Here is an 80803-nt window from a genome sequence, read left to right on the forward strand (position 1 = left end):
CGACGTGCAGAAGCTGACCGCGCTCGACGACGCGATCGACGACACCTTTCCGGCATCCGACCCCTTCCTCGGCGAGCCCGACATGTTCGAGGCATCCGCCGCCGCACCGGCCCCCGACGACGGCGGGGCGATCGAGTGGCCGTCGAACCCGCAGACGCTCACCGTGGCGGGGCAGGATGCCTCGCTCGACAACGGCGACGTCGTCATCGCGGCGATCACCTCGTGCACCAACACGTCGAACCCGTCGGTGATGATCGGGGCGGCGCTGCTCGCCCGCAACGCCGTGCAGAAGGGCCTGACGTCGAAGCCGTGGGTGAAGACGTCGCTCGCGCCTGGGTCGCGCGTGGTCACCGACTACTTCGAGCGCTCGGGCCTGACCCCGTACCTCGACGAACTCGGGTTCAACCTGGTCGGCTACGGGTGCACGACCTGCATCGGCAACTCCGGGCCGCTCATCGACGAGGTGGCGGCGGCGGTGGATGCCGGGGACCTGACGGTCGCGTCGGTGCTCAGCGGCAACCGCAACTTCGAGGGGCGGATCCACGCGCAGACGCGCATGAACTTCCTCGCCTCGCCGCCGCTGGTGGTCGCATACGCGCTGGCCGGGTCGATGCACGTCGACCTGGACCGGGACCCGCTCGGCACCGGCAGCGACGGGCAGCCGGTGTATCTGAAGGACATCTGGCCCACCGCGCACGAGATCAAGCAGGTCGTCGACGCCTGCGTCGAGGCGCGCATGTTCACCGAGGGGTACTCGGACGTGTACGCCGGCGACGAGAACTGGAACGCGCTGCCGGTGCCGGAAGGCGACCGGTTCGACTGGCAGGATGACTCGACCTATGTGCGACGGCCGCCGTACTTCGATGGGATGGGCCGCGAGCCCGAGCCGCTGCGCGACATCGTCGGCGCCCGGGTGCTGGCCAAGCTCGGCGACTCGGTGACCACCGACCACATCTCGCCGGCGGGCACGATCAAGCGCGACTCGCCGGCCGGCGAATACCTCACTGAGCACGGGGTGACTCCGCGCGAGTTCAACTCGTACGGGTCGCGTCGCGGAAACCACGAGGTGATGATCCGCGGCACGTTCGCGAACATCCGGTTGCGCAACCAGCTCGTGCCCGGCGTCGAGGGCGGATTCACCCGGGTGCTGCCTGGCGGCGACGAGACCTCGATCTTCGCCGCGTCCGAGGTCTACGCCGCCGCCGGCACCCCGCTGATCGTGCTCGCCGGCACCGAGTACGGGTCGGGGTCGTCGCGCGACTGGGCGGCCAAGGGCACGCTGCTGCTGGGTGCGAAGGCGGTGCTCGCGCAGTCGTTCGAGCGCATCCACCGATCGAACCTCATCGGCATGGGCGTGCTGCCGCTGCAGTTCCGCGACGGCGAGTCGGCCGACACGCTCGGGCTGGACGGCACCGAGACCTATTCGATCACCGGGCTCGCCGGCGCCGACGAGGTGCCGCGCGAGGTCACCGTGCGGGTCGAGCCCGACGGTGGGCAGGCGCGGGAGTTCACCGCCGTGGTGCGCATCGACACCCCGACCGAGCGGGAGTACTACCGGCACGGCGGCATCCTGCCGTACGTGCTGCGCCAGCGCCTCGACGGGTGAGCGCGGGGGATACATCGCACGGTGGATGCGGCATCCGTCCCCGCTCCCGTAGCGTGAAGGGCGTGTTCCGCCCGCTGCGCACCCACCAGATCGTCATCGACACGATCGTGGCGGCGCTGTTCGCGCTGCTGTGCCTGCCCGGCGAGCTGGCGGTGGACATCGGCGGTACGCCGTTGCACGTACCGGTCGCGGTGCTGCTGTGCCTGATCTTCGGCGGCGCCGTCGCGGTGCGCCGCATGTCACCGCCGCTCGCCCTCGGCCTGGCCTGGGCCGGAGCGGCGCTGCAGATGAGCTTCGGTCGCCCGCCCACCGCGGTCGACCTCGCCGTGTTCGCGGTGCTCTACACGGCGGCCGCCTACGGCACCCGTGCGGTGTTCTGGGCCGGTTTCGCCTCGGCGCTGGTCGGCGCGGCGGTGGCGACCGTGTACCTGTACGTCGTGCTCACCGGCGCCCGGTTCGGTCTGCAGACCCTCCCCCTCGCGGTGGCGGTGCTCATCGCGGCCGCCTTCGCCCTGCTGCTGGCCTGGACCACCGGTGCCCTGGTGCGCACCGCCCGGCGGGCGCGCACCGACCGGGCGGCGCAGCTGCGGGCGCAGGCCGATGCCGCCGCCGAGCAGGAACGGGCGCGCATCGCCCGCGACATGCACGACGTGGTCGCCCACTCGCTCGCAGTGGTGATCGCGCAGGCCGACGGCGCACGGTACGCCGCGGCATCCGACCCTGCGGCGCAGGCCGAGGCGCTGGGCACCATCTCGACCACGGCGCGGGCGGCGCTCGCCGATGTGCGCCTGCTGCTGGCCCAGTTGCGCCACCGCGAAGAGGACGGCCCGCAGCCGACTCTCGCCGACCTCGACACCCTGTTCGCGCAGGTGCGCACCGCCGGACTCGAGCTGCGGGTGACGATCGACCCCGCGCCGCGCAGCGAGGTGCCGACGGCGGTGCAGCTGGCCGTCTACCGCATTCTGCAAGAGGCGCTCACCAACGCGCTGCGCCACGGCGCCGGCGGCACGGTGGACCTCACCCTGGCGTGGCACGCCGACCGGGTGGAGTTGGCCGTGCGCAACGGGCTGCGCGCCGGGCACAGCGCCGCACCGGCCGCGCCGACGTCGACCGGGCACGGGCTGATCGGCATGCGCGAGCGGGCGCTGCTGGTGGGCGGCATGATGGATGCCGGTGCCGAAGGCGACATGTTCGTCGTGCGCGCCCGCATCCCGATGGCAGGCTCGATGTGAACGCCGGGTGCGGCGGCGGGGGAGCTGTGAACGCCGGGCGCGCCGGCGACGATGCTGTGGACGCCGGGTGCGCCGGCGGGGGAGGACGGGGATGATCCGCGTCGTGTTGGCGGACGATCAGGCGCTGTTCCGCGCCGGCATCCGCATGGTGATCGACTCGCAGGCCGACCTCGAGGTCGTGGGTGAGGCATCCGACGGTCGTGAGGCCATCGACGTGGTGCGGCAGACCCGACCGGACGTGGTGCTGATGGACATCCGGATGCCGGTGATGGACGGGCTGGCCGCCACCGCCGAACTGCTGGCCGACGCGGACGCCCCGCGCATCGTGATGCTCACCACGTTCGACCTCGACGAGGCGGCGGCCCGGGCGATCCGGCAGGGGGCGAGCGGGTTTCTGCTCAAGGACGCCGACCCGGAGTTCCTGCTCGCCGCGATCCGCACCGTGCACGCCGGATCGGCGGTGATCGCGGCATCGGCCACCCGCGATCTGTTCGCGCAGACCGCCCCCGCCGCCCCGGCGCCGGTGCCTGACGCGTTCGGCACGCTGACCGAGCGGGAACGCGAGATCTTCGCCTTGGCGGCGCGCGGCCTGTCGAACGCCGAGATCGCGGCACGCGAATACCTCAGCGAGGCGACCGTCAAGACGCACATCAGCCGGATCCTGACCAAGCTGGCGCTGCGCGACCGGGTGCAGCTGGTGGTGTTCGCCTTCGAGCACGGACTGGCGTGAGGCCTGCGGGCCGTCGACAGGCTGGATCGGGTCGAAAGCCGCCCCCGCGGCGGCGTGGTGCCGTCTCAGCCTGTCGACGGCACGGGTGACGGCCGTATCGACCGGCTCAGTGCCCGACGACGGCGAGCACCAGTCCGGTGGGGATGCTCACGGCCAGCAGCACCACCAGGGCCCGGAACCCCCACAGCAGCACCGGATGGGCAGGCGCCCCGCCGCGGGTCGCGGCGACGATGACCGCGAGGGCGACCACCAGCAGCGCACCGCCGGTGAAGGTCAGCGCGATCAGCCCCGACAGCTGCCCCGCCAGCACGCCGGCGTTGCCGAGCGTGAACAGCACGAATCCGACCCAGGCGGTGCGCATGCTCGCGTGCTGAGCCAGCCAGGCGAGCGCGGCTCCCAGGCCGACCTGCGCGACCCCGCCCACCAGCACCAGGTAGGCCGTCGCCCACGCCGTCTTCTGGGTGCTCGCGTAGGCGGTCGCCGCGGCCAGTAGGCCGCCGGCGACGGTGCACACCAGTGCCGACACGAGGTACGGGAGCGCCCGGCGCAGTGCACCGGGCGCTCCCGTCATGGCATCGGTCACACCAGGATCCGCAGCGGCTCGGTGAGCAGGTCGGTCAGATCCTTCAGGAAGGCGGCCGCCCCGGCCCCGTCGAGCACCCGGTGGTCGACCGTGATGGTCAGCCGCGTGCGCGGGCGGATCTGTACTTCGCCGTCGACGACGACCGCTTCGTCGGCCGTGCCGCCCACGGCGACGATGATCGCCTCGGGCGGGTTGATCACCGCGGTGAACTGGTCGACCCCGAACATGCCGAGGTTCGACACTGAGATCGTGCCGCCGCTCATCTCGTCGAGCTTGAGGCGGCCGGCACGCGCACGCGCCGCGAGGTCTTTGACCTCGGCGCCGATCGCGGTGACCGACTTCTTGTCGGCGTCCTTGACGACGGGCACGACCAACCCGTCATCGAGGGCGACGGCCACGCCGACGTTCACGTGCTTGTGCCGCAGGATCGCGTCGCCGCCGAACGAGGCGTTCGCCTCGGGGTGCATCGCGAGCGCCACGGCCACGGCCCGCACGATCAGGTCGTTCACGCTCACCTTGACGCCCGCGTCGGCCAGGCGCGTGTTGATGTCGCGGCGCACCTCGGTCAGCCGCGACGCGTCGACCACGCTGGTCAGCTGGAACACCGGCACCAGTGCGGCCTCGGTCAGCCGACGCGCGGTGACCTTGCGGATCTGCGACATCGGCACCCGCTCGTCGTCGTCGAGCGGGGTCGCCACCGGCGCGGCCGAGGCGGGTGCCGCCTGCGGCTCGGACGGGGTCGGCGGGGTCGCCGGGGCGACGGATGCCGCAGCCTGCGGTGTCGCCGTCGGCTGACCGCCGAGCAGCTGCTCGATGTCGGCGCGCACGATGCGGCCGCCGGGACCGGTGCCGGTCACGGTCGCCAGGTCGATGCCGTTGCTGCGCGCGAGCGAGCGCACCAGCGGGGTGGCCTTGATCCGCTCGCCAGGGGCGTGGGCGGGCGCGCCGCCCTCGGCGGCAGGTTCGCCGGTCTCGGCGGCGGGTTCGCCGGTCTTCTCGGCGGCACCGGATGCTTCGCCTGCACCGTCGGTGTCACCCCCGGCCTTCGACCGGTCGGCGTCCTCGGCCGGGGCGGGCTCGGATGCTGCCGACGTCGCGGCCGCGGCATCCCCGCCGGCACCCCCGGACGCCGCGGCATCCGAGCCGGCGCCGGACGACGCGGCATCCGCACCATCGGACGGCGCGGCATCCGCACCACCGGACGACGCGGACGCCGACCCGGAGCCGGACGACGCAGACCCCGACCCGTCGCCGATCACGGCGATCGGCGCACCGATGGCGACGTTCTCGCCCGGCTGCACCAGGATCTTCTCGAGCACACCGCCCTCGTAGGCCTCCAGGTCCATCACGGCCTTGTCGGTCTCGATCTCGGCGATCACGTCACCGCGCTCGACGGTGTCGCCCTCGGCCTTGAGCCACTGGGCGATGGCACCCTCGGTCATGGTGTCCGACAGGCGCGGCATGAACACTTCAGGCATCGCGTTCCCCTCCTAACGCGCGAACCGCGTCGCGTCGAGCTGTTCGTTGATGACACGGATCAGCGCGTCTGCATCCGGCAGCGCGATCTTCTCCAGCGACTTCGCGTACGGCAGCGGCACCTCGGCCGCACCCACGCGCCGCACCGGCGCGTCGAGGTAGTCGAACGCGCCCTCCTGGATCGTCGCGGCGATCTCGGCGCCGATCCCGTAGGTGAGCCAGTCGTCCTCGAGCACGACCGCCTTGCCGGTCTTGCGCACCGAACGGCAGATCGTCTCGCGGTCCAGCGGCCGCAGGCTGCACAGGTCGACGACCTCGATCGACACGCCCTGCTCGGCCATGCGCCGCGCCACGTCCTTCGCGATCACCGCCGACCGCGAGTAGCCCACCACGGTCAGGTCGGTGCCCTCGACGGTCACCTTCGCCTTGCCGATCTCGGCCACGGCATCCCCCTCGGGCACCTCGCCCTTGGTGTTGTACAGCGACAGGTTCTCGAGGAACAGCACCGGGTCGTCGTCGCGAATGGATGCCAGGAGCATCGCCTTCGCGTCGGCCGGGGTCGACGGGGCCACGACCTTCAGCCCCGGGATGTGCGCGTACCAGACCTCGAGGTTCTGCGAGTGTGTGGCGGCCAGCTGCTGCCCACCGCCGCCGGGCGTGCGGATCACCAGCGGCACCGAGGTCTGCCCGCCGAACATGCCGTAGATCTTGGCGGCGTGGTTCACGATCTGGTCGATCGCGATCAGCGAGAAGTTGATCGTCATGATCTCGACGACCGGGCGCATGCCGAGCATCGCCGCGCCGATCGCGGCGCCGGTGAAACCCTCTTCCGAGATCGGGGTGTCGCGCACCCGCTCGGGGCCGAACTCCTTCAGCAGGCCCTCGGTGATCTTGTACGACCCCTCGAAGATCCCGATCTCTTCACCCAGCAGGATGACCTCGGGGTTGCGCAGCATCTCGTCGCGCAGCGCGTCGTGCAGCGCCTGACGGTAGGTGACCAGCGACGTCGACACAGGCTTCCCTTCATCGTTCGGTGTCATCTCACGCCTCCTTGTCCCAGCCCGCGGCCAGGACCGGGTCGCCGGGCATCAGTCGGGGGGCATTGGCGACCGCGGTCGCGTACGTGTAGTCGAACAGCCGCTCGGGCGCGGGCTCGGGGCTGGCGTCGGCGAACGCGATGGCCTCGGCCACCTCGTTGACCACGTCGCCGTCGATCGTGTCGGCGGATGCCTCGTCGAGCACGCCGTCCTCGATCAGCTCGTGACGGTAGGCGGGCACCGGATCGAGCTTCTTGAGCTCGGCGACCTCCTCCTTGCTGCGGTAGCGGGCCGGGTCGACCACGGAGTGTCCCTTGAGGCGGTGGCTCATCACTTCGAGGATGCCCGGCTGCCGCTTCTCGCGGGCCGCGTCGAGCATCTCGACGGCGGCAAGCCGCACCGCCTCGGGGTCGTCGCCGTCCACCCGGCGCCCGGGGATGCGGTACGAGCATCCCCGCTTGTACAGCTCGGGCTCACCCGAGGCGTGTTCCACCGTGGTGGCCATGCCCATGCCGTTGTTGATGATCACGTAGACGATCGGCAGCTTCCAGATCGCGGCGAGGTTCAGCGCCTCGTGGAACGCGCCGATGTTCGTGGTGCCGTCGCCCATCTGGCACATCACGGCCTCGGCGTCCGGCCCCGGCTTGCTGCGCGACGCGATCGCCAGCGCGGCGCCGGTGGCCAGCGGAATCTGCCCGCCGACGATGCCGTAGCCGCCGAGCATCCGCTTGTCGGCGTCGTACATGTGCATCGAACCGCCCAGGCCGCGCGAGACGCCGTCGACCCGGCCGAACAGTTCGGCCATGACGCGGCCGGTGCCCAGGCCCCGGGCGATCGCGTAACCGTGGTCGCGGTAGTTCGTGTACAGGTAGTCGGTGGGGCGCAGCGCTGCCATCAGTCCCACCACGGTGGGCTCTTCGCCGAGGTTGAGGTGGCAGTAGCCGCCGATCTTGGCGCGCGTGTACATCTCGCCGGCGCGCTGCTCGAACTCACGGATCAGCGCCATCTCGCGGTAGTACCCGATGCGGGTCTGCGCGTCCGGCTGCGGCACGGCGGCCGGTGCCGACGGCGCGGCCTGCGCGGTCGTGGCGGCCGCCTTGCCCGCGGCGGTCTTTCCCGTGGCCTTCGTCGCGCCGGTCTTGCCCGCGGCGGTCTTGCCCGAGGCGGTCTTGCCCGCGGCGGTCCGGCTGCGGGGGGCGGATGCGCTCGACCTGCCCTTCGGCGCGGCTGCGGCCGCCTTCGTGCCGCGGCGCGGTGCCGCGGCCGCACCCTGCGCGGGCGCGGCGGTCGTGGCATCCCCGCTCGCACGTGCCCCCGCGGATCTCGCGGGGGCCTTCTTCTTGCGTGTCGTCGTCGCGTCGTCCGCGCGCGCGTCACCGCCGGTGGCGGTCTTCTCGCGCTGCGGATCCTGCGTTCGTCCGGCCATTGTGAATCCCTCTCACCGAACAACGCGGCTTGTGACCGCGTGCCTCGTCAGGGACCGGGGGGCTGCTCCTGCAGCGTGAACCGGTCCTCGCTTCCCCCGCATTTCGGGCACACCAGCGGCGGGTGCGCGCCGCGGACGGTTTCTCCGCAGACGCCGCACGCCCATTCCACCATCCGGCCGACCAGGTCGGCGCGGCTGATGATCCCGACCAATCGGCCGGAGGACAACACCGGCACGCGACGGATCTGGGAACCCACCAGGATCCGTCGCACCTGCTCGATGTCGGTGTCGGTCGTGACACTGATCACGGCCGTGGTCATGATCTCGCGCGCGGTGCGACCGCTGCGGGCGAGAAGGTCGAGTTCGCTGATCAGCCCGAGCACCGTGCCCGAGCCGTCGACGACCGGCACGGCGCTGATGCGCGCCGAGGTGAGCGTCTCGGCGATGTGCGCGATGGTCGCGTCCGGACCGACCGTGATCACCGGTGCGGTCATCACCTGACCGGCTGTGATCCCGGCTGCCGAACCCGCGTGAGATGCCATGCCATCACCTTCTCGTGCCTGTATCGCAGATTATCAGTCCCGGGGGCCTGCCGCTCCCGCCCGGCGACCGTGACAATGCGGCGCGGCCCCTGCCCGCCTCGGGCGGGTGTAGACCGGAAGGGAGCGGCAAAGCGCCGTGCGCGCGGAGAGGATCGACGATGGTCAGTGAGCGGATGGTGGTGGCAAGCGCGTTCCCGGAGGGTTTCCGGGCCGTGCTCGGACTGGAGAAGGCGGTGCACACCGGACCCGTCGACGACCGGCTGATCACGCTCGTCAAACTCCGGGCGTCGCAGATCAACGGATGCGCGTACTGCATGAACATGCACGCGGGCGAGGCGCGTGCGGCGGGAGAGTCCAACCGGCGACTCGACGTGCTGCGCGCCTGGCGCGAGGTCGACGACCTGTACTCCGAGCGCGAGCGGGCGGCGCTGGCGCTGACCGAAGAGGTGACGCTCATCTCGCACGGCGGTGTGTCCGATGAGGTGTGGGATGCGGCATCCGCCGTCTTCGACGCCACCGAGATGGCGCAGCTGCTGACCGCGATCGCGACGATCAACGTGTGGAACCGGCTCGCGATCTCGACGCACCAGCAGCCCGAGGACTGACGAGGATCATCCTCGGGATGTAGACGAGAGCCGACTTCCGGCCGATGTGGGCGGGATGCGGCATCCCTAGCGTCGATGACATGCAGATCACATCGACCGAACTGGGGCTGGCCGCCCGCGTGCACCAGCTGACCAAGACCTACGGCTCGGGCGCGGGCGAGGTACGCGCCCTCGACGGCGTGACCGTCGGCATCCGGCGCGGGGAGTTCACCGCGATCATGGGGCCGTCGGGCTCGGGCAAGTCCACCCTCATGCACATCATGGCGGGCCTGGACGCGCCCAGCACCGGGCGTGCCTGGATCGGTGACACCGAGATCACCGGGCTGAGCGACCTCGAGCTGACGATTCTGCGCCGCCGCCGGGTGGGCTTCGTGTTCCAGGCGTTCAACCTGGTGCCCACCCTCGACGCGCTCGGCAACATCCTGCTGCCGTTCGACCTCGACGGGCGCCGCCCGTCGGCGCTCGAGAAGGCGCGCATCGACGGACTGATCGAGAGCCTCGGGCTGGGTGCGCGCCTGCGGCACCGGCCGCATGAGCTGTCGGGCGGCCAGCAGCAGCGGGTCGCCATCGCCCGCGCTCTGGCCACCGCGCCCGACCTGGTGTTCGCCGACGAGCCGACCGGAAACCTCGACTCGCGGTCGGGCCGCGAGGTGCTCGCGCTGCTGCGCACCGCCAGTGCCGAGCACGGACAGTCGATCGCCATGGTCACCCATGACCCGGTCGCCGCAAGCCACGCCGACCGGGTGCTGTTCCTCGGCGACGGTCGCATCGTCGCCGACAAGCCGCGGCAGAGTGCCGAAGAGATCTCGGCCTACATGCTCGCGAACGAGCTGGATGCCCGGGTGCGGGCATGAACGCCGCGTGGCTGCGCGAACGGGGCATGGGCGCGAGCATCCTGGTGTCGGCGATCTCGGCCGCGTTCGGTGTCATCCTCATCTCGGCGACCGGATACATCGCGGCGATGCTGCGGGCCGACCCGTACGTGGGCGACAGCGGCACGCTGGCGTTCGTGCTCGGGTTTCTCACGTTCGTGCTCGTCGGGGTCGCGGTGTACGTCGCGGCGATCGTCACCGCGAACACGTTCTCGACCGTCGTGGCCGGGCGCACCCGGCAGATCGCGCTGTTGCGCCTGATCGGCGCGTCGGCGCGGTCGCAGCGCGGTGAGGTCGCCCGGCAGGGCCTGATCGTGGGGACGATCGGGGCCGCGGTCGGACTGCTGGCCGGCACGGGTCTGTCCGCCGCCGGGGTGGCGGTCGCCGGGCGCGCGCTGGGTCTGCAGGACGTACCGTTCCAGCTCGTGCAGCCGATGCTCGTGGTGCCGGCCGTCGTGGTCGCGCTGACCACGTGGGCGGCGGCCTGGGCGGGGTCGCGGCGCGTGCTGACCGTGACGCCGTTGCAGGCGCTGGGTGCCACCGCCGAGGCCACCCGCGACGAGGTGGCGCGTCGCAGCGGCCGCCACGTGACGGCGATGGTGCTGTTCGCGTTCGGGGCGCTGCTGGTGGCCGGTGGCATCGTGCTCGGCCTGGTGTCGCCGCTGGGGGTCGTGGTGGCGTTCTTCGGCGGGGTGTTCTCGTTCACCGGCATCGTGCTCGGCGCGGCGCTGATCATGCCGCCGGCACTGCGGCTGGTGGGGCGGGCGTTCGGCCGGGGCGCAGTCGCGCGGCTGGCCGCCGAGAATGCGCTGCGGCATCCTGACCGGTCGAGTCGCATGGCGATCGGCGTGGTCGTCGGGGTGACGCTCGTGACGATGTTCGCCGTCGCGATGGAGTCGGCCAAGGCGGTCATGACGGCCGCCGCCGGCGGGCACCTGCCCGACGAGATGGCCACCGTGCTCGACACGTTCGCGGCGATCATGATGGGTCTGGTGGCGGTGTCGGCGGTGATCGCCGCGGTCGGCCTGGTCAACCTGCTCACGCTCGGCGTGGTGCAGCGGCGCCGCGAGCTGGGGTTGCTGCGCGCGCTGGGGCTGTCGACCGGGCAGGTGCGCCGGGTCGTGCTGCTCGAGGCCGCGCACATCACCGTGACCTCGGTGGTCGTGGGGGTGGTGCTGGGCGTCGCTTACGGCTGGGCCGGCGCGCAGTCACTGCTGGGGGCGGTGGCGGCCGACCCGAACCACGCGGCGGCGGGACTGGTGGTGCCGGCGGTGCCGTTGGCGGTGGTCGGGGTGATCGTGGCCGCGACGGCCCTGCTCACGCTGGTGGCCGCGGTGGTGCCCACCCGGCTGGCCACCCGGGTCACCCCCGTCGAGGCGCTGGCTGTGTAGGCGGCGGGACCCGGCCTGCTGGCCGCCGCTGCCTGCTGGCGCGCGTGCACAACTGCGGGGATTTTCGACGACACGCCGTGGCGGGATGCCGCGGGCCCGGCGTGTCGGTCAGGATCTCCGCCGTTGTGCACACAGGCATCCGGCCACGCCGTCACGCGGGTGCACGTCAATCGGGGTCGACGGAGCTGCCCGGGCTGGCCGCGGGGCCGAGGCCGGCCGTCACGCGGGAGGACGGCCGGCCGGGTTCGGATCGTGTGCCCACGTCGGTGCGAGCGCACGGATGCGGGCCGAGCGCCATTGCCAGATCGTCCACAGCACCGGCCACAGTGCGGGTGCGGCGGCGCCGCCGATCACCAGGCGCTCGCGCCACAGCGTGCGCGCCGGGTCGCCGGGCGCGGGACTGACCGCCATCTGGTGGTCCCACACGTCGAGGGCGGCCAGCGGCCCCGACAGCGGGATGCCGGTGTCGCGCAGGATGCGTACCCGTCGCCCGTGGTCGTCGCGGTGGATCTCGCTGATGTCGATGAGCTGGCGGCCCAGCGGCACCGGTCCGAGCGACAGTTGCACGATGGTGTCGTCGCCGGGTCGCCAGGCGGTGGGCAACCCGGCGAGCGAGTCGCGTTCGACGAACGGTCCGTCCAGTTCGGCGAGCGCCCGCGGGGAATGCAGGGCCCGCCAAGCGGCGTCGGCGTCACAATCGACCACGAGTTTCACCAGGATGCGCATGCCCCAGTGTCGCACCGTAGGCTTTCGTGGTGCTCGATCAGTCCTTCTACCAGGTGCGCCTTGACTGGGGTCGCGACGGCTTGGCCCGTTTGGCACCGGCCGACATCATCGTCGTCGTCGACGTGCTGCGGTTCAGCACGATGGCGACGGATGCCGCGGACAGCGCGCGATCGCTGCGCCTGGACGCCACCAGCTCGGTGGACGGGGTTCCGGTCGCGGCGGCGGCCGCGGCATCCGGCGCCCTCGTCGTGGCCGGCGGACTGCGCAACGCCTCGGCGGTGGCCCGATTCGTCGTGGACGAGCAGCATCGGCGTGGCGGACGGGTGAGCGTCACGGTGGTGCCGTGCGGTGAGGTCACCCGCGGCGGAGGAGCCGTGCGCTTCGCGATCGAAGACCAGCTGGGTGCCGGCGCCGTCGTCGATGCGCTGGCCCTGCTCGGCATCGACCACAGCTCTCCCGAGGCGGCGGTGGCGTGCGAAGCGTTCCGGGGACTGCGCGGCGCGGTGCGGCACCTGCTGACGGCGAGCGGCTCGGGGCAGGAACTGCTCGCGCGGGGCCTGCGCGACGATGTGCTGCATGCCGCACAGGTGGATGCCTCGTCGTCGGTGCCCGTGCTGCGGGACGGCGCGTTCGAACCGGCCTGAACCGGCCTACCGGCATGAGCCGGCGGCGGACTCGCTGCGCCGCGGCGATGCGCGCGGCGAGGGGTGTCTCTTCGTAACGAGCTATCTCGACTGACGAGCCATCCCGCTTGACGAGGCATCACGCGCATTCCGGCCGCGGACGGGCCGTACCCAGGCATCCCCGCAGTACCGAGGCATCCCGCGCCGTACCGTGGCATCCCCGTCCGGCGCTGTCCCGCGCCCTACCGCGGCGTCATTGCGGCGAGCCGGGCCGCCGGGGTGATCTCGCGGCGGCGCCATCGGAACAGGTACCGCTCGTCGAACCGTGGCGCGCACCGCACGCACGAGGTCGGCCGCGTCGGGCGTCTGTGCCGGTAGGCGACATGCCCGGCCGGGCAGGTGCCCACCCACGGCGCGAGCTCGACCGCCGTCTCGCCGTTGTGGGTGGTGCCGCCGACGTAGCCGAGGTCGCGGGCCGTGCGCTTCCATGCCGGGCCGTGGCCCGCGGCCGGTCCGGCCAGCGCGTGCGCGACCTCGTGCAGCAGCGTCTGATGGTTGGTGTCGTCGTCGTATCGCGCGGCCAGGTACCGCGAGACGCTGATGCGCTTGTGCGTGTAGTTGCACAGTCCGGCCCGTCGCTTCGCGTTGTCGAACGCGAACGACCACGACGGGTCGAGATGGAGCGCGATCAGCGCGTCGGCCCAGGCGCGCACTCTCTGCAGATCGGACATGCGACGACGCTAGAACATACCTACGACATCGCTCAGACGGCGATGGATGCCTCGGCGCGCCGCCGCTCGGCGGCGTCGACCGCGAGCAGCGTCGACTGCAGCTGGTCTTCCGGGGCACCGGACTCTTGGCGCAGGAACAGTGCGCGCTTGAAGTCGGCCCGTGCCGACTCGTAATCCTCGGCATCGTACGAGGTCTTGCCGCGATGCTGGTAGGCGAAAGCGGCGATGCCGGCCCATCCCTGCCCCTCGGCCTCTTCGGCGCACGTGGTCAGCTCGGCGAGCGCGGCGGCGTACGACCCGCGGAACTGCAGCACGGTCGCGTGCAGGATGCGTGCCCGCAGCAGATCGCGCCGGGTGCCCGCCATCCGTGCCTGGCGGACGGCATCCTCGGCCACCTCGAGCGCCTCGTCCAGCCGGTCGAGCACCTTCAGCAGCCACACCCGTTCGAGCAGGGCCGGGATGCTGCGCTGCCCGCCGATCTCGTCGAGCCGTTCCTGGCACTGCCGTAGGTCGACGATCTCGCGCAGGGTCTCGGGGTCGTATCCCTTGATATAGCTCACCGTCGACTCCTTTCGCGCGTGTCCATCCAGTGTGCATGAGGTGTCTGCGTGCCCGCCGGGGACGCGCCGGGGTCGTGCCGACGACCGCCGTGAGGCGTCCGCATCCCTGCTCGATCACGCGCCGGCGCGGCACCCGCATCCCGGCTCCGACGCCCGTCGTTCCGGCGTCCGTCACACGACTGCGCCACGTCGCGGCGACGGCGCCGTCGATCTGTGGCGCAGTCGCCGATTCCTGGCGCAGTCGTGGTGCGCGCAGTCGTGGTGTGTGCGATTGTGTGGTGCGCGACCCGCCCGCACGACCCGCCCGCACGACCCGCCCGCGCGACGCAGCCGCGCGACCCGCCCGCGCGTCCTAGGCTCGATCCGTGCCTTCGCTGCGCGTGTGCGTGCTCGGGCCGGTGACGATCATCGGCCCCGACCCGATCGACCTGGTCGGGACGAACGCGCGCGCGCTCGTGGCATCCCTCGCCCTCGACGCCCCCGCCGCCCGCAGTGCCGACGCCGTCGCCGACGACGTCTGGGGTGACGACCTGCCGCAGAACCCCCGCGCGGCGCTGCAGACCCTGGTCTCGCGGGTGCGGGCCGCCGCCGGCGCCGACATCGTGCGCAGCACGCCGGGCGGGTACGCGCTCGGCGACGCCGACACCGACCTGTCCGTCGCCCGCGCCCTGCTCGACGCCGCCGATCGCACCGCCCACCACGCCACAACCCACCACAGCACCGCCCACGACGGCGCTGCCCACCACGACGCCGCCCACCACGTCCCCGGTCCGGTCGCCGATGACGGGCCCGGCGACGACGACCCCGCTGCCCGCGTCGCGCTGCTCGACGAGGCGCTCGCGCTGTGGCGCGGCGAGCCCGGGGTCGACCTCGACCCCCGGCCCGTGGGCCAGGCGGTACGGGATGCCGCAGCCGCCGTGCGCGCCAGGCTCGAAGCATCCCGTGCCCACGCCCTGGCCGCCGCCGGCCGGCTGGCCGATGCCGCCCGGGCGCTCGCCGACCTGGCCGCGGCCCGGCCCTTCGACGAGGCCGTGCACGCCGAGCTGATGTCGGCGCTGGCCGCGGCCGGCCGTACCGGCGAGGCGCTCGCAGTCTTCGCCGCGCTGCGCACGCGTCTGCGCGAGCAGCTCGGCACCTCGCCGGGCGCACAGGTCACCGAGCTCAACGCCCGGCTGCTGCGCACCGGCGCCGGGCGCGGCCGGGTGCGCATCGGCCTGCAGGCCGCGCCGAACGCGCTGCTCGGCCGCGATGCCGATCTCGCGGCGGTCACCGATCTGCTGACTCACGCCCGCGTGGTCACGATCCTCGGCACGGGTGGTCTGGGCAAGACCCGGCTCGCACAGGCGCTCGCAGCCGCTGCCGACGACCCGGCGGTCGCGGTCGTGCCGCTGGCCGGGGTGCGCGCCGACGACGACGTGCCCGCGGCGATCGCTGCCGCGCTCGGAGTGAGCGAGGCCTCGCCCGGCGGGCGCCTGGCCGACGTGCGTGCCCGCCCCGACCTGCGCGCCCGCGTCGTGGGCCTGCTCGCCGAGCAGCCGACACTGCTCGTGCTCGACAACTGCGAGCAGGTGGTCGACGGGGTGGCATCCTGGGTCGCCGACATGCTCGGCGCCGTGCCGTCGCTGCACGTGCTCACCACCAGCCGCACGCCGCTGTCCCTGGCCGCCGAGGCGGTGTATCCGCTCGCCCCGCTCGAGCTGGGCGAGGGCACGGATGCCACGGCCCCGGCCGTACAGCTGTTCGTCGAGCGCGCGCACGCCGTGCGACCGGGCGCATCGCTGCCGCGGGACGAGGTCGCCCGGCTGTGCGCGCACCTGGACGGACTGCCACTGGCGATCGAACTGGCGGCGGCCCGGGTGCGCACGATGACCACGCGGCAGATCGAAGAGCGGCTCACCGACCGGTTCGCGTTGCTGACCACCGGTGACCGGGCCGCGCCCGCCCGCCACCGCACGCTCGAAGCCGTGATCGGCTGGAGCTGGGATCTGCTGGACGAACCTGCCCGCCGGGCGATGGCGACGCTGTCGGTGCTGCCCGACGGGTTCGCCGCCGACGTGGCCGCGGCCGTGCTCGAAGAACCGGTCGACGACGTGCTCGACCGGCTGGTCTCGCAGTCGCTGCTGCTGGTGGTCGAGCAGCCCGGTGGCCAGGTGCGGTTCCGGATGCTCGAGACCATCCGCGAGTTCGCCCTCGCCCGCCTCGGTGATCAAGATGCACAGGGCCGCAGCGACCCAATCGGCGACGGAGTCGACGCCCGCCCCGGCGACGAACCCGCCGAGCACCCCGGCACCGCCGAGCACCGCGGCGATGGAAGCGCCGGGGCCGACGCCGCGTGGCGTCGGGTCACGCACTGGGCGCGCGATTTCGCCACGGCCTGGCTCGGTTCGGCGTTCCACCGCGACGTGCACGCGCGGGTGCGGGTCGAGCACGACAACCTCATCGCCGTGCTGCACCACGCGATCGACCGAGAAGACGATGCGACCACGGTGCTGCTGTTCGCCCTGCTCGGGCAGACCTGGATGGTGCAGGGGGCGTTCACCGAGATGACGGCGTTCGCCCCCGCGGCGTTCGCCGCGCTGCCGCGCGTGGAAGACGACGAGGTGCCGGCCGAGGCGCTGGTGACGACGTTGATCTTCGCGATCTTCATGACCCAGGCCGAGGCCGGTGTGTCCTCGGGGCGGCTGATCGCCCGGGTCCGCATGCTGCGACGTCGGAACCGACAGATGGATCCGCTGTTCGCCGCCGTCGCCGACGGGCTGCTCGCGGTGGTCGTCGCCGGCATGGGCCACGACCGCGCCGAGGTCGGCCGCGCGCTGCACGAACTGTGCACCTCGCCCGACCGGTCGCGCCGCCTGGTCGGCGACACGCTCCTGTCGCAGTGGGCCGAGAACGAGGGACAGCCGCAGGTCGCACTCGACGCAGGGCGACGGGTCTGGCAGGCCGCGCACGGCACCGAGTCCGAGTGGTTCGCGACGATGTCGGCCGCATCCATCGCCCAGCTGGCCAGTCAGACCGCCCAGCCCGCGCTCGCCCTGGAGTGGCTCGACCGCGCCGACGAGGGATACCGGCTGTTCGGCGCCGAAGAACAGCAGCGGCAGCAGGCCTGGCTGCGTGCGTCGAACCTGCTCGCGCTCGGCGACGTCGAGTCGGCGCGGCGCATCTTCGACGACCTGGCGGTGGCGACCGAACTCACCGAGGACGGACTGGAAGCGGCATCCATCGGCCTCTACGGCCTCGCCGAGATCGCGCGAGGTCAGGGGCGGAAGGATGCCGCGGCCACCCTGTTCGCGCGGTCGCTGAGCCGGTTCGGCACGGCGTTCCAGCGCGGATCGCCGTGGTACCTGATGGCCCTGGCAGGCATGCTGTCGGCGGCGGTGTTCGACGACCTGTTCTCGGCGGTGTGGCGGGCCGACAAGGCGCGGCGACTGCGCACGCGGGCGATCGCGGTGACGCGGCTGCGGCCCGACATGGCCGATCATCCGGTGCTCGGCACCGTGCTGATGGGCTGGTCGGCCTGGGCGGTCGGTGAGACCGGCCTGCGCGAGCAGGGCCTTGCGGCGTTGGCGCTCGGTCAGCGGCTGGCTGCCCGGCAGGACCTGCTCAGCCTGCACTGGCAGACCCACCGCGACCACGCGGCCGGGCTCATCGGTGCCGACGCGGTCGCGGCGGCCGAGGCCGAGGCATCCGCTCTGCCGCATGACGGGCTGATCGAGCGGGCGGTGCGCCTGCTGCGCGCGGTCGGTCACTGAGCGCCGCACGCGCGGTCACGGCCGGCACGTCGGTGCGGCACGGCCGCGAGGCGAGCGCTGAGCGCCAGCACGGCGCCGACGCGTCCCCCGACAGGTGTGACGAACGGGACGGATGCGGCATCCCGGTGCCACATCCGTCCCGTTCATCCGGAGTTCTGACCGGCTCAGGCCTTGCGCATGTACGCGCGCACCGTCAGCGGGGCGAACACCGCGACGATCACGGCCGCGCCCAGCAGGGTCACCCACACGTCGCCGGTGACGGCGCCGTTGTTGGCGATCTCGCGCACGGCGGTGACCAGGTGCGAGACCGGGTTGATGTTCACGAACCACTGCAGCCACTGCGGCATCGTCGACGGGTCGACGAACGCGTTCGAGAAGAACGTGAGCGGGAACAGGATGAGCATCGAGATGCCCTGCACACTCGACGCGGTGCGGGCGACGACCCCGAAGAACGCGAAGATCCAGCTGATCGCCCACGAGCACACCACGACCAGCAGCCCCGCGAGCACGACGTTGCCGATGCCACCGGCGGGGTGGTAGCCCATCACGAACCCCATCACGAACGTGAGCGTGGTGGCGATCGCGTACCGGATGGTGTCGGCCAGCAGCGCCCCCGACAGCGGCGCGATGCGCGCGATCGGCAGTGAACGGAACCGGTCGAACACGCCCTTGTCCATGTCTTCGCGCAGCTGGGTGCCGGTGACCACCGAGGTGGTGATGACGGTCTGCACCAGGATGCCGGGGATCAGTGTCGGCAGGTAGTCCTGCACGTTGCCGGCCAGCGCCCCGCCGAACAGGAACGCGAACATCAGCGTGAAGATGATCGGCTGCACCGTGACGTCGACGAGCTGTTCGGGCGTGCGGCGGATCTTCACGAGCCCCCGGTACGCCATGGTGAACGTGTTCTGCAGCGTCTGCTGCAGGCTGGTGCGGTTCGACAGGCGTCGCTTCGACGCCGGGACGATCGGGGTGGCGGTGACCACGCTCATGCCGGCACCTCCTCCTTCTGCTGCTTCTGTTGCTTCTGTTGCGCGGCCTGGTCGGCCGCGTCGTGTCCGGTGATGGTCAGGAACACCTCGTCGAGCGTCGGCTTCTGCACACTCATCTCGGTGAGGTGGATGCCCGCCTCGCGCAGCCCGATCAGCAGGTCGGCGACACGGTCGGCGTCGGCCATGGGCGCGGTGAGCCGGGATGCCTCGGGCGACACCGTCGCACGCACCCCGAGCACCCGGTGGATCGACTCGAGGGCCTCGGCGGTGTCGGCCGGGTCGGCCAGGCGCAGCTGCAGGCTCGAGGTGCCCACTGAGGCCTTCAGCTCGTCGGCGGTGCCCTCGGCGATGACCCGGCCGTGGTCGATGACCGCGATGCGGTCGGCGAGCTGGTCGGCCTCGTCGAGGTACTGCGTGGTCAGCAGCACCGTCGAGCCGGTGGCGACGAGCTCGCGGATGGTGTCCCACATCTGTCCGCGGGTGCGGGGGTCCAGGCCCGTGGTCGGCTCGTCGAGGAAGATGAGCGGAGGCTGGGCGAGCAGGGATGCCGCCAGGTCGAGGCGTCGTCGCATGCCGCCGGAGAAGTTCTTCAGGGGCTTGCGTGCGGCATCGGTCAGGCCGAACCGCTCGAGAAGGTCGGCGGACTTGGTGCGGGCATCGGCGCGGGACAGGCCGAGCAGTCGCGCGAAGATCATGAGGTTCTCGGTGGCCGAGAGCGTCTCGTCGACCGACGCGAACTGACCGGTCACCCCGATCAGCTGGCGCACGATCTGCGCGGAGTGGACGACATCGTGCCCGAACACGCGGGCCGTGCCGCCGTCGGGACGCATGAGCGTGGCGAGCATGTTGATGGTCGTGGTCTTTCCGGCGCCGTTGGGGCCGAGCACGCCGTAGACGGTGCCGGTGCGCACCCGCAGGTCGACACCGTCGACCGCACGGTTGGTTCCGAACACCTTCACGAGCGCATCGGCCTCCACGGCCCAGTCGGTGGAAGTTGTCATGCGACCAGCATCCGGGCCCCGACTTTCGTCGCCCTGTCGTCTACCTGTCGTCCGCTTTCACCGCGTTTCACCGCGCGAGTTGCACCGCCGGTCACGCGCGAGGTGCACCGCGGGTGACCCGACGGCTACCGCTCGAACAGCGACGTGTTCGGCTTCGGCGAGGGCGAGGCCGTGGCATCCGTCACCGGCGTCAGCCGCCCGCAGAACTCGTCGATCTCGTGGCCCTGCGCGACCTTCGCCGGGTGCGGTCCGGCGGCCATCAGCCGCGGCAGCCACTGCGTGGGCAGCGGGGCCGCGGAGGCTGCGACCACCAGGTTGCCGAAGCGGCGACCCTTGAGCGTCTGCACCTCGGCGAGCACGATCACATGCTCGAGCACCGCGCGCACGGTGGCGACCTGCCGCCGCGCGAAGGCGAGCCCGGCGCCGTCGGCGACGTTGACCAGCAGCACGCCGTGCGGGGCGAGCAGGTGGGATGCCTCGGTGTAGAACTCGATGCTCGTCAGGTGTGCGGGGGTCTGCGCGCCGGCGTAGACGTCCGAGACGACGAGGTCGACATTGCCCGTCAGGGGTGCGGGCAGCCGGGCGATCCCGGCGCGGGCGTCGCCGATGCGCACCCGGATGCCGGAGTTCTTGGGCAACGGGAGCTGTTCGCGCACCAGGTCCCACAGCGGCTGCTCGAGCTCGATCACCTGCTGGCGCGAACCCGGGCGGGTGTGTGCGATGTAGCGGGGGATCGTGAGCGCCCCGCCGCCCAGGTGCACCGCCGTCAACGGCTGACCCGGCAGCCGCAGCTGGTCGATCACCGCGCCCATGCGGGCGACGTACTCGAAGTGCAGGTGGGCGGGGTCGTCGAGGTCGACGTGCGACTGCGGGGTCTCGCCGATCATCAGCTCGTACCCGGTCGTGTACGGGCTCGGCACGACGCGGGCGATCGACCCGTCGCCCAGACGGGCGTGCGGCACGTCGAGGGGTTCCCGCCGTGCCCGCGCCATGGCGTCCACGGTATCGGGTTCGGGTGGGCGGGTGCCGGGCCTGGGCGCGCGCAGGCAGACACAACTGCGGGGATCTTCGCCGACACGCCGGGCCTGTGGCATCCGTCATCGGCGTGTCGCACAGAATCCCCGCAGTTGTGCACGAGCGCAGGGGAGCGGGCACGGACTCGGGCGCGTGCACCGGACCCGGGCCGGCCCCGTGGCCGTGGACGTTCCCGGCGCCCACAGGCGGACACAACTGCGGGGATTTTCGCCGACACGCCGGGCCTGCGGCATCCGTCATCGGCGTGTCGCACAGAATCCCAGTTGTGCACGGGCGCAGGTGGAGCGGGCACCGGCCCTGGGCCGGCCCGCGGTTGTGCTCGTGTCTCGGGTCGGCTCCGCGGCCCTGCACGTGCCCGGTCCCGGCGCGCGCAGGCGGACACAACTGCGGGGATTTTCGCCGACACGCCGTGCCTGTGGCATCCGTCATCGGCGTGTCGCACAGAATCCCCGCAGTTGTGCACGGGCGCAGGTGAGCGAGCAATGGCCCCGGGTCGGCCCAGCGGCCGTGCACACGTGCAGGTGGAGCAAGCACCGGCTCCGGGTCGGCCCCGCAGCCGTGCACGTGTCTCGGGTCGGCCCGGCGGCCGCGCGTGCCCGGTCCCGAAGCCCGCCGCCGCCCGCGGCGCTACCGTTGAGCACATGGATGCGATCGACCTCAACGCCGACCTCGGCGAGACGGTCGACGGTACGCCGACGGCCGACGACGAGGCGATGTTCGCGGTGATCTCCAGCGCCAGCATCGCCTGCGGCGGGCATGCCGGCGACGCCGTGTCGATGCGTGCCGCGGTCGAACGGTCGCAGCGCACGGGCGTCGCGATCGGCGCCCACCCCGCCTACCCCGACCGCGTCGGATTCGGGCGCACCTTCGTGCCGATGCCGCCGTCCGAGCTGCACGCCGTCATCGCCGCGCAGCTGTCGGCGTTGGCCGCCGCCGGCGCCGACATCCGCTACGTCAAGCCGCACGGCGCGCTGTACCACGCGGCCGGAGCCGACCCGGCGCAGGCGGCCGCACTGGTGCGCGCGGTCGCCGACCTCAGCGAGCGTGCCGGTCGCGCGATCCCGGTGCTGGCCCTCGGCGACGCGCTCGCCGAGGCGACGGATGCCGCCGGCCTCCTGTTCTTCCGTGAGGCGTTCCTCGATCGTGGTTATCGTGCCGACGGCCGCCTCGTCCCGCGTGGAGAGCCGGGCGATCTCGTCCACGACGCCGCCGTCGCCGCGGCCCGGGCGGTGCGGCTCGCGCAGCGTGGCGAGGTCGAGGCCGTCGACGGAACCGTGGTCCGCGTGGATGCGGCATCCTTCTGCCTGCACGGCGACACACCCGAGTCCGTCGCGCTCGCGCGGGCGGTGCGCCAGGCGCTGCGCACCGCCGACGTGGCCGTCGCCGCGCCGTGGTGAGGGCCCGTGATGCGCATCCTCCCGTTCGGTGACCGCGCCCTGCTCGTCGAGGTCGCGCCGGATGACGCCCGCCCGGGCGAGGCGGTGCTGCGCGGGGCTCGTGTGGGGGAGACGGTGCTGCGCGAGCCCGGCTCGGGCGAGGCGGCGCGGCCCGCGGTCGTCACGGGTAAGGCGGTGCTGCGCGAGCCCGGCTCGGACGAGGCCGCGCGGCCCGCGGTGCGGCCGAGCGAGGCTGCGCCCGACGTGCCCGGGCGGCCCGGGGTGCTTCCCGCAGTCGTCCCGGACGAGGCCGCGCCGCCCGGGGTCCGCCCGAGCGACGTTGCGCCCGACGTGCCCGGGCCCGGCGGCGGGCGACCGCCGCGTGATGCGCGGCCCGGGGCGACGGATGCCACCCGCCTTCCGATCGCGCAGGTGCTCGCCCTGCACGCCCGGCTCGAGGCATCCCGCCCCCGCGGAGTCGTCGACCTGGTGCCCGCCGCCCGCACCGTGCTGGTGCGCGTCGATCCGGCGGTGCTGCAGCTGTCGGCCGCGCGCGCCTGGGTCGAGGCGGCCGCCGCCGAGCAGACGGCCGTGCCCGCCCGGCCGGCGCGCGAGGTCGCGCTCGACGTCGTGTACGACGGTCCCGACCTGATCGGGGTCGCCGCGCTGCTCGGCATCGACGCCGACACGCTCGTGCGCCGGCACACCGCCACGACCTGGACGGTCGCGTTCACCGGGTTCGCGCCCGGTTTCGGGTACCTGGTCGGCGACGACTGGCCATACGACGTGCCGCGGCTTCGCAGTCCACGCACCCGTGTGCCAGCCGGCGCGGTCGGGCTCGCGGGGGCGTTCAGCGGGGCGTATCCGCGACCGACCCCCGGCGGCTGGCAATTGATCGGCACGACCGACGCAGTGCTGTTCGACGCGGATGCCGCCGACCCGGTGCTGTTGGTTCCCGGCACGCGTGTGCGGTTCCGCGCGACCGGGGCCGCCCCCGCCGCGCCCCTCGCCGCGCCCGCCAGCGCCACGCCCACCCCCGCGGCCGCCCGTGCCATTCCCGCGAAAGTGCTTCTGACGGACGAGAGTGCGGGTACAACCCGCTCCTTCGTCCGTCAGAAGCACTCTCGCCGACCGGACGGGGCGGCGGAGCCGCCTCGCAACGTGGCCGCAGCGTTCGAGGTGCGCGAGCCGGGGCTGTCGGCCACCGTGCAGGACCTCGGCCGCCCGGGGCGCGCGGCCGAAGGCATCGCCGCATCCGGCGCGCTCGACCGCGGCGCACTGCGCGCCGCCAACCGCATCGTGGGCAACCGCGAAGACGCCGCAGGCATCGAGATCACGATGGGCGGGTTCTGCGCCGTTGCCGAACGCGATCTGTGGATCGCGGTCACCGGCGGGTGGGGACCGATCCGCATCGACGGGCACGACGTCGACCCGTGGCAGCCCGTGCGGTGGCCGGTGGGCGCCGTGCTGCACATCGACTGGCTCACCCACGGCGCCCGCGCCTACCTGGCCGTGCGCGGCGGGGTCGCCGTCGGCGAGGTCGCCGGATCGTGCGCGACCGACACCCTCGCCGGCCTCGGCCCCGACCCGTTGCACGCGGGCCGGCGCCTGGCGACCGGCCACGCGGCATCCGGCCCCGTACCGCCGGCCGAACCGGTGATGGCGGCCGCACCCGGCGACGACCTCGAGATCGCCCTGGCGCCGGGGCCCCGCGCCGATCGGTTCACCGACGCGGCCCGGGCCGCGCTGTTCGAGGCGGTGTGGACGGTCACCGACCACGCCGACCGGGTCGGCATCCGCCTCGACGGCCCGGTGCTCGACCGCGTCGAAACGGCCGAGCTCGCCAGCGAGGGCATGGTGCCCGGCGCGCTCCAGGTGCCGCCCGACGGCCGCCCGGTAATCCTCATGGCCGACGGCCCGGTCACCGGCGGGTATCCGGTCATCGCAGTGGCGACGGATGCCGCTCTCGACGCGCTCGCGCAGGCTCGGCCGGGATGTCGGATCCGGTTCCGCCACGCCCGACCGCCCCACTGAGCTTTGGGTCTGCTGTGGGTCTGTTTACACTCGGGAGATGTCTCGTCTGCGTTCTTCCGCCGTCCCGTCCTGACCGCCTCGCTGCTGCTGACCGGTTGCGCCTCGTTCCAGGGGGCCTCCGACGGCGGATCCGACAAGGGCTCCGACACCACGGGCGCGTCGACCCCGACGGTCGCACCCGCCACCGGTGAGAAGGTCACCGGCGACGGCTATTCGTTCACCGTGCCCGAGGGATGGGGCTTCCCCGAGCAGGGGGTGCCCGGCCAGACCGCGAAGACCTTCGCCGCCGATCTCACCGACGACGACGGCTTCGCCGACAACGTGAACGTGCTCGCTTCGCCGGCCGGCAAGCTCACGGCCGAGCAGATCGAGTCGCTGGGCGTGAAGGAGCTGAAGAACAGCGGTGTCGCCAAGGTCGACGTGCTGGGCCGCGTCACGATCGCCGGCTCTCCGTCGCCGCACCTGAGCGCCGACTTCTCGACGCGGGGCATCGACTACCGCATCGACCAGTACTACGCGACGAACGACACCCAGACGTACGTGGTGACGTTCTCGTCGAGCCGCTCGGTCTCGCAGGCCGACCGCGACGCCCGTGCCGAGTCGGTGCTGGCCACCTGGGCCTGGAACTGACCCCCGGCTCCGGGCGGGTCCGATCCGTGAAAGACGGGTGCGGATGCGGGTTATACCGCAGGATCTGAAACTCGTCAAGGATCGGGCTGGACATGGCGCGTCGCGCGTCGTATAGTAGGTAGTTGCGCTCTGGTTCTCCCTGCCTTCATATGGTGGTCGGCGGTGCCTGCGTGCCCCCGCCTGACCCGATGGACTCCTGCGAGCATCCGAATGGGCGGCGATGTGAGGCGCGCAGCGGGGATCCGAGCACGCCATCCGTCGACAAGGAACCGAAGCCCGCCCCGGGCTCATGGAGGTTATCCCCTTGGCTGCTGCGCCCAACGCATCCACCACCACCCCCAAGAACGGCCGCGGAGCATCCCGCCTCTCGTTCGCCAAGATCTCCGACACGCTGACCGTCCCCGACCTGCTCGCGTTGCAGACGGAGTCGTTCGACTGGCTCATCGGCAACGACGCGTGGAAGGCGCGCGTCGCCGAGGCGAAGGCAGCCGGTCGCAACGACGTGCCCGAGCACAGCGGACTCGAGGAGATCTTCGAGGAGATCTCGCCGATCGAAGACCTCAGCGAGACCATGCAGCTGAGCTTCACCAACCCGTACCTCGAGCCCGAGAAGTACTCCATCGAGGAGTGCAAGGAGCGCGGCAAGACGTATGCGGCCCCGCTGTACGTCGAGGCCGAGTTCATGAACCACCAGACCGGTGAGATCAAGACCCAGACCGTCTTCATGGGCGACTTCCCGCTGCAGACCGACAAGGGCACGTTCATCATCAACGGCACCGAGCGTGTCGTGGTCTCGCAGCTGGTGCGCTCGCCGGGCGTCTACTTCGACAAGACCCCCGACAAGACCAGCGACAAAGACATCGTCTCGGCCCGCATCATCCCCAGCCGCGGCGCCTGGCTCGAGTTCGAGATCGACAAGCGCGACCAGGTGGGCGTGCGCATCGACCGCAAGCGCAAGCAGTCCGTCACCGTGTTCCTGAAGGCCCTGGGCCTTTCCAGCGAAGACATCCTGAACGAGTTCGCCGGCTTCGAGTCCATCGAGGACACGCTGAGCAAGGACACCATCCTCACCAAGGAGGACGCGCTCCGCGACATCTACCGCAAGCTGCGCCCGGGCGAGCAGGTGGCCGCCGAGGCCGCCCGCGCGCTGCTGGACAACTTCTACTTCAACCCGAAGCGCTACGACCTCGCCAAGGTCGGCCGGTTCAAGATCAACCAGAAGCTGGGCCTTGAGGCCCCGCTGTCCGACTCGGTGCTGACCGTCGACGACATCGTCGCGACCATCAAGTACCTGGTGCGCCTGCACCGCGGCGACGTCACCTTCACCGGCCGTCGCGGCGGCAAGGACGTCGAGATCCGCCTGGACACGGACGACATCGACAACTTCGGCAACCGTCGCATCCGCGCGGTCGGCGAGCTCATCCAGAACCAGGTGCGCACCGGCCTGTCGCGCATGGAGCGCGTCGTGCGCGAGCGCATGACCACGCAGGACATCGAGGCGATCACGCCGCAGACCCTGATCAACGTGCGCCCCGTCGTGGCCGCGATCAAGGAGTTCTTCGGCACCTCGCAGCTGTCGCAGTTCATGGACCAGAACAACCCGCTCGCGGGCCTGACCCACAAGCGCCGCCTGTCGGCGCTGGGCCCCGGCGGTCTGTCGCGTGAGCGCGCCGGCGTCGAGGTGCGCGACGTGCACCCGTCGCACTACGGCCGGATGTGCCCGATCGAGACCCCGGAAGGCCCGAACATCGGCCTGATCGGCTCGCTCGCCTCGTTCGCCCGCATCAACGCGTTCGGCTTCATCGAGACGCCGTACCGCCGCGTCGTCGACGGCAAGGTCACCGACCAGATCGACTACCTCACCGCCAGCGAAGAGAACGACTACATCGTCGCGCAGGCCGGTGCCGAGCTCGACCGCAACGGAAAGTTCGTACAGGACCGCGTGCTGGCCCGTCGCGGGCAGGGTGGCGAGGTCGACCTGTTCCACGTCGAAGACATCGGCTACATGGATGTCTCGCCCCGTCAGATGGTGTCGGTCGCGACATCCCTCATCCCGTTCCTCGAGCACGACGACGCGAACCGCGCGCTGATGGGCGCGAACATGCAGCGCCAGGCCGTGCCGCTGCTGCGCAGCGAGTCGCCCGTGGTCGGCACCGGCATGGAGGGCTACACCGCGATCGACGCCGGTGACGTCATCACCGCCCAGAACGCCGGCGTGGTGCTCGAGGTGTCGGCCGACAAGGTGACGGTGCAGCTGGATGCCGGTGGTGTCCAGGAGTACTACCTGCGCAAGTTCGACCGCTCGAACCAGGGCACCTGCTACAACCAGCGCGTCATCGTCTCGGCGGGCGACCGCATCGAGGTCGGCGAGGTCATCGCCGACGGCCCGGCCACCGAGAACGGCGAACTGGCGCTCGGCAAGAACCTGCTCGTCGCGTTCATGACGTGGGAGGGCTACAACTACGAGGACGCGATCATCCTCAGCCAGAACCTGGTGAAGGACGACACCCTCTCGTCGATCCACATCGAGGAGTACGAGGTCGACGCCCGCGACACCAAGCTCGGCAAGGAAGAGATCACCCGCGACCTGCCGAACGTGAGCCCCGACCTGCTCAAGGACCTCGACGAGCGCGGCATCGTCCGCATCGGCGCCGAGGTGCGACCCGGCGACATCCTCGTCGGCAAGGTCACCCCGAAGGGCGAGACCGAGCTGAGTGCCGAGGAGCGCCTGCTGCGCGCCATCTTCAACGAGAAGAGCCGTGAGGTGCGCGACACCTCGCTGAAGGTTCCGCACGGCGAAGAGGGCACCATCATCGCGGTCAAGGAGTTCAACGCCGAAGAGGGCGACGACGAACTCGGCAACGGCGTGAACCGCCGGGTCGTGGTCTACATCGCCCAGAAGCGCAAGATCACCGCCGGTGACAAGCTCGCCGGCCGTCACGGCAACAAGGGTGTCATCGCCCGCATCCTGCCCGTCGAGGACATGCCGTTCCTCGCCGACGGCACGCCGGTCGACGTGATCCTGAACCCGCTGGGCATCCCGGGCCGCATGAACTTCGGCCAGGTGCTCGAGACCCACCTGGGCTGGATCGCCAAGACCGGCTGGAAAGTCGAGGGCAACCCGGAGTGGGCGGCCGAGCTGCCCGACGTCGCCCGCGAGGCGGCCCCGGGCACCAAGGTGGCCACCCCGGTGTTCGACGGCGCCCACGAAGACGAGATCGCGGGTCTGCTCGACTCCACCCTGCCCACCCGCGACGGCGACCGCCTGATCGACGGTACCGGCAAGACGATCCTGTACGACGGGCGCAGCGGCGAGCCGTTCCCCGCCCCGATCTCGGTCGGCTACATGTACATCCTGAAGCTGCACCACCTGGTCGACGACAAGATCCACGCCCGTTCCACCGGCCCGTACTCGATGATCACCCAGCAGCCGCTCGGTGGTAAGGCGCAGTTCGGCGGTCAACGCTTCGGCGAGATGGAGGTGTGGGCCCTCGAGGCCTACGGCGCCGCCTACGCGCTGCAGGAGCTGCTCACGGTCAAGTCCGACGACATCCTCGGCCGCGTCAAGGTGTACGAGGCGATCGTGAAGGGCGAGAACATCCCCGAGCCGGGGACGCCCGAGTCGTTCAAGGTGCTCATGAAGGAGATGCAGTCGCTCTGCCTGAACGTCGAGGTGCTCTCGGCCGACGGCACCGCGGTGAACCTGCGTGACACGGATGACGAGGCCTTCCGCGCGGCGGAAGAGCTCGGCATCAACATCTCCAGCCGGTTCGAGTCCTCGTCCATCGACGAGATCTGACCCAGGCCGCTCAACAGCAGATTTCACAAGGCACACAGGAGAACTAGTGCTCGACGCAACAACTTTCGATGAGCTTCGCATCGGCCTGGCCACCGCAGACGACATCCGTCGCTGGTCCTATGGCGAGGTCAAGAAGCCCGAGACCATCAACTACCGCACCCTCAAGCCCGAGAAGGACGGTCTGTTCGGTGAGCAGATCTTCGGGCCCAGCCGCGACTGGGAGTGCGCCTGCGGCAAGTACAAGCGCGTCCGCTTCAAGGGCATCGTCTGCGAGCGCTGCGGCGTGGAGGTCACCAAGAGCTCCGTCCGCCGCGAGCGGATGGGTCACATCGAGCTGGCCGCCCCGGTCACGCACATCTGGTACTTCAAGGGCGTGCCCTCGCGCCTGGGCTACCTGCTCGACATGGCACCGAAGGACCTCGAGAAGGTCATCTACTTCGCCGCATACATGGTCATCTCGGTCGACGAGGAGGCGCGCCACCGCGACCTGCCCACGCACGAGAACAACCTGCGCCTGGAGATGAAGACCATCGCCGACCGCCGCGACGCCCGCGTCGCCGCGCGCATGCAGAAGCTCGAAGAAGACCTCGCCGCCCTCGAGGCGGAGGGCGCCAAGAGCGACCAGAAGAAGAAGACGAAGGATGCCGCCGAGAAGGAGATGGCATCCATTCGCAAGAACGCGGACGAGCAGATCGCCCGTCTCGAGCGCGTCTGGGAGGACTTCCGCACCCTCGAGGTCGGCGCCCTCAAGCCCGAGGACGACGTCTTCCACGAGCTGCAGGACCGGTTCGGCCAGTACTTCGAGGCCTACATGGGCGCCGAGGCGATCCAGCGTCGCCTGCAGGCGTTCGACCTGGCCGCCGAGGCCGAGAGCCTGCACCTGCAGATCTCCGAGGGCAAGGGCCAGCGCAAGATCCGGGCGATCAAGCGCCTCAAGGTCGTCAACTCGTTCCTGTCCACCGGCATGAGCCCGGCCGCCATGGTGCTGGACGTCGTGCCGGTGATCCCGCCCGAGCTGCGCCCGATGGTGCAGCTGGACGGTGGCCGGTTCGCCACCAGCGACCTCAACGACCTGTACCGTCGCGTGATCAACCGCAACAACCGACTGCGCCGCCTCATCGACCTCGGGGCCCCCGAGATCATCGTGAACAACGAGAAGCGGATGCTGCAGGAAGCGGTCGACGCCCTGTTCGACAACGGCCGCCGCGGCCGCCCGGTCACCGGCACCGGAAACCGGGCGCTGAAGTCGCTGTCCGACATGCTCAAGGGCAAGCAGGGCCGGTTCCGCCAGAACCTGCTCGGCAAGCGCGTGGACTACTCGGGCCGTTCGGTGATCATCGTCGGCCCCACGCTGAAGCTGCACCAGTGCGGTCTGCCCAAGCAGATGGCGCTGGAGCTGTTCAAGCCGTTCGTGATCAAGCGCCTGATCGACCTGGGGCACTCGCAGAACATCAAGGCCGCCAAGCGTGCCGTGGAGCGCACCCGCCCCGAGGTGTGGGACGTGCTCGAAGAGATCATCCGCGAGCGCCCGGTGCTGCTGAACCGTGCGCCCACGCTGCACCGACTGGGCATCCAGGCGTTCGAGCCGCAGCTGGTCGAGGGCAAGGCCATCCAGCTGCACCCGCTGGTGTGCGCGGCGTTCAACGCCGACTTCGACGGTGACCAGATGGCCGTGCACCTGCCGCTGTCGGTCGAGGCGCAGGCCGAGGCCCGCATCCTGATGCTGGCCTCGAACAACATCCTGAAGCCGTCCGACGGCCGCCCGGTGACCCTGCCCAGCCAGGACATGATCATCGGCCTGCACCACCTGACCACGGTCAAGCAGGGTGCGACCGGCGAGGGACGTGTGTTCGGCTCGGTCTCCGAGGCGATCATGGCCCGCGACGAGGGCACGCTCGACCTGCAGGCGAAGGTGCGCATCCGCATTCCGGACCTCACCTTCCTCGAGGGCGAAGCGCCCGAAGGCTACGAGCGTCACGGGCTGGTGGACGCGTCGCTGGGCCAGGTCACGTTCAACGACGCGCTGCCCAAGGGCTTCCCGTTCGTGCGCGGCCAGGCCGACAAGGGCAAGCTCAGCCAGATCGTCAACAAGCTGGCCGAGGAGTACCCGAAGGTCACCGTCGCCGCGGCGCTGGACGCGATCAAGGATGCCGGTTTCTACTGGGCGACCCGGTCGGGTGTGACCGTCGCGCTCAGCGACGTGATCACGCCGCCGAACAAGGGCGAGATCGTCGCCGCCTACGAGAAGCAGGCGGCGAAGGTGCAGGGCCAGTACGAGAAGGGTCTGACCACCGACGCCGAGCGCCGGCAGGAGCTCATCAAGATCTGGACCGAGGCGACCGACGAGATCCAGAAGGCGATGCGCGAGAACTTCCCCGAAGACAACACCATCAACCGCATGGTGTCGTCGGGTGCGCGTGGTAACTGGCTGCAGATCCGCAACATCGCGGGTATGCGCGGCCTGGTGAACAACCCGAAGGGTGAGATCATCCCGCGCCCGATCATCTCGTCGTACCGCGAGGGCCTGTCGGTGGCGGAGTACTTCATCGCCTCGCACGGTGCCCGCAAGGGTCTGGCCGACACCGCCCTGCGTACCGCCGACTCGGGTTACCTGACCCGGCGTCTGGTGGACGTGTCGCAGGACGTGATCATCCGTGAAGAGGACTGCGGCACCACCAAGGGCCTCGAGTTCACGATCGCGGCGCCGGGCGTGGACGGCACGCTGGTGCGCGACGCGAACGTCGAGAACTCGGTGTTCGCCCGGACGCTGGCCACCGAGGTGGTGACCGAGGCGGGCGAGGTGCTCGCCGAGGCCGGTCAGGATGTGGGCGACGTGCTCATCAACCAGCTGGTCGAGGCGGGGGTGGAGAGCATCAAGGTGCGCTCCGTGCTCACCTGCGACTCGGCGGTCGGCGTGTGCGCCAAGTGCTACGGCCGGTCGCTGGCCACCGGCAAGGTGGTCGACATCGGCGAGGCCGTGGGCATCATCGCCGCCCAGTCGATCGGTGAGCCGGGTACCCAGCTGACGATGCGCACGTTCCACACCGGTGGGTCGGCGTCCGCGGACGACATCACCCAGGGTCTGCCCCGTGTGCAGGAGCTGTTCGAGGCGCGCACCCCGAAGGGTGCCTCGCCGATCGCCGAGGCCGACGGCCGCATCACGATCGACGAGACCGAGAAGAGCCGCAAGGTCATCCTGACCCCCGACAACGGCGACGAGCCGCACGTCTACCCGGTGCTCAAGCGCGCGACGCTGCTGGTCGAGGACGGCCAGCACGTCACCGTCGGCCAGCCGCTGCAGGTCGGCACGCTGGACCCGAAGGAGATCATGCGCGTGCAGGGCGCCCGCGCGGTGCAGAAGTACCTCGTCGACGGGGTGCAGGGCGTGTACCGCTCGCAGGGCGTGCCGATCCACGACAAGCACATCGAGGTCATCGTGCGGCAGATGCTGCGCAAGGTCACGGTCGTCGACCATGGCGACACGAGCCTGCTGCCCGGTGAGCTGGTGGACTCGCGCCGCTTCATCGACATCAACCGTGCGTCCGTGGCCGAGGGCAAGCGCCCCGCGTCGGGTCGCCCGGAGCTTATGGGTATCACCAAGGCGTCGCTGGCGACCGAGTCGTGGCTGTCGGCCGCGTCGTTCCAGGAGACGACGCGCGTGCTGACCCAGGCCGCGATGGAGGGCAAGAGCGACCCGCTGGTGGGCCTGAAGGAGAACGTGATCATCGGAAAGCTGATCCCCGCCGGTACGGGCCTGGCCAAGTACCGCAACGTGGTGGTCGAGGCGACCGAAGAGGCCAAGAGCGAGCGGTACCCCAACCGCATCTTCGCCTCGGACGGCGCCTACAGCGACGCCGACCTGAGCTACGTCGACTTCGACAGCTTCTCCACGGACGACTTCACGCCCGGCACCTACAACTGACGGTTGCGCGAAAGGCCCTCGGCACCTGCCGGGGGCCTTTCGCATGCCCGGGGGCGTGTGCGGCCGGGCGGCAGCGGGGATGCCGCGTACCGTGGTGGGCGGGGAACACGGGAAGGACACGGCGATGATCGGCGGCCGCAAGGCGTGGATCGCGTGGCCGGCGGGCCTGGCCTGCGCGGGCGTGGTCGCGGGCCTGGCATGGCTGGCCGCGCCCGGCGTTCCCGGTGCGGTCACCTTCGCCGGCGACCTGCTGCGCACCGGATCGGCGGTGACCGCGGCCGAGTCTGGGCACACCGCCCGCGCCGAACTGACCGACGACTGCCGCTCGCTGTACCCGGACGGGCTGTGGGCGCGGCTGAGCTGGCGGCCGCATGTCGTGCTCGACCAGTCGCGCGATGCGCCGGTCACCGCGGCGACCGCGGTGCGCGACGCGCTGCAGCCGGCGGTGCGCATGACCTGCACCTGGCGCACCGAGTCGGGTGCGACGGTCGCGACCACGCTGGCGACGGTGGATGCCGCGGCCCCCGCGATCGCACAGGCCGGCCTGCAGGCGCAGGGGTTCACCTGCACGGCTGCGGGCGACGGCATCCGCTGCACGAAGACCCGCGGCGACACCGCTGAGGAGCAGGTCGTGCGGGACGGACTGTGGCTGGCCACGGTCGAGACCGGGTGGCACCCCGACGGCTACACCGACGCCCTCGTGCACCGGCTCTGGCCCGGATGAGCGCCGGCCGCCGCCCCACCGATCACCATCGCACGCCCGGCGGCCGCCGCCCGACCGACCGACCACCGCACGCCCGGCGGCCGCCGCCCACATCGCACGCCCGGCGGCGTGCCTGCCGTCCCGGCGGTGCCGCTGACCGGCGGCGCCGGCCGTGGCATCCATCGCCCTCAGCCGGGAACCTCCCAGGTGTGCACGGGCTCGTTGGCGTGCATGCCCGCCATGTACAGCCGCAGCATCTCGGTCAGCGCCTGCGGGCGGTCAAGGCCCCGGCGTTCGAACGCCTGCACCGCGGCGACCTGCCACGATGAGCCGTTGACCCGCTGCTTGCAGCGCTCCTCGATGATCGACAGGTAGCGGTCGCGCACCGCCGTCGACACGTTCCAGCGCGACAGTCCCTCGTCGGCCAGCGGCAGCAGTCGGCGCAGCACCAGCTCATCCCACGGCACCGATCCGATGCCGGGCCAATAGAAGACGGCGTCCACGCCGCGCCGGGCGCCCTCGGTGAAGTTGGCGTGGGCGGCGTCGAAGCTCATCTTGGTCCAGATGGGACGCTCCTCGGCGGCCAGCATCCGCACCACCCCGTAGTAGAACGCGGCGTTCGCCATGACGTCGACCACGGTCGGCCCGGCCGGCAGCACCCGGTTCTCCACCCGCAGGTGCGGGGCGCCGTCGACGACGTCGTACACCGGCCGGTTCCACCGGTACACGGTGCCGTTGTGCAGCCGCAGCTCCTGCAGCCGCGGGGCGCGACCGGCGGCCAGTTCGGCCTCGGGGTCCTCGTCGGTGGTCTCGGGCAGCAGCGCCGGAAAGTAGCGCACGTTCTCTTCGAACAGGTCGAAGATCGAGGTGACCCAGCGCTCGCCGAAGAACACCGGCGGGCGCACGCCCTGGTTGCGCAGCTCGGGCGAGCGGGTGTCGGTGGCCTGCAGGAACAGCTCGGTGCGGGTCTCGGCCCACAGTCGCTTGCCGAACAGGAACGGCGAGTTCGCGCCGAGCGCCAGCTGGGGACCTGCGAGCACCTGGGCGGCGTTCCAGTGCGGGGCGAACTCTTCGGGGGCGACCTGCAGGTGCAGCTGCACCGAGGTGCACGCCGACTCGGGGGCGATCGTGGGGGAGTACATCCGCAGCGACTCCGCCCCGGCGATGTCGAGCTCGATGTCTTCGCGCCGCGCGGCGAACACCGCGTCGTCGAGTGCGGCATACCGCGGGTTCGCGCTCATCCACTCGCCCTGCAGGTGCTCGGGGCGCAGCGTCGGCAGGATGCCGACCATCACGATCTGTGCGCCCAGGCTCCGCGCGCGTTCCTCGGCGTGGTTCATCGACCAGCGCAGCAGGTCTTCGAGGTCGATCGCTGAGTCGCCCGGCAGCGGGCGCGGCGGGATGTTCAGCTCGATGTTGTAGCGGCCGAGCTCGGTCTGAAAGGCCGGGTCGGCGATCGCGGCGAGCACCTCGGCGTTCGCCATCATCGGCGCCCCGTGCTCGTCGACCAGGTTCAGTTCGATCTCCAGCCCGGTCAGGGGACGCTCGATCTCGAATGCGTGCTCGCGCAGCATCTGCTCGAACACGTCGAGGCATCGCTGCACCTTCTCGCGGTACTGTGTGCGCTGCTCGCGGGTGAACACCGGTGAGGCGATCTCGTCACCCATGGCGGCTCCCTTGCTCGGCCGACGGTGCGCCGCATCCACACCCTCGTGGACCGCGTTGTCGATGAGCCAACCATATACGGCTGCGCGCGGCCACTGATCGTTACGCTGGAGCGCGAGCAAAGGAGCACGGCGCCATGACGCAGTCCAGACACGCGGCGACCCCGGTGGGCACGGCGACGGATGCCACGGACCGCGCCGCGCGTTCGTCGCAGGCGGCGGCGGACCCGGGCACACCACGGGCGGCGGCGGATGCCACGGCCGGCGCCGCGCGTTCGTCACAGGCATCGACGGGCCCGGGCACACCGCGGTCGGCGGCGGCTCCGGCGGACCCCGCCATGGCCGGCGCCGCGCGTTCGACGCAGGCATCGGGCGGGCCGGGCACGCCGCGGGCGGCGGCGGATCCGGCGGACTCCGCCATGGCCGGTGCCCCCGTCGTCGACGCAGGCGCCGCACCGACCGATCCGACCGGTGCCGCTGCGCCCGACGCCCCCGTCGTCGCCGCGGGCGCCGTGCCGACCGATCCGACCGGTGCCGCTGCGTCCGACACCGCCGTCGTCGACGCGGGTGCCGGGCGCGGACCGGCGTGGCTCGACGCCGTGCTGGCGGCGCAGCTGCCGACGATCGTCGCGCTGCGCCGCCGCATCCATGCCCATCCCGAGCTGTCGCGGCAGGAGCGGGCGACGACCGCGCTCGTTCACGACGCGCTCACGGGCGCCGGCATCGCCGCGCAGGTGCTGCCCGGCGGCACCGGGTTGATCGCCGACATCGACTCGGGCACACCGGGTCCGCTGATCGGGTTGCGGGCCGACATCGACGCACTGCCGGTGGCCGAGGCCAGCGGGCTGCCGTTCGCGTCGCGTGTGCCGGGGGTGGCGCACGCCTGCGGGCACGACGTGCACACCGCGGTGCTGGTCGGCGCGGCGCTCGCGCTGCGCGCGGGCACGTTCGCCGGGCGGGTGCGGCTGCTGTTCCAGCCGGCCGAAGAGGCCATGCCGGGCGGATCGCACCAGCTCGTGGCGGCCGGGGCGATGGACGGGATCGACCGGGTGTACGCGCTGCACTGCGATCCGCGGGTGCCCGTCGGGCAGGTGGGCATGCGGGTCGGACCGATCACGTCGGCGTGCGACATGATCGAGCTGACCGTGACCGGACCGGGCGGGCACACGTCGCGGCCGCAGCTGACCGTGGATGTGGTCGGGGCGCTCGCCGAGGTGGCGCATCGGCTGCCCGGGCTCGCCGTCGAGGCGCTGGGCGCGAGCACGCTGTTGGTGTGGGGAACGGTGCGCGCCGGCGAGGCGTCGAACGTGATCCCCCAGACCGGCGAGCTGCGCGGCACGCTGCGCCTGGCCGACCGAGCCGCGTGGGAGCGGGCCGAGCCGGTGATCGCCGACGGCGTGGCCCGGCTGCTCGCACCCACCGGTGCCCGGTACGAGCTGCGGCACGTCCGAGGCGTGCCCCCGGTCGTGAACGACGCCGAGTCGGTGCAGATCCTGCAGCGGGCGGTGTCGGCCGCACTCGGCGTCGAGGCGGTCGCCGCCGCCGAGCAGTCCGCCGGTGCCGAGGACTTCGCCGTGCTGCTCGAGAACGCCCCCGGCGCGCTCGCCCGACTCGGCGTCTGGGACGGGCTGCTGCCGCAGGTCGACCTGCACGCCGCCGAGTTCCGCGCCGACGAGCGGGCCATCCCGGTCGGGGTGCGTACCCTCGTGCACACCGTGCTCGCCGCCGGGCGCGGCTGAGGCATCCGCCCGCTGCGAGCACGGCCGATCTCAGCCGAACAGGTGCGCGATGATGGCGTCGGTGTAGCCGGTCGGGGCGAGGTTCGAGTAGACGGTGTCGATGAGCACGTCGTCGCGCCAGAACATCGTGCGCCCGTCGGTGACCGGGTAGGTCTTGTCCTTCCAGGTGCGTTCGCAGCGGGTGCCGCCCGACGGTGTGTAACAGGTGGCGCCCTCGGCGCGGAACGCGTTCAACGCATCCAGTGCCGGGCCGCGCGCGACGCGCGAGATCGTCGTCGACAGCCCCGTGGTGTCGGCGCTGGGGCTGCCCCAGATGCATTTCAGCGACCCGTCCGACAGCACGCCCGAGGGACCGAATGCCGGATCGTTCAGCGGCGTCGTGCCGAATTGCGCGAGCACGGCCGGAGTCAGGATCGCCTTGCAGTCCGTCGGGATCGCCACCGCCGGCCGATCGGTGGCGGTGGTCGTCGGTGCCGGCATGGGTGCGGCATCCGTCCTCGCCGGCGACTGCACGGGCAGGCTCGTCTGTGCCGGTGGGGGCGTCTCGGGCGCGCACGCTGCGATCGACAGCGCCAGCAGGGCCAGGGATGCCGCGGCCAGCGCGGCGGGCATCGGACGCATGCCCACACTGTAGGCGAGGTCGCGTCGATGGAGGCCGGTACCCCCGGCCGTGTCGTCGGATGCCGGTGCCCCCGGCGGTGTCGTCGGTTGCGGGTACCCCCGGCCGTGTCGTCGGTTGCCGGTACCCCCGGCCGTGTCGTCGGATGCCCCACACCCCGGCCGTGTCGTCGGTTGCGGGTACCCCCCGGCCGTGTTATCGGAGCCGGTACCCCCGGCCGTGTCGTCGGATGCCGGTGCCCCGGCCGTGTCGTCGGATGCCGGTACCCCGGCGGTTTGGGGCGCATTTGTGCGTTTGGGGCGGATCTGTGCAGCCAGACGCGCACGAACGCGCCCCAAACACACTGGAGAGTGTGAACGGGAGGACGCACACGGGCCGCGCGGAGGACGCCCGGCGGGTGCGATGGCGGACGGGACGGACACGACGCGCGGTGCGAGACACGTCGGCACGCCTCCGAGACCCGGCCCGCGCGCGGCGGTAGCCTCGCAAGGACGGGGACCGTCCCCGTGTGTGAGGAGTCCTGCGATGAGTGATCCCCGCGAGCCCATGGGCGAGCCCGTCGAGGAGCCGCAGCCCGTCGACGACGTGGTGGGCCAGGCTCACGAAGGACTCGCCGAAGCCGAAGCCGCCGGCCGCAGCGCCGTCGGCGACGAGCCGTCCGCACCGGACGCGCCCGAGCCCGCCGCCGACCCGGCCACCGAGCACGCCGCCGCTGAATCGCACCCCGCCGCCTCCGCCGACGACACTCCGGTCGAGACGGACGCCGCCGGTGCCCGCGCGACGGCCGCCGAACCGTCCGGCGCCGAATCGGCCACGCGGGGGTCGACCGCCGGATCGACGGATGCCGCCGCCGAGCCGTCTGCGACGGGGCCGGCCACGACCGAGCGTGCCGCCGAACCGTCCGCGGCCGAGCCGGCCGTGACCGCGGGTGCCGCCGAGCCGTCGGCGTCCGAGTCGGTCGTCCAGCCGGGGCCCGCGGCATCCGTAGCCGAGCCGTCCGCGGCCGAGCCGTCCGCGGATGAGTCGGTCGTCCAGCCGGGGCCCGAGGCATCCGTCGCCGAACCCGACGAGCCCGCGTTCGCCACGCCCGCGCTGAACGACGTGCACGCCGCCGCCCCTGCCGCCGCCGGTGCCGTCGCGGCATCCGACCTCGTTCTCGAGCCGGTCGCGCCGACCGCTACCCCCACCGTCGCCGCGCCGCAGCCGATCTTCGTGCAGGCGCCCGAAGAGCCGCGCCCGCGCGGCAACCGCGGTGCCGCCGGGGGCATCGGCATCGTCGCCGCCGTGTGCTTCGCCGTGCTGTACCTGGCCGCCGGACTGGTGATCGGGCTGGTCACCGGCGACGTCACCGCCGACGGCGTGGGCACCTGGCTCGGCCACGAGGCCACCACGTGGGGCCTGTGGGTGCCCACCGTCGTGTTCTTCATCGGGTTCTGGCTGCTGGGCGCGATCATCAACCGCGCCCGCTGGGGCGCCTGGGTGATCTTCGGTCTGCTCGTCGGCCTCGCCGCCTACGGCGGTCACCTGCTCGGTCAGCTGTTCGAGGCCCCATTCTGGAACATCACCGCCACACAGGGGGCCGACCTCATCGCGGCGCAGCTGTTCGCCCCGTTGGCGATCGCCGCGTTCGTGATCGGTCGTGAGCTGACCATCTGGTTCGGCGCCTGGGCCGCCGCGCGCGGCAAGCGCATGACCGAGCTGAACATCGAGGCCCGCCGCGAATACGAGCGCACCCTCGAGGCGGGGCCGCAACTGGCGCGCTGAGCCATGACGCAGGCACCCGGGGGAGCGGGCGGAACCGGCCGGGTCCGCCCACCCGTGGCGCTCGCGTTCGCGACGATCCTGTTCGCCGCGCTGGTCATCGGCGGCATCGGCATGGTGAGCCTGCTGCTGGGCGAAGACCCGATCACGGCCCCCGGCTTCGGCCAGTTCCCCGGCGTGTTCGGCACCATCCTCGCCGTGCTCGCGTTCGCTGGTGTGCTGTGGGCCGGGCTGCGCCGGCCGCATCCGTCGTTCTGGAGCGGCACCTGGGCCGGACTGGCCGCCTTCGTGGTCTACCTGCTCGCTGTGTGGATCGCAGGCGCCATACAGACCGCCGACCCCGTGCTCGCGGCATCCGTCGTCGGCCGTCTGATCACGGCGGGCTTCGCGTTCGTGGTGCTGGTGGGCGGGATGCTCGCCGGATGGGGTGGCATCGTGCTCGTGCACACCCGCGGCGGACGACCGCGCTGGCCGTGGGAAGACCGCAACACACCCTGACAGGTCCGGTCGCGCCGGGATCGCGGTCACCTGGCCGGGCGGTCGTGCCGGGACCGCGACCCCCTGACCGTGCCCCTCGTGCCGAGACCGCGACCGCCTTACCGGGCGGCCGCGCTGGCCGTGGGAAGACCGCAACACCCCCTGACTGGGCGGCGACGCGAAGACCCGCCCGGCGGATCGGGGCCTGGCGCGATGCCGCGCGCTACGGTGGTGTGCGTGGAGCGTTCGCTCGAGACCGAGGTGAGCCAAGCGGTCGACGCCTGGCTCCGCTGGCTGCCGCGGTGGCAACCGGCCACCCACCGCGGTCGCGTCGCCCCGTGCCGGCGTTGCCTGGGCTCGCCGGTGCTCTCGGCCGCCGGGCTCGGCTCAGACGTGCCGCATGGTGTGCAGCATGGTCTGTCCACGCGCATCAAGGCGATCATCGACCACGCCGTGGCCGACTACACAGCCAAGAACCTGCCCATGCTGCAGGGCGAGCTCGACCAGCAGGCCGCCCGCAACCGGGCGCGCAGCTATCGTCCAACCGAGGGCCTCGACCCCGAATACGAGGGGATGCCACTGGACCCCGAGCCGGCGCCGGGGGCACCGTTCCTGTTCACGTTGTCGGGCATGGCCGACGAGGCCGACGCCGAGGTGCCGGCGCTGCCGCCGCTGAGCGAGGCCGCCAAGGCGGCGCTGCGTCAGGAGGTGGGTCTGGCCGACGAGTACGCGAACATGATCGGCCGCGAGGTGTGTGCGCTGCTGCTCGGCCACCGCCTGCGCATCCAGGAGGCCGTCGCCCAGTATGTCGAGCCCCAGGTCGCCGCGCTGCTGGACGAGCTCACCCGATCGCTGGACTCGCCGTTCGACCCGTCCGAGTAACACCCCGCCCGTCTGAGGAGCGCCCCGACCGCCGTCCGACGAGCGCCCTGCCCGCCGTCCGAGTGGCGCCCCGCCCGCCGTCCGAAGAGCGCCCCGACCGCCGTCCGAGGAGCGCCCCGCTCGTCGACCGAAGAGCGCCCCGCCGCCTGTCTGCGCACGCGACCGGGCGATTTGTTACGATTGCCGGGCCTGGCCGCCGTGTGCGCGCACGCGGTTCGGGTGCACGGCGCACCGGCGCCCGGGCAACACACGGGGTGCGCGCAACGGATGGGGGTCCGGGATGCCGAAGCGCGTGCCTTCGAGCCCGCCCGTGCTCCCCGGACTGACCTTCGTGCGTCCGCTAGGATCGGGCGGGTTCGCCGACGTGTTCCTCTATGCCCAGGACATGCCCCGTCGGCAGGTGGCCGTCAAGGTGCTGCCGGCAGGGGTGCACGACGCCGACATGCTGCGCATGTTCAACGCCGAGGCCGATGTGCTCGCGCACCTGTCGGCGCACCCGTCGATCGTCACCGTGTACCAGGCGGGCATCTCGGCTGACGGCCGGCCGTACATCGTCATGGAGTACTGCCCGGGCTCGCTCGCCCAGCGTTACCGCCGCGAACGGCTGCCGGTCGACGAGGCGCTGAGCATCGGCGTCCGCATGGCGAGCGCGCTCGAGACCGCGCACCGAGCCGGCCTGGTGCACCGCGACGTGAAGCCCAGCAACATCCTGATCACCACCTTCGGCACGCCGGTGCTGGCCGACTTCGGCATCTCGTCGACGCTCACCCCGCGCCGCGGCGACGAGGTGCTCGCGATGAGCGTGCCCTGGAGCGCCCCCGAGGTCATCGCCGAACAGTCCGCCGGCACCGTCGCCAGCGAAGTGTGGGGGCTGGGGGCGACCGTCTATTCGCTGCTGGCCGGCCACAGCCCGTTCGAGCGACCTGAACCCGGTCAGAACTCGCGCGACCAGCTGCGCCGCCGCATCCTGCGCGCCACGTTCCCGCCGATGACCCGCGCCGACGTGCCCGCGCAGGTGCAGCAGGTGCTCGCCGTCGCGATGGCGCGCGACCCCGACGACCGCTATCCGAGCGCGCTGGCGTTCGCACAGGCGTTGCGCGACGCTCAGCACGGCATGGGCTTTCCCCCCACGCCGCTGGAGGTGGCCGTCGACGAATGGGTGCCCGGCGACGTCACCGTCGATGTGACGGATGCCACACCCCGCGGCCCGCAGATCACCTCGGTGCCGCACGCCTCGCGCCGCCGCCCGAGCGAGCCGGCACCGTTCACACCGCGCGACGAAGACACCGACATCTCGGCGCCCGGCGGCGGGCGACGCCGCGTCGTCTGGCCGTGGATCGTCGCCGCCGCGGTGGCGGGCGCCGCCGCCGTGCTGGTCGTGTGGGCGCTGCTGACCGGGAGCGGTGTCTGACGTGCGGCGCCGCTCGGTGATCGTCGCCGTTCTCGCCTCGGCCGCCGTTCTCGCCGCCGTCGTGGCGATCAGTGTGGTGTGGCCGGGGCTCGACGCCCGCTCCACCCCGCCGCAAGACACCGCGGTGTGGGCGCTGCAGACCGGTGACGGCCGCCGCTACGCCCGGGTGAACACCGCCATCGGTGAACTCGACACCGTCCGCAGCGTCGCCAACCCGTCGGCGGTCGCGCAGACCGACCGCGGCGCCTACCTGTTCTCAGAGAGCTACGGCAAGCTCACCCGCATCGACGAGGCGACCCCCGCCGACCTCGACGACGCCACCCTGCGCGAGTCGCCGTCCACCCCGGCCGGCACCGTCGAGGTCGCCGTCGCCGGCGACTACGTCGCCTACCGCACCGACGGCGGCGCCGTGTACGCGGGCACGCTCGCCGGCGGCGAGGCCGTCGAGATCGACCCCGCCGGCGGCCGGGCGAAGGATGCCGCGCCCTTCGGCGCCCGCGCGGTGACGGTCGACGACGCCGGTGTCGTGTACGCGTATTCGAAGGATGCCTCAGCCGTGGTGCGCTACCGCATCCCGGACGGCCGCGTGCTGGGCACCGATGCCGTCACCGCGCCGCCCGACGGCCAGACGGTCGGGCTCACCGCCGCGGGCGGCACGTGGTTCCTGGTCGACCCCGACCAGGGCAGGGTGTGGCGCCGCGGCGGCGACGGTCCGGTGCAGGTGCGGCTGGTCGGCGACGTCGCCTACGGCCGGGCCCGCGCCGACGGCGACGCCGCCTGGGTCGCCGACGACACCGGACTGGTGCGTCTGCCCGTCGACGGGCAGGCGCCGCAGCGCGCGTTCGGCGGCGAGACCGCAGACCTCGGCACGCCCGCGCGCCCCGTCGTGGACGGCGGCGCCGTGCACGCCGCGTGGCTGGGCACCGACGCGGGCACGCTGTTCAGTTCGACCGCGGGCGAGCGCCGGCTCGACTACGGCGGCGCGCAGCTGGGCGACGACCGCAAACCCGTGTTCGCCGGCAGTGGCGATGCGCTGATCCTCAACGACACCCGCAGCGGCTGGGTGTGGAATGCCCGCACCGCGGTGCTGCTGCCCTCGAGCCAGGACTGGTCGCTCGACGAGCGCACCGCCCCCGAGAATGCACCCAGTGACGAGCAGGCGCAGGTGGTGATCGACCCCAAGCCGCCGGTGGCCGAGCCCGACGCGTTCGGGGTGCGCGCCGGGAGCCTGGTGAGCCTTCCGGTGCTGCTGAACGACCACGACCCGAACGAGGACGTGTTGAGCATCGACGCCGCCGACGTGTCGGGGCTCGACCCCGGTTTCGGCACCGTGTCGGTCACCGACGACGGGCAGCGCCTGGCCGTGCACGTCGCCGCGGGCGCCACCGGTACGGCCACCTTCCGCTACCGGGTCACCGACGGCACCGCCGCCGACGGGCTGTATTCGAAGCCGACCACGGTCACCCTCACCGTCACCGGATCGACCGAGAACCGCGCCCCGAAATGGTGCGGTGTGGCCGGATGCCTCGCCCGCTGGCCGTCGCCGCAGGTCGCGCCCGGCGGCACCGTGACCGTGCCGGTGCTGGGCGGCTGGGTCGACCCCGACGGCGACCCGCTCATGCTGGTCTCGGTCACCGATGCGACCGGTGTCGGGTCGGTGGCATCCACCCCGGCCGGAGACGTCGTCTACCAGCACACCGACGCGTCGATCGACGAGCCGCAGGTCGCCCAGCTGAAGGTGACCGTCGGCGATGTGCGCGGCGCGACCAGCACCCGCACCCTCACGGTGCGGATCACTCCGAAACCCAAACTGACCGCCGAGTCGTTCACCGTCGTCCAGACGCAGGGCGCGGGCCTGAGCGTCGACGTGGGCGACCACGTCTCGGGAACGCAGGGCCGGCTTTCGCTCACGGCCGTGCGGGTGCTCGACGAGGCCGGCGCCGAGGCGGTGGCCACCTCGGGGGGCACGTCGTTCGACTTCACCGCCGGCACCCCCGGCGTGTACCGGGTGGCCTACACGGTCACCGACGGGCAGAGCGAGGCGTCGGCGACAGCCCGCATCACCCTGCTGCCGGCCGACGCTCCCGCGCAGCTGGCCACGGCGCCGGTGGTCGCGTTCGTGCACCCGCAGCAGGATGTGACCCTCGATGTGTTCACGGCGGTGAGCAACCCGACCCGGCGGGTGCTGCTGCTCAGCGACGTGAGCCCTCGCCCCGCCGACGGGGCGAGCATGTCGGTGGATGTGGTCGGGCAGAACTATCTGCGCATCTCGGGCAGTACCGCCGACGGTGCCCCCGGGCGGCTGGGCACGGTGCGCTACATCGTGTCGGACGGCACCGACGACGCGGGCTCGCGCGTGGCCGGTGAGGCGACCGTGTACCTGCTGCCGGCCGGCGACGACCTCGCCCCGATCGCCGTGGACGATGCGGTGGTGGTGCGCGCCGGCGCGCAGGTCGACATCCCGGTGCTCGACAACGACGTGGCCGCCTCGGGCGGCACGATGATGCTCGACCCGGGGTCGGTGCGCTCGTCGACGGCCGGTGCGCTCGCGTTCGCGTCGGGCCGCGTGCTGCGCTATCTGGCGCCGTCGAAGCCCGGCGACTACCGGGTGGAGTACTCGGTGTACGCGGCCGGGTCGCCCGCCCTGGCCGACACCGCCGTGGTGCGGGTGAAGGTCATCTCGGACGCCGCCAACCGCGCCCCCCGGCCCCGCGCCCTGGTGGGACGTGTGCTCACCGGGCAGAGCACGAGCATCCCGTTCCGTTCGTTCGGGGTCGACCCCGACGGTGACGACGTGGCCCTGGACCGCATCCTCAGCCAGCCCGCCAGCGGGTCGGCGACGATCTCGGCCGACGGCGAGTCGATCGTGTACACGAGCGTCGCCGGGTTCCACGGCCAGGTGTCGTTCACCTACCGGGTCGCCGACGCGTTCGGGGCCACCGGCACCGCGACCGTGCGGGTGGGTGTGCTCGACGAGCAGGCCAATCCGAGCCCGGTGACCTTCACCGACTACGTGCAGCTGCAGGTCGGCGCCGACAACTCGGTGCGGGTCGACCCGCTCGCCAACGACATCGACCCCACCGGTGGTGCGCTCACGCTCACCGCGGTGCGCCCCGATGCCGTGGCCACCCTGCTGGACGGTGCGCCCAACCCCGAGTACGAGCGGCTGGAGGGCCTGATCGCCGCGGTCGACGGCCATCAGGTGCGTATCCGGGCGGGTACCGCGCCCGGCAGCATGTCGTTCCTGTACGACGTGGCCAGCAGCACCGGCAACACCGGTCGTGGGCTGATCGTCGTCAAGGTGGTGCGTGACGCCGTGCCCGACTATCCGGTGGTCACCGACACGGTGCTCACCGCGGCCACCCGCGAGCGGTTCCCCGCCGGGGTGGATGTGGTCGCCGGCAAGGTCGCCTGGACCGGCGGCGACGTCGATGACCTGACCCTGCGGTTGTGGGGTGAGCCCGACGGCATCACGGTGGCGGGCCACCGCATCGCCGGTGCGCTGCCCGAGCACTCGCAGATCGTGCCGTTCTCGGTCAGCGGCGTCACCGCAGCCGGTGAGAAGGTCACCTCGTACGGGTTCGTGCGCATCCCCGGCGAGCACGATCTGACGCTGGCGCTGAAACCCGATGTGAAACCGCAGAAGGTGACCGAGAAGGATGCCGTCACCTTCGACATGGCGAAACTGGTGAGCATGCCCACCGGCGCCACCCTCGAGGTGGGCGACGAGGTGTCCGCGTCGAAGGCGCGGCACCAGGCATCCTGCACCCGCGACGGGGGGACGACGGTGCGCTACGACGCCGGCGAGGGCGCCCCGTGGACGGACGCCTGCGTGGTGCCGGTGCGCCTGGCCGGCCAGCACGAGTGGACGTACCTGTCGGTGCCGGTCGCGGTGTCGGCGCTGGCCCCGGTGCCGGTGCTGGCCTCGGCGTCGTTGACGGTGGGCCCGGGCGCGCAGGCCTCGTACGACCTGACCAAGCTGACCACGTGGCAGGGCCGCACCGACTGGGACCGCATCGCGTACAAGGTGTCGTACACCGGGCACGACTTCACGCTCGCCCAACACGGACACACCATCACGGTCACCGGCGCCGACGACGCCCGCCCCGGCGACGAAGAGATCGCCGTGGTCGAGGTGACCAGCCACCCCGGGGTCACGCCGGCCCGGTTCGTGCTGCGGGTGGGGGCGGTGCCCTCGACGCTGCCGCGCGCGGGCACGGTCGCCAAGACCTGCTCGCAGGCGTCGGGCTCGTCGTGCACCGTCGAGGTGATCGGCGCGTCGGGCGAGGTCAACCCGCTGCCGCGCACGCCGCTGCAGGTGACGGCGGTGCGCACGGCCGGCACCTGCACCGGGGTGGGCTTCGAGGTGGCGGATGCCGCGCACGTGCGCGTCTCGTGGACCGGCGACACCCCGGGGCAGACGTGCACGGCGTCGTTCTCGGTGCGCGATGCGCAGGGGCGCACCACGGCGGGTGAGCGCGACGGCCGCGTGCTGCTCGACCTGCAGGGCTACCCGAAGGCGCCGGCCGCGCTCGTGCAGTCCGGCTACGACGACGGTCAGGTGACGCTGCGGGTGGATGCCGGTCCGGCCCGGGCCGCGTATCCCGCGCTGACCGGGTTCGTGGTGCGCTGGCGCGGCGATGTGGTCGCCCGCTGCGCGCCCGACGGCACGTGCCCGCAGATCGCGGCGCCCAACGGTGAGCAGCGGCGGTATGTGGCGACCGCGGTGAACGCGGTGGGCGAGTCGGCCGGCCAGGCGGCCACCACCGCGTGGGCGTACGACGCGCCGGCGGCGCCCGAGAAGGTCACCGCCGCCCCGGTGGTCACCTCGGGCGAGGGTGGCGTCGTGTCGGTGCGGGTGGACGGCATCGACGCCACCTCGACCGCCCGGTTGCGCATCACCAGCGACAGCGGTGACAGCCTCGAGGTCGACGTGCGGCGCGGCCAGTCCAGTGCGGTCATCCCGAACTACCGCATCGGCAGCAACCAGCAGACCGCGCTCACCGTCACGCCGCTGTCGCGGTTCACGCTGCCGCCCGGGTTCGACGGGTCGACCGAGGGGCAGTCCACCAGCATCCTCGCCAACGGGGTGGGGGCGCCGCGCAGCCCGAGTCTGACGCTGACCCCGACCTCCAGCGACGCCGAGCACGCGACGATCCAGGCCACCGGTTCGGCGACCGCGAACGGGGCGGGCTCGACGATGCGCTACGGCATCGTGCTCGACGGCGACCGGTGCGTGGCGACCGACGAGGTCGCCGACAAGAGCTTCGACGTGGACGCCGGGCGCACCTACACCTACCGGTTGTGCGCCGAGTCGTTCGTGGGCACGACCTCTTTCGGGCGCGTCGAGACGACCGCGCAGACCACCGCCCGGGCCGGTCGCGGACCCCACGGCTACCATTTCGTCGTCGCGGCGACACCACACGTCGACGAGGGCGCACGCCGTGCGGAGTGGCGCATCGACGCCGACCCGACCTCCGACGAGCAGGTGCCGCGGTGGGCGACGGTGCGCTTCAGCGGGCTGAACTCGACCGTGTTCGACCGCGACCCCGGCATCGAGGTCTGGTACGACTACGGCCTGTTCTCGGGCCCGCACAGTCCGGTCACCGCCGCCGACGGCGGCGCGCCGTACCAGGTGTGGGCGCAGTGGCAGTTGGCGGTCTGTAAGGGCGGACAGAAGCTGCAGGCGACCGGCAGCTCGAGCGGCAACCAGGCGACGGTCTCGTTCGACTACTCGCACGCCGCCTACAAGGACGTGTACGGCAACACGCTCACCGTCGGCACCGCCGGGGTGGTGCCCGACTACGCCGTGTCGGTGTCGGGCATCCGGGTCAGCGTCGCGTGGAACCGATGGGGTTTGGGCTGGACGAACCAGACGGTGACCTTCGGGGGCGGCTGCGACCCCAAGACGCTCGCGGCACCGACGATCTCGGCGGCCGAGGGCAAGGCCGACGGCGTGCACCTCACCTGGTCGTCGGTGGCCGGCGCGACCGGGTACGTGCTGCAGCGCCGCGGGTCGGACGGCTCGTTCACGACCGTGAAGACCCTGACGGGCACCACCTACACCGACGACGTCGACGCCGCGAAGGCCTGGCAGTATCGCGTGAGCGCGCGCAACGACCACGCGGCATCCGACCCCTCGCCGACCGTGACCTCGTCGACCTACGCGCCCGCCGACTCCGGTGGATCGACGGGCGACGACGCGGGCTCCGGCTCGCAGCCGGGCGACGCGGGCTCAGGGTCGCCGCCCGGCGACGCGGGCACCGGCGGGTCACCGTGACATCCCTCCGCACTTCTTTCAGAACACCGACCAGGAGCACTGCATGACGATCCCCCAGGAACAGGCCACGTGGTTCGCCGACACCTTCCGCGCGCTCGCCGACAACGTCGAACACGCGGTGCTCGGCAAGCGGCACGTGATCGACCTCGTGCTCACCGCCATGCTCAGCGAGGGGCATGTGCTGCTCGAGGACGTCCCGGGCACCGGCAAGACCTCGCTGGCGCGGGCGCTCGCCCAGTCGGTGCGCGGCACGAACACCCGCATCCAGTTCACGCCCGACCTGCTGCCGGGCGACATCACCGGCATCACCGTGTACGACCAGAAGACCGGGGCGTTCGAGTTCCACGCCGGCCCGGTGTTCGCCAACATCGTGCTGGCCGACGAGATCAACCGGGCCAGCCCCAAGACGCAGGCGGCGTTGCTCGAGGTGATGGAGGAGGGCAAGGTCACCATCGACGCGGTGACCCGTGCCGTCGGGGTGCCGTTCCTGGTGATCGCCACGCAGAACCCGGTGGAACAGGCCGGCACCTACCGGCTGCCCGAGGCCCAGCTCGACCGGTTCATGCTCAAGACCTCGCTGGGCTACCCCGACCACGCCGCCACGGTGCGCATCCTCGACGGGGCCGCGGTGGCCACCGCCGACCTCGAACCGATCGTCACCCCGCAGACGCTGGTCGACATGGCCGATCTGGCCCGGCAGGTGTACGCGAACGCGCTGGTGCTCGACTACATCGCCCGCATCGTGGATGCCACCCGCTCGGCCGAGCAGGTTCGGCTGGGCGTCAGCATCCGCGGTGCGCTCGCCCTGACCCGGGCGACGCGCACGCGCGCGATCGCCGAGGGGCGCACCTATGCGACGCCCGACGACGTGAAGGCGCTCGCCGTCCCGGTGCTCTCGCACCGGCTCATCCTGCATCCCGAGGCCGAGTTCGACGGCGTCACCGCCGAGGCCGTGGTCGGCCAGGTGCTGCTCGATGTCGCCCCGCCCACCAGCCGCGAGGTGGCATGAACCGGTTGCGTGCGCGCGCGGCCCGCGCCGGGTCTCAGAACGTGCCGGTTCGGGGCGTGGCATCCGGCACCTTCTGCGACCCGCGTTGGGGTGGGTCGCAGAACGTGCCGGTTGGGGATGCCTCATCCGGCGCTTTCTGCGACCTACGCGCGACCGGGTCTCAGAACCTGCCGGTTCAGGGTGTGGCATCCGGCGTCTTCTGCGACCCGCAATCGAGCGTGTCTCACAACCCGCGACGTGCGCGGCCCCGACGTGGCACTTTCTGCGACCCGCACTCGAGCGTGTCTAACAACCCGCGACGTGCGCGGCCCCGACGTGGCGCTTTCTGCGACCCGCGCCTGAGCGTGTCTCACCACGCGGCCGGGTCGCAGAACGTGCCGGTTGGGGATGCCGCATCCGGCACCTGCTGCGACCTGCGCCGGGGCGGGTCTCACAACGTGCCGGTTCGGGGTGCGGCATCCGGCATCTTCTGCGACCTGCGCCCGCGCCGTTCGCGCACCACGCCGCCCGCCGGGCGGCCCCGGGGGCGCGGATGAGTCGAACCGAACCACCGCTCACGCGCCGTCGTGCCCGCGGCGGCGACCGCCGCACCGACGGTCGCCACCGCTCGGCCGGACTGTCCGACACGGTCAGCAGCACGCTGACCGCGCCGGACGGCTCCACGACCGTGCGCACCCGCGTCGCCGACCGGCGACGCGGGTGGCTGGTGGCATCCGTCATCGCCGTGCTGGCCGCCGCGCGTCGCGCCCGTTCCGCCGGCGAGGTCGCCGCCCGCTGGCTGGGCGAGACGGTCAACCCCGCCGGCTGGCTGGTGCTGGCGTTGGGCACCGTCGGGGTGGCGCTGGGGTGGGCGTTCGGCTGGGTCGAGGTGCTCGTGGCCGGTTTCGCGTCCCTGGTGCTGCTCGCGATGAGCGCGCCGTTCCTGTTCGGTGCGCGCGGCTACGACGTGTCGGTGCACCTCGCGCACGAGCGCGTCGTCGCCGGCGACCCGCTTCACGGCGAGATCGTCATCCGCAACGTCGGAACCCGCACCGCGCTGCCCGGGCGCATCGACCTGCCCGTGGGCGACGGGCTGGTCGAACTGGGTGTGCCGCTGCTGCGGCCGGGCCATCAGGCCGCCCGGCCGGTGTCGATCCCGCCGCTGCCGCGCGGGGTGGTGACGGTGGGGCCGCCCACCGCGGTGCGCACCGACCCGGTCGGGCTGCTGCGCCGCGAACACGAGTGGGACGAACGGCACGAGATCTACGTGCACCCGCGCACCGCCGCGGTGCCCGCCACCAGCGCCGGTCTGATCCGCGACCTCGAGGGCCGGTCGAGTCGGCGGCTGGTCGACGCCGACATGTCGTTCCACGCCATCCGTGAGTACGTGCCGGGGGATGCGCGTCGGCAGATCCACTGGAAGTCCACCGCCAAGACCGGCCGGCTCATGGTGCGCCAGTTCGAAGAGACCCGCCGCTCGCGCCTGGCGGTGGTGCTCAGTCTGGCCGAGTCCGAGTACGCCGGAACCGACGAGTTCGAGCTCGCGGTCAGTGTCGCCGCCTCGCTCGGCGTGCAGGCGGTGCGCGACGGACGCGACATCGACGTGGTCACCGGCGCTGAGATCCCCCGCGTGGTGCGCGGGCGCATGCGGTCGATCGAGGTGCTGCAGGCCGGCACCCCGCGCGGCCTGCTCGACGGGTTCTCGCGGCTGGACGCGCACGAGAGCACCATGCCGCTGGCCGAGGTCTGCCGGCTCGCGGTCGAGGCGTCCGACATGCTCTCGCTCGCGTTCCTGGTGTGCGGGTCGCAGACCACCCCGCTGCAGCTGCGTCAGGCGGCGCTGGCCTTCTCTGCCGCGACCGCGGTGGTCGCGGTGGTGTGCGACCAGGCGGCACCGCCGCGCACGCGGCCGCTGGGCGAGCTGACCGTGATGACCGTCGGTGTGCTCGACGACCTGCCCGCGCTGCTGCTGCGCGGCGCCCAGTCGTCGGCCGGCGCGGAGGCCGTCTCATGAGCCGCCGTCGCGCAGGCTCCGCCGTCGCCGGTCGCACGCCGAGGCGCACTCGCCGCACACCCCGTGCCGGGGGCGGGTGGGATGCCGCGGCCCTGCGCGGCGCGCATGTCGCGACCGGCACCGGGTACGCGCTGGCGATGGCCGCCGTCGCCGCCGTGGCGGCGTGGCCGATCTACGCCGATCTGCGGTTCGCGGTGCTGGCCGCCGTCGCGGTTCTGGCCGCGATGGTCGTCTCGGTCGCGGCGACCCTGTGGCGGTGGCCGGGATGGCTCACCGCGCTCGCCGCGGTCGGCGCGTTCGTGCTGCTGGGGGTGACGATCGCGGTCCCGCCGGCGTCGCCGGCCGGCATCCTCTCGTCGTTGCGCGATGTCGCCGCCGGTGCCGTACTCGGCTGGAAAGACCTGGTGACCGTCGATCTGCCGGTGGGCGGCTACCGCAACCTGCTGGTGCCGGCCGTGGTGGTGTTCCTCGGCGGCACGCTCGCCGTGCTGCGCCTGGGCTGGCGTCCCGCCCGGATCGGGGCGGCGGCCGCCCCGATCGCCCTGTCGATGACCGGGTTCGGGCTGTTGTTCGGCCGCACCGTCACCAGCTTTCCGCTGACCCTGGGCCCGGTGACCGTGCCCGCACCGCGTGAGATGGCGTGCGGCGCGGCCGCCCTGGTGTTCTCGCTGGCCTGGCTGTCGTGGCGCCTGTCGGCGGCCCGGCGCGAGGCGCTGCGCCGCGCGGCCGGCACCAGCGGGGTGCGTGTCTCGCGCCGGCGCACCGGGTCGGATCTGCGTCGCGGCGCCCTGGCGGCGGGCATGGTCGCGGTCGCGGTCGCGGTCGGCGCCGTGCTTGCACCCGCCGTCGCCGAGGGGCGCACCCGCGATGTGCTGCGGACCGGTGCCGGTCCCGAGCAGGCGATCAGCCGGGCGATCACGCCGCTCACCGACTACCGTGCGAACTTCACCGACGCCGCGTTCACGTCACCGTTGTTCACGGTCACCGCGCTCGACGGGGCGCTGCCCGACCGCATCCGTCTGGCGACCCTGTCGCAGTACGACGGCACCAGCTACCGGGTCGCCGACGGCGGCGCGCAGTTCGTGCGGGTGCCGTCGCGGCTGTCGGTCGACCCGGGCCGGGCGGCGACCGTACGCATCGACATCGGCGGGTTGCGCGGCATCTGGCTGCCCACCTTCGGCTCGCTCGCCCAGGTGCGTTTCGCGGGTGCGGATGCGGCATCCCACGCCGACGCGTTCTATTACGACGCCGCCGCCCGCGCGGGCGTGCAGACCGACGGTGTGCACGCCGGCGAGCAGTATGAGGTGACCGCCACCACGGCGGCGCCGCCCGCGCTCGAGACGCTGCGCGCGCCCGGGGCCGCGCCGCAGGTGACGGTGCCCGAGAGCGTGAAGACGTGGGTCGAGAAGCAGGATGCCGGTGCCGACGGCGCCGCGCTGGCGACGCTCGTGAAGCGGCTGCGCGAGCGCGGCTACCTCAGCCACGCGCTGAGCGTGCCCGCCGCCGGTGCGGCCTGGACGCGGGCGCTCGGCGACGGGTACGTGTTCCAGCCGAGCACGGCGGGGCATTCCCTGGCACGCATCGACACGATGTTCCGTCGGCTGCTGAGCGCCGAGGACGCCGGGGCCTCGCCGGTGGCCGCGATCGGCGACGACGAGCAGTTCGCGGTCGCGGTCGCCGTCATCGCCGAGCAGCTCGGGTTCCCCGCCCGCGTGGTGGTGGGGGCGCGGTTGACGCCCGTCGACGACGACACCCCCGCCTGCCGTGACGGGGTGTGCACCGGGGGAGACCTCACCGCGTGGACCGAGGTGAGGGCGGCGACCGGGGACTGGGTGCCGATCGACGTGACCCCGCAGCACACCGAGGGCGCCGAGAACACCGTGGCCCGGCAGCGCGACCCCGAGAACCCGACCGATGTGCGGCCGCGCAGCGCCCAGCAGGTCGAGCCGCCGGACCCGACCCGGCAGGAGTCGAACGAGTCCGGACGGCACCCCGACGACGGGGCGAGCCTGGAGGGCCTGTGGGTGTCGTTGCGGATCGCCGGCCTCTCGGCGCTCGGCGTGCTGCTCGTGGTCGGACCGTTCGGCGTGATCCTGCTCGCCAAGGTGCTGCGGCGCCGGTCGCGGCGGCAGGCGCCGCAGCCGGCCGAGCGCATCACCGGCGGCTGGGAGGAGTACGTCGACGCGGCCGTCGACCACGGCCTGCCCGCGCCCGGCACACAGACCCGGTCCGAGGTGGCCGCCGGCTACGCCACCGCCCATGCGGCGGTGCTGGCCGCCGAGGCCGACCGGGCCGTGTTCGCCGCGTCGCCGCCCGCCGCCGACGACGCAGAACGGTTCTGGGCGATCGTCGACCAGGAGCGCCGGAGTCTGCGCGAGGCCCTTCCGCTATGGCGTCGCGCCCTGGCGGCCGTATCGTTGACATCGTTCGCGCGCGGATTGAGACCGCGCGCCGACCGCACCCGGCGTGGCCGGGACCGCAACCCGAGGGGAGAGGACGCACAACGATCGTGACGTCCGCGCAATCATGAACGACAGCACCATCGCCGCCGCAGCCACCGGGTCCGTCCTCGTGTCGCTGCTGCTGACCGTCGTCGTCTACGTCTGGGTGGCACTCGCGCTGCAGGCCGTGTTCCGCAAGACCGGCGAAGAGGGCTGGAAGGCGTGGGTGCCGCTCTACAACATCGCCACCCTGCTGCAGCTGGGCGGATTCAGCGGATGGCTGGCGCTGCTCTCACTGGTGCCGGTGGCGAACGTCGTGGTCTATGTGCTCGTGGTGATCACCTGCCACAAGCTCAACATCGGGTTCGGGTACGGCGCGGGCATGACGGTGCTGGCCGCACTGCTGTTCCCGGTGTGGGCGAGCGTGGTGGGCTTCTCGAGCGCACGCTGGGTCGGCGCCGCGCCCACGCATCGCGCCGGGCCGGTGCGCGGCCAAGCGCAGCCGGCGGCGCACGCGCCGGGCGCACCGCGCGCTCTCGCGTGGCAGGCGGCATCCGGCGACGCGGACCTGGCATACGCCCCGCAGGTGGCGGCCACACCGGTGCCGCCGATGCCTCCGCTGCCGCCCCGGCCGGCGGCCCCGGCCGAGCCGGTCAGCAGCGTGCCCGGGGTGACCGGGCCGCGACCGGGTGCGGCCGCTGCCCCGGTGCCGGGCGTGCCGCTGCACACCGTGCCCGGCCGTGAGCCCGTGCTGATCTCGCCCGACGAGGTCGGCACCGACACCGACTCGGCCGCCGTGTACCCGCCGGCGGTGGCGCCGCGGCCGGCCGTTCCCGCCTCCGGCGAGGCGACGGATGCCACACCCCGGCCCGCGGCAGGTGCCGCCGCCGCGCACCCTGCCGACGCCGCGGCCGACCGCCCGGCCGCGCCGCCGTACGCCCCCGCCGTGTTCGACTCGGCACCGCCGCGGTACACACCCGACCCGTACGCCCCGGCCCCCGCCGCCGGTACCCCGGCGGACCCGTACGCCCCGGCACCGGCCGCCGGCGCCCTGCCCGACCCGTACGCTCCGGCCCCCGCCACAGGCACCCCGGCGGACCCGTACGCCCCGGCACCGGCCGCCGGCGCCCTGCCCGACCCGTACGCTCCGGCACCCGCCACAGGCACCCCGGCGGACCCGTACGCCCCGGCACCTGCCGCGGGCGCTCCGGCCGACCCGTACGCCCCGGCACCCGCCGCGGGCGACCCCTGGGCTCCGGTGCCGGCCGAGCCGTCGACGCTGCGCCCGGCCGAACCCTACGGGTTCTCCGACACGTCGGGCGAGGTCTCGGCGGTCGCGGGCGCCCCCGTGCTCGGCGCGCCGATGTCGGCCCGCTCGTCCGTGTCGGCCCTGCGCGGCGAGCCCGAGCTGCCCGAGCCGCCGGAGGCCGACGCGGTCTTCGACGAGACCGTCATCGCCGCCCGCAAGCGCCCGGCCTGGGTGCTGCTGCCGCCGCTGGGCGCACCGATCCCCGTGCATCAAGAGGTGCTCGTCCTCGGCCGCCGGCCGAGCTTCGACCCGGCGTTCCCCGCCGCTCAGCTCGTGCCGATCGCCGACGAGACCCGCACCATGTCCAAGACGCACGCGCGTCTCGAGCTGGACGGCGGCACCTGGGTGATCACCGACCTCGACTCCACCAACGGGGTGGTGCTCATCGACGACGACGGCACCGAGATCGAGGTCGCCCCCGGCCGCCCGATGCCGATCGTCGAGCGCTTCCTGCTCGGCGACGCGGAACTGTCCCTGGTGCGCGAAGGCGTGTGACATGATCGGCGACCCCTCGCCCGACGACGCCCCCGGACCGCGCCGACGCGGCATCCCGATCCTGCCCGACGACACCGAGACGACGGATGCCACCGGCCCCCGCCGCCGCGGCACCGCCGGGGCAGGCGAGGCCGGAGCCGGTGACCCGGGTCCGCGCCGACGCACCGCCGCCGCTCCGCAGAGCGAGACACCCGGACCGCGCCGCCACGGCGCCGATCCCGGCCCGATGCCGCAGACTGCGCCCGGCACCACCGCCGGCATCGACCATCCCGGCACCACCGCCGGAGTCGATCCCGACGATGAGACCGTCGTGGTGCGCCGCCGCGGCATCCCGATCCTGCCCGACGACATCGAAGACACCGACGACACTCTCGTGCGGCATCGACGCGGCAGCGGGCCCTCCGCCGACGAGATCGCCCTCGCCGACCAGACGCTCGTCGTCGCCCGGCGGCCCCGCCGCGCCGCCGTGCCCGGCGATCGGCGGGACCGGGACGATCCCCACGACCTCGACATCACGGTGCACCGGGAGAGGGCGCCCGGGCCGGCCGACCGCCCGCCGACCGCCTCGCAACCGCTCGACCCCGACGACGCGCTGCGGCTGGGCGCCGCCTCGGACGACACCGTCGTCACCCGGCGACGCACCGAACCGCCCCGGTTTGCCAGTCCCCGCCGCGCCACGCATCGCGCCGCCGCGGCGCCGCCGCGCAGCGTGCCCGACCTCGTCACCGGCGACCGCGTGGCGCCCGACCCGACCCGGCGGCCTGTACCCCCGGCATCCACCCGCGCCGCCACCGGCGGCACCGCCGCCCAGGCCATCTACCGGCCGCGCCCGCCCGAGCCCGCCCCGCTCGAGCGCGCCCCGGTGCCGGCGCGCAGCGCGCCGTCCGTCGGTACCGACGTCCCCGTCGCGGGCAGCGCCGTCCGCCGCCGGCGCCGCACGGCGCTGCTGCTGGCCGGTGCCCTCGTCGTGCTGATCGTCGTGGTCGCCGGCGCGATCGCGCTGCTGTCCGGCATCCCGCCCATCCCCTGAGGCGGCACCGCCGCGCGTTTGACCGCCCCGCCCTCCGGCGCGTATCATTGACCGGGTGTGCGCTCATGCGCTCCTTGTGCCGTGCCTTCGCAAGTCGGGGCGGAAGCGGGGGCCCGGGCCGCACATCTCAGGGACCGGCCTGCGAACAGGTCACCCCCACGGCATATCCACCACGACACGCGCGACGCGATCGCGTCGGGCCCGGTGGGTCCACGTGAGCCCGCGACACCGGATCAGCAGATCGGATGCCGCGGGGGAGACACGAAGCTGTCACCGTGCAGCACAACAGAGAAGGAAGAACGTGCCAACCATTCAGCAGTTGGTTCGCAAGGGGCGCACGCCGAAGGTCTCCAAGACCAAGGCGCCGGCGCTGAAGTCGAACCCGCAGCAGGCGGGCGTGTGCACCCGCGTGTACACCACCACGCCCAAGAAGCCCAACTCGGCCATGCGCAAGGTCGCCCGTGTCAAGCTCCGCAACGGCACCGAGGTCACTGCGTACATCCCCGGCGAGGGCCACAACCTGCAGGAGCACTCGCTGGTGCTCGTGCGCGGCGGCCGTGTCAAGGACCTGCCGGGTGTGCGCTACAAGATCGTCCGCGGCGCCCTGGACACCCAGGCCGTGAAGAACCGTAAGCAGGCTCGGTCCCGCTACGGCGCGAAGAAGGGTTGAGATAGATGCCTCGTAAGGGTCCCGCCCCCAAGCGTCCCGTCGTCAACGACCCGGTCTACGGCGCGCCCGTCGTCTCGCAGCTGGTCAACAAGATCCTCGTCGACGGCAAGAAGTCCCTCGCCGAGTCGATCGTCTACGGCGCCCTGCAGGGCGTCGAGGCCAAGAGCGGTCAGGACGCCGTCGCCACGCTGAAGAAGGCGCTCGACAACGTGCGCCCCACCCTCGAGGTCAAGAGCCGCCGCGTCGGCGGCTCGACCTACCAGGTTCCGGTCGAGGTCAAGCCGCACCGCGCCAACACGCTGGCGCTGCGGTGGCTGGTCAGCTACGCCAAGGGGCGTCGCGAGAAGACCATGACCGAGCGTCTGCAGAACGAGATCCTCGACGCCTCGAACGGCCTGGGTGCCGCGGTCAAGCGCCGCGAAGACACCCACAAGATGGCCGAATCGAACCGCGCGTTCGCCCACTACCGCTGGTAACACACATCCCCCGGTCGCCCGCGAGGCCCGCAGGGCCGGGTCGAGACGCGTTTCGACCCGCGGCTGACGCCGCTCGCCGGGCGACCGAGTAAAGACAAGGAAGACATCCCGTGGCACAAGACGTGCTCACCGACCTCAAGAAGGTCCGCAACATCGGCATCATGGCGCACATCGATGCCGGCAAGACGACGACGACCGAGCGCATCCTCTTCTACACGGGCGTCAACCACAAGATCGGCGAGACGCACGACGGTGCCGCCACCACCGACTGGATGGAGCAGGAGCAGGAACGCGGCATCACCATCACCTCCGCCGCGGTGACCTGCTTCTGGAACGGCACCCAGATCAACATCATCGACACGCCCGGCCACGTCGACTTCACCGTCGAGGTGGAGCGTTCGCTGCGCGTGCTCGACGGCGCGGTCGCGGTGTTCGACGGCAAGGAGGGTGTGGAGCCCCAGTCCGAGACGGTGTGGCGCCAGGCCGACAAGTACGACGTGCCGCGCATCTGCTTCGTCAACAAGATGGACAAGCTGGGCGCCGACTTCTACTTCACGGTCTCGACGATCGTGAACCGACTCAAGGCCAAGCCGCTCGTGCTGCAGCTGCCGATCGGCGCCGAGAACGACTTCGTCGGCGTCGTCGACCTGGTCGAGATGCGGGCCCTGGTGTGGCCCGGCGACGCCAAGGGCGACGTGACCATGGGCGCCAAGTACGAGGTGCAGGAGATCCCCGCCGACCTCGCCGACAAAGCCGCCGAGTACCGCGAGAAGCTGCTCGAGACCGTCGCCGAGTCCGACGAGCACCTGCTCGAGAAGTACTTCGGCGGTGAGGAGCTGTCGGTCGCCGAGATCAAGGGCGCCATCCGCAAGATGACCGTCGCCGGCGAGCTGTACCCGGTGCTGTGCGGTTCGGCGTTCAAGAACCGCGGCGTGCAGCCGATGCTCGACGCGGTGGTGGACTACCTGCCTTCGCCCGAGGACGTGCCGGCCATCGAGGCCCACGACCCGAAGGACGAAGAGAAGATCATCGAGCGCCACCCGAGCCGCGACGAGCCGTTCGCCGCGCTGGCGTTCAAGATCGCCGTCCACCCGTTCTTCGGCCGTCTCACCTACGTGCGCGTGTACTCGGGTCACATCGACTCGGGCGCGCAGGTGATCAACGCGACCAAGGGCAAGAAGGAGCGCATCGGAAAGATCTTCCAGATGCACGCCAACAAGGAGAACCCGGTCGACTCGGTGACCGCCGGTCACATCTACGCCGTCATCGGCCTGAAGGACACCACCACCGGTGACACCCTGGCCGACCCGGGCGCGCCGGTGGTGCTGGAGTCGATGACCTTCCCCGAGCCGGTCATCGAGGTGGCCATCGAGCCCAAGACCAAGGCCGACCAGGAGAAGCTGGGCATCGCGATCCAGAAGCTGGCCGAAGAGGACCCGACGTTCCGCGTCGAGCAGAACGCCGAGACCGGCCAGACCGTGATCAAGGGCATGGGCGAGCTGCACCTCGACATCCTGGTCGACCGCATGAAGCGCGAGTTCAAGGTCGAGGCCAACGTCGGAAAGCCCCAGGTGGCGTACCGCGAGACGATCCGCAAGGCCGTCGAGCGTCACGACTACACCCACAAGAAGCAGACCGGTGGTTCGGGCCAGTTCGCGAAGATCCAGTTCGCGCTCGAGCCGCTCGAGGTCACGGCCGAGAAGACGTACGAGTTCGAGAACAAGGTCACCGGTGGCCGCATCCCGCGCGAGTACATCGAGCCCACCAACCAGGGCTTCCAGGACGCCATGCAGGTCGGCGTGCTGGCCGGCTACCCGATGGTCGGTGTGAAGGCCACCCTCATGGACGGCGCGTCGCACGACGTCGACTCGTCCGAGATGGCGTTCAAGATCGCCGGTTCGATGGGCTTCAAAGAGGCCGTCCGCAAGGCGAACCCGGTGCTGCTCGAGCCGCTCATGGCCGTCGAGGTGCGTACGCCCGAGGAGTACATGGGCGACGTCATCGGCGACCTGAACAGCCGTCGCGGGCAGATCCAGGCCATGGAGGACGCGCAGGGCGTGAAGGTCGTGCGCGCGCTCGTGCCGCTGTCCGAGATGTTCGGCTACATCGGCGACCTGCGGTCGAAGACCAGTGGCCGTGCCGTCTACTCGATGGAGTTCGACAGCTACGCCGAGGTTCCTCGCGCCGTGGCCGACGAGATCATCCAGAAGAACAAGGGCGAGTGATCGCCCGGATGCCGCGGGCCTGCGCGTGAACGATCGCCCGGCCCGCGGCATCCACCCCCGACAACTTCACATCAAAGAACCAGAACCCTCTCTATTACACTGAGAGACATCCCCGTAGCGAGCCGGTCGCAATCCAGTGCCCGGATTCCCTACACGACCGTCCTGAGGAGGACCCAGTGGCTAAGGCCAAGTTCGAGCGGACCAAGCCGCACGTGAACATCGGAACGATCGGTCACGTCGACCACGGCAAGACCACGCTGTCTGCCGCGATCTCCAAGGTGCTTGCCGACAAGTACCCGTCGGACGTGAACGTCGTGCGCGACTTCTCGTCGATCGACTCGGCTCCGGAAGAGCGTCAGCGCGGTATCACCATCAACATCTCGCACATCGAGTACGAGACCCCGAAGCGCCACTACGCTCACGTGGACGCCCCGGGCCACGCCGACTACGTCAAGAACATGATCACCGGTGCCGCTCAGATGGACGGCGCGATCCTCGTGGTCGCGGCGACCGACGGCCCGATGGCGCAGACCCGCGAGCACGTGCTGCTGGCCAAGCAGGTCGGCGTGCCGTACCTGCTGGTCGCGCTGAACAAGTCCGACGCGGTCGACGACGAAGAGATCCTTGAGCTCGTCGAGCTCGAGGTCCGTGAGCTGCTGGCCAGCCAGGGCTTCGCCGAGGACGCCCCGGTCGTGCGCGTCTCGGCGCTGAAGGCGCTCGAGGGCGACGAGAAGTGGACGCAGTCGATCCTCGACCTCATGCAGGCCGTCGACGACAACGTGCCCGACCCGGTGCGTGACCGCGACAAGCCGTTCCTGATGCCGATCGAGGACGTGTTCACGATCACCGGTCGTGGCACCGTCGTCACCGGCCGTGCCGAGCGTGGCACCCTGGCCATCAACTCCGAGGTCGAGATCGTGGGTCTGCGCCCGACGCAGAAGACGACCGTCACCGGTATCGAGATGTTCCACAAGCAGCTCGACGAGGCCTGGGCCGGCGAGAACTGTGGTCTGCTGCTGCGCGGCACCAAGCGTGACGAGGTCGAGCGCGGCCAGGTCGTCGCCAAGCCGGGTTCGGTGACCCCGCACACCGAGTTCGAGGGCACCGCGTACATCCTGTCGAAGGACGAGGGTGGCCGCCACAACCCCTTCTACACGAACTACCGTCCGCAGTTCTACTTCCGCACCACCGACGTGACCGGTGTCATCACGCTGCCCGAGGGCACCGAGATGGTCATGCCCGGTGACACCACCGACATGAAGGTGGACCTGATCCAGCCGATCGCCATGGAAGAGGGCCTCGGCTTCGCGATCCGTGAGGGTGGCCGCACCGTCGGCGCCGGCACGGTGACCAAGATCATCAAGTAAGTCCTGCGCGACTGAACCGTCAGGGGCCGGATCCTTCGGGATCCGGCCCCTTTCGCATGTCCGCGCCCGGAGCGGAGAGCCCGCGCACTCAATTGTTTACGCTCTAAGCTCCTGTCAGCGAAGACGCGATGTCTGCACAGGCATTATGCATATAGCTCCGGGCCGTATCGCAATGCCCCGCACATAAGGTGGAAGTGTTCGACGGGCCACGGGTTCTGGGAGGTCCAGGCACATTCGTCGGCGATTCGGTGACGCATGAATTCCGTGCGCACACCCGAGACTGGGGTCAGGGATATGTCGATAGGCACACCACACAGCTTTCCACCGACGTGCGACGAAATGCGCCGTGAAAAAGAAAGCAGATCATTACGGCGCCGGTATTGGATGCGCGGCGGCATCGCATCGATCGCCGTCACCGCGCTGCTGATCGGCGGGGGAACCTCGGCGGCGATCGCGCTCGACGACGGCACGCCACCGACAGCGCCGTCGATCCCGATTCACCCGCAGCCGGCGCCGCCGGCCACCGACCCGGCGCCGGCCGAGGCCGAGCGGCCGGCCGCGCCTGAGCAGCCGGCCGCGCCCGGGCAGCCGGCCGAGGTCGGCGAGACCGACACCGACGCCGAGACGCCTGACGCGGGTGGCCCAACCGGCGGTGCCGCCCTCGCGACGCCCACCCCCTCGAAGGCGCCCGCCGCGCGCCCGGCGGCCAAGCCCGCCACGATCACGGTGCACACGCAGGTGTTGCGCAACAGCACCGAGCACCTGCAGGGCGCCACCTTCCGGCTGCACGACGACACCCACGGCGCACCCGGTGCGGCCGTCACCGACAGCTGGGCCACCTGCACGGTCGGCACCGGGGCCCGTTCGTGCGACATCACCGTGCCGGCCGACCACGTGAACCGCACCTACTGGGTGGTCGAAGACAAGGCCGCAGCCGGCACCTATGCGCTCGGCGAGATCGCCACGGGCGGTGCCACCGGCAACCTCACCGCCAAGCCCTACCCGGGCAGCGCGGGCAAGGTCGCCTCGGGTGCGCACATCAGCGTGCCGCGCACGTCGGGTGTGGGCACCGACCTCGCCGGCATCGGCACGACCGTGAACGGACTGGTCAACCCGACCGTGGCACCCACCTGTTCCGGGGGCCTGACGGTCGGCCTCGTGCTCGACCTGTCGAGCTCGATCGACGCGACCGAGGCACGCAGTTACGCCGCCGCGATCAAGGCGCTCGTGAACGCCCTGGCCCACCAGCAGGGGCAGATCTCGATCGACACGATCACGTTCCACAGCACGGCGACGGCACAGCCGAACCTCAGCGGCCCCGCGAGCAGCGCGCTGGCGAACCGGCTGTCGGACTACCTGCTGAACACGCACAATTACGCAGCGGCGACGAACTGGGATGCCGCGTTGCAGCTCGCATCCGAACGCCACAACGATGTGGTGCTGATGGTCACCGATGGTGCACCGACCGCAAGTCGTTCGCACGCGGCCGACAGTGTGCGCGTCATGCACGTCGAGAATGCCGTGCTGTCGGCGAATGCCGTGAAGAACGCCGGAATGCCCGTATTGGCGGTCGGCGTCGCCCTTCCGAAGGGGTCGGACACGAACCTGCAGGCGATTTCAGGAAAGCGCGACGGCGAGGACTATTTCATCGCGGAATGGGAGCAATTGGAGACCAAGCTCGCCAAGATCGCACTGGGTCTGACCTGCCAGGTGCCGCTCAGCGTCGACAAGACCGAGGTGTCGGCGCTCGGCACCGAGCGTCCGCTGGCGGGCGGATGGCACTTCGACGCCACGCGCAGCGGCGACGGCACGCTCAGCGCCGCGCCCGGTTCGGACGGCACGACCCCCGCGGGGGGATCCGCCACCTGGATCCAGCGCTTCACCGAAGAGGGCCAGCGCGCCACGGTGACCTTCACCGAGACGCCCAAGGACGGCTGGGTCTTCGACAGCGTGGTGTGCACGGGCGCCACCCCGACGCACGAGCCGGGCACGAACACGTGGACTGTCGGCGTCGGGCTGCACGACGCCGTGGACTGCACCGTGCGCAACCGCGAGTCGCGCGCCGCAGACATCACCGTCGACAAGACCTGGGTGATCGACGGCACCGCCTACGACGAGGGCGCCCAACCCGACGGGTTCTCGGCGCAGCTGAAGCTCACCGGCCCCGCCGGCACAGGTGCCACCGATCAGCCGTGGGGCAAGCCCCGCACCGGTTACCTGGTGGGGCAGTCCACGACCCTGTCCGAGCAGGTCACCCTGCCCGGCGGTCGGCAGTGCACGGCGAGTGCCGGCACCATCACCGAGCTGAACGGAAAGCCGGTGAACCTGCCCGTGGGCAGTGTGCAGCTCACACAGACGCACACCACGGTCAGCGTGACCAACACCGTCACGTGCGACCAGCGGCTGACGCTGGTCAAGAAGGTGGACGGCAGCGCAGACCCCCGACTGTGGACGCTCACCGCGACCCCGCCCGGCGGCACCGGCGGCGCCGGTCTGAGCGGCACCACCGGGGTGACCGGGCCCGTCGTCAGTGGCATCCGTTACACGCTCGCCGAAAGCGGCGGCCCGGCGACCTACGTGCCGGCCGCGGACCGGCCGTGGATGTGCGTCGACGACCGCACCCAGGGTGTCGTACCCGTCGACGGCGCGCACACCGTGACGCTGCAGCCGGGCCAGAACGTGACCTGCACGGTCACGAACACCACGGCACGGCTGACCCTGCTCAAGCATGTGGCCGGCACGGGCCTGCAGCCCGAGTGGTTCGAGCTGACCGGCACCCCCGCCGCGATGGGCGGCCTGACCGCCGCCACCGTGACCGGCGCCGACCTCACCCCGGGTGCGGGGGTCGACCTGAGCGCACAGACCGTCGAGGTGCGACCCGACTGGGAGTACCGCCTCAGCGAGCAGCTGGGCGCCGCGGCATCCGGTGCCGACGTGCCCTACCTGCAGACGAGGCTGCAGCGCTGGGACGGTGCAGCGTGGGTGGATGTCACCGACGCGACCGTGCGCGTGGCGCCGGGCGAGCACGCCGTGTACCGGTTCGTGAACGAGGCGGTGCCGGCGGTGACCCTGCCGCTGACCGGCGGGACCGGCAGCCTGCTGTTCGTCGTGCTGGGCGGCGGCGGATTGGCGATCGCGCTGGCGCTGCTGGCGGTGCAGCGCCGCCGCGCGAGAAGGGACGCACAGTGACGGCGGCCTGATGTGACACAGACAACGCAATGTCCGCGCCCGACCGGGCGAGAGACCGGATTCTGACTGGGGAATGAACACAATGAACGACAACACGAAACACCGCCTGCTCACGCGCGCGGTCGCCGCTTCCGGCGCGATCGCGGTGGGCCTGATGGGACTGGTCGCCGTGGGAGCGCCGGCCTCGGCCGCCGAGGTGCCGAACCTGCCGAAGGGGCCGTACTCCCTCGACATCCACAAGTACGAGCAGCCCAACCCGGGCTGGGACCTGCCGAACGACGGCACCGCGCAGACCGTGCCCAGCGGCGCGAAGCCGATCGGCGGCGTCGAGTTCACCGTGCAGAAGGTGACGAACATCGACCTGACCACCAACGCGGGGTGGAAGGCCACCGAGGGACTGAAGCCGGGCGACATCGCCCCGGGCGACCTCGGCACCGCGCGCACGCTCACCACCGATCGCACGGGGCTGGCCACAGGCTCCTTCGCCGAGATGGGCGTGTACCTGGTGACCGAGGCCAAGGCTCCGGCGAACGTCGTCGGCAAGGCGGCGCCGTTCCTGGTGACGCTGCCGTTCCCGCACGCGGGCGGGTGGCTGACCACGCTCAACGTGTATCCGAAGAACGTCGTGGCCTCCGACCCGCACAAGACGGTGGACGACTCGGGTGCGACCGGGTTGGGTGACACGGTCACCTGGACCGTGACCGCCACGGTGCCGAACCTGGCGCCCGAGCAGACCGTGCGCAGTTTCACCGTCAGCGACACGCTCGACGGCCGGCTGGCTGCGCCGGCGGCGAAGGACGTGGCGGTCACGTTCGCGGTGAAGGGCGTGAACGTGCCGCTGAGCGCGAACCACTACTCGGTGACGGTGAACGGCCCGAAGGTCGTCGTGGCATTCACCGCTGCGGGGCGGGCGCTGCTGAGCACGTCCGACCACCAGGGCGGCGTCGTGTCGGTGAAGATCCCGACCGCGGTGACCGGCATCGGCGGTGACGGTGACATCCCGAACAGCGCGATCGTCGAGATCGACGGCACCCGGATGACCACCGAGTCGGTGCACACCACGTGGGGTTCGCTGTTGCTGAAGAAGGTCGACCGGGATGACGTCTCGATGACGCTGGCCGGCGCCGAGTTCCAGGTGTTCCGCAGTGCGCAGGATGCCGCGGCCGGGCGCAACCCGGTCGCCGTGCTGGTCGACGGTGCCGAGCGCACGACGTTCACGTCGGGTGCGAACGGCCTCGTGCAGATCCCGGGCCTGAAGGCCGCCACGGGCGGCACGACCTACTGGGTCGTCGAGACGAAGGCGCCGGTCGGCTACGACATCGACACCGCGTACCAGACCGGCAAGGCCGTGACGGTCATCCCCGGTCCGGCCGCGCCGTCCGCGCCGGTGATGGTGCTCGACCCCAAGGTGCCGGCGTTCGAGCTGCCGCTGACCGGCGGCGGCGGAACCGCGATCTTCGTCGGCGCGGGCATCACGCTGGTGCTCGTGGCCGCGGGCGTCGCGCTCCTGGTCGCCGGCCGGCGTCGTGAGGCGTCGAACCGATAACCGCTGAGGCGACGGATGCCACGGGGCCTGGCCCCGTGGCATCCGTCATGCCGGCCCGTGGCAGCGGGAGCGGCACGGTCGGTCGGCACGCGACGCGACGGTTCGGACGGCGAGCGAGGGGCCGCGCGGCCGGCCCCGACACGCCGGGCGACCGGATTTGACACGCGTCACGTCCCTCCCCTAGATTCAGCGTGATCGGTGTTCGAGGTTCTGGGGAACCTCGTGCTGGGAGCCGGTCACTGGGGGTCCGCACCGCGCGGACTGTTTTCAGAGCTTTCTGGGGAAGATCTGTTGTTCGCTTTCGCGCGTCATTCGACGACGTCTGCTCGTCGACCGGGAATCCGTCCGCTTTCGTTCGGCGTCGTGACGGCGCTCGTCGCAGCACTGGCGTCTGCCTTCACCATCGGTCAGCTGACGACCGGTGCCTCCTCGGCCTCCGCCGCGACCGTGCCGGTGACCGGCGGAATCCAAGCCCAGATGAGCGGGCACGTCGGGTACACGTTGAACGGTAGCGCCAATCCGACGACGAGTGACGACTATCGCTACGGCACCGCGTTGAACCGTACAACGAGTGGTGAGATCAGCAACACCGGCGGATCGAACGGCACGAACTCGTATCCCTCATATCGTTCTCGTTCCGATGGCTACACCGCTTGGGTGAACTCGGGCAGTACCGCATGGACGGCTCACGGCCTGCTCTCGAGGTCGGGCGGCGACCTCAATCTCTCGAATCAGAGTGCCCTCGGATTCGCGCCTGCTTCGGTTGCGAGCATCACACCGGGTCAGCTCTTCAACGTCGGAAGAATGGCACACAGCAACAACCCGGTGAGTGCCGCGAACGAGTACTTCCGCGGCTCCATGAACGTCAAACTGCTCGACATGCAGCTGCAATACCAGTGGCAGATGCACGAAACACCCAACGACTGCTCTGGCAAGGGCTGCTCGGATGACTTCGTGAACTTCCTCAACCAGATTTCCGACCAGACGTTCACCTACAACGGAATGACCTACACCCTGGTCATTGCCGGGTTCACTGAGCCTCAGGGGAACAACAACACGTGCTTGCCGACGCCGAGCGACGTGGGTGGCGTGATCAACCAATTCCGCACCAAGGAGAACACTGTCACATACGGGTGTCTCTATGCGTCCATCCAGCAGATCCGCCCGTTGACGATCGTCAAGCAGGCCGAAGCGCCCTACGGCGCGCCCGACAGCATCCCGTCGTTCTCGTTCGACTCGAGCAGCAACCTCGCCGGCTCGCCGTGGGCGACAGACTTCACGCTCCGCCCCTCGGCGGTCGGGTCATCCGGCACCGCCTCGGTGACCCACGACTTCGTGGTCGGTCAGACGGTGAAGATCACAGAAGCGAATCCGACCAGCCCCTGGGGCTTCACGAGCCTGCAGTGCAGCGACGGCGTGGGCAACCCCGTCGGCTCCGTGAACGGCAACTCGCTGACGCTCAGCGGAGACCTGTCGACGACGGATCCGGACGCAGCTCGGATCACCTGCACCTACGTCAACACCTACACTCCGAACGCCCGACTCACGGTGATGAAGAACGTGCAGGGGCGCCTCGCTCCCGCGGATCAGTTCACGCTGACGGCGGCCAAGGGCATGACGCAGATTGCGACCGCGACGACGTCGGGCACCGCCACCGGACTGCAGGACCAGAAGATCGACGCAGTTCCCGTGTTCGCCGGGCAGACGTATTCGATCGGCGAGGCCATGGCTCCGGGCTCGGTATCGAGTATCGGCGAGTATGGCTCCGGCTGGGAGTGCCTGGACAACAACGGGAAGAGCATCGCCACCGGGAACAAGCCGCAGGGTGAAGTGGCTGTGCCGTCCAGTGTCACGGGACAGTCGCGGGTGGAAGTCACCTGCGTCTTCACGAACACCCCGCTGAGCACGCCGGTCACGATCTCGAAGACCGTCAAGGATGCTGCCGGCAAGAACGCGGCACCCGGCAAGGACTGGACCGTCGGACTGAGCGCGAAGGCGACGTCCGGGACCGTCACACCCATCACGCCGGCGACACAGAACACCGACGCGAAGGGCACGGCATCCTGGACCATCCGCTTCGGCACGTCGGGCTCCAGCGCCGAGATCGCCGTGCATGAGGACCAGAAACCCGGCTGGAAGTTCGTGTCCGGTCAGTGCGTCATCACGCCGCTTGCGGGTGACCCACGCACCGTGACGCTCACGGGAGCCGCCGCGCAGACGGTGCCCGGCATCAAGCCCGGTGACCGAGTGGCGTGCGGATACGTGAACCAGCCTCTGGCGGCCGAGCTGACTCTCGTCAAGCAGATCTCGCTCGGCGACAAGGACCTCGCCGACCAGTGGAAGCTCTCTGCCGATGGGCCGTCCGACGCACTGCCTGGCCCCCGTGGAATCACCGGCTCGACGACGGCGACCGCGCTGGTCACCCCCGGCAAGACGTATGCACTGAGCGAAGAACTCGTCGACGGTGCCGACGACGCGACGGCACTGTATGCGCAAGCGGGCGAGTGGCAATGCCGCGCCGGCGATCAGACGCTTCCCGTCACGGACGGAGCCGTTGCGATTCCGGCCTCGGCTGACCAGGCGAAGATCACGTGCACCGTCACCAACGCGACCGCACTGCTCACCATCCTGAAGCACGTGCAGGACGCGGAGTTCGCCCCGTCCGACTGGACGCTCAAGGCGACGCCGGACTCGAGCACCTGGAACCTGCCGACGAAGTCGGTGAAGGGTGCAGACACCGACCCGCAGAACGCGCCGCAGGCAAGCACCGTCGAGGTGCGCCCGGGCACGGACTACACGCTCAGTGAGACGTATGCCGGGCAGGGTGCCACGCCGCCGTACCTGCAGCTGAGTCTCGAGAAGTGGAACGCCGAGTCCAATGCCTGGGAGCCCGTGCTCACCGGCGCCAAGATCAGCGTCGCACCCGGCGAGCACGCGTACTACCGGTTCGTGAACTCCGAGGTGCCCGCGGTCACGCTGCCGCTCACCGGCGGACTCGGCACCCAACTCTTCCTCGCCTTGGGCGGCGGGGGACTCCTGATCGCACTTGCCCTGCTGGTCGTTCAGCGGCGGCGGAAGGCGAGGACGAACAGGGCATGAACTGATCGATCCACCTGCAACACAGCAACACCGCCCCTCGGGGCACACACCACAACCCTTCTGACTGGGGAAGAAGAGAGAGAATGAACACACACAAGACCGCAAGCCGTCTGGGGCGGCGCGCGATCGCCGTCGCCGGCGCGCTGGCACTCGGTTTCATGGGGGTCGCCGCCGCCATGCCCGCTTCGGCGGCGGAAGTCGGCAACGTCCCGCCCGCGCCCGACGGTGGCTACACGCTCAACATCCACAAGTACGAGCAGCCGAACCCCGCATGGGACCTCGACAACGACGGCACCGAGCAGACCGTTCCGAGCGACGCGAAGCCGCTCGACGGCGTCGAGTTCACCGTCGCGCACGTGAACAACATTGACCTGACCACGGCCGCGGGCTGGCAGGCGACCAAGGGTCTGACGCCCGCCGACGTCGCGGACCACCTTGACGCCGGCACCGTCCTCACCACGAAGGACGGCGGCCTCGCCACCGGAAAGTTCCCGCTCGGCGTCTACCTGGTGACCGAGACCAAGGCACCCGCCAACGCCGTAGGCACGACCGCTCCGTTCCTGGTGACCCTGCCGTTCCCGAACCACGACGCGTGGCTGACGACGCTCAACGTGTACCCGAAGAACATGGTGCAGGGCCAGCCCACCAAGTCGGTCGATGACAGCACGGCACTCGGCCTGGGCTCGACGGTGTCGTGGACGATCGACACCACCGTTCCCGCGGTGTCGCAGGGCAACAGCATCACCACGTTCGTCGTGACCGACGACCTTGACAGCCGCCTCACGCCCACGGGCGTGACGGTCGCGCTGACCGACGCTCACGGCACCCCGGTCGAGCTTTCGGACGAAAACTACACCGTGACCACCGGCGACCCGCTCAAGGTCACCTTCACCGACAAGGGTCGGGGCATCCTTGAGAAGAACGCCGGTGGCACGGTCACGGTGACCATCACCACCACCGTCACCTCGGTCGGCGACGGCCAGATCCAGAACACCGCGGTCACCAACGTCAACGGCAAGGACTTCGACTCCAACACGGTGCAGACCAACTGGGGCTCGCTCACGCTCAAGAAGGTCGCTGGCACCGCAGATGGCAACGCTCTGAAGGGCGCCAAGTTCCAGGTCTACTCCGCCGTCGACACCAGCGGCCACGTCACCGGAGACCCGGTGAGCATCAATGGCAAGGACGTCTTCGAGTCGAACGCGGACGGCATCGTGAACATCGCCGGCCTGCGCACCGGTGAGAACGGCACCGGTACCAGCACGTACTACATCGTCGAGTCCGAGGCGCCGGTCGGTTTCGACGTCGCCGCCGGCTTCGCCCCCGAGAAGCCGCATGCGGTCACCGTCAAGCCCGGCAGCACGGCCAACGGCCAGATCGTCGTCGTCGACCCGCAGGTGCCGGCCTTCGAGCTGCCGCTGACCGGTGGCGGCGGAACCGCGATCTTCGTCGGCGCGGGGGTCACCCTGGTGCTGATGGCCGCGGGTGCCGCGTTCCTGGTCTACAGCCGCCGTCGTCAGGCGACGCACCAGCAGTGACGCAGTGACCGGATGCCACAGGCCCAGGTCTGTGGCATCCGGAACCACCGGATGGGAGGCGCCGCGAAGGCGTCTCCCATCCGTGCGTGAGAACATGCCTGTGAAGGAGCATGCCGTGACCGTGACAGCGCCCCCGCCGGACCAGCCGGCCCTGCGCCGACGCCGCCCGAGATGGCGCCTGTCGGGGCTGTCGGTGGTCATCGCGGCGATCGCCCTGGTCGGCGTGCTCGTCATGCTCTACCCGGCCGCCGCAAGCTGGTTCTCAGACCTGCTGCAGTCCCGCCAGGTCAGCTCGTACACCAGCGAGGTCACCTCGATCGGGCCCGACGTGCGCGACGCCGCGATCGACGAGGCCGTCGCCTACAACGCGTCACTGACCGGCGGCGCGCTGGTCGCCGCCAACGAGCGCATCCCACAGGCATCCACCGCACACAAGCCCGGCGACTTCGACTACGCCAAGCTGCTGCACGCCGACGACTACGGTCTGATGGCGCGCATCCAGATCCCGTCGATCGGCGTCGACCTGCCGGTGTACCACGGCACCAGTGACGAGACCCTCGCCAAGGGCGTCGGGCACCTCGAGGGCACTGCGCTGCCGGTCGGCGGCATCGGCACGCACGCCGTGCTCACCGGCCACCGCGGGCTGGCCTCGGCGACCCTGTTCACCGACCTCGACAAGGTCAAGATCGGTGACACGTTCACCATCGCGGTGTTCGGCGAGGTTCTCACCTATCGCGTCGCGAACACCCAGGTGGTCGACCCCGACCAGACCCAGTCGCTCAACCCGGTGCCCGGCAAAGACCTGGTCACCCTCGTCACCTGCACTCCGCTGGGCATCAACAGCCAGCGCATCCTGGTGACCGGTGAACGCGTCACCCCGACGCCCGTGCACGACGTCGAGGCCGCACAGGCACCGCCCGCCGGCCCGGGCTTCCCGTGGTGGGCGCTCGTGCTCGCTGCCGTGCTGGTGGCCCTCGGTCTGTACATCTGGCTCTCGGGCCGCCCCTCGCGCGCACAGCGTCGGCAGGGGCCGGATGCTCCGGCCCCGACGTCGTGACACCGGCGCGCCGACGTCGGGGTCTGGTGCCCACGGTCGGCAGCGGCCATACTTTGTGCAGGACGCCGCCGTGGCGCCCGAGAAGGGGGACCCTATGGGATTCGACGACATCGTGAACAAGGGCAAGGAACTGTTCGAGCAGAACAAGGAGCGCATCGACGACGCCCTGCACAGTGAGCAGGCCGAGTCGATCAGCGACAAGGTGCTCGACGGCGCAGCCGACCTCGCCAAGAAGGTCGCACCCGACTCGGTCGACGGAAAGATCGACGAGTTGCGCGACAAGGCGGACGGCGCCATCGGCCAGTAGCCCGGGCCGCGAGACTCACGGGGGCGGATGCTGTGGCATCCGCCCCTTCGTCGTGTCGGGGATCGTGCCGGACCGAACTCGGGTGAGAGTTCTTTCACAAAATGCTTGACGGGGGTCGGGGCAGGGGAGTACGGTCCCGAAACAGGGACTGGGTACACGTCGTTCGAGGATCTGGGGAGAACCTCCGACGTTCGGGTGCGCAGCATCGATGCGACACAACAGCGTGCCGCGATTCCTGAAGACTGGGGTCAGGGGAAATGTCCAACCATGCTGGGGATTTTGGTGGGAAGTCTGCGCGTAAGGCCGTGCGCCGACAGCAGGAGCAGGAGCACAAGCTCGTCCTGAGGCATCGCTGGTACGCCGGCATCGTGGCGACGCTGGTCAGCGGCGCGATGATGATCGTCGGCTATGTCCCGGCGTTCGCGGACGATGCGGTGCCCAGTCCCGCTCCGAGCAGCTCGTCGGCAACCGGGGGCGCGGGCGGCGACGCCGGCGACGCCGGCACGGCCGGCGGATCGGGCGGCACCGACGCGGGCAGCTCCGACGCCGGGTCCGGTTCCGACACCGGGGCGGCTTCCGACACCGGCGCAAAGGGCACCTCCGACGCGAAGGGCGCGTCCGGCGCGAAGGGCAGCACCGACGCGAAGGGCACGTCCGACGCGAAGACGGATACCACCACCCCGCCCTCGTCCGACGCGAACGGCGATCAGCCGTCGCCCGAGGCATCCACCCCGGCGTCTGACGACACGTCCGGCACCGACGCCGGCAAGACCGACGCGAAGAACGACGGCTCCACGACCGCGCCCAAGCAGCTGACATCCAAGGGCGTGACGGTGGCTCCGTTGGCTTCGGAGAAGAAGACGGTGACGATCACGGTGAACGTCGGCGGCATCCGACAGACCAACAGCGTCAGCGGACTCGCCGGGGCGACCGTCACGGCGACGTCGGGCAACAACAGCGCGACGTGTCTTTCGGATTCGAACGGCACGTGCAAGCTGTCGGGCCTTCCGACCGGGTACAAGTGGAACATTTCCATCATGGCCGTGCCGACGCCGGGCTGGTTTGCCAACTCGGAGCTGGCGACCGGTGGAACACCGTCGCAGACGACATATCGGTTCCGCACCGACACGGTCAACAGCGACACCACGGTTCCCGGAACAGGGACCACGAACTACGACGACGCCGGCGGGACGTTCAGCAACATGCTCGCCGCCTCGCTGGCGAACCCGCAAGCACCGAAGCAGTGCGGCATCTCCATCGCCATGGTGCTCGACCAGTCGGGGTCGATGGGCGACGACAATAAGCAGGCGAACCTGAAGTCGGCAGCCAAGGAGGCTGTCAACGCCCTCGTCGGCACGCCCTCGAGCGTGGCGATCTACACCTTCGGCACGACCGATGACAGCCAAGGACATCAGGCCTCGACGTCGACGGCCACCACAGCGAGCGCGGCCCCCCTGATCAGCTTCATCAACGGCCTGCCTGCCGGAAACCAGCTGAACTCGGCGACGAACTGGGACCGTGGCCTGTCTCAGGTGCCGGCCGGATTCGATCTGGTCCTGTTCGTCACCGACGGCGCCCCCACCGTCTGGGGCACGAGCAGCACATCGGGCGGCAACACCTCGTTCCAAGACATCGAGAACGGCATCTTCTCGGCCAACAAGGTCAAGAGCCAGAACGGGGCGACCGCCGGACACAAGGAACGCATCGTCGGTCTCGGCATCGGCCTCGGCGATGCTGCCGTCAACCTCGCATCCGTCACCGGTCCCACCCCCGGCGTCGACTACTTCACCGCCACGGCCGGCGGCTTCGGCGATGTGCTCAAGGATCTCGCCACCGGCAACTGCCAGAACGCACTGACGATCCACAAGCAGATCGAGACCGTCGACGGTACCGTCCTCGCCGACTCGGCCGACGCGAACGGGTGGAGCTACGGACTCAGCACCACGCAGGGCACGCTCGGCGACGCCTCCGTGACGACGTCCCAGCAGTCGGGGCAGAACGGATTCGCGTCCACGACGTTCACGGCAACCGCGACGGCGACGCCGACGATCTCGGTCACGGAGCACCTCAAGAGCGGCTACACGATCGACACCGACAAGACCCTCTGTCTTGTCGACGGCAAGAAGGCCACCATCTCGTGGAGCGGGACGACGGCATCCTTCTCGGGCAAGCCGGGCGTCAGCATGAGTTGCACGTTCGTCAACAAGGTCATCCCCCGTCAGAACCTCACGGTCACCGCGACGGCCACGCCGAGCTACGACCGTGACTACGACTGGACGATCAGCAAGGACGTCGACCGGACCAGTGCCGAGGTGGTTCCCGGGCACGACGCGACCTTCCACTACACGGTGACCGCGACGAAGTCCGCGGCGAAGGACTCGCACTTCGTGGTCGCCGGCACGATCACGGTGACCAACCCGAACAACGTCGCCGTGCCGCTCACCGGCATCAGCGACACGATCCCGGGGGCGACCTGCACCATCACCGGGTCGACGACGGTTCCCGCGAACGGCCACATCGACGTCGCCTACACCTGCACGATGCCCGCGAGCACCGCCGCCACCTCCACGGGCACGAGCACGGCCACCGTGACCTGGGCGAAGACGGACTTCCCCGGCACCACCGGCAGCGCGACCGCGACGGCCGGCTACGACTTCGCGTCGGTCACCCCGACGACCACCGACGACACCGCGACCGTGGGTGACTCGGCCACCGAGTTCGGCGGCGACCGGACGATCGACAAGACCACGACCTTCCCGTACACGGTGGACTTCGGCAAGGACGTGCCGGCCGGCCAGTGCGACACCTACGACAACACCGCCACGCTGACACCGTCCGACTCCGCCGCAACCACAGCGAAGCAGTCGGTCAAGGTCTGCGCCGGTGCCGACCTCACCGTGTCGAAGACGGTCGTCTCGTCGCTCACCCGCACCTACGCGTGGTCGCTCGACAAGCAGGTCGACAAGACCACGGCGACCGCCAATGACGACGGCACCGCCACCTTCCACTACACAGTCACCGCCACGCCCGGCGCCTACACCGACTCGCTGTGGGCGATGAGCGGCACGATCACCGTCGCCAACCCGAACGCGTGGGACGTCACCGCAACGGTGACCGACGCGCCCGACATCGGCGGCGGCGTGCAGTGCACGGTCACAGACGGCGTGGATGTCGTCATCCCGGGCAACGGCTCGAAGACCTTCCACTACTCGTGCACGTTCACCAGCGCGCCGCACCTGACCGGGACGAACGTCGCCACCGTCACGTGGGATGCCACGGCCGCGCACACCGCGAATTCGTCGGCGACCGGCAATGCAGACATCACCGCGTCGACGTGGACGACCACCCCGGTGAACGACACCGTCACCGTGGTCGACGACAAGACCGACCCCGACAACCCGGTCGACCTGGGCACCGCCACCTGGAACGCCGAGCACACGGCGACGACCTTCACCTACGATCTGACGTTGCCCGCGGCATCCGGCACCTGCACCGACTACACGAACACCGCGAACCTGAATCAACTGCCGGGCACCACCGCCGAGCAGAAGGTCACCGTCTGCAACTACAGCGACCTGACCGTCACCACCACGGCCGCGCCGAGCTTCGTGCGCGACTACACGTATTCGATCGACAAGACCGCGGCCGCGACCCGGCTCATCGCCGACCCGAACACCGGCAAGGCGACCGCCGACTACACCGTGACGGTGACCGACGGCGCCACCGTGGACTCCCAGTTCGCCGTCACCGGCACGATCACCGTGCACAACCCCAACGATGCGGCCGTTGAGCTCACCGGTGTCACCGACGCGATCACCGATGCGACCTGCACCATCCAGAGCGCCGCGCGCACGGTACCGGCCGGCGGCGACCTGACGCTGGGGTACACCTGCACCATGCCCGACGGCACCACCGCGGCCACGACCGGCACCGACCAGGTCACGGTGACCTGGGATGCCAGCGGCCTGCCCGGCAGTGACGGCACCGCGACCGCGGCGCAGGGCTTCGACTTCGCCCACGCGACCATCACCGACGGTGTGTCGAAGACCGTCACCGTGGTCGACGACATGACGAACCCGACCGCGAACCCGCTGCCGCAGCTGGGCACCCACACCTGGACGAAGCTCGGCGCGACCCAGACCTACACCTACACGCTCACCCTCGACGGCGGCACCGCAGGCCAGTGCACCGACTACACCAACCACGCGTCGATCCGCGAGACGCAGCAAGGTGCGAGCGAGAAAGTCTCGGTCTGCACGCCCACCGGCACGGTCGACAAGACCGTCGACAGCGTCGCCCAGAACGCCGACGGCACCTGGACCGTGGTGTACGGGCTGACGGTGACCAACCCGTCGCCGACGGTCGAGTTGCGCTACGACCTGCGCGACACGTTCGACTTCGGCGCCGGCTTCACCGTGACCGGCACGCCGCAGATCACCGCTCCGGCCGGTGTGACCACGCGACCCGACTGGAACGGTTCCACCCAGCCGGTCATCGCCTCGAACGTGGCCCTGCCCGGCGGCGACGGTCCGCACCACTACACCGTCACCGTGCGCGTCGCGTTCGAGAAGACCACCACGAACCCCGGCCTGGTGTGCCAGGACGGCACCGCAGGCGCGTTCGGCAACGTCGACGCGCTGTACCGCACCGGCGCCACGACGCCGCTCGACACCGCCCACGCGTGCGCCGAGCCCGGCTCGCCGACGGTCACCAAGACCGCGCAGGACGCGCACCAGAACGCCGACGGCAGCTGGACGATCGGCTACACGGTCGACGTGCACAACACCACCGGCACCACCCTCGCCTACACGGTGACGGATGCCGCAGCCCCGCTGCCGGCCGGCGTCACCGGTGGTGCGTGGCAGGCGTCCGGCCCCGACGCGGTCCCGGCCGGCGACGTCGCGACCCTGGCCGACGGCTGGAACGGCTCGGGCACGCTGGCGACGGGTCTGATCTCGGCGGGCGCCACGCACACCTACACCGTCACCCGTACGGTCACGGTCGGCACCACGGTCTCTGAAGCGAGCCTGGTGTGCGGCGACGACCACACCACGGGCATCTGGAACACCGCCACCGTCAGCAACGGCATCGGCGGCGACAGCTCGTCGGATTGCGCCACGGTGCACACCGCAGACGTCGCGCTCGCGAAGACCGTCACCTCGGTCTCGCAGGCGGCCGACGGCACGTGGACGGTCGTCTACGACCTGACCGCGACGAACACCTCGTCGTCGTGGATCGCCCGCTACGACCTCACCGACACGCTCGCGTTCGGCGGCGACATCACCGATGTCGCGGCATCCTTCACGGGAGCTGCCACGGGCACGTTCACCGGTGACTCCGCGACGCTGGCCACCGGCAGGGTGCTCTCGGCCGGCGCCACCGACACCTACACGGTCACGGTGACCGCGACGGTGCCGCCTGCGGCTTGGCAGGGCGACACGCTCGCCTGCGAGCCGGGCGACCAGCCCGGCGCCGGCGGATTCCTGAACACCGCGCAGCTGCTCGCCGGCGGCCACACCGCCGACGCCGACGCGTGCGACACGCCCACCCGGCCCACGGTGAGCAAGACCGGCGTCAGCGCGGTGCAGAACCCCGACGACGCCGACCAGTGGACGGTGACCTATGACATCACCGTCGACAACACCGCCGGCAAGGCCACCGTGTACTCGCTGTCCGACACGCCGCACTTCGCCGCCGGCGTCGCCGTCACCGGCGGCACCGCGACCGGCCCGGGGATCTCGGGCACCGGCGTCGCGATCACCGCGGGCGACGACTTCGCCACCGACGTCGCCCTGCCCGCCGGGGCCGTGCACACCTACACGGTCACCTGGACGGTGCGGCTCGGCGACGACTACTCGGCGCAGAACGAGCAGTGCACCGGCCGGTCGGGCCACGGGTTCTTCAACACCGCGACCATGACCGTCGGCGGCGACGCCACCGACACCTCGGCCTGCATCCCGGTCACCGAACGGGTCTACCCGACGGTCGCCAAGACGGCCACCTCGGCGACCCAGGGCGATGACGGGTCGTGGACCATCGTCTACGACGTGACCGCCACCCTCGCGCCCACCGGCGACGCCAATCCCGCAGGGCTCTCGGCGTCGTACGACCTGACCGACACGCTGGCCTTCGGCGCCGGCATCCACGTCACCGCCGCCACCTGGTCGGGCGCGAGCTCGGGCACCTACAGCGGCGACACGGCGACGTTCGCCCACGACCGCACCATCAAGCCGGGCGCGACCGACACCTACACGGTCACCGTCGTCGCCACGGTCGCGCAAAGCGCGATCGACGGCCAGACCACCCGGTGCGCGGCCGGCGGCGGCTTCGTCAACACCGCCGCACTCACGTCGGGCGGGCAGACGCAGGATGCCTCGGCCTGCGCCGAGCCGCAGTTCCCGAGCGTGAGCAAGGCACCGGCATCCACCGTGCGCAACGCCGACGGCACGCAGACGGTCAGCTACCTGGTGACCGTGGCGGTGCCCGCGCACAACGCGGTGCCCACCGACATCGCTTACACGCTGAACGACACCCCCGACGCCCTGCCGACCGGAGTCACCCTCGCCGGCGACAAGGCGTGGCACGCCACCGCGACCGGCGGCGCACCGGCCCCGCAGACGCCGACCTGGGACGGCACCGGCCCGTGGACGATCGCATCGGGCGTGTTCACCGCCGCCGACATCGCGCGCGGCGACACCGCCCGCTCGTACCGGGTGTCGGTGACGGTGGATGTCGCCGCCGCACACGCCGAGTCCACCCGCTGCGCACCGGCCGAGGCCGACGGCATCGTGCTGTGGAACACGGCCACCGTCGCCTCGGGCGCCTACAGCGACGACGACCGGGCCTGCAACGTCGTGCACGTGGTCGACCTCGGCATCGTCAAGACCGCGTCGACCGCGGGCCCCGTCGACGACGACCCGGGCGCGACCAGCCGGTTCGCGTACACGCTGCGCGTCACCAACCACGGTGACCAGGACGTCACCGACGCCACCGTCACCGACCCGCTGCCGAGCCTGGTCGAACTCGACACGGCGGCAGGCACCGACGGGCTCGAGCTGCCCGCCGGGTGGACGGCCACCGTGACCGGCGGCAGGATCGTCGTGACGATCCCCGAGCTGGCAGCGGGCGCGTCGGACGACATCGTCGTGCACGTGCTCGTCACCCCGGTGGTGCGGGTGGCGACGGTGGTCGATCCCGGTGTGGCCGGCCCCGCCGACATGCTCCCGCCGTCGAGCATCGAGAACACCGCGTGCGTCGCGGTGGCGAACGATGTGGACGCGTCCAACGACTGCTCCACGGTGACCGTGCCGCAGAAGGCCGTCGAGGCGAACATCTGGGTGCAGTGCACGGCCGACGTGCCGAGTCTGCACTACAGCATCCGCACCACCGAGAACATCGCCGGTGACCCGGTGAGTCTGGTGTGGGCGGCGTCCGCGCCCGGACAGAACGGGGTTCCGGTCACCGATCTGCCGGCAGACCCGGCATCCGTGAGCCGTCAGTTGCACGACGGCGACTCCGGGTCGATCCTGTGGCCGGGCGGCGCGGTCAACGCGCAGGGCGTCGGCATCGGGTTCCCGGGCTGGCGACCGCTGACCGCGGCCGACTACAACGCCGACGGCACGCTCGCCTTCCCGAGCAGTCAGGTGTTCGCAGGCCTGGTGTACGACCCGGCGACGGTCGCGACCGACGCGTGGCGGTACGGCTCGACGGTGACGGTGAGCGTCAACCCGACGACGACCTACACGGTCTCGTTCCCGCCGTCGACCGAAGCGTGCGCGGTCAAGCGGCCCACCGACCTGACGATCGGCAAGACCGCGAGCGTCACCCACACCGCCCCCGGCGGGTCGTTCGACTACCGGATCGACGTGGCGAACGTCGCTTTGGGCGCAGCCTCGCCGGTGACGATCACCGACCCGATCCCGGCCGAGGTCAAGGTCGATCAGATCTCGACCTCCACCACGGCGTTCCCGCAGTGGCAGGACTGCCAGGTGACGGGTCGGGATGCCGCGGGCTACGGCGGCACGCTCACCTGCAGCCTGTTCGGGCCGCTGATGCTCGACAGCGCGGCGCCCACCATCACGCTGCATGTGACGGTGGATCCGTCGACGACGGTGAAGGCCGTCACGAACACCGCGACCGTGGACTGGAAGAACTTCGACGATCCCGATCAGACGGGTACGGCGAGCTCTTCCGTGACGGTGGCTGTGACCCAGCCGGACATCGAACTGCCGCTCACGGACGGAACCCCAGTTCTGCCGCTCACCGGTGGAACCCCGATGTTCCCGCTGTTGCCCTTCGGCATCCTGGTGATTCTGGCCGGCGGTCTGCTGCTCAGCACGCGCCGGCGCCGTAGGGGCCCCGCGCAGTCCTGACCCCAGGCCGGGTGGTCCACAGCACCACCGATGCACCCTCGGCGCCCCCCGCCGAGGGTGCATCGTCGTGTCCGTGCGGCGCCTGGCGCGGGGCGCCCGGCGGGAGGCGCGGTGCCTGACGCGCGGGGCACCCGGCGCGAGTTGCGAGGTGCGCTGCGACCGTGTAGAGTCGTATCTGTTCGCCCCAAAGGGTTGAGCGAAGCGGCCGGAAGGCCCCGCCCCCTCAAGCAGCGAACGACTCCCATCTCAGAACATCCTCGATGTGCTGCGGATGAGAGACCCGATCCGCTCCGCGGACACCGGTCCGGCGCCTGGCGCCGGCGGGTGGCAGATGCGGACGAGATCGGGTATGGTTGTGAGGTTGCCTTCTGGTTGCTGCTCCTGTGGGGGTGGTGCTGGTTGTGTGTCCGATCCTTGAGAACTCAACAGCGTGCACTTGTCAAATGCCAAATAACCTCGTCCTGGCCCT

The 80803-nt window shown here is 71.3% G+C and carries 49 protein-coding genes (1 of these 49 running past the window's edge); 36 read left to right on the forward strand and 13 right to left on the reverse strand.

Features of this window, described 5'->3' with window-relative positions:
- From acnA to H577_RS0108570, 3 genes are all read left to right on the forward strand, one after another.
- Positions 1-1606, forward strand: partial view of an aconitate hydratase gene (gene acnA, locus H577_RS0108560; protein ID WP_036284240.1) — the 3' portion only. 1199 nt of this gene lie to the left of the window's left edge; 1606 of the gene's 2805 nt are visible here — the last part of the coding sequence; its start codon lies off the left edge, out of view; the stop codon is at positions 1604-1606.
- Between the two features lie 62 nt (positions 1607-1668).
- Positions 1669-2838, forward strand: coding sequence for a sensor histidine kinase (locus tag H577_RS0108565; protein ID WP_029145612.1), 1170 nt, complete (start codon positions 1669-1671; stop codon positions 2836-2838).
- Between the two features lie 91 nt (positions 2839-2929).
- Complete coding sequence (locus H577_RS0108570) at positions 2930-3568, forward strand: response regulator (protein WP_029145613.1); 639 nt, start codon at positions 2930-2932, stop codon at positions 3566-3568.
- A gap of 106 nt (positions 3569-3674) precedes the next feature.
- Here H577_RS0108570 and H577_RS0108575 read toward each other — a convergent pair whose 3' ends face one another.
- Genes H577_RS0108575 through H577_RS0108595 form a run of 5 tightly spaced genes read right to left on the reverse strand, consistent with a single transcriptional unit; the run spans position 3675 to position 8632 of the window.
- Entirely contained in the window at positions 3675-4151 is a 477-nt protein-coding gene (locus tag H577_RS0108575) for a hypothetical protein (protein WP_051191883.1), read from the reverse strand.
- Positions 4148-5629, reverse strand: a complete 1482-nt coding sequence (locus H577_RS0108580) for a dihydrolipoamide acetyltransferase family protein (RefSeq protein WP_029145615.1) — start codon at positions 5627-5629, stop codon at positions 4148-4150. Before H577_RS0108580 ends, H577_RS0108575 begins: the two co-directional genes overlap by 4 nt.
- Positions 5630-5641: 12 nt before the next feature.
- A complete protein-coding gene (locus H577_RS0108585) occupies positions 5642-6667 on the reverse strand; it encodes an alpha-ketoacid dehydrogenase subunit beta (RefSeq protein ID WP_051191884.1) in 1026 nt (341 codons plus the stop codon).
- A gap of 1 nt (position 6668) precedes the next feature.
- Entirely contained in the window at positions 6669-8090 is a 1422-nt protein-coding gene (locus H577_RS15740; protein ID WP_084516009.1) for a thiamine pyrophosphate-dependent enzyme, read from the reverse strand.
- A gap of 47 nt (positions 8091-8137) precedes the next feature.
- Positions 8138-8632 (reverse strand): CBS domain-containing protein, encoded by a 495-nt coding sequence (locus tag H577_RS0108595; RefSeq protein WP_051191885.1) that lies wholly within the window; start codon positions 8630-8632, stop codon positions 8138-8140.
- Between the two features lie 158 nt (positions 8633-8790).
- Between H577_RS0108595 and H577_RS0108600 the strand changes: the two genes are divergently transcribed.
- The 3 genes from H577_RS0108600 to H577_RS0108610 all read left to right on the forward strand — a co-directional run bounded on the left by H577_RS0108600 (position 8791) and on the right by H577_RS0108610 (position 11500).
- Positions 8791-9237 (forward strand): carboxymuconolactone decarboxylase family protein, encoded by a 447-nt coding sequence (locus tag H577_RS0108600; protein WP_029145618.1) that lies wholly within the window; start codon positions 8791-8793, stop codon positions 9235-9237.
- Between the two features lie 80 nt (positions 9238-9317).
- Positions 9318-10091 (forward strand): ABC transporter ATP-binding protein, encoded by a 774-nt coding sequence (locus H577_RS0108605; RefSeq protein WP_029145619.1) that lies wholly within the window; start codon positions 9318-9320, stop codon positions 10089-10091.
- Positions 10088-11500 carry an ABC transporter permease gene (locus tag H577_RS0108610; RefSeq protein ID WP_029145620.1) on the forward strand — a complete coding sequence of 471 codons (1413 nt, stop codon included), beginning with the start codon at positions 10088-10090 and terminating at the stop codon, positions 11498-11500. Before H577_RS0108605 ends, H577_RS0108610 begins: the two co-directional genes overlap by 4 nt.
- A 219-nt stretch (positions 11501-11719) precedes the next feature.
- Here the strand turns inward: H577_RS0108610 and H577_RS0108615 are convergent, their stop codons facing one another.
- Positions 11720-12226, reverse strand: coding sequence for a hypothetical protein (locus H577_RS0108615; RefSeq protein ID WP_029145621.1), 507 nt, complete (start codon positions 12224-12226; stop codon positions 11720-11722).
- Between the two features lie 29 nt (positions 12227-12255).
- On the opposite strand from H577_RS0108615, the gene H577_RS0108620 reads away from it, so the two are divergent.
- Positions 12256-12870 (forward strand): 2-phosphosulfolactate phosphatase, encoded by a 615-nt coding sequence (locus tag H577_RS0108620; RefSeq protein ID WP_245570365.1) that lies wholly within the window; start codon positions 12256-12258, stop codon positions 12868-12870.
- 221 nt (positions 12871-13091) lie between these two features.
- On the opposite strand, the gene H577_RS0108630 is transcribed toward H577_RS0108620, so the two are convergent.
- Together H577_RS0108630 and H577_RS0108635 are read right to left on the reverse strand one after the other, a co-directional pair.
- Complete coding sequence (locus H577_RS0108630) at positions 13092-13580, reverse strand: SprT-like domain-containing protein (protein ID WP_029145623.1); 489 nt, start codon at positions 13578-13580, stop codon at positions 13092-13094.
- Between the two features lie 32 nt (positions 13581-13612).
- Positions 13613-14140, reverse strand: coding sequence for a hypothetical protein (locus H577_RS0108635; protein ID WP_029145624.1), 528 nt, complete (start codon positions 14138-14140; stop codon positions 13613-13615).
- A 365-nt stretch (positions 14141-14505) separates the two neighbouring features.
- Here H577_RS0108635 and H577_RS17030 point away from each other — a divergent pair, with 365 nt between their 5' ends.
- Entirely contained in the window at positions 14506-17889 is a 3384-nt protein-coding gene (locus H577_RS17030; RefSeq protein ID WP_051191886.1) for an AfsR/SARP family transcriptional regulator, read from the forward strand.
- Positions 17890-18053: 164 nt separating this feature from the next.
- Here H577_RS17030 and H577_RS0108645 read toward each other — a convergent pair whose 3' ends face one another.
- The 3 genes from H577_RS0108645 to H577_RS0108655 all read right to left on the reverse strand — a co-directional run bounded on the left by H577_RS0108645 (position 18054) and on the right by H577_RS0108655 (position 20871).
- Positions 18054-18878, reverse strand: a complete 825-nt coding sequence (locus tag H577_RS0108645) for an ABC transporter permease (protein ID WP_029145625.1) — start codon at positions 18876-18878, stop codon at positions 18054-18056.
- The gene (locus tag H577_RS0108650) at positions 18875-19879 is read right to left on the reverse strand and encodes a daunorubicin resistance protein DrrA family ABC transporter ATP-binding protein (protein ID WP_029145626.1); all 1005 of its coding nucleotides are present in this window, start codon (positions 19877-19879) and stop codon (positions 18875-18877) included. Before H577_RS0108650 ends, H577_RS0108645 begins: the two co-directional genes overlap by 4 nt.
- Before the next feature lie 125 nt (positions 19880-20004).
- The gene (locus tag H577_RS0108655; RefSeq protein WP_029145627.1) at positions 20005-20871 is read right to left on the reverse strand and encodes a spermidine synthase; all 867 of its coding nucleotides are present in this window, start codon (positions 20869-20871) and stop codon (positions 20005-20007) included.
- Between the two features lie 684 nt (positions 20872-21555).
- On the opposite strand from H577_RS0108655, the gene H577_RS0108660 reads away from it, so the two are divergent.
- From H577_RS0108660 to H577_RS0108685, 6 genes are all read left to right on the forward strand, one after another.
- The gene (locus H577_RS0108660) at positions 21556-22311 is read left to right on the forward strand and encodes a 5-oxoprolinase subunit PxpA (RefSeq protein WP_029145628.1); all 756 of its coding nucleotides are present in this window, start codon (positions 21556-21558) and stop codon (positions 22309-22311) included.
- 9 nt (positions 22312-22320) lie between these two features.
- Positions 22321-24324 (forward strand): 5-oxoprolinase subunit B/C family protein, encoded by a 2004-nt coding sequence (locus tag H577_RS15750; RefSeq protein WP_084516011.1) that lies wholly within the window; start codon positions 22321-22323, stop codon positions 24322-24324.
- A gap of 3 nt (positions 24325-24327) precedes the next feature.
- Positions 24328-24954: a hypothetical protein gene (locus H577_RS0108670; RefSeq protein WP_029145629.1), complete on the forward strand. Its 627-nt coding sequence runs from the start codon at positions 24328-24330 to the stop codon at positions 24952-24954.
- Between the two features lie 304 nt (positions 24955-25258).
- Positions 25259-28753: a DNA-directed RNA polymerase subunit beta gene (gene rpoB, locus H577_RS0108675; RefSeq protein WP_029145630.1), complete on the forward strand. Its 3495-nt coding sequence runs from the start codon at positions 25259-25261 to the stop codon at positions 28751-28753.
- Positions 28754-28799: 46 nt separating this feature from the next.
- Positions 28800-32675, forward strand: a complete 3876-nt coding sequence (gene rpoC / locus H577_RS0108680) for a DNA-directed RNA polymerase subunit beta' (RefSeq protein WP_029145631.1) — start codon at positions 28800-28802, stop codon at positions 32673-32675.
- Between the two features lie 124 nt (positions 32676-32799).
- Positions 32800-33399: a hypothetical protein gene (locus tag H577_RS0108685; RefSeq protein WP_036284243.1), complete on the forward strand. Its 600-nt coding sequence runs from the start codon at positions 32800-32802 to the stop codon at positions 33397-33399.
- Between the two features lie 167 nt (positions 33400-33566).
- On the opposite strand, the gene H577_RS0108690 is transcribed toward H577_RS0108685, so the two are convergent.
- Entirely contained in the window at positions 33567-35045 is a 1479-nt protein-coding gene (locus tag H577_RS0108690) for a glutamate-cysteine ligase family protein (protein WP_029145633.1), read from the reverse strand.
- Positions 35046-35179: 134 nt separating this feature from the next.
- Between H577_RS0108690 and H577_RS0108695 the strand changes: the two genes are divergently transcribed.
- On the forward strand, positions 35180-36781 hold the full coding sequence (locus H577_RS0108695) for an amidohydrolase (protein WP_245570366.1): 1602 nt from the start codon (positions 35180-35182) through the stop codon (positions 36779-36781).
- Between the two features lie 30 nt (positions 36782-36811).
- Here the strand turns inward: H577_RS0108695 and H577_RS0108700 are convergent, their stop codons facing one another.
- Positions 36812-37402: a hypothetical protein gene (locus H577_RS0108700; RefSeq protein WP_029145635.1), complete on the reverse strand. Its 591-nt coding sequence runs from the start codon at positions 37400-37402 to the stop codon at positions 36812-36814.
- 523 nt (positions 37403-37925) lie between these two features.
- Here H577_RS0108700 and H577_RS0108705 point away from each other — a divergent pair.
- The 21 genes from H577_RS0108705 to H577_RS0108810 all read left to right on the forward strand — a co-directional run bounded on the left by H577_RS0108705 (position 37926) and on the right by H577_RS0108810 (position 80334).
- Positions 37926-39164, forward strand: coding sequence for a hypothetical protein (locus H577_RS0108705; RefSeq protein ID WP_029145636.1), 1239 nt, complete (start codon positions 37926-37928; stop codon positions 39162-39164).
- Positions 39165-39167: 3 nt separating this feature from the next.
- The gene (locus H577_RS0108710; protein ID WP_029145637.1) at positions 39168-39659 is read left to right on the forward strand and encodes a hypothetical protein; all 492 of its coding nucleotides are present in this window, start codon (positions 39168-39170) and stop codon (positions 39657-39659) included.
- Between the two features lie 216 nt (positions 39660-39875).
- A complete protein-coding gene (locus H577_RS0108715) occupies positions 39876-40520 on the forward strand; it encodes a hypothetical protein (RefSeq protein ID WP_029145638.1) in 645 nt (214 codons plus the stop codon).
- 310 nt (positions 40521-40830) lie between these two features.
- Positions 40831-41931, forward strand: coding sequence for a serine/threonine-protein kinase (locus H577_RS0108720; protein ID WP_342664747.1), 1101 nt, complete (start codon positions 40831-40833; stop codon positions 41929-41931).
- Complete coding sequence (locus H577_RS15755; RefSeq protein WP_156876595.1) at positions 41924-48211, forward strand: Ig-like domain-containing protein; 6288 nt, start codon at positions 41924-41926, stop codon at positions 48209-48211. Before H577_RS0108720 ends, H577_RS15755 begins: the two co-directional genes overlap by 8 nt.
- 43 nt (positions 48212-48254) lie before the next feature.
- On the forward strand, positions 48255-49220 hold the full coding sequence (locus H577_RS0108730) for an AAA family ATPase (RefSeq protein ID WP_029145640.1): 966 nt from the start codon (positions 48255-48257) through the stop codon (positions 49218-49220).
- A 532-nt stretch (positions 49221-49752) separates the two neighbouring features.
- Positions 49753-51213: a DUF58 domain-containing protein gene (locus tag H577_RS0108735; RefSeq protein WP_084516015.1), complete on the forward strand. Its 1461-nt coding sequence runs from the start codon at positions 49753-49755 to the stop codon at positions 51211-51213.
- Complete coding sequence (locus H577_RS15760; protein ID WP_245570367.1) at positions 51210-53726, forward strand: transglutaminase-like domain-containing protein; 2517 nt, start codon at positions 51210-51212, stop codon at positions 53724-53726. Before H577_RS0108735 ends, H577_RS15760 begins: the two co-directional genes overlap by 4 nt.
- A 13-nt stretch (positions 53727-53739) precedes the next feature.
- On the forward strand, positions 53740-55458 hold the full coding sequence (locus H577_RS0108745) for a DUF5684 domain-containing protein (RefSeq protein WP_051191888.1): 1719 nt from the start codon (positions 53740-53742) through the stop codon (positions 55456-55458).
- A gap of 1 nt (position 55459) precedes the next feature.
- The gene (locus tag H577_RS0108750; RefSeq protein WP_029145643.1) at positions 55460-56488 is read left to right on the forward strand and encodes a hypothetical protein; all 1029 of its coding nucleotides are present in this window, start codon (positions 55460-55462) and stop codon (positions 56486-56488) included.
- Positions 56489-56789: 301 nt separating this feature from the next.
- The gene (rpsL, locus tag H577_RS0108755) at positions 56790-57158 is read left to right on the forward strand and encodes a 30S ribosomal protein S12 (RefSeq protein ID WP_029145644.1); all 369 of its coding nucleotides are present in this window, start codon (positions 56790-56792) and stop codon (positions 57156-57158) included.
- 5 nt (positions 57159-57163) lie between these two features.
- Positions 57164-57634 (forward strand): 30S ribosomal protein S7, encoded by a 471-nt coding sequence (gene rpsG / locus H577_RS0108760; RefSeq protein WP_029145645.1) that lies wholly within the window; start codon positions 57164-57166, stop codon positions 57632-57634.
- 110 nt (positions 57635-57744) lie between these two features.
- The gene (gene fusA / locus H577_RS0108765) at positions 57745-59859 is read left to right on the forward strand and encodes an elongation factor G (protein ID WP_029145646.1); all 2115 of its coding nucleotides are present in this window, start codon (positions 57745-57747) and stop codon (positions 59857-59859) included.
- A gap of 176 nt (positions 59860-60035) precedes the next feature.
- Positions 60036-61226 (forward strand): elongation factor Tu, encoded by a 1191-nt coding sequence (gene tuf, locus H577_RS0108770; RefSeq protein ID WP_029145647.1) that lies wholly within the window; start codon positions 60036-60038, stop codon positions 61224-61226.
- 384 nt (positions 61227-61610) lie between these two features.
- Positions 61611-64415, forward strand: a complete 2805-nt coding sequence (locus H577_RS0108775; RefSeq protein ID WP_029145648.1) for a vWA domain-containing protein — start codon at positions 61611-61613, stop codon at positions 64413-64415.
- An 82-nt stretch (positions 64416-64497) separates the two neighbouring features.
- Positions 64498-65961 carry a SpaH/EbpB family LPXTG-anchored major pilin gene (locus H577_RS0108780; protein WP_029145649.1) on the forward strand — a complete coding sequence of 488 codons (1464 nt, stop codon included), beginning with the start codon at positions 64498-64500 and terminating at the stop codon, positions 65959-65961.
- Between the two features lie 198 nt (positions 65962-66159).
- Positions 66160-69060, forward strand: a complete 2901-nt coding sequence (locus tag H577_RS0108790) for a choice-of-anchor K domain-containing protein (protein ID WP_156876596.1) — start codon at positions 66160-66162, stop codon at positions 69058-69060.
- Between the two features lie 83 nt (positions 69061-69143).
- Entirely contained in the window at positions 69144-70598 is a 1455-nt protein-coding gene (locus H577_RS0108795) for a SpaH/EbpB family LPXTG-anchored major pilin (protein ID WP_029145651.1), read from the forward strand.
- A 115-nt stretch (positions 70599-70713) separates the two neighbouring features.
- Complete coding sequence (locus H577_RS15765; protein ID WP_084516029.1) at positions 70714-71655, forward strand: class C sortase; 942 nt, start codon at positions 70714-70716, stop codon at positions 71653-71655.
- 94 nt (positions 71656-71749) lie between these two features.
- Positions 71750-71962 (forward strand): antitoxin, encoded by a 213-nt coding sequence (locus H577_RS0108805; RefSeq protein WP_029145652.1) that lies wholly within the window; start codon positions 71750-71752, stop codon positions 71960-71962.
- Positions 71963-72267: 305 nt separating this feature from the next.
- Positions 72268-80334: an LPXTG cell wall anchor domain-containing protein gene (locus H577_RS0108810; protein WP_029145653.1), complete on the forward strand. Its 8067-nt coding sequence runs from the start codon at positions 72268-72270 to the stop codon at positions 80332-80334.
- Positions 80335-80803: the final 469 nt, after the last annotated feature.

Source organism: Microbacterium luticocti DSM 19459 (assembly GCF_000422405.1).
Lineage (GTDB): Bacteria > Actinomycetota > Actinomycetes > Actinomycetales > Microbacteriaceae > Microbacterium > Microbacterium luticocti.

What these genes read in the sequence shown, in the direction of transcription:
- H577_RS0108585 (WP_051191884.1), bottom strand. Translation starts at nt 6,667, where the DNA reads ATGACACCGAACGATGAAGGGAAGCCTGTGTCGACGTCGCTGGTCACC.
- H577_RS15740 (WP_084516009.1), bottom strand. Translation starts at nt 8,090, where the DNA reads ATGGCCGGACGAACGCAGGATCCGCAGCGCGAGAAGACCGCCACCGGC.
- H577_RS0108600 (WP_029145618.1), top strand. Translation starts at nt 8,791, where the DNA reads ATGGTCAGTGAGCGGATGGTGGTGGCAAGCGCGTTCCCGGAGGGTTTC.
- H577_RS0108570 (WP_029145613.1), top strand. Translation starts at nt 2,930, where the DNA reads ATGATCCGCGTCGTGTTGGCGGACGATCAGGCGCTGTTCCGCGCCGGC.
- H577_RS0108745 (WP_051191888.1), top strand. Translation starts at nt 53,740, where the DNA reads ATGAACGACAGCACCATCGCCGCCGCAGCCACCGGGTCCGTCCTCGTG.
- H577_RS0108730 (WP_029145640.1), top strand. Translation starts at nt 48,255, where the DNA reads ATGACGATCCCCCAGGAACAGGCCACGTGGTTCGCCGACACCTTCCGC.
- H577_RS0108630 (WP_029145623.1), bottom strand. Translation starts at nt 13,580, where the DNA reads ATGTCCGATCTGCAGAGAGTGCGCGCCTGGGCCGACGCGCTGATCGCG.
- rpsG (WP_029145645.1), top strand. Translation starts at nt 57,164, where the DNA reads ATGCCTCGTAAGGGTCCCGCCCCCAAGCGTCCCGTCGTCAACGACCCG.
- H577_RS0108775 (WP_029145648.1), top strand. Translation starts at nt 61,611, where the DNA reads ATGCGCGGCGGCATCGCATCGATCGCCGTCACCGCGCTGCTGATCGGC.
- H577_RS15760 (WP_245570367.1), top strand. Translation starts at nt 51,210, where the DNA reads ATGAGCCGCCGTCGCGCAGGCTCCGCCGTCGCCGGTCGCACGCCGAGG.
- H577_RS0108615 (WP_029145621.1), bottom strand. Translation starts at nt 12,226, where the DNA reads ATGCGCATCCTGGTGAAACTCGTGGTCGATTGTGACGCCGACGCCGCT.
- H577_RS0108645 (WP_029145625.1), bottom strand. Translation starts at nt 18,878, where the DNA reads ATGAGCGTGGTCACCGCCACCCCGATCGTCCCGGCGTCGAAGCGACGC.
- H577_RS0108750 (WP_029145643.1), top strand. Translation starts at nt 55,460, where the DNA reads ATGATCGGCGACCCCTCGCCCGACGACGCCCCCGGACCGCGCCGACGC.
- H577_RS0108700 (WP_029145635.1), bottom strand. Translation starts at nt 37,402, where the DNA reads ATGCGTCCGATGCCCGCCGCGCTGGCCGCGGCATCCCTGGCCCTGCTG.
- H577_RS0108605 (WP_029145619.1), top strand. Translation starts at nt 9,318, where the DNA reads ATGCAGATCACATCGACCGAACTGGGGCTGGCCGCCCGCGTGCACCAG.
- H577_RS0108710 (WP_029145637.1), top strand. Translation starts at nt 39,168, where the DNA reads ATGACGCAGGCACCCGGGGGAGCGGGCGGAACCGGCCGGGTCCGCCCA.
- H577_RS0108780 (WP_029145649.1), top strand. Translation starts at nt 64,498, where the DNA reads ATGAACGACAACACGAAACACCGCCTGCTCACGCGCGCGGTCGCCGCT.
- H577_RS0108705 (WP_029145636.1), top strand. Translation starts at nt 37,926, where the DNA reads ATGAGTGATCCCCGCGAGCCCATGGGCGAGCCCGTCGAGGAGCCGCAG.
- H577_RS0108695 (WP_245570366.1), top strand. Translation starts at nt 35,180, where the DNA reads ATGACGCAGTCCAGACACGCGGCGACCCCGGTGGGCACGGCGACGGAT.
- H577_RS0108690 (WP_029145633.1), bottom strand. Translation starts at nt 35,045, where the DNA reads ATGGGTGACGAGATCGCCTCACCGGTGTTCACCCGCGAGCAGCGCACA.
- H577_RS0108650 (WP_029145626.1), bottom strand. Translation starts at nt 19,879, where the DNA reads ATGACAACTTCCACCGACTGGGCCGTGGAGGCCGATGCGCTCGTGAAG.
- H577_RS0108580 (WP_029145615.1), bottom strand. Translation starts at nt 5,629, where the DNA reads ATGCCTGAAGTGTTCATGCCGCGCCTGTCGGACACCATGACCGAGGGT.
- H577_RS0108735 (WP_084516015.1), top strand. Translation starts at nt 49,753, where the DNA reads ATGAGTCGAACCGAACCACCGCTCACGCGCCGTCGTGCCCGCGGCGGC.
- H577_RS0108655 (WP_029145627.1), bottom strand. Translation starts at nt 20,871, where the DNA reads ATGGCGCGGGCACGGCGGGAACCCCTCGACGTGCCGCACGCCCGTCTG.
- H577_RS0108610 (WP_029145620.1), top strand. Translation starts at nt 10,088, where the DNA reads ATGAACGCCGCGTGGCTGCGCGAACGGGGCATGGGCGCGAGCATCCTG.
- H577_RS0108595 (WP_051191885.1), bottom strand. Translation starts at nt 8,632, where the DNA reads ATGGCATCTCACGCGGGTTCGGCAGCCGGGATCACAGCCGGTCAGGTG.
- H577_RS0108795 (WP_029145651.1), top strand. Translation starts at nt 69,144, where the DNA reads ATGAACACACACAAGACCGCAAGCCGTCTGGGGCGGCGCGCGATCGCC.
- H577_RS0108685 (WP_036284243.1), top strand. Translation starts at nt 32,800, where the DNA reads ATGATCGGCGGCCGCAAGGCGTGGATCGCGTGGCCGGCGGGCCTGGCC.
- H577_RS0108805 (WP_029145652.1), top strand. Translation starts at nt 71,750, where the DNA reads ATGGGATTCGACGACATCGTGAACAAGGGCAAGGAACTGTTCGAGCAG.
- H577_RS15750 (WP_084516011.1), top strand. Translation starts at nt 22,321, where the DNA reads ATGCGCATCCTCCCGTTCGGTGACCGCGCCCTGCTCGTCGAGGTCGCG.
- H577_RS0108660 (WP_029145628.1), top strand. Translation starts at nt 21,556, where the DNA reads ATGGATGCGATCGACCTCAACGCCGACCTCGGCGAGACGGTCGACGGT.